The following is a 114,528-nucleotide window of genomic DNA, read 5'->3' as shown; positions in this document are numbered from 1 at the left end:
GTTCAGTGAGGAACAGCTGAAAGCCCGGGTGGCCGAGATCGCCCGCCAGATCGAGACGGACTACGCGGGCAAGGAGATCATGCTCATCAGCGTCCTGCGCGGCTCCTTCATCTTCATGGCCGACCTGTGCCGCGCCATCCAGCTGCCCTGCACCCTGGACTTCATGTCCGTCTCCTCCTACGGCAAAAGCACCACCTCCAGCGGGCAGGTCCAGATCACCAAGGACCTGTCTGAGGACATTACCGGACGGCATGTCATCGTGGTGGAGGATATTCTGGACAGCGGCAACACCCTGAGCTACCTGCTGAAGATCCTGGAGAACCGCCATCCCGCCTCCATCCGCCTGTGCACCCTGCTGGACAAGCCGGAGCGCCGGGTCAAGCCCGTGGAGGTCCACTATACCGGCTTCACCATCCCCGACGCCTTTGTGGTGGGATACGGCCTGGACTACGCCGAGCGGTACCGCAACCTGCCTTACATCGGCGTCCTCAAGCCTGCGGTTTACGGCGGGTAAGGCCGTAACGCCCACCACATGCCGCCCAAGGCGGCCGAGCCGGGCGGAATTCATTTTCGCCCGGCGGATAAAATCGCCCTTGGGGCCCCATCCAAAGCGCCGTTTTGGATGGGAATGGGCTACGGCCTGGACTACGCCGAGCGGTACCGCAACCTGCCTCATATCGGCGTCCTCAAGCCCGCGGTTTACGGCGGGTAAGGCCGTAACGCCCACCACATGCCGCCCAAGGCGGCCGAGCCGGAAAGGATGTTTTGCCCATGAGACGAATCAGTCCCCGGGACGTGACCTTGTATCTGATGGTGATCCTGATGATGCTCTTTGCCGTCAGCACCCTGCAGCGCATGGACCAGGAGGACGCCCCGGACTACAGCCAGATCCGCACCTATTTTTCCCAGGAGCGGGTCAAGTATTTTACCCTGGAGGACGAGACCCTGACGCTGACCCTGCGGGAGAGCGGAAACCAGACCTCCACCCTCACCTACCAGCTGGCCGATCCCTACCTGTTTTACTTTGACCTCCATGAGCTGATCGACCAGCAGCTTGCCGCCGGGACCCTGGAGGGCTACGATTATATCCCCGGCCTGGAGAGCTCCTGGTGGTACAACATGCTGCCCACCCTGGTGATGATCGGGCTGGCGGTCCTGTTTCTGTTCCTCCTCTACCGCCAGCGCATGTCCGCCATGAACGGCGGAGGAGCTCCCGGCGCCTCCCGGTTCGGCCACGCCCGGACCAAGACTCTGTCCGACCAGGGGAAGAAGGTCACCTTTGACGATGTGGCCGGCGCGGAGGAGGAGAAGGCTGAGCTCCAGGAGATCGTGGATTTCCTCCGGGACCCCCAGAAGTTCACCTCCCTGGGCGCCCGCATCCCCAAGGGCGTGCTCCTGGTGGGCCCTCCGGGCACCGGTAAGACCCTGATCGCCAAGGCGGTGGCCGGAGAGGCAGGGGTCCACTTCCTGTCCATTTCGGGCTCCGACTTTGTGGAGCTGTATGTGGGCGTGGGCGCCAGCCGGGTCCGGGACCTGTTCGACCAGGCCAAGAAGGAGGCTCCCGCCATCGTATTCATCGACGAGATCGACGCCGTGGGCCGTCAGCGCGGCACCGGCCTGGGCGGCGGCCACGACGAGCGGGAGCAGACCCTGAACCAGCTGCTGGTGGAGATGGACGGCTTCGGCTCCAACGAGGGGGTCATCGTTCTAGCCGCCACCAACCGCCAGGACATTCTGGACCCCGCCCTGCTGCGGCCCGGCCGGTTCGACCGGCAGATCTATGTGGGCCTGCCCGACATCAAGGGCCGGGAGGACATTCTGAAGGTCCACGCCAAAAAGAAGCCCCTAGCAGAGGACGTGTCCCTCCACGACGTGGCTCGGGCCACCGCCGGTTTCACCGGGGCTGACCTGGAGAACCTCCTCAACGAGGCCGCCCTACTGGCCGCCCGGGAGGACAAGCGGTTCATCACCATGTCCGACCTCCACGAGGCCATGCTCAAGGTCATTGCCGGGCCGGAGAAAAAAAGCCGGGTCGTCACCGAACAGTCCCGGAAACTCACCGCTTACCACGAGGCGGGCCACGCCGTCGTCATCCATGAGCTGGACAGCCAGGACCCCGTCCACCAGATCACCATTGTCCCCCGGGGTCCCGCCGGCGGCATGACCATCTCCCTGCCCAGCGAGGACAAGGCCTACCTGTCCCGGAAGGAGCTGGAGGAACGCATCGCCGTCTGTCTGGGCGGCCGGGTGGCCGAGCAGGTGGTGTTGGGCGACATCTCCACCGGAGCCTCCAGCGACATCCAGAAGGCCTCTCAGATCGCCCGCTCCATGGTCACCAAATACGGCATGAGTGAAAAGCTGGGCACCATTGCCTACGGCAACGAAAACGACGAGGTGTTCATCGGCCGCACCATGGCCCAGGCCCGCGCCTACTCCGAGGAGGTGGCCGGCCAGATCGACCAGGAGGTCAAGGCCATTGTGGAACGGGCCTACCGTAGGTGCGAGGAGATCCTCAACGGCCGCCGGAAGGAGCTGGAGCTCACCGCCCGGTACCTCCTGGACCACGAGACCATGGACGCCGAGACTTTCGCCAAGGTCTTTGACGACCCCGGCGCCGGGGAATTTGCCCCTTACCTGGAGCAGGTATAAAGCACCGCAGCCAGAGCCGCAGGGCTTGCAGCGTCCTTCCAAAGCGCGGCAAAACGCCGGGGCAGAAATTGTTCAAACATCCGAAAGGACTTGCTGTCTGTGAAAACAGACTGCAAGTCCTTTTCCTTTGCCCGGATCGGGCGGCTACCGCCTTTCCGGCCTGGTCTCCCCAAGCATCTCTTCCATTCCGGGGGACATTCTGTATTCGGTCCCCTTTGCACGCGGCAAAACACCCCACTTGCCAGATAGCAGTGAAGCTGTCTAACAAGTGGGGTGCAGTTCAGGCTGCCGCGTTGTTATCCGCGCGGCACATCACTTACGGGCGGATGTCCTGGGCGATCTGTCCGGGCTCCTCCGTCCCCGGGTCCGGGTCCACGGGCCCCGGCTTCGGCTCCACCGGGTCCGTCTGCCCGCCGTGCTCCGGCTGTTCTCCCTGCTCCGGCTGTTCCGGTTCAACGGGCGTCACCGGGTACTGAGGGTCAACAGGCTCCTCTATCGGAGGCTCCACCACGGCCTCGATATGGACCGTACAGGGGCCGTAGCTCTCCACCACGCTCTTCCGGTACATCTCATCCTGAGCCACGGCGGTTCCGATCTGTTCCCGCTCATAGTCAGGCAGACACATCTCCTGGATACTCTCCTCCGGACAATAGGGACCTGCCACATGGTACAAACCGGTCTCGCTGCCGTCCTCGTTGAGGATGGGGCAGTCCAGGCACACTTTGACCAAGCTCTCAGCGGTGTGGATGGTGCAAACCTCGCTGGGGATGTCCTCCTGGAACAGATTGTCGCTGGCCACCCGGCTGCCCCGGGGATCCAAGGCGCAGTACTCCGTGGCCCGCAGGCCGCTGTCCAGGCAGTATTGCACGCTGCTCAGCCCGTTGGGAGTGGGGAACTTCTTGTTCTCCAGGCCCGCATGGACCTCCTCCATCACCTTTTCCCACAAGTTCAGAGCCGGGTTGCCCTGGGTCTTCATCTTGGAATTGCGCTCATAGCCGGTCCAGACAGCGGCGGTGTAGTAGGGGGTATAGCCCACGAACCAACGGTCGTAGTTCTCGCTGGTGGTACCGGTCTTGCCGGCGGCGGTCATGTTTGTCAAGCCGTGGCCGGCGGCGGTGCCGCCGGTGACCACGTTGGTCAGCATGGAGTTCATATAATAGGCGGTGGTGTCCTTGATGACAGTCTCCCGCTGGCTCTCGTTGTCCAGCAGAACGTTGCCGGCGCTGTCCTCCACCCGGGTATAGGTGCGGGAATAGGTGTAGACGCCGTTATTGGGGAAGGTGGCATAGGCCTCAGCCATGTCCCGGGTACAGACGCCGTCGGTGAGGCCACCCATGGACAGGGGAGCCACGTCGATGTCGCTCTTGATCTTATCCCCTACCTGACGGGCCTCCACCAGGTCGATCTTATACCGGTTCTGGACAAAGTCAAAGCTGGCCTGGGGGGTCACCTTGTCGGCCAGGATACGGACGGCGATGGTGTTCACCGAATTGGTCAGGCCCCGGCGCACGGTGGTCAGGCCCTTATACCGGGCCGCGCCCGAGTTGATGGGCCAGCCGGTCTCGTTGCTGTCATTATAGGGGTAGTCGTCCACGATGGTGATGGGAGAAACGAGCCCCATCTCAACGGCGGGGGAATAGACAGCCAGCGGCTTCAGGGAGGAGCCGGGCTGCCGCTTGGCGCTGTTGGCGTAGTTACTGATCAGGTTCTTGGTTTTCTCCCCGAACTGGCCCGCGATGGCCACCACGTCCCCGGTGCTGTTGTCGATGATGGTGATGGAGGACTGCATCAGCTGCCCGTCGCTGGAGATATAGTTCAGATTGTCCCGGTTGGTGTAGATCTTCTCCACAATGGCCTGGATGTCCGGGTCCAGGCAGGTGTAGATCCGCAGGCCGCCGCTGCTGAGCAGCTGGCTCACCCGGCTGTCGGACAACTGGTACTTCTCCTTCAGGTCCGCCTTCACGTCGGCGATGACCGTCTCCTCATACCAGGAGTAGACCTGGCTGGGGGCCGCCTCGTTTTCGCCCCGGACAAAGACCAGCTCCTCGGCCACGGCCGCGTCGTACTCCTCCTGGCTGATATAGCCCTGCTTCATCATCTCCCGCAGCACGTTCTCCTGGCGCCATTTGTTCCACTGCCGGGCGTTCCACATCTCGCCCTCCTTGGTGGCCACCTTGGCGTCGGAGTAGGGCCCGTACTTGGAGGGGTTGTTGGTGATGGAGATCAGGCTGGCGCACTCAGCCAGAGACAACTCGCTCACTGGCTTTCCGAAGTACTTGTAGGCGGCGGAGCCCACGCCTTCACAGCCGCTGCCCAGGGGAATGACGTTCAGGTACCAGGTGATGGTGTCCTCCTTGGAGTTGTTCTGGGTAAAGCGCAGGGCCCGGACGATCTCGATGACCTTCCGCTTCACCGTGGTCTCGTTGTAATCCGTCAGGTTCTTGATGAGCTGCTGGGTAATGGTGGAACCGCCGGAGATGTCTCCCCCGGTGAACATATCCAGCACGGCCTTGGCCGTCCGCTTCCAGTCCACGCCGGGGTGGGTCCAGAACCGCTGGTCCTCAATGGCCACGGCGGCGTTGACCAGGTCCTTGGGCATGTCCTGATAATCCACCCAGATGGAACTGGTGGTGTTCAGCAGGGTGACCAGCTCCTTGTCCTCCCCTGTGCTCTTGTCGGTATAGTACATGACGCTGTTTTCGCCCAGCACAAAGTCGTCCAGGCTCAGGTCCGCGATGGGGAAGATGACCGTCTTGATGTACACCGCCGCGAAGCAGCACAGGATGGCCCCGGTGCACAGGCCGATGAGCAGCAGGGTGCCCAGCACCTTGAACACGGTACCGGCCGCGCCGCCCCGCCTGCGTTTCTTCCGGGGCCGTCCGGAGCGCTCCGGACGTTCTTCCTGCCGCGGCACCTGGTGCCGGGAGGGATATTCACTGTTTTCGTACAAAGAGTTATGATAATTCTGCTCTGACACGTTGTTACCTCCAGCCGGAGCCAGCGCTGCTGCCCTCCGGCGGTCTTGATGTTTCTGCCGTCCCCGCCCTCCGAAAAAATAATTTATCGAAAATGGGGGGCGAATCCCGGACATATCAGGACTATTATACCAGATTCTTTCCATTTGTCCACCATAAAGCTGAAGCCGCCGCGGGAGAGGCGAAAATTTACAGGTCCTCCCCCTTGCATTTTTCCCGCCCGCAGGGTAAAATAGACTCACAACAAGGTTGGAGGTATTTCCGTCATGAGCGAAGAGTTCGGCCCTGATTTCATTTCTGTCACCGACGAGGACGGCAACGAGTTTGAACTGGAACTGGTGGACACCCTGGAGCACAACGGGATCACCTACTACGCCATGTTCCCCGCCGTGGCGGAGGACGAGGAGACCGGCGAGCCGGTGGACGTGGACGCCGATGACGAGGAGTACGGTCTGGTCATCATGAAGGTCATCGAGGAAAACGGCGAGGAACTCCTCTCCACTCCCGACAGCGACGAGGAACTGGACGAAATCTACAACCTGTTCATGGAACGTTTCTTTGAGGACGAGGAAGAATAAACGTCCCTTTGCTTTTTTCCTGCTCGGTGCGTGATGGGTTCTTTTAAACCCACATCTCTTAAACGGGACGCCCCCCTCACGGCGTGGCTTGCAGGCCTCCCGGCCCCCTTCGAGGTTGGTTGGACGTTGGTAGCAGTAAAGCGTCGTGGAGGCGACCCACCTGCCATTACGTGCAGGTTTTAAACGGGCCCACACGGCCAGAGCGGGGTTATATGATCAAAGCAGGAGTCCGTCCGGACTCTCCCCCGGCATCAGATGCCGCGGGCTTTAAAATGGTTCATTTTAGAGCTGCTTTGCAGACAGAAAAGCACTGAACCTGGACCGCGGCTGGCAACAGCGGCGGTCTTTTTTATTCCGTTCCCCGGTCCTCTTCGCAGACAATCTGTGTAAACAATCTGTAAAACACGCCGTTTCTCACCTCCCCGCCCCTTGCAAGGCGGGAAAGTTTTTAGTATAATACCTGAGTATGGCTGTTTCCCGGCTCTTTTCGGGACTGCCGCCCGGCCCCGCGGGGGCCGCTCCATCAATATGAGAGGACTGAACAAACTGTGAGTGCATCCAGAGAAAAGAAGTCTCGCCAGGAGGAGACCGCCCAGGGTCCCACCTCGCGGGAACAGAAAAAGCAGCAGGAGGCCGCCGAGGCCCGCCGCAGCGCCATCCTGTACCGGGTGGTGGGCGCCGTCTGCGTGGTGCTGGTGGCCTTCCTTCTGATTTGGAACACCGGCCTGATCCAGCGCAGTGCCACCGCTGTCACCATGAACGGCGTCAAATACACCGTCGCCGACGTGCAGTATTATTACAACACCCTGGCCAACCAGTATGGCCTGGGCAGCTCCAGCACCTCCATGAAGGACTTCCTTCTGCCCAGCGCCCTGGACTACCTGAAGTCCGACGCCGCCCTGGCCGCCAAGGCTGAGGCCGAGGGCTACACCATGTCTGAGGAGGCCCGCGCCTACCTGGACAGCCAGATCGAATATCTGGACGGTCTGGACAGCCAGAAGGACTTTATCCGCAACTATTACGGCTCCTATATGACCTATGAGAAGCTGGTGTCCCTGCTGGAGCGCCAGACTCTGGCCAGCGACTACCGGTCCAGCTACCTCAGCTCTCTGGAGTACAGCGCCGCCGACCTGCAGGGCTATTACAATGAGAACAAGGACACCATGGACGCCTACACCCTGTCCCAGTTTGTTCTCCAGGCCCGGGCCGACTCCACCGACGGAATGACCGAGGAGGAGAAGACGGCCGCTCTGGACGCCGCCAAGGCGGAGATGAAGGCTGTGGCCGAGGAGATCCAGCGCAAGCTGGAGGCCGGCGAGGACCCCGCCGCCCTGTCCGAGGAATACGCCGACCAGTTGTACTCCTGCCAGGTCTCCGATTCCCAGGTGGGCAGCAGCGTCAACAGCGCCTATACTGAGTGGGCCTATGACAGCGCCCGCAAGGCCGGCGACGTGACCCTGGCTGAGTACGACTCCGGCACCGCCTACAACTATTACGTGGTCCTCTTTGAGGGCCGTCAGCGGGATGAGACGCCCACCGACAACGTCCGCCACATCCTGATCCAGCCCGAGGGCGCCTCCGAGGCCACCGACGAACAGAAGGCCGCCGCCAAGTCCCAGGCGGAGGAGCTGCTGGCCCAGTGGAAGGCCGGCGAGGCCACCGAGGACTCCTTCGCCGCCCTGGCCCAGGAGAACAGCGCCGACTCCGGCTCCGCCTCCAACGGTGGGCTGATCTCCAACATCACCCCCGATTCCAGCTATGTGGAATCCTTCCGGGATTGGGCCGTTGACCCCGCCCGCCAGGTGGGCGACACCGGTCTGGTGGAGAGCGACTACGGCTGGCACATCATGTACTACGCCGGAGCGGGCGATCCCGTCTGGAAGCAGACCGCCCAGTCCGCACTGGCCAATCAGGACTACAGCGCCTGGCTGGAGGCCGCCGAGGAGGGCTATGACGCCGTCAACGGCATGGGCCTGAAGTTCCTCCAGGGTTGATTTTCCCCTTGTATCCCAATGTATTTGAAAAGCGCCCCGTTCCATCGGAACGGGGCGCTTTTTTCTGCGCTTTACTTCTTTTCTCTGGCCAGGGCCACCAGGGCGCTGGCGCCGATGCGGTCGGCCCCCGCCTCCAGCATGGCCCGCGCCTGCTCAAAGGTACGGATCCCGCCGGCGGCCTTGATCCGCAAATCGGGGCTGATCCGCTCCCGGAAGAGCTTCACATCTTCCACCGTGGCGCCCCCGGTGGAGAAGCCGGTGGAGGTCTTGATGAAGTCCGCCCCGGACATGGACACCACCCGGCAGATGGCGATCTTCTCCTCCTGGGTCAGCTGGCAGGCCTCCACGATGACCTTCAAGATCCGGCCGCCGCAGGACTCCTTCACCGCCCGGATCTCCCGGAGGACGCCCTCCCAGTCACCGGCCTTGGCCAGCCCCAGGTTGATGACCATGTCGATCTCGTCCGCGCCGTTGCGCACAGCGTCCTCCGTCTCAAACACCTTGACCTCCGGCGTGGAGTAGCCGTTGGGGAACCCGATCACCGTGCAGATCTTTAAACTGTTTCCCACATAATCCGCCGCTTTTTTCACAAAACGGGGTGGAATACACACCGAGGCGGTGGAAAACTCCCGGCCCTCGTCACAGATGGTCTTGACCTGCTCCCAGGTGGCGGTGGGGGTCAGCAGGGTGTGGTCCACCCGCCTCAAAATTTCCTGGTCGTTCATTCGTTTTAACTCTCCTCGCTCGATTCCAGACCTGCGGAATCAGAATAATATCATTTTATTTTACTCCCGGCACCCCGGATTTGTCCAGCCCCTTTGTAAAGGAGACGCTGTTCCCCCTGGCAGCCCAGCCTCACGGTATCCGGGTAGTAAGGCCGGTATCAAAAGTGCGTGCGGATGGTATCCGCACGCACTTTTCACAAAGTATTTCAGTTCAGATCACAGATTGGCTTTCAGCGCCTCCGCACGGTCGGTCTTTTCCCAGGTCAGGTCCAAATCGTCCCGTTCCCACGGGATCAATAATCCCGCGGGAGCCCTGCATTTTCAAATGCTCGGGGCAAATGAATTGCCCCTGCGCCAATGGTCTCCTACGGAGCCCATTGTACGCGCCAAAAGGCGCGGGTCGCTTCGCTCCCTTCGGCCGGGACCAGAGAAGCAGCTGCTCACAGATTGGCCTTCAGCGCCTCCGCCCGGTCGGTCTTTTCCCAGGTCAGGTCCAGGTCGTCCCGGCCGAAGTGCCCATAGGCGGCCAGCTGGCGGTAGATGGGCCGGCGCAGGTCCAGGTCCCGGATAATGGCGGCGGGGCGCAGGTCAAAGGTCTTCTCCACCGCCTCCTCCAGCCGTCCGTCAGCCACAGTACCGGTCCCAAAGGTGTCCACCCGGACGGAGACAGGCTTGGCCACGCCGATGGCATAGGCCAGCTGGACCTGGCAGCGCTTGGCCAGGCCGGCGGCCACCACGTTCTTAGCCACCCAGCGGGCGGCGTAGGCCGCAGAGCGGTCCACCTTAGTGGGGTCCTTGCCGGAGAAGGCGCCGCCGCCGTGGGGGGCGCTGCCGCCGTAGGTGTCCACAATGATCTTGCGGCCGGTGAGACCGGAGTCGCCCTGGGGGCCGCCCACCACGAAGCGCCCGGTGGGATTGACATAGATCTTGGTCTCAGCGTCCATCAGCCCGGCGGGCAGGATGGGCTTGATGACCAGCTCGATCATATCCTTCCGGATCCGCTCCAGCTCCGCCTCGGGGCCGTGCTGGGTGGACACCACCACCGCGTCGATGCGCTTGGGGGAGCCGTCCTCATTGTACTCGATGGTCACCTGGGTCTTGCCGTCGGGCCGCAGGTAGTCCACCTGGCCCTCCTTGCGCACCCGGGTCAGCTGCATGGCCAGCTTATGGGCCAGGGAGATGGGCAGGGGCATCAGCTCGGGGGTCTCGTCACAGGCGTAGCCGAACATCATGCCCTGGTCGCCGGCGCCGTTGTCCAGGCCGTCGTCCTGCTCCCCCTCCTTGGCCTCCAGGCACTTGTCCACTCCCATGGCAATGTCGGGGGACTGCTCATCGATGGAGGTGATGACCGCGCAGGTGTCACAGTCAAAGCCGAACTTGGCCCGGTCATAGCCGATGTCCCGGACCACGTCCCGGGCGATCTTGGGGATGTCCACATAGCAGGAGGTGGTGATCTCCCCCATGACGTGGACCAGTCCGGTGGTGGCGGTGGTCTCACAGGCCACCCGGGCCTGGGGGTCCTGGGCGATGATGGCGTCCAGCACCGCGTCGGAGATCTGGTCGCAGATCTTGTCGGGATGTCCCTCGGTGACGGATTCGGAGGTGAAAAGTCGTTTTGCCATTGTTGTTTCTTCCTTTCTTTGGCTGGGAGGCTGTAAAAAACGCCCCGCGGCAGGCGGAGCGTTCAGGAGCTTGTTACACCCTCATCTTGCGATACACTACCGCCGGATTTGGCACCTTGCTGGAACAGCAGGTTGCCGTGGTTTCATAGGGCCGGTCCCTCAACCACTCTTGATAAGGCTATGGAATTGTACTGGACGATTATATCAGGTTTTCCCTGTTTGTCAACCGCTTTTTCCAAAAAAGCCGCGGCCGGACAGACGTCCGGCCGCGGAACTGTAGGTATTTCCGGTACTTTAGCGCTCCGCCAGGGTGTGCTCCCGGGTCAGGACGGGGTTGACGCCCACCTTCTTGCCGTTCTCATACAGGTAGAAGCCGGCGCCGCTCTTCCGGCCCAGGAAGCCGGCGGTGACCATCTTGCGCAGGATCATGGAGGGATGGTACTTCTCGCCATACTCCTTGGACAGGACCATCATCACGTTCAGCAGGATATCCAGGCCGATCATGTCGGCCAGCTCCAGGGGACCCATGGGGTGGTTGCAGCCCAGCTTCATGCCGTTGTCCACGTCCTCCACGGTGCCCACATGCAGGCCGACGATGACGCAGGCCTCGTTCAGCATGGGCAGCAGGGCGCGGTTGACGATGAAGCCCGGCTTATCGTCGGAGAGGATCAGGGTCTTGCCCATCTTCTCGCCCACTTCCTTGATCTGGTCCAGAACGTCCTGGGCGGTGAGCAGGCCGAAGATGACCTCACACAGGCGCATCTTGGGCACGGGGGAGAAGAAGTGCATGCCCACCACGCGGTCAGGCCGCTTGGTGGCGGAGGCCAGGGCGGTCAGGGAGATAGAAGAAGTGTTGGAGGCGAAGATGGTGTGGGCGGGGCAGACCTCCTCCAGGCGGCGGAACACGGCCTGCTTGGCGTCCAGGTTCTCATAGATCGCCTCGATGACCAGATCGGCGTCCTTACCGGCGGCCATGCCGGCGTCGATAGACAGACGGGCCAGCGCGGCGGCGCAGTCCTCCTCAGTCATACGGCCCTTCTCCACCTCGCGCTGGAGGGCCTTCTCGATCCCGGCCTTGGCCCGCTCCAGGGCCTCCTGGCGCTGGTCGTTCAGCGTGACGGTGTAACCGCTGCAAATAGCGGTCTGGGCGATGCCGCTGCCCATCAAGCCGGCACCTACTACAAAAATCTTTTCAATAGCCATAATGATCCCCTTTTCTCATCCAATATTCAGATTTTCCTTTGACCGGTCGACCTCCGCCCTTCCAGCTGCTTCGGCTTCCGGTTCCTTCTGCCGCCTATCTTAGCACAGCAACTGGCGCATGTCTCAGCATAAATCGGCCTAAAATCGTCTTATCTTGACCTTAATGCTTCCGCCGCCGCCTTAAGCGCCGTCAAAACCGGTTGAGAGCCGCCGATCCGTCGTCTTCTCCCTTTTCGATGGCACGAACTTGGGCGTAATAGCCGTAGTCCTTGTTCACCTGAACATAGAAGCGGTCGCCAACCTTCTTTCCCAACAGGGCGGAGCCCATGGGGGCCTCCTTGCTGATCAGGCCATGGAGCACGTCCTGGCGGACGGTGGTGACGATCTGCCAGGTCTCCTCCTCGTCATCCTCCTCCAAATACACCGTCACCTTGTCGTACAGGCCCACGGTGTCCGCCCCGGAGTGGTCCTCGTAGACCCGCGCGGTTTTGATCATGTTTTCCAGAAACCGGATGCGGCTCTCGTTTTTGTTCTTCTCCCGCTTGGCGGCCTTATACTCGAAGTTCTCGCTCAGGTCCCCGAAGGACCGGGCCACCTTCACCTCCTCCAGCAGCTGGGGCCGGAGGGTGATCCGGCGGTAGTCCAGCTCCTCCTTCATCTTTTGGATGTCGATCTTGGTCAATTCGTTGTGCATGATCCCGCTCTCCTCAGGCTTCCCAACCGGCCAAATAGTCTCTCTGCTCCGGAGTCAGGGTATCGATGGCCAGTCCCATGGCCGCCAGCTTCACCCGGCCGATCTGGTCGTCGATCTCGTCGGGCACGTTGTAGACCTTCTTTTCCAGTCCCTCCCGGTGCTTGGCCAGCCACTCCAGGGACAGGGCCTGGACCGCAAAGGACATGTCCATGATCTCCGCCGGGTGGCCGTTGCCCGCAGCCAGGTTGACCAGCCGCCCCTCGGCCAGCACATTGAGGGTCCGGCCGTCGGTCAGACGGAAGCCCTCGATATTGCCCCGCCGGGGGAAGCGCTCCACAGCCATCTCCCTCAGGGCGGCCACGTCCACCTCACAGTCAAAGTGGCCGGAGTTGCACAGAATGGCGTTGTCCTTCATCACCGCGAAGTGGCGCGCCACGATCACGTCCTTGCAGCCGGTGGCGGTGACGAAGATGTCCCCGTATTTGGCCGCCTCGTCCATGGGCATGACCCGGAAATTCTCCATGGTGGCCTCCAGCGCCTTGAAGGGGTCCACCTCGGTGACAATGACATTGGCTCCCATGCCCTTGGCCCGCATGGCGATGCCCTTGCCGCACCAGCCGTAGCCCGCCACAACCACGGTCTTGCCCGCCACCATCAAATTGGTGGTGTGCATGATGGCGTCCCAGGAGGACTGTCCGGTGCCGTACTTGTTGTCGTAGTAGTGCTTGGCCTTGGCGTCGTTCACCGCCATCATGGGGCAGGGCAGGATGCCCGCCCGCTGACGGGCATAGAGGCGGTGGATGCCGGTGGTGGTCTCCTCGCAGCCGCCGATGAGCCGCTCCCCATATTGGGCGCACTTGCCGCCCAGCAGGTTGATCAGGTCGCCTCCGTCATCCACGATCAGGTGGGGCTTACACTTCAACGTCTCCACCAGCAGGTCCTCATACTCCTGGGGCGTCACCCCGTGGACTCCGTAAGTGTCCACCCCAAGGTCGGCCATGGCGGCGGCCACATCGTCCTGGGTGGACAGGGGATTGCAGCCCGTCAGATGGACGTCGGCGCCTCCCTCCCGGAGGACCAGGCCCAGATTGGCCGTTTTGGCCTCCAGATGGACGGAGACGGCGATGGTCAGCCCCGCAAAGGGCTTCTCCCGGCGAAACCGCTCCTCAATGCCGCTGAGAGCGGGCATGAAATCCCGCACCCATTGAATTTTCTGATGGCCCGAGGGGGCCAGGGACATATCTTTCACAATACTCATGCAATCTTTCTCCTCTGTTCGATTGGAACACACTGTCTCATTCCCGCTCCGGTTTCCGGAACTTATCAGTTTATTTTATCACAGATCATCCCTGAAAAAAAGCCGCTTTCCGCCCCGCGTTCAAATTGTTTACACTTTGGACGTAGACAATCCTCTCAAAAACGGGTACAATGTACTTTGTTTGAATGACTTGCAATAAGGAGGGCTGTCCATGAGAGCCGTTTCCCGCTGGCTGGACCGCTTTTGCTATAACCATCCCAACTTCGGCCTTCCCGGCCTGATGAAGTATGTGGCCATCAGCAATGTGGCCGTCTATTTCCTGGACATGCTCACCAACGGCATGGTGAGCCGGCTGCTTTATTTCAATTTCAACGCCATCTTCTCCGGGCAGATCTGGCGGCTGGTCACCTTTGTGCTGGTTCCCTCTGTCAGCGGCGCGGGGACCGGCGGCGCCGTCCAGATCTCCTTCTTCTTGATGTTCCTGCTCACCACGTTCTTCTACTACTGGATCGGCACCGCTCTGGAACAGCACTGGGGCACCACCCGTTTCAACGTGTTCTACCTCCTCGGCATCCTGCTCAACGTGGTGTACGGTCTGGTGACTCGCGCGTCGGTGAGCATGTACTACATCAACATGTCCATGTTCTTCTCCTTCGCCACCCTCTACCCGGATATGCGTGTCTACCTCTACGGCATCATCCCCCTGAAGGTCAAGTGGATGGCCTGGCTGGACGCCTTCTTCTTCGCCTACGACTTCGGCTTTTACCTGACCTCCGGCTATATCCTGGGCGCGTTCATGCCTCTGGTGGCCATCCTGAATTATTTCATCTTCTTCTGGGACGACCTGATATCCATCCTCCACCGGGGCCGGGACCGCGCCGCCCACCGGGCAGATCCCCAGACCATCAATTTCAAGAAAGCCCAAAAGGAGGTCCAGCAGCGGAAGGGCTACCTCCACAAGTGCGCTGTCTGCGGCGTCACCGACGCCGACAACCCCAACATGGAATTCCGCTACTGCTCCAAGTGCAACGGCTACTACTGCTACTGCATGAACCACATCAACAACCACACCCATGTGCAATAAGTGAAAAGTCCCCGGGGCGCACAGCGCTCCGGGGACTTTTTCTATCATGCCCGCTCCAAGGCGGCGCGGTATTCCTCCAGTACCTGGGCCACGGTGGACATACGGTCCACCCCCTCCACCTCCGCGCCGCAGAAGAACAGCCCTTCCTCCCAGTTGCCCTTCACCGCCTCGATGAGGGCGTGGGTGATGCAGTAAGGGGTGTGCGCCGGGTCGCAAGTCTTGATGCAGTTGGCACACCAGTCGGGGCCCCGGCGTTCCCCCGCCTCCATCCGCTCCACCAGAGGGCTGCGGATAGCCCGGCCCGGCATCCCCACGGGGCTGTGGATGATGCGCACGTCCTCCTTCTTCGCCCCGATGATGACATCCTTATAGGCCTGGGAAGCGTCGCACTCCGCGGTGGCGATGAACCGGGTGGCGGCCTGGACGCCCGCCGCCCCCATGGCGCGGAACCGGACCAGGTCCTGTCCCGTCAGCCCGCCTCCGGCCACGAATACCGGGATGGAATGGCCGTACTTCTCCTGGTAGGGCGCAATCTCCGCCAGCACCTGGGGCAGGATCTCCTCCAGAGATTGGGCCGTCCCCGCCAGCAGGTCCTCCTCCTTAAAGCCCAGGTGGCCCCCCGCTTTGCAGCCCTCGATCACCAGGAAATCCGCAGTCACACCATACTTTTTATCCCAGGTCTTTAAAATCAGCTTGGCCGCCCGGCCGCTGGACACGATGGGGCCCAGCGCCACGCTGGAGCCCGCCGTCAATCCGGGCAGTTCCAGGGGCAGGCCGGCGCCGGAGATAATGGCGTCTGCGCCCCCCTCCACCGCCGCCCGGACCATGGGAGCGTACTGCCGCATGGCCACCATCAGATTGACCGCCACCAGTCCCCGGCCGCCGGAAATGGCCCGCGCCTTGTCAATTTCCTCTTTTAACGCCCGGACGTTGGCCCTGTTGGGGTCATTGTGAAAATCCGCCTCCCGGTATCCCGGGTGGGCGGCGCTGACGCAGCCCATCCCGCCGCAGGCCGCCACCGCCCCCGCCAGTCCGCCCAGCGACACTCCCACACCCATTCCGCCTTGGATGACCGGGAGCTCCAGCATTTTATCTTTGATCTGAACCATAGCTCTCTCCTTTGGATTTTGGAAAACTCTTTATAGGTTTTTTAAAACCTTATTACATGATAACACAAAATATATTTTTGTCAATGAAAACCCCCGAACCGTTCGGTTCGGGGGTTTACGTTCATCATTTTCCTGCGTCGGCGTGTCGTGACCTACTTTGCAGGCCCGCCGCCACCGCCTCCGCCACCCGGATGCCGTCCACGGCGGCGGACACGATACCCCCTGCGTAGCCAGCCCCTTCGCCGCAGGGATACAGCCCCCGCAGGGGGGACTGGAACCCCTCGTCCCGGAGGATCCGCACCGGGGAGGAGGACCGGGTCTCCACCCCGGTCAGCACCCCGTCGGGATCGGCAAAGCCGTGGAGCTTCCGGTCCAGCAGCGGGATCGCCTGCCGCAAAGTCCCGGTGACATAGCCGGGCAGGCAGGGCTCCAGCTCTGTCCAAGCCACGCCGGGCCGGTAGGTGGGCCGGATGGCGCCCGGCCCCTCTGAGGGCCGCTTCCGGAGGAAATCCTCCACCCGCTGGGCAGGGGCCTGGAAGCCCCCGCCTCCCAGCCGGAAAGCCGCACGCTCCCACTGCTCCTGAAAGCGGACACCGGCCAGCACATCGTCCTCCGGGAAGTCCTGGGGGCCCACCCCCACCAGCAGGCCGCCGTTGATGTTAACCCCGTCCCGGGCCCGGAGGCTCATGCCGTTGGTGACCACGCCCCCCTGCTCCGAGGCGGCGGCCACCACCTGTCCTCCGGGGCAGACGCAGAAGGTAAAAGCGGACCGGCCGTCGGGCAGGTGGCAGGCCAGCTTGTAGTCCGAGGGAGGCAGCTGCTCCCAGGCCGCGCCGTACTGCCGCCGGCTGACCATCTCCTGGCTGTGCTCAATACGCACCCCGATGGCGAAATTTTTCTTCTCCATGGGCACCCCGGCATCCCGGAGCATGGCAAAAGTGTCCCTTGCCGAGTGGCCCGGAGCCAGCACCAGGGCGTCACAGGGCAGGTCATAGGGGCCCTGGGGGCCCTCCACCCGCAGCCCGGTCAGTTGGCCGCACTGGATCTCCAGTCCGGCCAGCCGGTGCTCAAACCGGACGTCGCAGCTCAGCGCGATGAGCTCCTGCCGAATGGTCTTGACCACCTGCCGCAGCACATCGGTGCCGATGTGGGGCTTGTGGGAGTACCGGACGTCGGCCGGGGCTCCCGCCTCCACCAGCGCCTCCATCACCGCCCCGATCCTGGGGTCGTGGGTCCCTGTGGTCAGCTTGCCGTCGGAGAAGGTGCCCGCGCCCCCCTCTCCAAATTGCACATTAGAGGCGGTATCCAGCAGTCCCGTGTTCCAGAACCGCTCCACATCCGCCGTCCGGGCGTCCACATCCCGCCCCCGCTCCAGCACCACGCAGGGTAGGCCGTTCCGGGCCAAAAACAGGGCGGCAAACAGTCCCGCCGGCCCCATGCCCACCACCACCGGGGGCAGCGGGGACCTGCGCCCCACCGCCGGGAACCCGTAGGGCTGCCGCTCCACCAGCTTCACGTTTTTCCCCGGGGCCTGTTTCACCAGCCCCGCCGCTCCGGGCATGGACAGCTCCACGGTGTACACATAGTGGACGTCATACTTGTTCCGGGCGTCGATGGATTGGCGGACGATATGCAGCTCCCCCAGGGCGCCGGGGCGCACCCCCAGGGCCTTGGCCGCCCGCTTCCGCAGCTGCTCCAGATCTCCGCCCACAGGCAGAGGCAAATTTCCGATTTGGATCATAAACTCACCTTTCACGGCCGGTCCGGCCGCGGCACCCAGGTCCGCGGCCAGTCCTCTTATCAAATATGGTCGAGATACCCTTCCACATCAAAGGGCTCCAGAAGGCTGTCCTTCCGCAGGTACAGGGGATGGTGGGGGTGGCCCTTTTTGGACTTCCTGCCCGCGGAGTACCACCGGGCCCCCCGGGCTTTTCCCAGGGCGATCATGTCCCGGACGCAGCCGGGCAGGTAGTCCCGCTTCTCGATGATGGTGCCCCAGGCGGCCCACACCGCCGGAGCGCCCCCCCTGTCCAGAGACAGGGCGTAGTCGAAGGCCTTCATATTCTGGGCGTGGAGGTCCTGGTTGTAGGTCCGCTCCATGTCGTCCGGGTCGGTGGCCCGCTGGGCGTAAACATTGAACATGAGGAAACTGTCATAGCCGTTATGGAGCGCCACCCGTTCCACCGATTTCAGGGTGTTATCCAGATCGTCGGGGGCGGCGGTGGAGGGATTGATGCCCACGCAGATCAGGGGCTTTTCCCCCCGGGTCCCCAGGATATAACGGTACTCTGAGTAATAATTCGGCACATAAAGCCATTTTGTAATATCATAATCCGGGTTTGGGCGGTTGGCCGCCTCCAGGGCCCGGTCAAAATCCGCCAGTTCCAGCAGGTTCGTTTCACAAGTTGGGATGTGCATGTCCGTCTCTCCTCCGTCCGGTGTGTGTTCCGCTACCAGCATACCAGCAATTCCATCCCGGCGCAAGGGAAAAGTCCCCTTTCCGTTTCTTCGCCGCAGTCCCATTTTTCCTTATCCGGCTTTTTCTTTTTGAATTGGACAATATTCCCTGGAAAATTTACAGTTCCTTCATTGTCCTCCTGCCCATCCCGTTCTATAATGGAAGCAATTACATCAGAAAGAAGGTCATTCCCCGTGCATATCTCCCGGAAACGGCTGTGCCGTCCCATTCTCTCCCTGTCCCTGGCCGCCGCTCTGCTGGCCCAGCCTGTCCTGGCCGCCGGCCAACCCACAGTTCCCCAGGGCTGGACCTCCCCCTTTTCCGACGTGAACCAGGGGGACTGGTACTATCCCTTTGTGGCCGTTCTGAACAGCCAGGGCGTGATCGCCGGTTACCCCGACGGGCGGTTCGGCCCCAAGGACCCCATCTCCGCCGGCGCTGCTCTGGTTATGGTGCTGAAGGCCGCGGGCTGCGGCGATCTGGAGCCCCTCCAGGATGCCCACTACGCCGCCAGCTATGCCAATTACGCCGTCAGCCGGGGCTGGCTGACCTGGGATGAGATACCGGATGACCTGAACGGCGCCGTCTCCCGGCTGTTTGTGGCCCAGCTGGCCGCCAAGGCCCTGGGGCTGGAGCCCGCCGAAGGCGGCTTCTCCCCCTTCGCCGACGTGGATGACGGCTATGTCACCGCCCTGCAGCAGGGCGGCATCGTGAACGGCAGCATCCAGGACGGGGTCCGGGTCTTCTGCCCGGAGTCCTCCATCACCCGGGCGGAGGTCAGCGCCATCGTCTGGCAGGTCCAGGCGTACGCCAGCCACATCCGCTTCGGCTCCCATACCCTGGACATCCTGCCCGGGGTCCCGGCCAGCGTCTGGGACAAGGGTGCCTTCCTGAATACAGGCGGCCGGATGACATACACCGGACAGGGGGCAGAGCCCGCCCTAGGGGTGGATGTATCCTCCCACCAGGGGGACATCGACTGGGAGGCCGTGGCCGGAGACGGCATAGACTTCGCCATGATCCGGGCGGGAGGCCGGTACTACGGTAAGGACAGCGGCACCATCTTTGAGGACACCCGGTTCCGTGACAACATCCGCGGCGCCTCTGACGCCGGGCTGGAGGCAGGCGTCTACTTCTTCTCCCAGGCCGTCTCCGTGGAGGAGGCGGAGGAGGAGGCCCGTTTCGTGCTGGACCTGCTGAAGGACTGCGACATCACCGGACCTGTGGTCTTCGACTGGGAGAACATCTCCAACGCCCCCGCCCGCACCGACGGCGTGGACAGCGCCACCCTCACCGCCGCCGCCAACGCCTTCTGCACCCTGGTGGAGGAGGCGGGCTACCAGCCCATGATCTATTTCAACCAGTACATTGCCTACCTGCTCTACGACTTGGAGGGGGTGGCCCAGTACCCCTTCTGGCTGGCCCAATACAGCGACACCCCCGACTTCCACTACAACTTCCAGATGTGGCAGTACACCGACGCCGGCCAGGTGGCCGGCATCCAGGGCAAGGCGGACCTGAACCTCCGCCTGCTGCCCTGGTGACGGGCTGTTTTCCCCTTGCCAAACCGCCCCGTTGGTGGTTCAATAGAGGTATCAGAAGAAAGGATGGACTGCTATGCTCTCTCTCCAGGATGTTCAACAGGCCAAGGCCCGCATCTCTCCCTACATCGTCCGTACCCCACTGCTTCGGATGCCCGCTCTGGACGCGGCTCTGGGCTGTGAGGTCTACTTAAAGTTTGAAGGTTTTCAGGTCATGGGCGCCTTCAAGATCCGGGGCGCCATGAACAAAGCCCTGTCCCTGACCCCGGAGGAGCTGGGACGCGGGCTGGTGTGCGCCTCCTCCGGCAACCATGCCCAGGGGGTGGCCTGCGCCGCCCAGCGGCTGGGGGCAAAGGCCGTCATCGTCATGCCCACCAACGCCAACCCGGTGAAGCTGGCCGGGGTAAAGTCCTTCGGCGGCCAGGTGGAGCTGGTTGGTACCCTGTCCTCCCAGCGGGAGGCCCGGGCCCAGCAGCTGGTGGAGGAGGCCGGGATGGTCAACGTCCACCCCTACGCCGACCCCTATGTGGCCGCCGGCCAGGGGACCATCGGCCTGGAGATCCTGGAAGACCTGCCCGGCGTGGATGCGGTGGCCTGCCCCATTGGCGGCGGCGGGCTGATCTCCGGGGTGTCCACCGCGGTCAAGGGGCTGAATCCGTCGGTCCAAACCATCGGGGTGGAGCCCGCCGGCGCTCCCCGGTACTCGGCCAGCCGGGCCGCCGGCCGGCCCGTGGCCCTGGAGCAGGTGGACACCATCGCCGACGGCACCCGCACTGACCACGCCAACCCGGACAACTTCGCCATGATCCAGGCCCGGGTGGACCGGCTGTGCACCGTGGAGGACGGTTTCATCCGGCAGGCCATGGTGCTGCTGATGACCAAGGCCAAGCTGACGGTGGAGCCCTCGGGCGCTCTGCCCGTGGCCGCCGCCCTGGCCGGGACCCTGCCTGTCCGGCAGGGGCAAAAGGTTGTCTTTGTCCTGTCCGGCGGCAACGTGGACCCCACCCTGGCCTCCCAGCTTCTGGCCCGGGCCTGAACAACAGAATCTTAACGTCTCCTTGGCTCCGCTTTTTTCGAAAAGCGGAGCTAATTTGTTGGAGAATTTCCTGATTTTTTTGTGATCTCCCCCTGTTTATTCTGTTTTTTCCCGTTCTGTCCCACAGTTTTTCTTAACAAAACCGGAACAAAACAGTCCCTTTTATTAGCGCCCCCTCCCGCCCACATTCCCGTATAATGTGGGCAGAAAACCTTTTGATCGGGAGGAATGACACATGCACAGCAAAGCCTATGAGGAAGCCAAACGGGAATTCTACAACTGCCTTCGGATGGTCCCCTTCACCCTCGGCATCTCCCTCTACTTCGCCTTCCACGAGTGGAAGCCCATTATGAAGGAGGAACTGGACAAGGAGCGGACCCAGGCGGCTGTCTGATGCCTATGGCGCAAAAAAGCGGCGGACGAATGTGAAGTTCGTCCGCCGCCTCTTATTCTTCCTGTTCCGCCAGCCGGGCCCGGAGGCCGGAGTAGCGCCTGTCCTGGCGGTCGTTGGCCACCATCCGGGCCACCGCTCCCTGGTCCCCCACCACGATGAACAGCTCCTTGGCCCGGGTGATGGCGGTGTACAGGATCCCCCGGGTCATGAGCATAGGCGCCCCCTCCAGGGCGGCCAGGATCACCGCCCGGTACTCGCTGCCCTGGGCCTTATGTACCGTGACGGCAAAGGCGGGCTCCAGCTCTCCCAGCATGTCTGGGGTGTACTCCACCACCCGGCCGTCAAAGTCCACAGTGGCCACCTCTCCCTCGATGGAGCGAATCACCCCGATGTCCCCGTTGAACATCCCCATGCCGGACCGGACGCCGCCCTCCTCCCGCCAGAGGATGTCGTAGTTGTTCTTCACCTGCATCACCCGGTCCCCCGCCCGGAAGACCCAGTCGCCGAAGCGCCGCTCCCCCTTCCCCTCCAGGGGCGGGTTCAAGGCCTGCTGGAGGGCCTGGTTCAGCGCCCGGGTCCCCGTCCCCCGCCGCCGGGTGGGAGACAGGACCTGGATCTGATCGGCGGGGATGCCCATGCGCTCGGGCAGGCGTCGGCGGCACAGGTCCACAATGGTGTCCAGAGCGCTCTGGCTGTCCCGCCGGGAGAGGAAAAAGAAATCGTTGTCATTTTTCCGCAGGTCGGGCAGCTCCCCGTGATTGACCATGTGGGCGTTGCGGACAATGGCGCTCTGGGCCGCCTGGCGAAAAATCTCCGTCAGGCGGACAGTGGGCACGATCTTGCTGCGGATCAGGTCGGCAAACAGGTTCCCCGGCCCCACCGAGGGCAGCTGGTCCGGGTCCCCCACCAGCACCAGGCGGCAGTCCCCCCGCAGGGCCCCCAGCAGGGCGGCCATCAGGGGCAGGTCCACCATGGAGGTCTCGTCCACTATGACCGCGTCGGCGGGCAGGGGGTCATAGGCGTCATGGTTGAACACCAGCTTGCCGCTGTGGGGGTCAAAGCCCGTCTCCAGCAGCCGGTGGATGGTGGAGGCCTCGGTGCCGCACAGCTCTCCCAGCCGCTTGGCCGCCCGGCCCGTGGGAGCGGCCAGGGCAGTCTCCAGCCCCATGGCGTCAAACAGGGCCAGCACCCCCCGCAGGCAGGTGGTCTTGCCGGTGCCCGGACCGCCGGTGAGCAGCACGACCTGCCGGCTGGCGGCCAGTTCCACCGCCTGACGCTGCTGGGGGGCGTAGGTGATGCCCTGTTCCCGCTGGATCTGGCGGATCAGACGGTCCAGCCTCTCCGGGGGCGTCAATTCCTCCCGGCTCATCTCCCGCACCCGCTGGGCCACGAAGACCTCCGCCTCATAGAGGGCGGGCAGGTACACCGCTTCCTGGCCGGCCACCGTCTCACATTCCACTTCTCCCCGGGCCGCCAGGGACTCCAGACATTCCTCCAGCAGTTCCCCGGAGACCTCCAGCAGCATGCCGGTGGCCTCCACCAGCTTCCGGTGGGGCAGGAACGTGTGGCCGTTGTTCAAATTGTTGTGGGCCAGTTCAAAGATCAGCCCCGCCTCCAGCCGCTGAGGGTCCTCGGCCCCCACCCCCAGGGACAGGGCCAGACCGTCCGTCTGGGAAAATTCCACTTGAAACTCCTCGTTCACCAGCAGGTACGGGTTGGCGGTCAGCACCTCCAGGGCCACGTCCCCATAGGCCCGGCGCAGGGGGCTGGCCAGCTCCAGAGGCAGGTTGTGTGCCGTCAAAAACTCCATCAGGCGGCGCATCCCCATCTGCTGGCGGAACACGTCTCCGATCTGCCGGGCCCGCTTGGGAGAGATGCCGCGGATCCGGGTCAGCTGCTCCGGGTGTTCCTCGATGACATTGAGGACCTCCTCCCCAAACTCCTCGATGAGCAGCCGGGCGGTGGCCTTCCCCACCCCCTTGACTGCGCCGGAGGCCAGATAGTGGTAGATCTCCTTCAGTCCCTGGGGCAGACGGCGCTCCACTGTCTCGGCCTTGAACTGCGGGCCGTAGGTGGCGTGGCGGACCCAGCGGCCCCGCAGGGACAGGTACTCCCCCGGGGAGACCCCCGGCATGGTCCCCACCGCCGTCATTTCCTCCTCTTTCACGTCCAGACGGAGGATAGTGTAGCCGTTCTCCTCATTTTGATAGATGATGGCGGAGACGGTCCCCTCCGCCAGCTGGAGTTCCGTCTTTTCTTCCATTGGGGCCGCCTCCTTTTCCTCAGTGTTGGGCTATGTAATCGGCCAGGTGGTCCGCCGGCCACAAGATCACGCCGGGCCACCGGGCGGTCAGCCGCAGGGCCAGCTCCCAGCCCTCGGGGGTCAAGTCCACATCGGCGATGACGATGGGACAGTCCAGCAGCCCCAGCCCCCGCAGCCAGATAAAGGCCCGCACCGCCTGCTCCAATTCCTCTCCGCCGCCCCGGCCGGGGATCAGGGCCCGGACGCCCGGGGCCGGAATGGGACGGAGCAGCCGCCCCATCAGCCACCAGGCCAGGAAGGCCAGCCCCAGCACACACAGCGCCGTCAGCAGTACGTCTGTCATCAGTCCCACAAAGCAACACCTCCGGGCCATCCTATGCTCAGACGCTTTCCGGGGTGTTGGGTCCACTATGAACGGTTTTGAAAAACAGGCGCGGTAAATTTTTATTCGCTGTCCATGGAGCCCGAACCCCATGTGATGCAGGGCAAGGGCTCTGCCCTTGCCCTGCAAATTTACACCGCGCCGGAAAACAGGTTGATGCCCACATGGGTCAGGGCCAGCATGATGCACCCGGCGGTCAGCACCCCCAGCACCACGGCGGGCATGGCCTTTTTCAGCCGCATATCCAAAAAGGCGGCGGCCAGGGAACCTGTCCAGGCCCCGGTCCCCGGCAGGGGGATGGCCACAAAGAGCCACAAGCCGAGATACTGGTATTTCAGCACCTTCTGTCCCTTCAGGTGGGCCTTCCGCTCCAGCTTGTCCACCAGGCCGTTGAGCGACGGGAAGTAGCGGCGCATCAGCTTAAAGATCCGCCGGATGTATACGATGATAAAGGGGGTGGGGATCAGGTTGCCCAGCACCGCCGCCGGAAAGGCCAGATAATAGGGCAGGCCCAGGGCCACGCCAAAGGGCAGGCCCCCCCGCAGTTCAATAATAGGTATCATGGATACCAGCATGGTAAAGACACATTTCCCCGGAAGGGTGCCCGTCAGCCATTGTAACAATTCCATAAATCGATCCTCAAATGTTATCTGTAGTAGTTGGGACGTCCGATCCCGATGCTCTCCCAGCGGCTGGCCCGGCGGCGCTCCGCCGCCACTGTCTCCGCGATCTCTCCGCTGACCAGGGCGGTCACGTTGTCCTTCACCGCCCGCATGGAGGCGATCATCTCCTCCACATCCTCCGGGGTGGTCTCCCGGTAAACACCCACGCTGATGTCCCGGAAGGCGTAGCAATAGCCCGCCTCGCTGTCGTCCACATCTCCCGCGTTTTCCTGCTCCAACAGCTCCAGCAGCGCGCCGGCATCTGTCTCAAACACATGGGCGCCGTAAATCAGGGGCTTCAAACCACCCTCCGAACCGCCGCACTCGATAAACTCAACCTTTCCCTCGGCGTCGAAATCGAATCGGAGCCGGTTATCGAAATAATACCAGGAATTTTTCACCGCGTTGGCCGGGCCGAATATCTCCTCCACCTGGGCCTGTGAGTCCCCAAAGGCCACCCGGCGTCCCTTCCACTCCGCCCCCACCAGGGGCAGCAAAAGCAATGTCTCGTCCATCTGTTTTTCCTCTCTGTTTTCTGCTGGCGGGCGGCTCATGGCCATCCCTTCAAAAGCCGCCGCAGGCGGCGCCGCAGCTCCTGATTTCTGATTTCAACTCACTCCAGCATCCTCTTGAGATACTGTCCCGTATAGGAGGCGGCGCACTGCGCCACCTCCTCGGGGGTCCCGGTACAGACGATGTCGCCGCCGCCGTCGCCCCCCTCGGGGCCCAGGTCGATGATATAGTCCGCGGTCTTGATCACGTCCAGGTTGTGCTCGATGACCACCACGGTATTGCCCGCCTCCACCAGTTTCTGGAGCACCTCAATGAGCTTGTGGACGTCGGCGCTGTGGAGGCCGGTGGTGGGCTCGTCCAGGATATAGATGGTCTTACCGGTGGAGCGCTTGCTGAGCTCGGTGGCCAGTTTGACCCGCTGGGCCTCGCCGCCGGACAGCTCGGTGGAGGGCTGGCCCAGCTTCACATAGCCCAGGCCCACCTCCTCCAGGGTTTTCAGGCGGTTGTAGATCCGGGGCAGGTTCTCGAAGAAGGGCAGGGCCTCGTCCACCGTCATCTCCAGCACCTCATAGATATTCTTGCCCTTGTACTTGACCTCCAGGGTCTCCCGGTTGTAGCGCCGGCCCTTACACACCTCGCAGGGGACGTAGATGTCGGGCAGGAAGTGCATCTCGATCTTGATGAGGCCGTCCCCCTGGCAGGCCTCACACCGGCCGCCCCTGGTGTTGAAGGAGAAGCGGCCCGGTCCGTAGCCCCGGCTCTTGGCGTCGGGGGTGGAGGCAAACAGGTCCCGGATGTCGTTGAACAGGTTGGTATAGGTGGCGGGGTTGGACCGGGGGGTGCGGCCGATGGGAGATTGGTCAATGTTGATGACCTTGTCCAAAAACTCCTCACCCTCGATGCGGTCGTGCTTGCCTGCCCGGGTCTTGGTACGGTTCAGGTCGGCCCCCAGCTTGTTGTACAAAATCTCGTTGACCAGGGAGGACTTTCCGCTCCCTGACACCCCGGTGACGCAGGTGAAGGTGCCCAAGGGGAAGGCCACGTCCACATGGCGCAGGTTGTGCTCCGCCGCGCCGAAGACTTTCAAATACTTTCCGTTTCCTTTCCGGCGCTCTTGGGGCACCGGGATCTTTTTGCGCCCGGCCAGGTAGTCACCAGTGATGGAGCCGGGGGTGTTCATGACCTCCTCCGGCGTGCCGGCGGCCACGATGCGGCCTCCGTTGACCCCCGCACCGGGGCCCACGTCGATGATATAGTCGGCGGCGCGCATGGTATCCTCGTCGTGCTCCACCACCAGCAGGGTGTTGCCCAGGTCCCGCAGTTCCTTCAGGGTGGCCAACAGCTTGTCGTTATCCCGCTGGTGCAGGCCGATGGAGGGCTCATCCAGGATATACAGCACCCCCATGAGGGAGGAGCCGATCTGGGTGGCCAGCCGGATGCGCTGGCTCTCGCCGCCGGAGAGGGTGCCCGCCTCCCGGGACAGGGTCAGGTACTGCAGGCCCACGGAGCGCAGAAAGCCCAGGCGGTTTTTGATCTCCTTCAAGATCTGGGCGGCGATCATGGTCTGGGTCTCGTTCAGCTCCAGGCGGTCCATGAAGTCGTAGGCCTCAGTAATACTCTTATGGCAGTAGGTGTCGATGTCCAATCCGCCCACGGTGACGGCCAGGGACTCTTTTTTCAGCCGCCGGCCCTTGCAGGTGGGGCAGGGGCACTCGCTCATGCACTCCTCCAGCTCCCGCTTCACCCCGTCGGACTGGGTCTCCCGGTAGCGGCGCTCCAGGTTGTTGACAATGCCCTCGAAGGGCTGGTACAGGGTGCCCTGGCCCCGGGGCTGGTCGTAGTGGAGGGTCAGCTTCTCCCCCTTGGTTCCGTAGAGGATGACGTCCATCACCTCGGGGGGCAGGTCCTTCACGGGCGTGTTCAGCTTGAACTTGTACCGTTTGGCCAGGGCCTCGAAATACATCCGGGAGATGCCGTCGGACTTGATGTTGCTCCAGCCCGAGGCGGTGATGGCCCCCTCGATGATAGACAGGTTCTTGTTGGGGATAATGAGGTCCGGGTCCAGCTTCATCTGGGAACCCAGGCCCATGCAGGTGGGGCAGGCGCCGAAGGGGTTGTTGAAGGAGAACATCCGGGGGGTCAGCTCCTCGATGGACACACCGCAGTCCTCGCAGGCGTAATTCTGAGAGAACAGGATGTCCCGGTCCTCCCCCACCACGTTGATGATCACCAGGCCCCCGGCCAGATTGGAGGCGATCTCCACACTGTCGGTGAGCCGGCGGGTGATGTCCTCCCGGATGACCAGGCGGTCCACCACGATCTCGATGTTATGCTTTTTGTTCTTGTCCAGCTTGATCTCCTCGGACAGGTCATACAAAGAGCCGTCCGCCCGGACCCGGACGTAACCCGACTTCCGGGCGTCCTCGAAGATCTTCACGTGCTCGCCCTTCTTCCCCCGGATGATGGGGGCCATGACCTGGATGCGGGTGGCCTCGGGCAGGGCCATCACCTGGTCAATGATCTGGTCGATGGTCTGCTGCTTGATCTCCTTGCCGCAAATGGGGCAGTGGGGGGTGCCCACCCGGGCCCAGAGCAGACGGAGGTAGTCATAGATCTCCGTCACGGTGCCCACGGTGGACCGGGGATTTTTGGAGGTGGTCTTCTGGTCGATGGAGATGGCCGGGGACAGGCCGTCGATGTAGTCCACGTCGGGCTTCTCCATCTGGCCCAAAAACATCCGGGCGTAGGAGCTCAGGGACTCCACATACCGCCGCTGGCCCTCGGCGTAGATGGTGTCAAAGGCCAGGGAGGATTTGCCCGACCCGGACAGGCCGGTGAGGACCACCAGCTTGTCCCTCGGGATGGACACGTCGATGTTTTTCAGGTTGTTCACCCGGGCTCCCTTGACGATGATGTGACTGTGCATAGCGGTTTCTCCTTACTCGTCACCAAATTGCGTGAATCGGGACAGGCAAGGGCAGAGCCCTTGCCCTACATATGATGCGCCTCCGGAAGCGAAGCTGTATCCTCATGGCTCCCGGTATTTCTCCCGCCAGCGGGCAGGATTGCTCTGAATGTACTGCCACGTTGACAGGAAATCCTCCTCATTGCGAATCACATGCTCATAGTACCGGCGCTGGAATATCTTCGTGCCAGGTGTTCCGTACAGCCGGTTGATTCCTTTTGTCACAATGGATTTGTAGGCTCCCACCACGTCCCCCAAGGTAGGGCAAGGGCTCTGCCCTTGCCTCAGGGTCAGCAGCAGGTGGATATGGTCGGACATGATCACATATTGTTCGATCACCACCGAGGGGAACCGGATGGGCAGCTGTTCCAGTTCCTCCCGGGCAATGGTCCCGGCGGAGGACAGGCACGGGCAGAGCCCTTGCCCTACAACGGGCACCTCCCGCCAGAAAAGAGGTTCTCTGCCTATGGTGCAGATCGTCACAAAGTATGCGCCAGGCCGGCTGTAATCATAACCGGGAAGGCGAATCGTTTTTCTGGGGCCCTGCTTCATCCCCGCGTCTTCGCCTTTCTCTTGGGCAGGGGCGTAACTTCCTCCGCCAATTCCGCCGCCCGGCGCAGGGTGTCCCGGTCATCCGGATCCAGGACATAGTGGTCCTTGGCGCCCTGGTAGGGCGGGGCGGTGGGCCGATCCTTCAGCAGTTCGGACAAGCAAGGCAGTACTTTGACAAATACCGTGTCGTCGCACACCATGACCACCGGCTTGTCGTTGACGTACACCATGTATTCCCCGAACATCTTCCGGGAGCGGATGGCGCCCACTCCCTCCAGCTGTTCGCAGATATAGTTCACAAAATCAAGGCTGCTGGACATGGAATACCTCCTCTTAGCCCTCCACGGTCAGATCTGCGGTTGTTCCTCCCACCAATTCAATGAGGTCGGCGGGGGCCAGTTCCACCTGGTAGCCGATTTTTCCGGCGGACACCAGAATGGTGTCGATGATCTCCGCCGTCTCGTGGAAGACGGTGGGGTACTGCTTTTTCATCCCCACGGGGGAGCAGCCCCCGTGGACATACCCCGTCAGGGGCAGCAGCTCCTTCTGGTGAAGCATGGCGATGGACTTCTCCCCCACCGCGCGGGCGGCTTTTTTCAGGTCCAGGCTGTCCCCCACCGGGATATCGAACACATAGAGCCCCCCCGAGGCCCCCCGGGCCACCAGGGTCTTGAACACCGTCTCCGGGTCCTGGCCCAGACTCCTGGCCACGGTCACCCCGTCCACCGCCACCCCCTCCTCATGGGGATAGGTGTGGGGGGTGTAGGGGATATTCTTCTGCTCCAGCACCCGCATCACGTTGGTTTTTTCTTCCTTCTGCTTTGCCATGGTTATTTTCCTCTCAATTCGATGATCTGGTCCCGGAGGGCGGCGGCCAGCTCGAACTCCAGCATCTTGGCCGCCTCCTTCATCTCCTTTTCCAGCTTGGCGATGCGCTCGGCCTTCTGCTGCTTGGTCAGGCCCTGGACCTGGCCCCGGCGCTCGGCGGTGTCCGCCTCGTCCTGGGCGGTGATGTCCAGCAGGTCCCGGACGCTCTTGATGACCGTCCTGGGGGTGATGCCGTGGGCCTTGTTAAAGGCGTCCTGCTTCTCCCGGCGGCGCTCCGTCTCGTCCATGGCCCGGCGCATGGATGGGGTGATGGCGTCGGCGTACATAATGACCATACCGTCCGCGTTCCGGGCCGCCCGGCCGATGGTCTGGATCAGGGAAGTCTCACTGCGGAGGAAGCCCTCCTTGTCGGCGTCCAGAATGGCCACCAGGGACACCTCGGGCAGGTCCAGACCCTCCCGCAGCAGGTTGATGCCCACCAGCACGTCGAAGGTGCCCAGCCGCAGGTCCCGGATGATCTCCATCCGCTCCATGGCGTCGATGTCGTGGTGCATATACCGCACCTTGATGCCCGCGTTCTGGAGATAGGCCGTCAGGTCCTCGGCCATCCGCTTGGTCAGGGTGGTGACCAGCACCCGCTCGCTGCGGGCGGTGCGGGTGTGGATCTCGCCGATCAGGTCGTCGATCTGACCCTCCACTGGGCGGACCTCGATGCGGGGGTCCAGCAAGCCGGTGGGGCGGATGACCTGCTCCACGATCTGACCTGAGCGGGTGCGCTCATACTCCCCGGGGGTGGCGGAGACGTAGACCACCTGGTTGACCCGCCGTTCAAATTCCTCAAATTTCAGCGGCCGGTTATCAAAGGCGCAGGGCAGGCGGAAGCCGTAGTCCACCAGGGTGGTCTTTCGGGCCCGATCCCCGTTGTACATGGCACGGACCTGGGGCAGGGTCACGTGGCTCTCGTCGATGAACAGGACAAAATCCTTGGGGAAGTAGTCCAGCAGGGTGTGGGGCGGGGAGCCGGCCGGCCGGCCCTCGATGACCCGGGAGTAATTTTCGATCCCGGAGCAGTAGCCCAGCTCCTGCATCATCTCGATGTCGTACATGGTGCGCTGCTTGATCCGCTGGGCCTCGATGAGCTTGCCCTCCCCCTCAAAGAAGGCCACCCGCTCCTCCATCTCCCGATAGATCTCCTGGATGGCGGCGTCCATCTTCTCCTTGGGGGTGACGTAGTGGGTGGCGGGCCAGATGGGGATGTTGGTCAGGCGGCGGATGGGGGTGCCGGTGACCACGTTGATCTCGCTGATGCGGTCGATCTCGTCCCCGAAAAACTCCACCCGGATGGCGGTGTCCTTCCAGTAGGCCGGCCACACCTCCACCGTGTCCCCCCGGACCCGGAACATGTTGCGCTCGAAGGCGATGTCGTTGCGCTCATACCGGATGGCCACCAGCTTTTTCAGCAGCTCCTCGATCTTGATGGTGGCCCCCACCCGGAGGGACACCATCATGGCGGCGAAGTCCTCCGGCTCGCCCAGGCCGTAGATACAGGAGACCGAGGACACCACGATCACGTCCCGCCGCTCCAGCAGGGAGGCGGTGGCGGACAGCCGCAGCCGGTCGATCTCCTCGTTGATGGAGGAGTCCTTCTCAATAAAAGTATCGGTGTGGGGGATATAGGCCTCGGGCTGGTAGTAGTCGTAGTAGGAGACAAAATATTCCACCGCGTTGTTGGGGAAAAACTCCTTGAACTCGGCGCACAGCTGGGCGGCCAGGGTCTTGTTGTGGGCCAGCACCAGGGTGGGCCGCTGGACCTGTTCGATGATCTTGGCCATAGTGAAGGTCTTGCCCGAGCCGGTGACGCCCAGCAGGGTCTGCTCGTCCAGCCCCATCTCAATGCCCCGGGACAGGGCCTCAATGGCCTCCGGCTGGTCCCCGGAGGGGGTATATTCGGAAACTACTTCAAACCTGGGCACGTCCCTCACCTCTCCCTTTGGATGTACACTGTCGTCCCTATTATACTAGAACAAATTTTCTATTGCAAGCAGTTTTCGCTCCTCTCCCGAATTTTTTCAGGAGAGGAGCGAATTCATTCACAAAAGCTGATAAACGGGCCGTTTTCCGCCCCGCTCCGACTGGTTTAGGGAGACGGCGTCCCCCTCCACAAAGATCAGATGGTCCACCAGCTCCAGCCCCAACGGCGCGAGGGCTGCACGGATGGTGTCGGTAGTCTCCCAGTCCGCCGGGGAAGGGAAGGCCAGGTTGCTGATGTGGTTGTGGGCCAGGTAGAGGGCGCTGGCCCGCAGGCCCATGGCCTCCTCCGCGATGCGGCGGATGTTGATGTCCGCGGCATGGATGCTGCCCTCGGACACCTTGCGCACCCCCAGCAGCTTCCGCTTGCTGTCCAGACAGAGGATATACACCATCTCGTTCCGGGCGCCGTAAAAATATTGGGAGAGGATGGCGGCGGCCTCCTCCGGGCTGTTGACCAATTGGCCCAGGGCGGCCCGCTGGTCCTGGTACCGCCTGCCCAAAGCCGGGATCAACCGCAGGAGAACGGCGGTGTGCTCCCCCACCCCCGGGACCTTTTTCAATTCGTCCACCGAGGCGTCGAACACCCCCGCAAGGGTCTCAAAGCGGTTCAGCAGCTCGTGGGCCAGTGTGTTCACATCCCCCTGGGGGATGGCGTAGAACAGGAGCAGTTCCAGCACCCGGTGGTCGGGCCAGCCCTCCAATCCCCGGGCCAGAAATTCTGTTTTGACCCGGCTGCGGTGGCCGGCGTGGATAGACATGGGGCGCGCTCCTTTCTGTCTGTAGAATGATAAGTTTTCGTTTATAGGGGTAAAGGGATATCGCCCAGCGGGGCGAGTTCCTCTTGCAGCGATGCAAAAGGAACCAACGGCCCAGGCCGCCTTCTCTTGCCCCTTCGGGGCAATTCACCTCGAAGATCGCTGGGGGAAGGTCTGCACAGTCAAGAACCACGCCGCACAATTCGGAAACTCAGGCGCCGACGGTCGACGGTTGCTCAAATCCAAGTTTCCCCGACCCAGGGCCGAAGGCCCGGATGGCGGGGCAGCAAAACCAGGGGACGCGCGCCGGATGCAAGCCTATCTAATCAGGAGAACGCCCCCGTAAAGCAGGGGTCCGGGGAAAGGAGGCATGAAAGCACGGAAAATTTCCAACGGGAGAAATTTTTCATGCTTTCGTTTGCCGACGTCCCCGGCGGCGTTTTGGTTACTTTGCCGACGTGGGCAAAGTAACTCGCCCCGCAGGGCGAAATATCCTGCCCTCGTCCCGCCCGCAGGCGGAATTGTAAACTCTGCGACGCTCGGCTGCGGCGGCCCCAAGGGGCCGCCCTACCTGAGCGCAGCATACGGTCGTCAAAGGCAAGGGCAGAGCCCTTGCCCTACATGACATAGGCTTTCGGCTCTATAGGCTGATAAACGAAAATTTACCGTGCGCCGTACTCGGCCAGATAGGCCTCCATTTTGGCCTTCATCTCGTCGTCAATATACACCTTGCCGTCCACGGGGTTGTTGTGGAGGAAGTCGATGACCTCCCGGACGGTGACGATGGGGAAGACCTGGATGCCGTAGTCCTGGCGCAGCTCGTCCAGGGTAGAGCAGTCCCGGGTGCCCCGCTCCATCCGGTCCACGGAGACAAACAGGGCCTTCATGTTCACCTTAGCCACATGCTTGAACAGCTCGATAGACTCCCGGACGGCGGTTCCGGCGGTGACCACATCCTCGATGATGGCCACATCATCCCCATTCTGGGGCTTGTAACCCACCATGGAGCCGCCCTCTCCGTGGTCCTTGACCTCCTTGCGGTTGAAGCAGTAGGGCAGGTCCCGGCCGTAGTTCCGGTACAGGGAGGCGGCGGCGGAGACGGCCAGGGGGATGCCCTTGTAGGCCGGCCCGAACAGGCAGGTGATGTCCTCGGGCATATGTTCCTGGATGCAGGCGGCGTAGTAGTCGCCCAGCTTGGCGGCCTGAGCGCCGGTCTTATAGTTCCCGGTATTCACGAAATAGGGGGTCTTCCGTCCGCTCTTGGTAACGAAATCTCCAAAGGTCAGCACGCCGGAGCGCACCATGAAGGTAATGAATTCCTCTTTATAAGTCATGTCTCGCAACCTCTTTTCTCTGGTTTTGCGGGCATTGGCCGCGCATAAAATTGAATCGTATCATTATACCATTTTGTCCCACCGCGCACAAGGAACAGCCCGTATTTTTTCCTGAAACTTTCTTAATCTCTCCTTTACTTTACGGGTTTCTCGATTCCTGCTATAATATAGTGTGTGTTTTTGCCCCGCGTTCCACGCCGCCGGGCCATTTTGTTCGAACAAGGAAGCTGATTTCCATGTCCCTTCCCTCCCATATCCGCTCGCTCTGGCTCAGATGCCGGGACCTGCTTTACCGGATCCCCAATCCGCCCCGGGATATTCTGGTTACCGCCGTTTTGCTTTGCGGCGCTTACTGTGCCAGCAGCATCCTGATCTCCCACACCGGCGGTGAAAACAACTCCGCCCTGGTCTTCGTACTGGCCGTGACCATCATCTCCTCCCTCACCACCGGGTATTTCTACGGCATCCTGGCCTCTATCGTGGGTACCTTCTGCATCAACATCTATTTTATGGAGCCCTACGCCACCTTCACCTTGAACCGCACCGGCTACCCCGTGGCCATGCTGTCCATGGTGGCCATCTCCTGCGTGGTGTGCGCCCTGACCACCCGGGTCAAGCAGCAGGCCGCCGAGGCCATCCGCCGGGAGAAAAATACCAAGACCCTGTATGAGATCAACCAGAAGCTCAACGAGGAAAAGGCCGCGATCCAACTGGAGTCGGCACGGGAGACCATCCGGGGCAACATTCTCCGGGCGGTGTCCCACGACCTGCGCACCCCGCTGACCGCCATTTCCGGGGCCGCCTCAGTGCTGTTGGGCAGCCCGGAGATCTCCGAGAAGAACCTGTCCATGCTCCAGGACATCAAAAGCGACGCCGACGCCTTGATCATCATGGTAGAAAACCTGCTGTCCGTCACCCGGATCCAGGACGGCTCCATGCCCCTGAAGAAGCGGGAGGAAATGTTGGAGGAGGTGGCGGGGGACGCCATTCTCACCACCCGCCGCCGGTTCCCCGGGGTCCATGTGGAGCTGGAGCTGTCTGAGGACATCCTCTACCTGCCCATGGAGCCCCTGCTGGTGAAACAGGTGATGGTCAACCTGCTGGAAAACGCCATCCGCCACTCCGGCGACCGGGAACACATCACCCTCCACCTGTTCCGCCAGGACGACTGGGCGGTAGTGGAGGTCCGGGACCGGGGCAAGGGACTGTCCCCGGAGATCTGCCAGGCCGTCCAGTCCGGCAAGCCCCTGAACCGGGACCTGTCCGGCGACGCCACCCGGGGCATGGGCATCGGCCTGTCCGTCTGCCAAAGCATCATCAAGGCCCACAACGGCTTTTTTGCCGCCGACAACAACCCGGAGGGCGGCGCGGTATTCCGCTTCGGCCTTCCCATGGAGGAAAAAAGCGATGAGTGAAAAGCGAACCATCCTGGTCATTGAGGACGAACACGCCATCAGCAACTTTATCTGCCGCGCCCTGTCGGCCAACGATTACAAGGCCATCCCCGCCGCCAGCGGCAAAGAGGGCCTGTCCCTCTTTTTCTCCCACAGCCCCGACCTGGTCCTGCTGGATCTGGGCCTGCCCGACATGGACGGTCTGGAGGTACTCAGCCAACTCAGCGGCCTGCCCCGGGAGACCCCGGTCATCATCATCTCCGCCCGGGACCGGGAATCGGAGAAGGTGAAGGCCCTGGATATGGGTGCCGACGACTATGTGGTCAAACCCTTCGGCGTGTCCGAGCTGCTGGCCCGGATCCGCACCACCCTCCGCCGGGCCGACCGGATGAAGGTGAGCCAGGGCATCCAGCGCAGCGTCTACCAGGTGAAGGACCTGACCATCGACATTGCCAAGCACCAGGTCATCCAGGCCGGGGAACAGGTCCACTTCACCCAGAACGAGTTCAAAATTCTGGAACTGCTGGCCATCCACGCCGGGAAGGTCCTGACATACGACTTTATTCTGGAGCACGTCTGGGGCCCCTACAGCAGCAACTCCAACAATCAGATCCTGCGGGTCAACATGGCCAACATCCGGCGCAAACTCCACGAGAACCCCTCCGCCCCCAAGTACATCTACACCGAGCTGGGCATCGGCTACCGCATGCTGGAGGACTGATCGCTCCCGGTTCCCAACGTGTCCCTCATTCCCACGGAAAGAGATACCGCGGGCCTTCCCTTGGAAGGTCCGCGGTATTTTTGCGCCCTTATCGGTTTTTTAACAGGTGTTCCAGCCTCATTAACACCCATTTTATCCCTTTCTCACTATAATAAAATCAGAAACCGAAAAGGAGGCGTCCTTGATGGAAGTTCGTCTGAAAGAGGCCCTGTGGGAGGGCGAGGAGGTCCGCTGGACCGGCCGGCCCAAGCATTTCCCGCTGCTGGGTCCCGACTCCAAAAACGGGATCCTGATCACCTGGATCATTTCCGGGCTGGTGCTGGCCGCCATGGTCCTGTTCCTGGTCCCCCAGATCGCCAGCGGTTCCCGGTCCATTTCCGAGTCTCTGGTCATGGCCGCGGTGGCCCTGTTTGTCCCCGGGATCCTTTCCGTCCGTCCGTTTCTGGACCAGAGATGTCTGGAACAGAACACCCTCTACGCCATCACCAACTACCGGATCATCGCCATTGTGAAGGAAGATCTCCTCTACCTCCCCGTTGGCAAAGAGCTGCGGGCGGCAGTGGAGAACCGGGCGGATGGCTGCGGCAACCTGTGTTTCGGCACAGCGGTGGGGCAGCCCGTCCGCAAGAGCCGCACCCTGGCCGTTCTGGGACTCCGGGATGATGACAGCCGTTTTCTGATGCAGGGGCTGATGTTCTACCATGTGGAAGCTCCCGATCAAGTCATGGAGCACATCGCCTGCATGGAGCATATCGCTTAAAAACCGGGTTTTCTCCCACTTTCCCGGTCTTCCCTCTCTGGCGTTGGGGTGTCGTTTCTCTCTCCCGGCGCCCCCCGCCCGACTCGCGCCCCCCTTCCGCCAAAGGGGGGCGTCTTTTTATGTTCCATACAGCGGAGGAGGCCGGAGCTTGTCCTGCCTCCTCCGCATGCTTCACGGCGACAACTCCTGCCGCAGCTGCTCCAGCGCCTTCCGCTCCAGGCGGGACACCTGGACCTGGGACACCCCCACCACCCGGGCCGTCTGGACCTGGGTCATTCCCCGGTAGTAGCGCAGCACCAGGATCTGCCGCTCCCGCTCCGGCAGCGCCTCCATGGCGCTCCGGAGGGCCAGACGCTCCACCAGGCCGTTTTCCTCATTGCCCTCGGTGAGGATGCCTTCCAGAGTCAGGCCGTTGTCCCCTGTATCCGCCTGGAGGGAGACCACAGCCTCCGCCGCCGTCTCCGCCGCGGCGATCTCCTCCGGGGTCAGCCCCGTCTCCTCCGCCAGCTCGGACAGGCTGGGCTCCCGTCCCAGGCTCCCGGCCAGCCGCTCCCGGGCCGACCGGATGGAAAACCCCCGCTCCTTGACCCCCCGGCTCACCTTCACCGGGCCGTCATCCCGGAGAAACCGGCGGATCTCTCCGGCGATCTTGGGGACGGCATAGGTAGAAAACTGAGTGCCGTACTCCGGGTCGAAGCCCCGGACCGCCTTGAGAAAGCCCAGGCACCCCAGCTGATACAGGTCGTCCGGCTCCACCCCCCGGCCATAGTACCGGCGGGCCACGCTCCAGATCAGGCCGTTGTTTTCCTGAAGTACCTGCTCGCAGGCCTGTCTATCCCCCTGGCGGGCCGCTTCCAGCAGGGACACCGCTGAGGGCGTGCCGCTCACCGCCCCACCCGGCGGGCGATCTTCCGCCGCATGGTCACGGTGGTCCCCTTGCCCGGGGCGGAGCGCACCTTCAGGCTGTCCATAAAGCTCTCCATAATGGTGAAGCCCATCCCTGACCGCTCCTCGCTCCCCGTGGTAAACAGAGGCGTCCGGGCCTGCTCCACATCGGCGATGCCCACGCCCCAGTCCCGGACCACGATCTCCAGGGAGTGGTCCTCCCGGATGCGCAGCTTCATCACGATCTTGCCCAGGGTGTCCGGGTAGGCGTGGACGATGGCGTTGGTCACCGCCTCGCTGACGGCGGTCTTCACGTCGTTGATCTCCTCCAGCGTGGGGTCCAACTGGGCGGCGAAACAGGCCGCCGCCGTCCGGGCAAAGCCCTCGTTGGAGGAGCGGCTGGGGAACTCCAGGGAGACATGGTTTTCCAGTTTCATTATGTAGGTCCTCCTCTGTAAAAACCGGGGGACAGACTCCGCCCTCCCCCGCCTGTTCTCTCATTCAAACCGGATGATCCGGCCCAGTCCGGCGGCCCGGAACACCTTGTCCGCCTGGGCCGGGGTGTTGACCACCCGCATCCCGCCTCCGGCCTGGCCCATCCGCCGCCAGGCCCGCAGCAGGACCGCGATCCCCGAGCTGTCCGTGAAGGTCAGTCCCCCCAGGTCCAGGGTCAGCTGCCGGGGCAGGGCCTGGTCGATCCTCCGGTCCAGCTCCTCCATCACCGCCTTGGCCCCGTGGTGGTCCAGCTCTCCGGACACCGCCGCCGTCAGGCGGCGCTCCTCCTCTGTAAAGGCGACAGGCATGACGCGTCCTCCTTCCCCCCGGCATCCGGGGCGTTTCCTCTCCCGCCCATGATCATGCGTACGGAACACAGCCGTATTCCTTGAACGCATCGGCTTTGTTCCAGGGTATTATAGGACAGGTCCCCCGTCGGAACCTGCCGTTTCCCGCCGGAAAAAAGATTTCTCCCGGGGAATGGACACGGCCCCGGCCACAAAGGATAGGTCCGGGCCGCTTGGCGGGAGACAGGAGAAGCCTTCTGCCCCATAAATTCCAGCTTATTCTCTCCGGCCCCGGCCGCCCCGAAAACATTTATTTTACAAATGTCAAATTTTGTTTTATAGTGGAGTAGGCTTTTGTCCGCAATACAAATCAGGAGGGCGACCCTTCCATGTCCCGTGAACTCCATCTGACCGCCGGACCCATTACGCCCCAGCTGGTCCGGCTCTGTATCCCCCTGCTGTGCGCCAATGTGCTCCAGCAGCTGTACAACATCATCAACTCCTTGGTGGTCACCCACTACATCGGGGACAACGCCTTTGCTGCCCTGGGGGTGGCGGAGAGCGTCATGAACCTGTTTATCTACGTCATCACCGGCGCCTGCATGGGCGCTTCCGTCCTCATCGCCAAGTTTTTCGGGGAGAAAAATTTTCCCCGGCTGCGCCGGCAGCTCTATGTCTCCGCCGTCCTCATGGGGGGCTGCACCCTGGGGGCGGTGGTCCTGGGGCAGCTGTTTCTGATCCCCCTGCTGCGCCTCATCCAGACCCCAGAAGGTCTGATGGCCGACGTATCCGCCTACCTGCGGATCATCCTGGTGGGGATGCTGTTCACCTTCACTTACAACTATCTGGCCTCCACCCTCCGGGCCGTGGGAGACACAAAGGCCGCCCTGTTTTTCCTCCTCCTCTCCCTGGGGTACAACCTGGCCTCCGCCTGGCTGCTGGTGGCGGTGCTGGACATGGGCATCCGGGGCACCGCCCTGGCCACCGCCTCCGCCCAGCTGCTCTCCTCCGCCCTGTGCTTCCTCTACATCCGGAAGCGCCGCTCCTTCCTCGCCATCCACCGTGAGGATATGAAAATGGAGCGGGGGCTCATCCGCCTGACCAGCAGCTACGCCGCCGTGTCCGCCCTCCAACAGTCCAGCCTCTACCTGGGCAAGCTGATGATCCAGAGCGCTGTCAACGGCATCAGCCTGGTGGGCACCGCCCCCATCTCCGCCTTTACCGCCGCCACCCGGGTGGAGAACTTCATCCAGGCCTTCGGCTCCAGCGGCTGCGAGGCCATCGCCATCTTCGTGGCCCAGAACCGGGGCGCCGGCCAGAAAGACCGGATGCTCCGGGGCTTTGCCCGGGGCGCAACTCTGGTCATTTCCGGCGGTATTCTGTTCTCTGTGCTGATGCACCTGTTTGCCGTCCCTCTCTCCACCCTGTTCCTGGAGCGGGGCGGAGAGGCCCTGGCCCTGTCCGCCTCCTACCTCCAGGTGGTCAGCTGGTTCTATTACCTCTCCTTCACCGGCCACTCCTTCGTGGGCTGGTACCGGGGCGAGGGCCGCATGAACATCACCTTCCTGGGCACCACCATGCAGATCATGGTCCGGGTGGTGGGCACCTACCTGCTGGTGGACGCCCTGGGGCTGGACGCGGTGGCCCTGTCCACCGGACTGGGCTGGGTGGTTATCGTCCTCTTCCAAGTCGTGGTCTTTTTCCTGGAGCGGAAGGGCATCTGGCCCAAGCCGGCCCCGCACCTTTCCTGACCTCCCTGTTTTTTCACGCCCTGAGGGACCCTTCCGGTCCCCCAGGGCGTTTTTCCTGCCCAGGCAATCCCTTCAAAAAGCCGGCCCATTATTTTTTCCTTTTCCCTCTTGACAAAGGTGTTTTATCTGTTATACTGTGCATATAGTATATATACAGTAATCCCAAAACAGCGACGGAGCGCCGGACTGGCGCGGGACCCCGCGCAGGCCCGCAGCACAAGCCCCCCGCTCCGCTTAGAAGGTGCGCCAAATGGATATTATTCTCAGTAACTCCAGCGGGAAACCCATCTACGAACAGATCACCGACCAGGTGAAGGAGCAGATCATGACCGGCACGCTGGCGGCGGGGGACGCCCTGCCCTCCATGCGGCTGCTGGCCAAGGAGCTGCGGATCTCCGTCATCACCACCAAGCGTGCCTACGAGGAGCTGGAGCGGGAGGGATTTCTGGAAAATGTGCCGGGCAAGGGCTGCTTCGTGGCGCCCCAGAACCGGGAACTGCTGCGGGAAGCCCAGCTCCGGAAGGTGGAAGAAAAGCTGTCCCAGGCGGTGGACGAGGCCCGGAAGGGCGGCTTCCCCCTGGAGGAGCTTCAGGAAATGCTAAACTTATTGTATCAAGGTGACAATATATGACAAATAGTATTGAAATACAGGGGTTATGTAAGTCCTACGGGGACTTCGCCCTCCGGGACGTGAGCCTCACCCTCCCCGGCGGCGCCATTCTGGGACTCATCGGAGAAAACGGGGCGGGCAAGACCACCACCATCAAATGTATCCTGAACCTGATCCGCCGGGACGGGGGCAGCATCACCCTGCTGGGCCAGGACAACCTGCGCCAGGAGCGCACCGTCAAGGAGGACGTGGGGGTGGTGCTGGACGAGTGCTTCTTCCACGACTCCCTGCGCGCCAAAGACATCAGCACCATCCTGTCCCCCGTCTACCGGGACTGGGACGACGGGCTGTTCCGGGACTATCTGGACAAGTTCAAGCTGCCGGGGAACAAATTCATCAAAGAGTTTTCCCGGGGCATGAAAATGAAGCTGTCCCTGGCCGCCGCCCTGGCCCACCGCCCCAGGCTACTGATCCTGGACGAGGCCACCGCCGGACTGGACCCGGTGGTCCGGGACGAGATCCTGGATGAGTTTCTGGGCTTCATCGGAGACGAGGAGCACTCCATCCTCCTCTCCAGCCACATCATTACCGACCTGGAAAAGGTGGCCGACTACATCACCTACCTCCACCAGGGACAGGTGGTGCTGTCCGGCTCCAAAGACGCCATTCTGGACAGCTACGGAAAGGTGGGCTGCACCGCCGCCCAGCTGGAGCAGATCGCCCCCGGCGACCTGCTTCGGGTCCGGAAAGGCCCCTTTGGCTGCGAGGGGCTGACCGCCGACCGGGAGGCCTTCCGCCGCAGCTATCCCGGCCTGACGGTGGACCCGGCCTCACTGGAGGACATCATGCTTCTGATCGGAAAGGGGGAGCCGGTATGATCGGCCTGGTTTGGAAAGATATTCTGGTGATGCGCAAGACCCTGCGGGCCTACGCCCTGTTTCTGGCCTTCTACTTTATTCTGGGGGTGATGGGGGCCTTTGACATCTCCATGGTCACTGCCATGCTCCAGGTCATCCTGCTCATGCTGCCCATCAGCGCCTTCTCCTACGATGAGCTGGCCAAGTGGAACCGCTATGCGATGACCTTCCCCCTGGGCCGCAGGGCCGTGGTGGGGGCGCGGTACCTGTTTTGCCTTCTTACCGCCCTGTTTGCCAGTGCCTGCGGGCTGCTGATCTGCGTATTCACCTCCCTGATGGGCCGAAGCCAGCTGGAGGAAAACCTGGCTGCCGTCCTGGTCTCCCTGGGCGTGGGGCTGTTCATTGTGGACATCATGCTCCCCCTGTGCTACAAGCTGGGGCCGGAGCGGGCCCGGCCCTACCTGTACGTTGTGGTGTTCTTCCCCATCATCGCCCTGTTCCTGGCCTCCAAGCTGGGCTTCCACATGGACCTGTCCTTTCTGGATCGGATGTCCGCAACCTCCGCATTGGGTGTTTTCGCTCTGGTCCCCCTGATCGCTTTGGCGGGGACGTGGCTGTCCTGGCTGGTCTCCTGCCGCATCATGGCGGACAAGGAGTTCTGAGATGGACGGGGTAAAAATCGGGGTCCTGCTCCTCTGGGCCCTGTGCGGACTGTCCATCCTGGTAGCCCTGCTCCGGTTCATCTGGACCGCCTCCGGCCCGGAACGGCTGCTGGTCCTGGGGCTGTGCCTGCTGACCGCCGCCAGCCTGCGGCGGACAAACTACAAATAAAAAAAGCCTGCCTTTCCCTGGAAAGGCAGGTTTTTTTCTCATGTGATTCCGCGGCAGCGGCCCATTCGCAGGCGGTATTATACCTGCCGCGGGGCCTCGCTCCCGGAGGCGAAGGTACGGATGGCTTTGGCGTCCTCCTCCCGCTTCTCCTGAATGGCTTCCTTCAGGATCATATCCTTCACCTTCATCAGGCGGATGGTGTTGGCGCGCTCATTCTCATCCAGCTTCATGGTGATATACTTGATACTCTCCTGCATCTGCGGGATCTTCACATATTCCAGGGCGTTGACCCGGCGGCGGGTCTTTTCGATCTCCTCCGCCAGCAGCTGGGAGGTCTTTTCCACCTCGGCCAGCCGCAGCATGTCCTGGAACACCTGGGACATGGCGTCCACCGCGTCATCCAGCTCGCCGCTGGTCTGGGCGAAGCCGTAGGGGTAGACCTCGCCCGGGTCCTGGCTGCTGGTCTTGAAGTGGTACTGGGGCACGTCCACCGACATGATATTCTGGAAGGTCATGTCCAGCTCCACCGACTGCTTTGGGTACAGCAGGGACTGCTCCAGCATCTCGGGAGACATGAGGGCGGCGGCCACGGTGAAGGATCCGTGGGCCCGCATCAGGCCCTCCTCCACCCGTTTCCGGAGGGCCCGGTTCTCCCGCACCACGTCCATGAACTGCTTCATCAGCTCGTCCCGCTTGTCCTTCAGCAGCTTGTGCCCCCGGACCGAGGTCCTGAGCCGGTTTTTCAGCCGGGTCAGCTCTTGGCGTGTGGGATTGATGGTCGTACTTGGCAATTTGGTTCACCTCTTTCTGGTCGAACTGCCTGTAACGGCGGGCGCACACCCTGCGCCCCTACGAATAGGGTGCCGTTATCGGGGCGCGCGCCGCGCGCCCGAGGCACAACCAAATTCAGCCCTCCTTCTTGGGCAGGTACTTTTCAATATACTCCGGCTTGATCCGCTTCAGCTCGCTGCGGGGCAAAATGGACAGCAGCTCCCAGCCCAGGTCCAGGGTCTCCTCGATGGACCGGTTCTCATCGGTGCCCTGGGCCACATAGCGCTTCTCAAACTCGTCGGCAAACTTGGCGTACAGCAGGTCGGTGGGAGACAGGGCGGCCTCGCCCAGGATGGACATCAGCTCCTTGTTCTCCTTGCCGGTGGAGTAGGCGGCAAACAGCTGGTTCATGGTATTGGCGTGGTCCTCCCGGGTCTTGCCGGGGCCGACGCCCTTGTCCTTCAGACGGGACAGGGAGGGCAGCACGTCCACGGGGGGATTGATGCCCTTGCGGTACAGCTCCCGGGACAGGATGATCTGGCCCTCGGTGATATAGCCGGTCAGGTCGGGGATGGGGTGGGTCTTGTCGTCCTCGGGCATGGTCAGAATGGGGATCATGGTGATGGAACCCTTCTTGCCCATCTGGCGGCCGGCCCGCTCGTACATGGTGGCCAGGTCGGTGTACAGATAGCCCGGATAGCCCCGGCGGCCGGGGACTTCCTTCTTGGCGGCGGAGACCTCACGCAGGGCCTCGGCGTAGTTGGTGATGTCGGTCAGGATGACCAGCACGTGCATGTCCTTCTCAAAGGCCAGGTACTCGGCAGCGGTGAGGGCCATACGGGGGGTGGCGATACGTTCCACGGCGGGGTCGTTGGCCAGGTTGGTGAACAGCACGGTACGGTCGATGGCGCCGGTGCGCTTGAACTCCTCCACGAAGAAGTTGGACTCCTCGAAAGTGATGCCGATGGCGGCGAAGACCACGGCGAAGTTGGCGGCCTCATCGCCCAGCACCTTGGCCTGACGGGCGATCTGGGCGGCCAGCACGTTGTGGGGCAGGCCGGAGCCGGAGAAGATGGGCAGCTTCTGGCCGCGGACCAGGGTATTCAGTCCGTCGATGGTGGAGATGCCCGTCTGGATAAACTCGTTGGGGTAGTTCCGGGCGGCGGGGTTCATGGCCAGGCCGTTGATGTCCCGGTACTCGTCGGCCAGGATGGCGGGACCGCCGTCGATGGGCTGGCCCATGCCGTTGAACACCCGGCCCAGCATGTCGCCGGAGACGGCCAGCTGGAGGGGGTGGCCCAAAAAGCGGATCTTGGAGTCCTTCAGGTTAATGCCCGCGGAGGCCTCAAACAACTGGACCACGGCGGTGTCTCCGTTGACCTCCAGCACCTTGCAGCGGCGGACGGAGCCGTCGGACAGTTCGATCTCGGCCAGCTCGTCATAGGTGACGCCCTGGACCCTGTTGACCACCATCAGAGGGCCGGAGATCTCCTGAATGGTTTTATATTCCCGAATCACAGGTCATCCTCTCCCTTCTCCGCGATGGCGCCGATCTCTTCTTCCATCTCCACCAGCATATTGGCGTAGGCGTCCTTGTACTGGTCGGCGGGGACGGACTTGGCCCGGCCGATCTTCTCCCGGACGGGTACGTTGAACAGCTCGTTCAGCTCCCCGCCCCGCTCCGCGGCGGCCCGGCACTGGTTCTCATACTGGTGGATCATGGCCAGCATCCGGGCCTGGCGGTCATACTCAGAGTAGGAGTCGATGTCCACAAAGGAGTTCTGCTGCAAAAAGTCCTCCCGGATCATCTTGGCGATCTCCAGGGTGATCTGGTCCTTGGCGGACAGGGAATCCTTGCCTACCAGCTGGACGATTTCGTTCAGGCTGGCCTCCTCCTGGAGGGTGGACATGGCCCACTCCCGGTTGGCCAGGAAGTCCTTGCCCAGGTTCTCATCGTACCAAGGCTTCAGGGAGTCCAGATAGAGGGAGTAGGAGTTCAGCCAGTTGATGGCGGGGAAGTGGCGGCGGTAGGCCAGAGAGGCGTCCAGGGCCCAGAACACCTTGACGATCCGCATGGTGGCCTGGGAGACGGGCTCGGACAGGTCGCCGCCGGGAGGGGACACGGCGCCCACGGCGGTCAGGCTGCCACGGCGATCCTCCTCGGAGCCCAGGCAGGAGACGGAGCCGGCCCGCTCGTAGAACTGGGCCAGACGGGAGGACAGGTAGGCGGGATAGCCCTCCTCGCCGGGCATCTCCTCCAGACGGCCGGACATCTCACGCAAAGCCTCGGCCCAGCGGGAGGTGGAGTCGGCGATGACGGCCACGGCGTAGCCCATGTCCCGGAAATACTCGGCGATGGTGATGCCGGTGTAGATGGAAGCCTCACGGGCGGCCACGGGCATGTCGGAGGTGTTGGCGATGAGGACGGTTCGCTTCATCAGGGACTCGCCGGTCCGGGGGTCCACCAGTTCGGGGAACTCCCGCAGAACGTCGGTCATCTCGTTGCCCCGCTCGCCGCAGCCGATGTAGACCACCAGGTCCACGTCAGACCACTTGGCCAGTGCGTGCTGCATCACCGTCTTGCCCGAGCCGAAGGGGCCGGGGATGGCGGCGGTGCCGCCCTTGGCTACGGGGAAGAAGGTGTCCACGATCCGCTGGCCGGACTGGAGAGGGATGACCGGGGGATATTTGTGCTTATAGGGGCGGCCCACACGGACGGGCCACTTCTGCATCATGGGCAGCTCCACCTGGGAGCCGTCCTCCTGCTCCAGCACGGCCACCGTCTCGGTGACGGTGAAGGAGCCGGACTGGATAGAGACGATCTTGCCCTTCATCTTGGGGGGGATCATGATCTTGTGGAGGATGGAGGGGGTCTCCTGGACGGTGCCGATGATGTCGCCGCCCACCACCCGGGTCCCGGGCTCCACGGTGGCGTTGAAGTCCCACTTCTTCTCCCGGTCCAGAGCGGGCACCTCCACGCCGCGGGGCAGATTGTTGCCCTGGACCTTCTTCATGATCTCCTCCAGGGGGCGCTGGATGCCGTCGTAAATATTTTCCACCAGACCGGGGCCCAGCTCCACGGACAGGGGGGAGCCGGTGGTGACCACCTCGGCCCCGGGGCCCAGGCCGGCGGTCTCCTCATAGACCTGGATGGAGGCCGAGTCGCCGGTCATGGTGAGGATCTCGCCGATGAGGCGCTGCTCACCCACGCGGACCACGTCGGCCATGTTGGCCTCCTCCATGCCGGTGGCCACCACCAGCGGGCCGGAGACCTTGACGATCTTTCCCATAGGCTAAACCTTCTTTCTGACAAAGGTTGTTCTTCAAACCTTTCTTGTTGTCACGCTGCGCCTGTTCGCGGCGCGTTTCTCATAAAATATCTGCGCCCACCGCCCGTTCCACGGCGGTCTTGACGTTGGCCATGCCGATGCCCAGAGAGCCCTCCTTGCCGGGGATCAGGATGATGGCCGGCGTCAGGGCGTCCTTATACCGGGCGATCTCGGCGGGCAACTGGGCGGCCAGCTGCTCGGTCATATAGATGATGGCGTAGTTCTCCTTGGCCATGCGGTGCAGGGCCTCCCGGCCCTCCTCGGGGGTGGCCACGGGGCACACATCCAATCCCAGGGCCTTGAAGCCCAGAACGCTGTCCATGTCGCCCATGACGGCGATCTTATACATTAACCCCCACCCCCTTACACATAGGTCTCCCGGAGCCGGGCCCGGATGGTGTCCCCATCCAGCCCCGCCGCCCGGCCAGCGAAAATGGTCCGGATGGCGGTAAACTCCAGTTCTTTGGCGTACAGATAGCCCACCACCGTCTGCTCCCCGAAGGGGATGCGGCGGGCGGCGGACAGATAGGCGGTGACGGCGTCGTCGCAGGCCTTTTCAAAGGCCGTCAGGGCTCCGCCACCGGGCTGGGCCAGCTTGGCGCCCAGCTCCGCCGCCTGGGCCAGGGGGCCGGAACGGAAGACCTCGCCCAGGCTCTCGCCCCGGGCAGCGGCCACCGTCTGCTCGGACACATTCCCGCCGGGCAGCAGCACCTGGCGCAGGAAGTCCCCCTCCTTGCCCATCCGGGCCACCCGGACGGCGGTGCGCAGGTTGGCCACATCCACGGACAGGCGCACATAGCCCCGGAGAAAATCGCTCTCCAGGCCCTCGGCCAGACAGGCCATCTCCGCAAAGCAGGCCCGGTCCAGGACCAGGTCGGCCTGCTGGGGATCATGGCTCTCGGCCAGGACGTTCTCGGCCTGGGCCGCGGCCTTCCGGAAGGTCTCGGAGCAGTCCCGCAGGTCCTCCTTCTGCCAGTCCTCCAGCAGCTGCTGGGGCTGGTAACGGCCTCCGGGAAGGAGCAGCCGCTCCGCCGGAACGCCCATGGCGCGGGCCTTCAGGATAGTCTTTGCGTTGTGGTAATCATATTTCAGCTGGAAGATCTCCACCAGCCGGTGGTCGGGAGCCGCCGTCTCCATGTCCCGGAACACATCCGCCCGGGCCTGGGCCAGAACGGCGTCCAGCGACTCCCCCTCTCCGTATCCGCACTCGCCGAGCACCTTCATGGCCTCCGCCGTGTCCCGGGCGTCGATCATGCGGTCCATGCGCTCCCGGGTCAGCAGGCGGTTCTCCATGGCCCGGATGCGGGCGGAGACGGAGAGATAATCCGTATCTTTGCGGTGGGACAAGGGATACCTCCCCCCTTCTCAATTTAGGAGTTAGAAATTAGAAAACTGAAGCGAACCGATCTGTTACACATCAATTCCTCATTCCTAATTGAACAGCAGGTTTGCCACGTCCTTCTCCAGCTTCTCCCGCTGGAGGCGGACCAGGGTCTCGAAGGCGCAGTTGATCTCCACGTCTCCGTCCACCATGATAAAGCCGCCCTTGATGGGCCGGGTCTCCTCGCTGAGGGTGAGCATCCCGGTGCCGGTGACGATGGCGGCGGTGGAGTTGACCACCTTGCCCAGGAGGGCTCCCACCTTGGTGTCGGTGATGGAGTTGGGCAGCTCGGGGGCCACGCCCTTCACCAGGGTGTCGTTGGCGGCCACCACCACCTGCTTGCCGATCCGGGCGCGGTCCTTGGGGGAGAACACCAGCTGCTCCCGTCCGGTGGAGGAGGCCTCCACCGCCAGACGGGTCAGCAGCTCGATGTATTCCCCGTCGGGCAGAGTGCACAGCTTCTCCAGGGCCAGGTCGAAGGCCTCGCCCAGCACCTCCTGCTTGGCCCCCAGGGCCAGCTTTCTGGTCTCCATCTGGGCGGCGGACTTCAGCCGCTCCAGCCGCTCGTCGGCGGCCTTCCGGCCCCGGGCCAAGGTGTCGGCGGTCTCCTTGTCCGCCTGGGCCTGGGCCGCCTTGCCGATGGACTGGACCTTCTCGTCGGTCTGGGCCGTCAGCTGGGCGATCTCCGCCTCGGTGTCCGCGGCGATCTTCGCCGTGATCTTTTCAATTCCGTTCATATCGTTTCCGCCTTTCCTGTCCGGGCAGATTTTTTAGATCCACAGCAGCATCAGCATGGAGGCCAGCAGGGACAGAATGGCGTAGAACTCAACGATACCGCAGAGGATCAGGCCCTTGGACCAGTCGTCGGGCTTCTTGGCCAGGATGTTGATGGAGCCGGCGGCCACGCGGCCCTGGGCGATGGCGGACAGCAGGCCGCCCAGCGCCATGGGCATACAGGCGGCGAAGTAACGGAAGCCCTCGTTCAGGGTCAGATTGGCGGCGGAGCCGTCCATCATTCCCATCTGGATGAGGGCGAAGAACCACACCACCAGGCCGTACAGGCCCTGGGTGCCGGGGAGCAGCTGCAGGACCATGACCTTACCGGATTTACTGGGGTCCTCGCACAGCAGGCCGGTGCCGGCCTCGCCGGCCAGGCCGGTACCCTTCGCGGAGCCCACACAGGACAGACCCACCGCCAGGCCGGAGCCCAGCAGCGCAATGGCGAGACCGCCGATGTTTTCCAGGAACATAATGATTTCCTCCTTTTATTTGACCACTTTATAATATTTGGTGTTCAGCTCCAGGGGACGGAAGGGCTTGCCGCCGTCCTCATAGAACCGGCCGAAGTATTCCAGGCACTGCAGGCGCATGTCGTGGACATAGCAGCCCAGCAGGTTCAGGGCCATGTTCAGGGCGTTGCCCACCATGGCGATGATGAAGAAGGTGATGACGTTTCCGGTGAGGGCCCCCAGGGTATTGAACACCTGGGCAATGACCGCGCCGGCCAGCATCAGGGCCATCAGGCGGGAGTAGGACAGGATGTCGCTGAAATAGCCGGTGACATTGTTATACAGCGACCCGCCGATCCCCATGATCTTTCCCACAATGCCCTTTTTCCCGTAGCCCTGGGTGAGGACCAGCAGCACCAGGATGGCGATGAGGGCGGCCTTGACCTGCCCCGCCAGGATGCCCCCGGCCAGCAGGACAAAGACCAGATACCAGACGCCCTCGTTGCACAGGGCGGCCATGACCTCGCCGCCCTTGATCTTCCGGTACATGCTCACGGCCATGCCGGTGAAGATCTGGGCCACACCGATGGCCAGGGAGCCGATCAGCACCGCCAAAGCGTCATCCAGCGGGGAGAACAGGGCGGGCATGGCGGTAAAAGAGGTGTCGGGGTTGATCATCTGGGCCAGCTGGGGCAGCAGGTCTCCGAAGAAGCCGCCGGTGAGCATCCCCATGAGGAAGGTGCTGACGCCGCACAGCCCCAGCAGAGGGACCATGTGCCGCATGGTGGGCCCGTCGGGCTTGGCCTTTTTCATGACGATGACCGAGGCCAGCATCATCAGCAGGCCGTACCCCATGTCCGCCATCATGAAGCCGTAGAAGAAGATAAAGAAGGGGGCCATCAAGGGGTTGGGGTCCACCGTCCCGTAGGCGGGCAGGGAGTACATCTCCGTGACCATGTTCAGGGGCCGGGTGAACCAGTTGTTTTTCAGCTGCACCGGCACCTGAGCATATTCCTCGGGGGCCGGGTCAGTCGCTTCAAAGGCGCAGGGGTAAGGCTCCAGGGCCTGTTCCAGCTCGGGCCAGCGCTCCGCCGGGATCCATCCCTCCAGGAAGAAGGTGACCCCGGTGTCCAGGGTCCGGTCCCGGGATTCCTCCCGGCTGACCTCCGCGGCGGTGCAGTCGGCCAGCTGCTGCAAAGCGGGCCGCAGCCCGCCCATACCAGCCAGCTTCTCCTCCAGCCGGCTCTTCTCCCCGGCCAGGGCTTCCAGTTCCCGGTCCAGGCGGGCGGTGTTCTCCGCCGCCGTCCCGATCCAGTCCCGGAGGTTGGCCCGGGACCATCCCAGGTCCTTCAGGGCCTCCAGCACCGCCTGGCTCTGGCTGGCGTGGCAGACCAGCAGGCAGTACCGGGCCTCCCGGTCGGCGGACACTTGGGTCAGCTGGGCCAGTTCTCCCGCCGCCGCGGCGGCCCGCTCCGCCTCCTCAAAGGGGAGGGCGCCGGGCAGGGTGCCCAGCTGGATGGTCACCTGGTCGCCGGAGCCGGTCTCCAGGGGCAGGTCCAGCCCCAGCCAGGGGGCCAGGGCCGCCTTTTGGCTTTCCACTTTCAGCTGCTCGGAGTGGATAGCGTTGATCCGCCGCTCCGCGCCGTTGATCTCTTCCGCGGCCACCAGGGCTTGTCCCGCGGCCTGGGGGTCCAGGAGCTGGTCCTGGGTCAGGTCCGGCTTGGCCTGGAGCATCTTGCTCTTTTCCGGGGCGCTGCGCTTCAGCACAGCCACTGCCCGCTCGGCCTCGCTGTTCCGCTCCCGGGCGTCACTCAGTTCCCCGCTGTCCGGCCGGGACAGGGAGGCCCAAACCGGATCCTCGGGATCAACGGACGGCTCATCGATCTCCACGCAGCCCATGCCCTGGAGCAGGTGCAGCAGACGTTTCCGGTCGCTGCCCATGGCCACCAGCCGCAGATGCTTCATTTTGACGATGGCCATCAGCGATTCACGACCCTTTCTACGATAAACTGAGCGGCCTGGTCCAGCCGCTTGCGGGCGTCCTCCTTCATGGTCTCGCACTCCTGGCGGGCCTGGTCCATGACCTGCTCAGCCAGGCGGGCGGCCTCGGTCTCGGCGTCCGCCATCATCCGCCGGGTCTCCCCTTCGGCCTGGGCGCGGGCGTCTTCCAACAGGCGCTGGGCCGAGCGCTGGGCTACCGACAGTTTCTGTTTGCTCTCCGCGGCAGCGGCGTCCTTGCGCCGTTTGGCCTCCGCCTCCGCTTCCGTCACTTTTTGAATGGCTTCTACTGCCATGATTCCACCACCTTTTTTGAGTTGATGCGTATGGGAAAAATTCCTTAGATTTTATTTTATGTGATATGCCATCAAAATGCAAGCCCTATTTTATTAAACTTTCTTTCGGTTGACATATTTCTCTTTTTTCCTTCACCTAAAACGCCCATTTTTTTGCGGTCCGCCGATTTTTCCGGCTTTTTTTCTCCTTTTTTATGCGTTTCTCCATGATTTCGTTCTTTTTTTCATCACCGCCGCGAAAGAAAAAAAGCCTTTGGTTGCAAAACGCTCCCAAAGGCTCATTTCCTGTTTTCAAGACGCCGGACCTTCCAGCACCGCCCGGTGACCATCTGAATTCCCCTCCAGCGCGGGGACCACGGCCACCAGCCGCTGCTCCGGACGGGAGAGGCCCAGTCCGGCCAGCAGTTCCGCCAGCGCAGGCTCCTGGCCGTCCTCCACCAGCCAGAGCCGCTCCACATTGGGCTCCAGGACGGCTCCGGTCAGGCCGCTCCGCTCCGACCCCAACCCCTCCCGGTCCGTCTCCAGAGACAGGGCCGTGCCGTAGGGGGCCAGCGCCTCCTTGACCTGGCTCAGGAAAGCCGCCATCCCTTCCTCATATCCGCCGCCGGCGAAGGAGCCACCGGAGGAAATGGCCTCCAGGTTGCCCCGGCAGGGGAAAGAGGCGCACACCAGCACGATCTCGTCAAAGCCCAACTGGGCCAGTTCCCCGCACAGGCCAGCCAGATAGTTCCGCGCCTCCTGACTGTCCGGGTTCAGCCAGCGTAGGCCCAGTTCATCCCGCCAGTTCCCATAGCTGGCCCGGAGGGCCACGTCGTTGCGCTGGTAAGGCAGGGTATTGTCCCGGAAACAATACACCCGGGCCGCCGTGTAGACCTCTCCCTGGTTCCAGGCCCGCAGGGCCTCGTTGACCGCCTCGGTCCCCATGGGCACCGAGGACTGGACCGCCAGGGTCTGGCCGGTGCGCCAGGCCAGATGGCCCTCCCGGTCCTTCATCTCCAGGACCAGGCCGTTGGCGCCGGCCGCCTCCAGCCGCTGGGCCGCCGTGCCGTCCACTACCGCCGACACCGGCAGTTGCACCGCCGCCAGGGCGTCCTCCTCCGCCTGGGAGGCGGACGTGGACTGCTCCCCCTGCTCCTGGGCGTCGGGTTCCCGGGGCCGGACCACCACGCTCACGTCGCCCAGCTCAGAGGTGCCCGGGTCTGTCTTTCGGAAAAACGGCAGATCGACCCGCAGGCCGTTGTCTGTGAAGACGAAATAGTCCTGTCCCAAAACCAGGGCCCCCACCGCCAGCACCACCAGGACCGCCAGCACCAGGGCGATGAGCTTCAGCAGCTCATGGGCCGTCCTGCGCCCCCGGTAACCGCTGTAACCGTATCTGGATCGACGCATACCTCTGCCTCCTTCTTCGCCGGGTCAAACCTTTCTGATAGGATATGTTACGTTTTATCCCGTTTTCAAACCGGGGAATGGAAAAAACTCTCAAATCACAAAGCCGCCGTCTACCCCCAACACCTGTCCGGTGATGAAGGAGGACGCCTCCGAGGCCAGAAACACCATGGCCCGGGCCACCTCCTCCGGGGTGCCGATGCGGCCCAGGGGGGTCTCCTCCCCCAGGGCGTCCAGGTCCGCCTGGGACAGGTGTCCGTTCATCTCGGTATCGATGACCCCGGGAGCCACGCAGTTCACCCGGATGTGGGAGGGGCCCAGCTCCTTGGCCAGAGCCCGGGTCAGTCCGATGACCCCCGCCTTGGCGGCGGAGTAGGCCGCCTCGCAGGAGCCGCCGGTCACCCCCCACATGGAGGACACGGTGACGATGGACCCCCGCTGCCGGCGGACAAAGCCGGGGTAAGCCGCCCGGATGGTGTAAAACACCCCGTCCAGGTCCACCCCCATCACCCGCCGCCACTGCTGGTCGGTGGTGTCGGTGAGCAGCTGCTGGGGCAGGGCCACCCCAGCGCAGCACACCAGGGCGTCCAGCGGCCCCATGGCCTCAGCCGCCTCCACCAGAGCGGCCGCCTGGACCGGGTCGGACACGTCCCCCTCCAGGGCCACCGCCTCGATCCCGGCGGAGGCCAGCTCCGCCGCCAGGGCCAGGGCCCTGTCCCGGCTGCGGCAGTAGTTCAGGGCCACCCTCCAGCCCTGTGCCCCAAACTCCCGGGCCGCGGCCGCTCCGATCCCCCGGGAGGCCCCGGTGATCAGTACATTTTTCCCCATAACGGCGCACTCCTTTCCCCGGCGGATCAGCCGAACACGCCCTGGACCAGCACCATATACAGCACCGTGGCCCCGAAGATGGACAGCAAGTCGTTCCCCTTCCAGAGATGGAGCACCACCGCCGCTCCCCCCGCCAGCAGGCTGGGCGCCCAGCCCGCCGGGGAAGCGAAGGTGATCCCTTTCAGGCAATAGACGATGAGCATGGCGATAATGGCCGGGGGCAGCACCTGGCCCAGGTAGAGGACCAGCTTGGGCGGGTGGTCCCCCCGGTCAAAGAGCAGGAAGGGCAGCGCCCGGGTGAGAAAGGTGACCACCGCCATGACGGCGATGGACGCGATGGCTTGTCCTGTGGTCAGTGTCATGTCCCCGCCTCCTGTTTCGCTTTTCCGGTCCGGCGCTCCTCCAGCCTGGGCCGCATCAGGGTCAGCACCAGCACGATGATGCCCAGGGCGGGGAGCAGCATGTCCTCCGCCCCCACCAGCATCAGGCTGGCCAGGGTGGCGGCGGCCCCCAGCAGGGCGGGCAGGTGGCTGCCCGCCGCCTTCCACTGTCCCACGGCGATGACCAGGAACAGGGCGGTCATGGCAAAGTCCACCCCCGTGGTGTCAAAGCCCAGGGCGGCCCCGGCCAGGGAGCCGATGACGGATCCCAAAATCCAGTAGCTGTGATCCAGCAGGGCCACGCAGAAGTAGAAGTCGTGCTCCTCCACCCCCTCCGGCGGCCGGGCGGAGCTGAGCAGCGCATAGGTCTCGTCGGTGAGGGAAAACATCATATAGAGCTTCCGCGCCCCCATGCCCCGGAATTTCTCCAGCATGGACAGGCCGTAGACCAGGTGCCGGAAGTTGATCATCAGGGTCAGGAACGCCACCTGGGGCAGGGAGGCCCCCGTGGCCAGGAGAGACACCCCCAGGTACTGGCCGGACCCGGCGTAGATGGTCAGGCTCATAAAGAAGGCCCACACCACCCCGTAGCCCGCCGACTGAAGCATCAGGCCAAAGGCCATCCCGATGGCCAGATACCCCATCAGCACCGGCACCGTTACCGGGAAGGCCGCGGCCAAGGTCTTACGATCCATAGCGCGATTCCACCTCATTGTGAATAGTTCCCTGTCATTGTACCCGTTTTTTCTCCGGTTCGCAACCCCCTGCCCCGTTCCTTTTCCGTCTGTGTTAAGAAAGGGTAAATGTTCACACTTTTCGCCTTGATTTTTCCGTTTCTCCCCCTATAATAATGTCTACTGAATAAACCGCAAGCGGTTTATCCGCGCGGTAAGGGCCGCGTGCTGACTTTTGGCTTCATTGGAGGAGGCAACGATTTGAACACCCTGTTATTCATCTATAATCCCACGGCCGGAAAAGGGCAGGTCTCCGAGGGCCTGTCCCCCATTCTGGACGTGTTCACCAAGGCCGGCTGGCTGGTCACCACCTACCCCACTCAGGGGCCGGGAGACGCCGCCCGGGCCGCCCGGGAGCTGGGGCCCCGTTTCGACCGGGTGGTCTGCGCCGGCGGCGACGGGACCCTCAGCGAGACGGTCACCGGCCTCATGGCCCTGGACGATCCCCCGCTGCTGGGCTATATCCCCTTCGGCTCCACCAACGACTGCGCCACCACCCTGGACCTGCCCAAGGTGCCCGTCCAGGCCGCCGCCATTGCCGCCGGCGAGGGGGTCCCCCGCCCCAGCGACATCGGCAAGCTCAACGGCCAGCCCTTTGTCTATGTGGCCGCCTTCGGCGCCTTCACCCAGGTGTCCTACGACACCCCCCAGAATCTGAAAAATACCTTCGGCCACCTGGCCTACATTATGGAGGGAATCGCCTCCCTGCCCACCATCACCCCCTACCACCTGAAGGTGGAGTATGACGGCCATGTCCTGGAGGACGACTTCTATTTCGGCATGGTGAGCAACGCCTTCTCCATCGGGGGCATCCGCCTGCCCAAAACCGAGCATGTGGTTCTGGACGACGGCCTGTTTGAGGTGGACCTGATCAAAAAGCCTGTCAGCATCGCCGACGTGGCCAACGGCTTCCAGACCCTGCTGGACCAGGGGCCTATGAGTGCCGGGGCCCGGGTCCATTTCCAGGCCTCCCACCTGATCTTCTCCTGCGACAAGCCCATCCCCTGGACCATCGACGGGGAATACGGCGGCAACCTGCCCGTCAACGAGGTATTCAACTGCAGCAAAGCCCTGACCATCATCCGGGGCAGCTGACATAAGAAAAACGGCCCCTGCCGGTCTTTCGACTGGCAGGGGCCGTCGGTTTTATCCCACAAGCCACTGGAACAGGATGCACAGGGCGGGCAGCGTCAGGGCGCACATCAGGGTGGACAGGGCGTTCACCGAGGACACCACCCACTTATCCTTGCTGTCGTACAGCTGGGCCAGCTGCACCACGATGGAGGCGGAGGGGCCGCTGGCGCACAGCAGCATCACCGTCAGCACCGCGGCGGAATTGCCGCCCCGCCACACCAGGTGAAATCCCAGCAGAAGCACCATGGACAGGGCGGGACACAGGAGCAGCCGAATCCCCACCGTCCGCCACACCACCCAGGAGCGCAGCACCTCTTTCAAATCCATCTGTGCCAGTAGGATGCCCACCAGCAGCATGGACAAGGGCCCGATACAGGCCGCCAGGGAGGATACCGCCGTGCCCAGCGCGCCGGGCAGCCGCACCCGCAGGAAAAACAGGGCCGTGCCCAGGCAGATGCTCAAAATGGCGGGGTTGGTCATCACATTTTTCACCGTCAGCGGCTTGGTCCCGCCCATGAGCCGCTGGCCGTGGGTCCAGGTGAGCAGGTTCTGGACGATCAGGTAGGAGCAGATATAGATCACGTAGTCGCTGCCCAGGGCGCCCTGGACCAGGGGGATGATCAGATTGCCCGAGTTGCTGTAGATCACCGAGGCCCGCTCCCCGGGCGTCATGGGCTGTTTTCCCCGCTTCATCAGACCCTCGTCGACCACCAGATAGAGCAGGTGGATCAGCGCGGCGGCCACCATGCACACCATCAGCCCCGTCAGCTTCTCCATCTCGAACTCAGTGCGGAAGGCGTCCACCAGCGAACACGGCACCACCACATAGACGCAGGCCTTGGAGAGCCCTCGTCCCTCCTCGTCGGTGAGCACCCCGGCCTTTCCCGCCAGAAAGCCGGCCAGCGCCATCAGCACCATGGCCATGATCTGTTTCACGAGCAACCATGTCATTCCCGTGTATCCCCCTTATGTACCACAGAACCGGCCAATTCCCCGCCCCAGCGGACCCGGTTCCAATTTTTACCGTCAACACCGCGCGCCGGACCCGACCTCTCTCCGGGCGGCAAGCCGTCCGCCGCATTCCCGGCCCTTCGACTGTATACGCGCGCTGTCCCTCATTTTAAAAATATCCGCCGTTCCCGTCAAGGGCGGCGGACTCTTTTTGTAGGGCGCAACAAAAAACGCCGCCGCGAAAGCCTTCGCGGCGGCGTTTTTCCTCATTCTTCCTGCAGGACCTGGCTCAGGTCCACCTCCTGGGCGTCGCTCCAAAGCCGCTCCAGGTCGTAAAACTTCCGGGCCTCCTCGGTGAACACATGGACCACCACGCTGGAAAAGTCCATCAGCAGCCAGGTACCGTCCCGGTGGCCCTCGATGTGGTGGGCCTGCTCCCCGCGCTTCTCCATGGCCTCCTCGCAGGCGTCGGACATGGCCTTGACCTGGGTGCTGGAGGTGGCGGTGCACAGGACGAAGTAGTCCGCCAGGGTGGTCAGTTCCTCCGTCTTCAGCACCTTGATGTTCTGTCCCTTTTTGCTGTCCAGGGCCTTGGCCAGCTGGACCGCCATTTCATAAGAAGTCAAATCCATTTTCTCCTTTCTTTCTGCCGGATCACGCCGCCAGTTCCCCGGAACCGGAGGGGGCCGGGAGCACTGTCACCGGATTGTTGTCGCTCGCCGCGGCTCCCACGTCCTGGGAGCCGCCGCTGCCGGGGTCGGGCAATACCGAATCGGGGTCAATAGCCCCGGGATTCTCGCCGCTCTTGGAGGGCTCGCCCTCAGAGGAGCTGCCCTCCCCGCCCTGGGAGGGTTCGCTTCCGCCGCCCTCCGGGGCCTGGCTGCTGTCGGGAGGCGTCTGGGGCGTGTCGGAGCTGTCGGGGGGCTGTTCCTCTTCCCCACTCTGGGAACCGCCGGACTGGCCGGGTTCCTCCGTCTCGCCCTGGCTGACATCGCCGGGATCTATGGGCTCGATGGGCTCATCCGGTTCCTCGTCCTCCTTCGGCGTGCTCTGGGTGCTGCTGGATTGGGCCTGACCCATCCGTTCGTCCGCCAGAGTGCCGTTGGTCACGCCGAAGGAGCCGTTGCTCTTTCGGTATACCAACTGAAGATCACTGGCTTCAATGTCGCGCAGATAGGGGTTCATCCCGTCGTTGAGAAGGGTCAGCAGCTCCGTCTCGTCCAGCGTGATCAAAGCGGCGCCCCGGTACTTAAAGGAGGCTCCGATGGGCGCCGTGACAAAGGACACGTCCTCATCGGGATTCATGCCGTAGGCCTGCTCCGCGAAGCCCAGGATATTGCCCACCGTCAGATCGGTGGTCACGTTCTTGGCGAAGATCTCCGCCAGGGCGGGGATCTTCAGGAAGGTGGCGGGCTGGAGGCACTTTTTAGCCACCGCCTTCAGGAAGTCCTGCTGGATCTTCAGCCGTCCCACGTCGCCGGCGGAGTGGCTGCCGTCGTTGTTCTTCCGGTGGCGGATGACCTGCATGGCGTCGTCTCCGTTGAGCAGCCGCAGCCCCGCCTTCTGGTGGATGTGCAGGTCCTGGTAGGGGTCGTCATAGTCCATGTCAAAGGGGACCTCGAATTCCACCCCGCCCAGGGCGTCTACCAGCTCTCCAATGGCCTCCCACTCCACGATCACATAGTAGTCGGGGGTGATGCCGGTGAGGTTGGCCACCTCTTTTTTCAGCGCGGCCATGCCCTTCTCCACCTGGGTATCCTTGTCCTTGCCCTTGTTATAGCTGTACACCGCGTTGAGCCGCTTGCTGGTGGTGCTCACGTTGATCATGGTGTCCCGGGGCAGGTTCAGGCCATGGATGGTCTTTTCCTTCGTGTCATAGGTCAGCAGCAGCATGGTGTCCGTGGACCCGCTGGCCACGTCCTTGCCCACCAGCAGGAAGGTATATACCCCGTCCTTTCTTCCGCTCTGAACGATATCCGGGACGTCCGCGTCCTCAAAGGACATATCTCCCGCGCTGTTCCCTCCGGCCTGGTCCTGACCGGGCAGGTCAGGCATTCTGATCCAGGACCGCAGGAAGAAAAACCCCGCGATAATGACCAGGGAAATGATAACAGCCGTCTGGAGCAGCCGGTAGCGGACCCGCTGCCCCTTGGTCAGTCCGGCCACCCAGTCCTTATACTGGGCCCAGTACCCGGCCAGCGCCCCGGGCTGTCCGCCCGCCTCCCGTTTCCCTTTTTTGTGTCTCTGTTCGCTCATGTCTCTTTATCCCTCTGTCAGCCTCACACCGTGACTGAGCAGCCAGTCCCGGGCCATCAACGTTTTTCTGTGAATGGGCAGCTTCCGCTCCTCCATCTCCTGGATGGTGGTCTCCACCCCCAGCAGCAGGGCCTGGTCCAGGTCCCGGTAGGCCAGCTCCCGCAGGCGCTCCACCCCGTCGAAATCCCGGTTGGGCTCTATGTAATCGGCCAGGTAGAGGATCTTCTCCAGGGTGGTCATGTCCTCCTTGGCGGTGGTGTGCCAGAAGATGGCGCTGTACACCTCATCAGGTTCCCCAAAAACCGCCCGGGCGATACACGCCCCGGTCTTGGAGTGGAGGAGCTTTACCGCTTTCTGCTCCAGTTCATCCAGCTCCACTCCGTACTGCCGGCACAGGGCCAGCTGGTCCTCCAGCTCCAGATATTTGGTGCAGTCGTGGAGGATGCCCGCCCGGCGGGCCATGGTCTCGTCAGCCTCCCAGCGCTTGGCCAGGCGCACCGCCTCCTCCTCAGTGCCCCGGATGTGGGGCACCCGCTTCTGCCGCACCATAGAGTAGGAGCAGGCCCGCAGCTCGGGCAGGTCCAGGTGCTTCAGGTCGGCGTGGGCGCCGTACAGGCCGTGCATCAGGATGTGGCCGTAGACGGCGGGCAGCAGGTATTCGCCCCCCTCGCCCCGGGCCAGCGCCTCCCGCAGCTGGGTGGAGGAGACCTCCACCAGTCCCTCCAGGGCCATGACCTCCACCTTGGCCCCGTAGGTCCGCTCCAGGTATTCCCGCTGGGGCGCGAACTGCGCCGCGGTATCCTCCGCCGCCCGGCCGAAGGCGCACACCGAGGCCAGCTTCAGGATCTTCTCCGGCTCATGCCACTGGTGGAGGGAGAGGAACATGTCAGTCCCCATGAGCAGCCACAGCTCGGCCTCCGGATACCGGTCATGGAGGACCGCCAGGGTGTCGGAGGTGTAGCTTTTTCCCTCCCGCTCCAGCTCCATGGAGGAGACCTCCACCACCTGGGGCAGTCCCATGGCGTCGGCCATCTTCTCCACCATGGCCAGCCGCTCCGCCCCCGGAGGCGTCCCCTGGGGAAGCTCCTTGTGGGGCGGGATGGCCGCCGGAATGAGCAGCAGCTTATCCAGGCCCAGCTTTTCCACCGCCGTCCTGGCCGCCGCCATGTGCCCCAGATGGGGCGGATTAAAGGTCCCGCCGTAGATCCCGATTTTCATACTGGCACCACCTTTTTGTTTGATCAGTTCAAAATGATAAATTTAAGTTTGCAGGACAGAGGTCCGCGTTCTGTATGACTGGCTGGCTCGGGTTGCTGTAGAGGTAAGCTGCACGCGAGGAAGCGGATCAGCGCCATCCAGGACCACGCCGCAGAATTCGGATGCTCAGGCGCCGGGATTCAGCGGCTGTCCGAATTCAAGTTCGTTCCACCCAGGGCCGAAGGCCCGGAAGGCGGAGCGGCAAAACCAGGGGATGGGCGCCGGATGAACCTGCAGTTTGTCAGAAGAACACTCCCGTAAAACAGGGTCCGGGGAAAGGAGGCATGAAAGCGCGGAAAAATTTCCAGCGGGAGAAATTTTTCGCGTTTTCTTTGGCCGACGTCCCCGGCGGCGTTTTGGTTCCTTTGCCGCCGCTGGCAAAGGAACTCGCCCCGCAGGGCGAAACATCCTGTCCCCCGTCCCGCCCGCAGTCGAAATGTTCCAGTCCCTCAAAGGCAAGGGCAGAGCCCTTGCCCTACATCACATGGGTTTCCGGTTTCGCGGGCGGCGAAACTGCAATTTACTTCTCTTTCTTCTTATCCGCCACCAGGACGATCTTATCCTTTTTTTCCTTATTATGGCTTTGACGGTACAAAACGAATTTTGTTCCGATGACCTGGACCACCTCGCTGCGGGTGAGGGGTGCCAGAGCCTCGGCGGCCTCCCGGGGGGAGAGCATGGAGTTCTCCAGGACCCGGCCCTTGATGAGTTCCCGGGCCTCCAGGGCATCGTTGGCCTGCTTGACCAGGTTCTCCCCGATGCCGTCCTTGCCCACGATCAAAATGGTGTCGATGCTGTTGGCCAGCCCGCGCAGCTGGGCCCTCTGTTTGCTTGTCAGTTCCATATCCTCCGGCGGGGGCAAGCCCCCGCCCTACCTCCTATCTTATATCCGGCGGTGGAAGCCGTATTACTTCAGATATTCTTCCAGCTTGACCTTGAACGCCTCCAGGGCCTTGCCCCGGTGGGAGATGGCGTTTTTCTCCTCCGCCGTCAGCTGGGCGAAGGTCTTCTTCAGGGAAGGCACGAAAAACACCGGGTCATAGCCGAAGCCGCCCTCCCCCATGGGGGCGAAGGCGATGGTGCCGGGGCACTCCCCCCGGGCGGAGATCACATCCCCGTTGGGAAAGCAGCAGGTGATGACGGAGACGAACTTGGCGGTCCGGGGCATCTGCCCCCGCATGTTCTCCAGCAGCAGCTTGTACCGGCCGGCGTCGTCCAGGTCCCCGCCACCGTACCGGGCGGAGTACACCCCGGGGGCGCCGTTCAGGGCGTCCACGCACAGGCCGGAGTCGTCGGCGATGGCGGGCAGGCCGCTGGCCTCCATGACGGCCCTGGCCTTGAGCAGGGAGTTTTCCTCAAAGGTGGTCCCGGTCTCCTCCACCTCCACGTCCACTCCGGCCTCCGCCTCGGAACAGACTTCAATACCCAGCTGAGAGAGAATATCGTTGAGTTCCGCCAGCTTCTTTTTGTTCTTGCTGGCCAGCACCAGTTTCATGGTTCTTCCTCCTTACAGGTCGACGCCCAGCACGTCCCGCTGGACCTTCTGGAGTTCTTCGATGCCCTTCCGGCACAGGCGGACCAGCTCCTGCTGCTCCTCCAGGGTGAAGGGCCGCTCCTCGCCGGTGCCCTGGATCTCAATGAGCCGGCCCTGTCCGTCCATGACGCAGTTCAGGTCCACCATGGCGCTGGAGTCCTCCTCATAGCACAGGTCCAGCAGGGGCCGGTCCTCCACAATGCCGGCGGAGACGGCGGCCACATAGCCGCTGACGGGGTACTCAGCCAGCACTCCGGCCTCCATCATCTTCCGGAAGGCCAGCATCATGGCCACAAAGCCGCCGGTGATGGAGGCGGTACGGGTGCCGCCGTCACCCTGGAGCACGTCGCAGTCGATGGTGATGTTCCAGGGACCCAGCTTCTTCCGGTCCACCACAGACCGCAGGGCCCGGCCGATGAGCCGCTGGATCTCGGCGCTGCGGCCGCTGAGCTTCAGCTTGGAGATGTCCCGGCGGGACCGCTCCCGGTTGGCCCGGGGGAGCATGGAGTACTCGGCGGTGACCCAGCCCTCCCCCTCGGGGACGTGGCGGGGCGGCTTGTCCTCCACGCTGGCGGTGCACAGCACATGGGTGTTGCCGCAGCGGATCAGGCAGGAGCCCTCCGCGAATTTGTTGATGTTGGGGATGATCTCCACGGGCCGCAGCTCGTCGTATTTTCTTCCGTCCATGCGGGACATGATATGACTTCCTCTCTGTTTTTCGTATTGTATCACAATTTGCTTATGGAAATAATGGACTGCGTGTAAATTTATTCATCCAAACAGCCGGAACAGCAGGACAATGAGCCCCATCCCAGCCAGTGCCACGACCCCGGCCAGGTTGGACCGTTTACCCTCCGGCGGGCCCTCCCGGCGTATGCCACCGTTTTCCTCCTGCCTTCTGCCATGCATCCGACCCACAAGAAATCCAAACAGTCCCCAATTCATACGATTCCTCCAAGCAGTGAACACCGGAGCGGACACAGCAAGTCGTGTCCCTACGGCGCGGCACGTGATACCAACCGTAACTCCAACTCAAATAAGGGCCTGGGCAAACTCCTCCGCGTTGAAGGGCTTCAGGTCGTCGATGCCCTCGCCCACCCCGGCGTACTTCACGGGGACGCCCAGCTCCTTGGCGATGGCGATGGCGATGCCCCCCTTGGCGGTGCCGTCCAGTTTGGTGAGGACAATGCCGGTGATGCCGGCGGCCTCCTTGAACTGCTTGGCCTGGATGAGTCCGTTCTGGCCGGTGGTGGCGTCCAGCACCAGCAGGGTCTCCCGGGCGCAGCCGGGCAGCTCCCGGTCCACCACCCGGGAGATCTTGTTCAGCTCGTTCATCAGGTTCTGCTTGTTGTGCAGCCGCCCGGCGGTGTCCACCAGCACCACGTCGCTCTTCCGGGCCTTGGCGGCGCTCATGGCGTCAAAGACCACGGCGGCGGGGTCAGCTCCCTCGTGCTGCTTGATGATGTCCACCCCGGCCCGGTCGGCCCAGATGGTGAGCTGCTCGGCGGCGGCGGCCCGGAAGGTGTCGGCGGCGCAGAACAGCACCTTTTTGCCGCCGCGCTTCAGCTGGGCGCCGATCTTGCCGATGGTGGTGGTCTTGCCCACCCCGTTCACCCCGATGAACAGCACCACCGAGGGCTTGGTGGACAGGTCCAGTTCCTGGTCCCCGGCGTTCAGGGCCTCGGCCACCACCCGGACCATGCAGGAGCGGGCCTCCTCCATGGTCTTGATGCCCTCCTGCCGCACCCGGCGGCGCAGCTCCTCCACCAGCTCCAGGGTCACGTCCATGCCGGTGTCCGCCAGGATCAGGGACTCCTCCAGCTCGTCGTAGAAATCGTCGGTCAGCTCCGAGCCGAAGCTGGCGAAAATATTGATCTTTTTCAGCTTGTCAAAGAAACCCATGTTCTGCTTCCCTTCCTTATTTAACCGATGTCCCGGCCGATATACAGCTCCTCGGTGGAGTAGAGCTTGCCCTCCTTGGCAGCCAGCTTACAGACGTCCTTCTCCCGGCCGTCCAGGATCACCCGGAGGCGGATACCCCGCCACCGCTCCGACCGGGTCTTGAAGCTGAACAGCTGCTCCTCTGGCGCCACCTCCGTCCCCTTCTCCGGGGTACGCACCCGCAGGACCAGGACCGTCTCCCCGTCCCCGTCCGCCTCCTCTGTGGCGGTGACGTCGGCGGTAGAGAAGGTGCGGTCCTGTTCCGGGAGGTAGAGGACATACTCGTCGGTGTCAAAACGGTAGAGCCAGAAGGCGCCCCCTTCCCCGGCCTGTTCCCCGGCGCGGTCCAGCCACTTTTGAATCTCCTCCGCCCGGACCTCCTCCTCGGTGAGCAGGCACGCGCCGTAGGCGGTGTTTTGGCCGTTTTCGTCCGCCAGCATAGTGTAGCGGACGGATCCCTCGTGGGGCAGCATGGCCCCCAGTCCGGCAAAGATCACATTGATGCCGATAAACAGCACCGCGATCAGGGCCAGCAGGCCCAGGACCACCAGGAGCTGGTTGGGTTGTTTCTTCTGCGTTTCGTTCAAGGGGCACCTCCCGCGGTCTCCGCATAGTATTCGTCCTCATTCCACCGGGCGGGGTTTTGGTCGATGTACCGCCAGTGGAGTAGAAAGTCATTGTCATCCCGGATAATATGTTCGTGGTAATTGTCCTGCCAAACCCTGTGTCCAGCCTCCCTGGTGACCAGCCCCTTGAGCGCCTTGATGATTCTCGGCACTGTAGGGCCCGATGCCCCCATCGGGCCGCACTCCAAGGTCAACAGCAGATGGATATGGTTGGGCATGATCACATAGCGTTCCACTTTGACCCCAGGATACGCCTTCGGCGTGCTCTGAATATACCGTTCCACCACGCGGCCGAGTTCTGTGAGCTGTACCGCCGGCCCGATGAGGGCATCGGGCCCTATGGGATGCAGAACATCGGAAAAGATACATGCTCTCCCCGCGGCGCAGACCGTCACAAAATAGGCGCCGTTTCGGCTGTAATCATATTCTTTCAACCGGACATGCTTCCGGACAGGCAGATCCACAATGAACGCTCCTATCGGATATTCAGTTCCTTCTCCACGTCGTTCAGGTTGATGGTCAGCATCCGGCTCACTCCCTGCTCCTGCATGGTGACGCCGTAGAGCACGTCGGCCTCCTCCATGGTGCCCCGACGGTGGGTGATGACGATAAACTGGGTCTTATCCGACATGGAGCGCATATACCGGGCGAAGCGGACCACATTGTTGTCGTCCAGGGCGGCCTCGATCTCGTCCATGACCACGAAGGGGGTGGGGCGGACCTTCAGAATGGCGAAGTACAGGGCGATGGCCACGAAGGCCTTCTCGCCGCCGGACAGGAGGGTGATGATCTTCAACGCCTTGCCCGGGGGCTGGACCTTGATCTCGATGCCGCAGTTGAGGATGTCGTTGGGGTCCTCCAGCTCCAGGCTGGCCTTGCCGCCCCCGAACAGCTCCAGGAAGGTCTGGCCGAAGGCCTCGTTGATGGTCTGGAACTCCCGGGCGAAGATGGTTTTCATCTCGCTGGTGATGTTGGCGATGACCTCCTCCAGCTCCTTCTTGGCCCGGTCCACGTCATCCCGCTGGTCGGTGAGGTAGGTGTACCGCTCGTTGACCCGCTGGAACTCCTCGATGGCCCCCACGTTGACGCTGCCCAGAGCGGAGATTCCCCGCTTCAGCTCGGCGATGCGGCGGCTGGCCTTCTGGACCGACTCGATCTCCACTCGCTGCTGGCGGGCGGCCTCGTGGGACAGCTCGTAGTTCTCCCAGAGCTTGTCCAGCAGCTGCTTCTCCTCCATGGAGGAGGAAACCTTTTTCTGCTCCAGCCGGGAGACCTCGCCCCCGATGCGCAGCAGCTCCTCGTTCTTCTCCCGGGCCTCCCGGTCGGCCTGGACCCGCCGGCCCTCCAGCTCCAGCTTCTCCTGGTTCAGCCGGGAGACGGCGCCGGCGCGGCCCTGGTTCTCTCCCCGGAGGGCGGCCAGCCGCTCCTCCTTCTCGGCGATCTCCCGGGCGAATCCGGCGTTTTTGGCCTCGTAGTCCGCCATGCGGGCCTGGCTCTGGTCCCGGTCCCCGGCGATGCTGGCTTTCAGCTCCTCCAGTTCCCGGAGGGCGGACCGGATGGTCTCCCGCTCCGCCTCCAGGGCGGCCAGGGCGGCGTTGACCTCGGCCACCTCCCGGGCGATCCGGGCGGACCGCTCCTGCAGGTCGCTCTGGCCCTTGGCCTTGCCCTCCGCCTCGCTTTTCAGGGCGGCGGCGGCCCCCTCCAGCTCCCGGATGCGGTCCCGGGCCTGCTGGGTGTCCCTCTCGATCTGGGCGGAGCGGCCCTTCAGCTGCTCCAGCTCGGCCTGCTGGCCCTCCCGCTGGCGCTCCAGGTCCGCCTCCACGCTTTTACAGTGGGACAGCAGGGCCTCCGCCTTCAAAATGGCGTCCTCCCACTGGCGCAGCTGGCCCTGGGCGGTCTCCAGCTCATAGGCGGCGGCGGTGGACTCCCGCTCCGCCTCGGCCAGGGCCCGGGAGGCCTCCGCCCCCTGGGTCTGGATGCCCACGATCTGCTGGTTCAGCCGCTCCAGCTCGTTGGCCCGGCTGAGGATACCCGCGCTGCGGCTGGCGGAGCCGCCGGTCATAGAGCCGCCGGGGTTGAGCACCTGGCCGTCCAGGGTGACGATACGGAACTTATAGCCGTATTTCCGGGCGGCGGCGATGGCGGCGTCCAGGTTTTCCATGACGGCCACCCGGCCCAGCAGGTTGGAAAAGACATTCTGATACTTGGGGTCGAAGGAGATGAGCCGGTCTCCGATCCCCACAAAGCCGGGCTCCCGGGACAGGCTCTGCGCCTCTCTCAATTCCCCCGGCCGGATGGAGCTGATGGGCAGAATGGTGGCCCGGCCCCCGTCCCGGCGCTTCAGGTAGTTGATAACGGCCTTGCCGTCCTCCTCCCGGTCCACCACAATATTCTGCATGGCGCCCCCCAGGGCGGTCTCGATGGCCACGGTGTACTGGTCGGGCACCTTCAACAGGTCGGCCACCGGGCCGTGGATGTTGCGCAGCGTCCCCCGCTGGGCCTCCCCCATGACCAGCTTGACCGCCTTGGAGTAGCCCTCATGGACCTTCTCCATCTCGGAGAGCAGCTTGATCCGGGAGGCCAGGGCGTTCTCCTCCATCTGGAGCTTCATCCGGCGGTCCTTCAGCTGCTCCGCCTTCTTCTGCCGGGACTGGGCCCGCAGGGTGTATCCGTTGATGACGTTTTGGGCGGCGTCCCGCTCCTCCACGGCGCCGTTATACTGCTTTCTGGCGGCCCGGGTCTCGGTTTGGGCCTCCTCCAGCCGCTCCTCCAGCTCCCGGGACTCCCGGCGGACGGTCTCGTCCCGGTCCAGCACCTCCTGGGCGGCGGCGGCCAGGGCGGACAGCAGGGCCTTGGCCTCAGCGGCGTCAGCGGTGCTCAGGTCCTCCCGCTGCCGCAGCGCCTCCAGCTCCCGGGCCAGGGTCCCGGCGGAGCGGGCGGCCTCCTCGGCCTCGCCGCTCTTGGCGGTCAGCTCCTCCCGGCGTTCCCGGAGCTGGTCCTCGATCTGGGCCAGCCGCTCCTTCCGCTGGCCGATCTGGGCGGCCAGGGAGCCCTCCCGGCCCTCCTGCTGCTCCAGGTCGCTTTTCAGCCGCTGGGCCGACTCCCGGTTGTGCTGGATGCTGCTTTTCAGCACAGCCACCGCCGACTCCAGCTCCTTGACGTCCGCCTCCCGGCTCTGCATCTCGAAGCGGAGCCGGTCGATCTCCACGTCCTTCTCCCGCATCTCCCCGGAGCACTGCTCGGCGGCGGCGTAGGCCTTCTCCTGGGCGGTCTTGGCCTCGGTCTGCTGGCGGACGGCCTCCTGATAGTCGGCCTCCACCTTGATGGAATTGGCCCGGATGCGCTCCAGGGTGTCCAGCCAGACGGAGATCTCCAGCCCCCGCAGCTCGTCCCGGAGGACCAGGTACTTCTTGGCCTTCTCGCTCTGCTCCCGCAGGGGCTCCACCTGGAGTTCCAGCTCGGCGATCTTGTCGTTGATGCGCACCAGATTCTCGTCAGTGCGCTCCAGCTTCCGCTCGGCCTCCTCCTTCCGGTGGCGGTAGCGGGAGATACCCGCCGCCTCCTCAAAGACCTCCCGGCGGTCGGAGGACTTGACGGACAGGATCTCGTCGATCTTGCCCTGTCCGATGATGGAATAGCCCTCCCGGCCCAGGCCGGTATCCATAAACAGCTCGTTCACGTCCTTCAGGCGGACGGAGCGGCGGTTGATATAGTATTCGCTCTCCCCGGAGCGGTAATACCGCCGGGTGACCATCACCTCGGACTCCTCCATGTCGAAGATATGGGAGGTGTTGTCCAGCACCAGGGACACCTCGGCGTACCCCGTCTGCTTCCGCTTGGCGGTGCCGCCGAAGATCACGTCCTCCATCTTGCCCCCCCGGAGGGCCCGGGTGGACTGCTCCCCCATGACCCAGCGGATGGCGTCGGAGATATTGGATTTGCCGGACCCGTTGGGACCCACGATGGCGGTGATGTCCTCGCCGAAGGTGAGCACCGTCTTGTCCGGGAACGACTTGAAACCTTGAATTTCCAGTGCCCGCAGGTACATAAACGCCCCTCTTTCCTTTGAAAAGTTTTAATATTCCCTTATTTCAAGGGGTTCGAGGCCTCTGACGTCTATGCAACCTCGCGTCTGTTCGTAACGGCCTGCCGGCCCGGCGGTGCAAAAGGCGGCGCGGTCCGGCTTCCGGTGCCGCGGCCCATTTCCATCTCTCCGGCCGGAAAAAGAAATCTGACATAGCAGTTTATTGTACCATGTCAGATGCCGTTTTTCAAGATTTTATCCTCGTTGTGCGGAAAGGAGGCGCGGACCGTTTTCCCCTGTCCGCGCCTCCTTTTTCCAGGCGTTATTTCATATGGCAGCTTTTGCAGCCGGAACAGTTTCCGCCGCAGCAGCCGCCCTTCTTGTGCTCCCTCCACAGGGAGCGGACCGCCAGGGCCACCACAATGGCCAGGACCGCGATCACGATCAGGTTTCCCAGAATAGCGGGCATTGTCACGGGCTCCTTTCCGTTACTTCGCGGCGGCAGCGGCCACGGAGGTCAGATGACGGGTGTCCCTGTCGGGCTGGTAGCCCTTGCGGAACAGCAGGTACAGGATGGCTGCCACCAGCGCCGCGGCCGCTGCAGTGCCGAGGCCGAAGGCCACCTCGCCGGTCACCAGGCCGCCGAGCTGATAGACGATCAGGGCCACCACATAGGCCCACAGGCACATATAGCCGATGGCGCCCAGGGTCCACTTCACGTTGTTCATCTCCCGCTTGATGGCGCCCATGGCGGCGAAGCAGGGGGCGCACAGCAGGTTGAAGATCATAAAGCTGTAAGCGGAAATGGCGGTGTAGTCGGCGGCCACCAGGGACCAGATCTCGTCGCCCGCCTCGCTGAGCTCGCCGTTGAAGTGGTACAGGATGCCGAAGGTATTGACCACTTCCTCCTTGGCCACCAGGCCGGTGATGGTGGCCACCGTGGCCCGCCAGTTGCCGAAGCCCAGGGGAGCGAAGAGGAAGCAGAGGGCGCTGCCGATGGCGGCCAGCAGGGAGTTGTCCTGCTCCTCCACCATGCCGAAGGCGCCGCCCTCGAAGCCGAAGCCCTGGAGGAACCAGATGACGATGGAGCTCAGCAGGATGATGGTGCCGGCCCGCTTGATGAAGGACCAGCCCCGCTCCCAGGTGGCCCGCAGGACGTTATTGGCGGAGGGCACATGGTAGGCGGGCAGCTCCATGACGAAGGGAGCAGGCTCGCCGGCAAAGGCCTTGAACTTCTTCAGCATAATGCCGGAGAGGATGACAGAGGCCACGCCGATGAAGTAACAGGAGGTGGCCACCCAGGCGGAGCCGCCGAAGATGGCGCCGGCGATCAGGCCGATGATGGGCAGCTTGGCGCCGCAGGGGATGAAGCAGGTGGTCATGACGGTCATCTTCCGGTCCCGGTCCTGCTCGATGGTGCGGGAGGCCATGACGCCGGGGACGCCGCAGCCGGTGGCCACCAGCATGGGGATGAAGCTCTTGCCGGACAGGCCAAAGCGGCGGAAGATCCGGTCCATGATGAAGGCGACACGGGCCATGTAGCCGATGTCCTCCACAATGGCCAGCAGGAAGAACAGCACCAGCATCTGGGGCACAAAGCCCAGCACCGCGCCCACGCCGGCCACGATGCCGTCCTGGATCAGGCTGTACAGCACGCCGTCCTCGGCAACGTTCAAAGCCGCCAGGATGCCGTCCACGGCGCCGGGGACAATCTCGCCGAACAGGACGTCGTTGGCCCAGTCGGTGGCCATGGTGCCGATGGAGACGGGCCAGCCGCCCATGGCGATGGCGTAGATACAGAACATGACCACCGCGAAGATGGGCAGGGCCAGGACGCGGTTGGTGACGATCTGGTCGATCTTGTCGGAGGTGGACAGGCTGCCCTTGGCGGCCTTTTTCTTCACCGCCTTGGTGACCACGCTGTTGATGTAGGCATAGCGCTGGTTGGTGATGATGCTCTCGGCATCGTCATCCAATTCCCGCTCACAGTCGGCGATGTGCTCCTCCAGGTGCGTGGCCAGGTCCTGGTCCAGATTCAGGTCCTCCAGCACTTTCTCATCCCGCTCAAAGAGCTTGATGGCGTACCAGCGGAGGTAGCTCTCCTCCACCTTGCCCTGGATGGACTCCTCGATGTGGGCCAGGGCGTGCTCCACGCTGCCGGTGAACACATGAGGCAGCTCCCCGGCCTTGCGGTTCTGGGCCAGAGCCACCGCCTTCTCCGCGGCCTCCAGGCCGCCCTCACCCTTCAGTGCGCTCATCTCCACCACTTCACAGCCCAGGGCCGCGCCCAGTTTGGCAAGGTCGATGGCGTCGCCGTTCTTCCGCACCAGGTCGATCATGTTCACCGCCACCACCACAGGCAGGCCCAGCTCGATGAGCTGGGTGGTGAGGTACAGGTTCCGCTCGATGTTGGTGCCGTCCACAATGTTCAGGATGGCGTCGGGCTTTTCCTTCACCAGATAGTTCCGGGCCACCACTTCCTCCAGGGTGTAGGGGGACAGGGAGTAAATGCCGGGCAGGTCCTGGATGACCACGTCCTTATGGCCACGCAGATGTCCCTCCTTCTTTTCCACCGTGACGCCGGGCCAGTTGCCCACGTACTGGTTGGAGCCGGTCAGGGCATTGAACAGGGTGGTCTTGCCGCAGTTCGGGTTGCCCGCCAGCGCAATTTTGATCTCCATAGCGCTCTCCTTTCAAAATGTTAGCAAAAGCTAACTTCTCCTCTGAATCATAGGCGGCCTTTCACCGCCCCGGTTTTACTGGACCTCGATCATCTCCGCGTCCGCCTTGCGGACAGACAGCTCATAGCCCCGGACATTCAGCTCCATGGGGTCGCCCAGAGGGGCCACCTTGCGTACGAAGATCTCCACGCCCTTGGTGATGCCCATGTCCATGATGCGGCGCTTCACAGGGCCCTCGCCGTGGAGCTTCACCACGGTGACGGTCTCGCCCACCTTTGCCTCTTTCAGTGTTTTCATACTCGCGCTCCTCCTCTGATACAAAAATAGCGTATTTGCCCACGCGCCAAACCCCGATTTACGGGATCAGGGCGTTGTCTCAGATCATAATGCGGTTGGCCATGGTGCTGTCCAGCGCCACCCGGCTGTCCTTCACCTGCAGGATCAGGTTTCCGGCGATCTCGCTGACCACCGTCACGTCGCTGTCCACCACAAAGCCCAGCTCCGCCAGGTGCTGGCGCACCTCGTCCCTCCCGGTGATCTTGCGGATGGTGACCGTCTCTCCCCTTTTTGCCATTGTCAGCGGCATCATACCATCGCTTCCTTCCAAAGTTAGCCAAATCTAACTCTCCTGCAAAAATTTAGGTTAGCCATTTCTAACCTTCAAACCGGCTACAGTTTACCACCGCTAACCGCCGGTGTCAAGAGCGGTTTTCAGAAAATTTTCCAGTTTCCTCCCTTTTCGTTCACCCGTGGAGAAACACCCGCCCCCAGGGCAGTCCGCTTTATGAATTTTCACGAAGCCGGGAGCATCCCGAGAAAAGCGGACCCGCGGCGTTTCAAACACCGCGGGTCCCTCCATTACCGGATCAGGCCGTATTTCACTTTCAAACGGTCCATCTTTTCCAGCATGGGCTCCGCCGCGAACCAGAGAAACAGGGCGGTGGCCGCCGCCTGGATACAGTCCACCGGAAAGCCGGAGATATAGTAGGCCAGGATGATCTTCCCGTTGAGCTCCCCCGCCCACAGGAGGGCCGAGGCCAGATTCATGATCCCCCCGTAGACCAGCACCGCCGCCAGGGCGCCGAAGACACACAGGGACCCTCTGGAGCGGCGCAGCCAGCCCCTGCGGAACAGCACCCCGGCCAGAAAGCCGATGATGCCCATGGCGAACATCTGCCAGGGCGTCCACGGTCCCTGTCCGAACAGGATGTTGGAGACCAGCATGGTCATCGCCCCCACCAGGAACCCCGTCTCGCCGCCGAAGGCCACGCCGGCGATGATGGTCAGGGCGATCACCGGCTTGAACTGGGGCAGCATGAAAAACGCCGCCCTGCCCGCCACGCCAATGGCGCAGAGCACCGCGATGACCACCAGTTCCCGGGCCTGGGGCTTCCGGTGTTCAAAGACCAGAAAGAAGGGGAGCATGCACTCCAGCAGGATGAGCAGGGAGATAAAATAGTATTTTCTCCCCCCCAGGTAGGTTTCGCCCACAAACAGGGTCAGGGGGATCAACAGCAGGATCAGCGCCGCCGCCATGGTGCGCTTGGAGAGGGCCCGTTTTTCCGCCGGCTTGGGGGCCAGGTGCTCCGGGGGGCAGCTCCGGCGGGAGACGGACAGGGCGAAGACCAGCAGGGACAGGAGCATTCCGCCGTACAGCCGGAGCTGTCCGCCGGCCAGGGAGGTGGCGCCCTCCGGGGCGATCAGGGCCGTCAGGTCGGTGACCCCCAGGATATGGAGAAACAGGACGGCGGTGACAAGCCCGGACACAGCCGCCAGGAGCTTCCGCCACCGGGGAAGGGGGCCGGGCGCAGCCCCCTCCGGGCCTTCCTCCGGCTCCGGCAAAGGCCGGCTGTCCTCCGGCAGCGCGGGGGCGGGGGGCAATTTTCCCCCGCAGGCGGCGATCACGTCCCCGGCGGTCACGGCCTCCGGGACCAGGCCCCGGGCCATGCGGTTGGCGGCGGTGGTATAGAAGCTGTTCCCCGAAAAGAAGCGCCGGGGCGGTCCCTCCGTGACGATGCTCCCGTCAAACAACAGGGCGCACCGGTAGGCGCGGCAGGCGCAGAACTCAATGTCATGGCTCACCATCAGGACGGCTGTCCCCCGGCGGAGCAGCGCCTCCAGGATCTCCCCGAACCGCTGCTTGAATTCCGCGTCCAGCCCCTTGGTGGGCTCGTCCAGCAGCAAAATATCCGGTTCCAAAAGCAGGACCTTGGCCAGCGCCGCGCGCTGCTGCTCCCCGCCGGACAGGTCGTAGGGGTGGCGGTCCAACAACTCCTCCAGTCCGCAGAGGCGTACGGTCCCGGCCACCCGGGCCTCCCGGCCGGAGGGGCTGTCTTCCCGGCCCCGGAAGACCTCAAACAGGTCCTCCCGGACCGTTTTCTTCACAAACAGGGTCTGGGGATTCTGGGGCAGGACTCCTACGCGGCCCGTCCGCCGCAGCTGGCCCCGGTAGGGCCGCAGCAGGCCGGCCATCAGCTTCAGGCTGGTGGATTTCCCCGTGCCGTTGCCCCCCAGCAGGGCCAGAAATTCGCCCCTTCTGACAGACAGGTTCAGCCCCTTCACCACGTCGGGCATGTCCTTTTCATATTTGAACCAGAGGTCCCGGGCCTCCAGGACGGTTTCGCCGGGACAGCCGGGACACGGCTCCGGGGGCAGTTCCCGGAGGGGGTGGTCCGCCGCGTACCCGGCCAGCCAGTCCCGGCCCTCCCGGACCGTCACGGGACATTCTCCCCGGTCCTCCACCGCCGCCCACACCCGCATGGCGGTAGGCATGGCCAGGAACATGGCCGGGTCCCCGTCCTTCAGCTCCGCCCCCACCTGGCCGGGGGAACCGGCGCAGACCAGCCGTCCCCGGTCCATGACGGCCACGTCCGTGGCCAGGGGGAAGGCGTCCTCCAGGCGGTGCTCCGTCAGGATGATGGTGGTGCCCAGCTCCCGGTTGATCCTGCCCAGGGCGGCCAGAAAATCCGACGCCGCGATGGGGTCCAGCTGGCTGGTGGGTTCGTCCAGGATCAGCACCGAGGGCTGCATGACCATAACGGAAGCCAGGTTCAACAGCTGCTTCTGTCCGCCGGACAGCTCATTGACATTTTGATAAAACCAATTCTGGATGCCGAAAAAGGAGGCCATTTCGGCCACCCTGCGGCGGATGGTGGGCGTGTCGCAACCCAGGCTCTCCAGGCCGAAGGCCAGCTCATGCCACACCTTATCCGTCACCACCTGGCTCTCCGGATCTTGCTGCACAAATCCGATCTTCCGGCTCTGGGCGCGCAGGTCCAGCTGCTCCAGGGGCGTCCCTTCAAACAGGACCGTCCCGGTCCTGTCTCCGTGGGGGGCCAGGACCGTCTTGAGCTGACGCAGAAGGGTGGATTTGCCGCAGCCGGAGGGGCCGCACAGGACCAGAAACGCCCCCTGAGGCACCCGCAGGGACAGGCCGTCCAGGGCTTTCGTTTCCTGCTCCGGATACGAAAAGCTCAAGTCCCGTATGGCGAATGTTTCCATTTCCAATCCTCCCATCCCTTCAGGATCACCGGCGTCAGGCAGAGCGCCAGGTACACTAGCTGGAAGCTGATGGGGAAGGCTCCGGTCAGGCTCCCCTTGACGGTGGGGTAGTACCGCCAAGCCAGTCCCCCCGTCATCCAGCCGCAGAGGAGATAGAAGCCCGCGCCGCCCAGCCAGGACAGCAGCAGCTTGTCCCGGCCGTCAAAGCGGTAGATGGAGAAGGCGGTACGGCCCGGCAGGCCGTAGCCCCGGCCCCTCATGCTGTCCGCCGTCTCAATGGCGTTCTCCAAACTCCAGGTGGTCACGATGGAGAGGGAGGTGACGGCGTTTTGAAGCCGCCCCAGGGCTCCTCCCTCCTCCCCGTCCCGCCCCAGGCATCGCTGCGCCTCGCGGACCGCCCGGAACCGGGCCTGGAATTGGGGAATGAACCGCAGCGTCATGCTGAGCACCAGGCTGAGGGCCGGAATGACCCGGCCGAAAAGATAGACAAATTTGTCCGAGGTCATCACCGCCGTATAGCAGGAAAACCACAGGATGACCGCCGCCAGCATGACCGCCGCCGCCAGACCGTAAAGGATACTCTCCAAGGTCAGGGGGTTCCCGCCGGGCAGATAGGCCAGGATGGTCGCCCCCCGGTGGCTGAAGGCCGGGTTGACAAGGGCGGCCATGGCCATCATGGGGAGCAGGCATCCCAGGGAAAGCCGGACCGTCTTCCCGCCGTTGAGACAGACGGCGTAGGCAAAGGACGCCGCCAGCGAAATGCCAAGGCTGACCGGGTGCATCCAAAACATGGTGAACAGCAGCACCAGCAGGAAATAGATCAGATTGACCAGCGGATGACAGCCGGAAAAGGCGTCGTTGTGTTTCATGGACCCTTACTCCTCTCCGCGGGCTCCGGGGCCCGCCCGGTCCGCGCTCCTATTGGCCCGCCGCGTTGGAGCCTCCCACGTCGGCGCCCCGGTCGCAGGTATAGACCCACTCCACCACATCGCCCGCCTGGAGCTGATACCGGGAGCAGCCGTAATTGGGGAACCAGCCGTTGACCCGGTACATCCAGCCGGACTGTTCCCCGCAGTCAAATTCGTACAGGTTGTGGATCCCCTCGATGTAGGCGCTGTTATACAGGGGGGTGTTCTCAAATTCCATGTGAATGCCGGCCTTCTTCATCTCCCGCTGGAGCACGTTGAACACGCTCTCGCCCTCATAGAAGGTGACCTCCGCGGCGGGGAAGATCACTCCGTCTTCCGGCACCAGGTCCAATTTTTCCGGGTCCAGCCAGTCCAGATGGTCCAAAATGGTGTCGCACCGCACCGACAGGGTGCAGGTAAAGGCCGTGTCGGAGATACCGGCCTCCTGGGGCTCCACGGGGTCGGGCTTTCCCTCCGGGACCGGCCCGGTGCCATACCGGTCCGTCCCTTCCGCCGGGCCGGGCTCCTCCCCCTGGTTCCCGGCGGCCTCCGGCTCCTCCGGCGGCGCTTCCGGTCCGGCAGTCTCCCCGTTCCCTCCGGAGGCGGACTCCGCAATCAGTCCCTCCAGAGCATCACGTTCCTCCGCCTCTCCCCCGGAGAGGGCGGCGGAGACGGCGCTCTCTTCCGGCGGCTCCGCCGGAGCGGCCGCCCCGCCCGGCTGTTCCGGCCAGCCCTGCATGCTGGGGGCGCTGCCCCCGTACCAAAAGGCGGCGGCCAGCACCGCGGCGATCACCAGCGGGAGGACCACCCTCCCGCGATTTTTCTTCCACCACATGGGGACATCTCCTCACAATTCACAGAAGTTCCGCCTTGTCCAGCAGGCGGAAGAGCATCCGGGCCACCTCGCAGCGCTTCACGGCCTCCTGGGGCTGGAGCTCCAGCACAGAGTCGTCCAGGATCCCCCACCGGCAGCAGAAGGCCGCGCCAGGCCGGGCCCAAGGGGCAACGGTCACATAGTCGGAAAACTGCGCCAGCACGTCCCGGACCGCCCCCGCGTCCATCCCGGTGTCCATGCCGCACAGCTCCGCGGCCCGGGTCACCATCACAGCGGCCTCCTGCCGGGTGATGGTGGCGTTGGGGGAGAAGGTGGTGGCCGACGTGCCCCCCACGATCCCGTAGGCATAGGCCGTGCCCACGGCGGGGGCGTACCAGGCGGAGTCCTCCACATCCTCAAACCGGTTGTCCGCCCCGGGGGACAGCCCCAGAGCCCGGACCACCAGGGCGGCGAACTGGGCCCGGGTCACCGTGTCATCGGGGCCGAAGACCTGGTCGGTATAGCCGGCAAGGATGCCCCGGGAAGCCAGGGCTTCGATGGCCTCCCGGTCCGGGTGGCCGCCGCCGTCCGAAATGTCCGAGAAGGTCTTCCCCGGCAGAATGACCGGCTGCGCCTGCACGTCCGGGTGCTTGCCCGCCAGCCCCGTTCCCGCCGCCTCTCCGCCGGCGAGGGCGGGGGCGTCGTCCATGCGGTACAGGCTGTTTTCCCCCCGGATGGCGCGCTGGACGGCTGCCAGGCCGTAGAGCCCCTGCTCCGTGGCCATCAGGTCGCTACCCTCCCCGCCGTCCGTATGCCGGAACCCGCTGCCCGGCTGATAATAGGTCATGAGATTGTCCAGCAGGGTGTTCCCGTTTTTGACAAAGCGGGGGTCCTCCAGGGAGATCCCCAGCTCACACAGCGCCACCATCATCTGGACCACGCTCTCGGAATTGGAGACGCCTCCGCAGGTAAACCCGCCGTCCCCGCTCTGCGCCTGAGACATGCACGCCAGAGCCTTGTCCACGGCCTCCTTGACGGCGGGCTGGTCCTGATACTTGGCCAGCGCCTGGAGCGCCATGCCGGTGACGTCCGGGTCGGGACCGGCGCTGCTCTTTCCGGTCAGGTTCCAGCCGCCGCCGGGGAGCTGGCGGGCCAGGATGTCCTCCAGGTACATCTGCCGGGTGGCCTGGGTCCCGGCCTCCGGGTTCTCCGGCATGGGATAGTCCCGGCAATCCAGGGCGATCAGCGCCCAAATGGGGCCGTTGATCCCCTGCCAGACGGTCTTGCCGTAGTCCCCGAGGGGCTTTGTCAGGTCGTACCCCGCCACATCCCTGGCGTCCTTGCCCAGGGCGGCAAGCGCCACGATCAGGCGGCTGTACTCCGTGTACTTTTTGTCGTGGAGCACCCCGCCGCGCTCCCGCACATAGTCCTCCACCCCGGCGTAATAGTCCCGGTAATACTCCTCCGGAAGGTCATAGCCGCTTCTGGCAAGGCCCAGCACCGTCCATTCTCCGCCCACAGAGCCCACCTGGGGCGCCGGGACAGTTTGGTACAGGAACCGGGCGGTATCCGCGATGGTGTCCGCCAGCGTCTCCTCCGTCACAGCGGCCAGCGCCGCTGCCGGGGTCCCCAGCACCAGGGCCAGGGCAAGCAGCAGAGAGAGCATACGGGTTTTGATTCGGGTCATTCGATCTCCTCCTTGTGTGTTTACCGCCTTCCGCCCGGGCGGAAGGCAAAAAAAGCGGCATGTCCCGGAGGGCACGCCGTCAAGGCAAGAATTTCCTACACTTGAAAACATGCTTCCGGTTCCGGCAGAAGCACCGTTCTCTCCCGCGTATCTGACTTATCTTCCCGAGGGAAGCATCACAGTGACCGACTCGTTGGGAGTTTCACCCAATTCCGCGTTCCATGGGGATGGACAGAGAGCGACGATCCAGTTGTGGAGTGGATTATAACACAAATTCCGCCGTCTGTCACTCCGCTGGAAAAGATTTTGGGCAGATCCTGGCCCGCCGCCGGCAAACTGGTGATTGACAGACGCCGCCAAAGGGTGTAACCTACCAATCGAAGGGCTTTATGCCCGGGAAAACAGAATCATGCTCCGGCTTTTGTGGCACATACGCGACCCCGCCCGCAGGGGCGGGACACGTATTCTTGTTCTGCTGAACAAGGGAACCAGGTCAGAACCCTGGACACGATTTGACGGCGTTTGCCCTCATTTTGTGCTGTAATCATGGAGCTTATCCTCTTTCTGCGAAAGCAGGTCACTGGCCGCAGGACCACGCGGCTGGGAAGGCGGAGGGTCGGCGCTGGCGCGGTACGCGCGCCTGAACATGTGAGTCAGAAGACCTACAACGGAGAGGACCTCACTTTGGGTGAGGCTCTTTTTCGAGCCATTTTAAGCGGTAGTATTGTGATACTACCGCTCTTTTTTCGTTGAGAAAAGGGCGGGTGCGTGCAGGCATCCGCTTTTTTTCGGGGTAAGGGAAAGTTCTCCGCGTTTCGCGGTTTATGATACATCAAAGAGTTAGGAGGAAAACAGATGAAGAAACGAGCATTGTCCCTGCTTCTGGCCCTTGTCATGGTGCTGGGCATGCTGCCCGGTACGGTTCTGGCAGCGGATGCCCCCACGGAGGTCGCCAGCCAGAGCGGTCTGGCGGCCATGGGCAGCGTCAACTACCAACTGGCGGTGGATGGCATCAGCGGTGCGCAGACGTATTTAAAGGCGAATGAGCCGGATCCGTACGCCTACGGGTATGAGTGGAACATTTTCTCCCTGCTCCGCTCCGGCGCGTCCATATCCCAGAGCCAGCTGGACGTCTACCTGGACTCCGTGGCAGACACCTACTCCGCCCCTGACAGCGAGGCCCTGAAGCCCACCACCCTGGCCCGGGTGGCCCTGACCCTGGGGGTGCTGGGCGAGGACGCCTCCGATTTCCGGGGGCTGAACTTCATCGGCCCGCTCTGCTCCAGCGGCCACATCACCGACAGCAGCAACGAGGCCATGTGGGCCCTCATCGCCCTGGACAGCAAGGCCTATGAGGTGCCGGAGGGTGCGGCGTGGACCCGGGAGAAACTGATTTCGGAGATCCTCCGCTATCAGGCCGGTGACGGCGGCTTCGGCCTGAACGACAGTCAGACTGTGGGCGTGGACGTGACCGCCATGGCCCTCCAGGCCCTGGCGCCCTATTACGGTTCTGACGAGCAAGTCACAGCCGCTGTGGACCTGGCCCTCAACTGGCTGAAAGGGCAGTTGGACCGGAACTGCGTGGCGGGCGGCACCTCGGAGTCCACGGCCCAGGTACTGACGGCCCTTGCCGCCCTGAAAATCGATCCTGTCACCGTTGGTGAGAACGGCTTCGCGGCCAGCGCGGCCCGGAACCTGATCACCGCGCTGACGGGGTTCCAGCTGGAGAACGGCGGCTTTCAGCATGCCGACACGGCTTCCGCCTCCACTTCCATGAGCACCATTCAGGCGCTTTACAGCCTGGAGGCCTACCGCCGTTTCGCGGCGGGGGAAAACAGCCTGTATGACCTGGCCGATGTGAACCGTTCGACCCGCTCTGTACTGGAAAACCGTCTGAAGGAAGCCAACAGTCTCATTGAGGGAGACTACACCGAGGCGAGCTGGGCCGCCATGGCGGCTGCCCGCGCCGCCGCCCAAGAGGTGTATGACAATGAAGCCGCGTCGGAGGAAAACCTCGTGGACGCCGACAGCGCGCTGGCCGCGGCCATTGCCGCGCTGGAAAAGGTCTCCGGTGACTCCGGCTCCGGCGGCTCCGGCGATTCCATCCAGGTCTATGTGACCATCTCCAACGCCGGCGAACTGGTCATGGCCCAGAGAGCCGTCACCGTCAAAGACTACAACGAAAACGGCGGCTATGACGTGGACGACGCCCTCTACGCCGCCCACAGGGCCGCCTATCCCGGCGGCGCGTCCTCCGGCTACGCCAGCGCGGAGGGCCCTTACGGCCTGAGCCTCACCAAGCTCTGGGGGGACACCAGCGGCTGCTTCGGCTACTGGCGAAACAACAACTCCTGCTGGTCCCTGGCCGACCCCGTGGCGGAAAACGACTACCTGACCGCCTTTGTCTACGAGGACAGCATCTACTGGTCGGACTCCTACTCCAAATTCGACCGTTACGCCTATTCCGTCCAGACCGGCGAGGCGGTCTCGCTCACGCTGGAAAACGCCGGTTATGACGAGTACTGGAACACAGTATTCACTCCCCTGGCCGGCGCTGAGATCACCGCCTGTCAAAGCGATCTCACCCCCGTACCCTCTGAGGATTATACGGTGACGGATACCGGCTCCGGGACCTACTCCGCCGTATTCCGTCAGGCCGGGACTTACTATCTGGCGGCTTACTGCGGCGACCCCCTCACCGTCCCCGCGGTCTGCCAGATCACGGTCACCTCGCCCCAGGGCGGAGGCAGCACCCGCATCACCGTCTCCATCAGCGTGAAGGACCCCCAGGGCAGGACCTATCTGGACAGGACCTCCTATACCCTGGCCGCCAATGCCACCGTCTATGACCTGCTGCGGAAGACCGGCCTGGAGATCACCACGGCCGGCTCCGGCTCCGGCGTCTACATCAAGGCCATCGAGGGGCTGGCGGAATTTGACCAGGGTGCCGGCAGCGGCTGGATGTACTGCGTCAACGGCGTCTTCCCCGAGCTGTCCTGCGGCGCCTATGTGCTGTCGGACGGCGACGACGTGGAGTGGCTCTACACCCGCGACCTGGGCGATGATGTTGGCGGCGGCGCATCCTCCGATGAGAGCGGCACGGAAAGCCGCACCGCGGCCAGGGCGGTCCGGGAGCTGATCGACACCATCGGCGCGGTCACCGCGGACAGCGGTCCCGCCATCGCCGCGGCCCGGGCAGCCTACGACAACCTGACCGACGCGCAGAAAAAGCTCGTCACCAACTACAGCGCCCTCACCGCCGCCGAGCTGGCCTACGCCCAGCTCACCGTCCAGCTCCCCTTCACCGACATGGAGGGCCATTGGGCCCGGGAAGCGGTCCGGCATGTCTATGCGCGCGGCCTGATGGCCGGGACCGGCTCTGACACCTTCTCCCCCGACCTGACCACCACCCGCGGCATGATCGTCACCATACTGTACGCGTTGGAGGGCAGACCCGCGGTGCCGGGCGGTCCGGCCTTCACGGATGTACCGCACGACGCTTACTACGCGGACGCGGTCACCTGGGCGGAAACCTGTGGGATCATCAGCGGATACGGCGGCGGCGTCTTCGGTCCCGACGCCCCCATCACCCGGGAACAGCTGGCCGCGATCCTCCGCCAGTACGCCGCCTATAAGCAGTATGACGTGACGGCGGAGGCTGACCTGAGCCAGTTCGTGGATACGGACCAGATCGGCGCCTGGTCCTTTGACGCCCTGGCCTGGGCCTGTGGGGCCAATATGATCAGCGGCGTGGGCGGCCAGGTCCTGGACCCGAAGGGGAACGCCACCCGCGCCCAGGCGGCTGTGATCCTGATGCGCTATCTGGAAAACGTCGCGAAATAACAGACCGCACAAACGCCGCCGGGCCCCCGGCGGCGTTTGCTTTTCCCCGCCGGGGATGAAATTTATGGAAATCTTAATTCTTCCTTCAACTGGATTTCAGCCTTTTCTGGTACCATGGCAGCATCCAACAGAGAAGGAGGCCTGTTCCATGGCGGAACGCACTGTCTATATCCTGCTCACCCGGTCGGGGACCTGGTTCTCCCGTCTGATCCACCTGGCCACCCAGGACCGCTACACCCACGCCTCCATCGGCCTGGACGGGCCCGCGGGACCCTTCTACAGCTTCGGCCGGAAATATGAGTGGTCCGCCCTCCCCGCCGGGCTGGTGGAGGAGCAGGTGACCCCCCGGCGGCGGACGGTGCCCTGCTGCCTGTACGAGCTGCGGGTCAGCGGGGAGACCTATTTCCGCCTACGCAGCCGCCTGGACGCCATGTACGCCCGGCGGGAGGAGTTCGGCTACAACCTGCTGGGGGCCTTCGCCTGCTATTTTGACCTCCCCCTTCAGCGCCGCCGCCACTACTTCTGCTCCCAGTTCGTGGCGGACCTGCTGGAGGACTGCGGCGCCCTGGAGCTGCCCAAGCCCCCCACCCTGCTGCGCCCCGCCGACTTCTGCAGGGTGGCGGGCCTGCGTCCCGTCCATCAGGGGCCCCTGGAGGGACTTCTGGCCTGGACCGCGGCGTGAGCATAATGTTTCATTTCATGGCCCATGTACCTGAAGCCCGCGTCATGTAGGGCAAGGGCTCTGCCCTTGCTTTTCTGAGTAGGCAAAATACAGGGATATGTTTAGCATTTGAGAATTTCGCCTGCGGGCGGGACGGGGATGGGGATATTTCGCCCCCGGGCGAGGTACTTTTGTAGAGATACAAAAGTACCCAAAAAATCTCCGGGGCTTCGGCCCCGGCCCCCAAGGGGCGTCCTACAAAAAAGCCTGCCTCACGTCCGGCGCCCATTCCCTGGTTTTGCGGCCCCGCCTTCCGGGCCTTCGGCCCTGGGCGGAATGAACCGGAATCCGAATAGCCGCTGAATACCGGCGCCTGAGTTTCCGTATCCTGCGGTCCTTGGCTGTGTTGCTTCTCTCCGCCGTGTGCAGCTTAATTCAGCGGACACCCGCACGATCAGTCCCACAGCGCGTAATCTGCTGCTCTGTCAATAAAATCTACCAGATTGGAAGAACTTTCCCTTGTTAAAACAAAAAGTCCGCCGGGCGTCCGGCGGACTTTTCCTCTTATTCCAGGTCTTCGATCCTCATCTTTTGCAAATCATTCTGAAAATCCCGACGGTTCTTATAGTGGAGCCAGATGCCCCCATGGACCACCGTGGGGATATTGGCCACCAGGAACAGTCCGGCGATGGCCCCCATGGCCCCGGGTGTCAATTCTCTGCGCTCCGGCTCCTCCCGGTGCTGCTCCACGATCTGCCCGCTCTCATCATAGGTAGTAACGGTAGTGGCCCCTCCGCCCGAATATATTTGGAGCCCTGCCAGATTCAGTACGATCAGCAAAGAAAACAGCAGGGACAGCACCGGCAGGATCAGTCCCAGCCGCCCTCCCTTCCGGCATAGCCACACCTGAAGGACCACCAGCAGGGCGATGGGTACCAGCATCATAAAAACGCCCGCTACCAGAGCGATCCCCACGGCGGAAAACATCATACTCACAAGAATTCCTCCTTTTCTCGGCGGTCAGAGCTGCGCTCCGCCCCGGGTCTTTTTATACTCGGCGATCAGCACCTTGGCGGTGTCGAAGTCCAGCTTCTCGCTGACCACCAGCCGCTTGATGGTGGCGATATAGGGGTCGGCGGCGGTATCCTCCCCGATCCGGATCTTCTGGATCAGCCGGTCCAGCCGCAGCCGCACCGTGGGGTAGGTCACCCCGTACTGGGCCGCCATCTCCTTCAGGGACCCGGAGGAAAGGATAAACTTTTTGATGAACACCACGTCCTCCTCCTCCAGCCCCGCCATCCACTCGGGCACCACGTCCACCGACATGCGGTCATCTCCCTTCCTGTTCTGTGTCTGTATTATAATGTTTAATTTTATTAAAGTCAACATTTAATTTTATTTTTCATAATCTTTTCATAATTAAAAAATGCCGCTGCGTCAGCAGCGGCATTGGGATCGTGAAACCTTACGCGGGCGTCCTGCGGCGGAGGAAGGAGAACTTGGTCTCGGAGCACACCACCGCCACAAAGATCAGGGCAAATCCCGCCAGCAGGCGGGCGGTGACCGGGTCGCCGTAGAAGAGCACGGAGAACAGCACGCCGAACACCGACTCCAGGGACAGGATGACCGAAGCGGAGGCGGGGTCGGACCAGATCTGCCCCACGTTCTGGAACAGGAGGGCCACGGTGGTGGCCATGACGCACAGGTAGGCCAGGGGCAGGAACACCGCCGGGTCGGTGAGGGCCTGGGCGGGGAAGGTCTCGGTGCACCCTCCGCAGATCCAGGCGTACAGGGCGGCGAAGGCGAACTGGAACACGGTGAGCAGGGTGATATCCTTGCCGGGGGAGACCTTCTCCACCGCCACGATGTGGGAGGCGTAGAACACCGCGCACAGCAGGGTGAGCAGGTCCCCGGCGTTGATGGACAGCTGGTCGTTGAGGGAGACCAGCCCCACCCCGGCCACGCACAGCAGGGCGGCGGCGATGTTATAGCGGTCGGGCTTCGCCTTCACCACCGCCCAGGTGAGAAAGGGGACGATGACGCAATACACCGCCGTGAGGAAGGCGTTTTTGGAGGGGGTGGTCAGGGACAGGCCAAAGGTCTGGACCGAGTAGGCCAGAAACAGGAAGCCGCCGATCACCGCCCCCCGCCACAAGTAGTCCGGGGTGAATTTTTTCCAGCGCTTCCCGCACACCAGGGCCAGCAGCACCGCCCCGGCGGTAAACCGGATGGCCAGCAGGAAAAAGACGGGCATCACGTCCAGGGCGTTTTTCATGATGAAGAAAGAGGTGCCCCAGATAAGGGCGGCGGCGAACAGCATGGGTTTTGCCAGGATCTTCATGGTCTTGGGGGACATGGATATCAACTCCGGATTGCAAAATAGGGCTGTCCCATGGTATCATGGGACAAATCAGCTTCGGGGCCCGGGCCCCGGGAAGGAGCGGCCCATGGAGCTTCTGGGACGGGATTTTTATAACAGGGACACGGTGACGGTGGCCCGGGACCTGCTGGGCAAACACCTAGTCCGGGTGCTGGAGGACGGCACGGAACTTGTGTGCCGGATCACTGAGACGGAGGCCTACGTAGGCCGGATAGACAAGGCCTGCCACGCCTACGGCTACAAGCGCACTCCCAGGACCGAGACTCTGTTCGCCCCGCCGGGGACCGCCTATATTTACCTGATCTACGGCATGTACCACTGTCTGAATTTCGTGACGGAACCGGAGGGGGAACCCTCCGCCGTCCTCATCCGGGGGGCACAGGCGGTCACAAACGGGGACATTATAGCAAAAAACCGTTTCAATTGCAAGATGGCGGAGATGACCGCCTACCAGCGGAATAACTTTCTCAACGGCCCCGGCAAGCTGTGCCGGGGGCTTGTCCTCACCAGGGCACAGAACGGGCTGGACCTGACGGACCCGCGGGGGGCGCTGTATGTCTGTGACGGCCCCGCCCCCGGGCGTATACAGGCAGGAAAACGCATCGGCATCGACTACGCCCAGGAGGCGGTGGATTTCCCCTGGCGGTTTTGGCCGGAAGAATCATTTTCCGTTCCCCCTTCCGGATGATCCCGGTCAGGGCAGTCCTGCACCACGCCGCACGGTCAGGTGTACCCACCAAAGGCAAGGGCAGAACCCTTGCCCTACATGGGGTCGAGTTCAAGATTTAAACCGATCCAAATTCACCATTTTCATTTCCATGACGGAGGTTCCCATGTACTTTTTCGACCTGGACGGCACGCTCCTGGACTCTAACGGAGTCTGGCTGGACATCGACATGGATTTTCTGGGGCGGCGGGGGATCTCTCCCGTCCCGGAGGACTACACGGACTATGTGACCCACCACACCTTCCACGACGCGGCGGAGTACACCCGCGTCCGGTTCTCCCTGCCCATGACCGGGGCGGAGATCGCGGGCGCATGGCGGGAAATGGCCCGGGAGGCCTACGGCGGCCGCCTGTCCTTGAAGCCGGGGGCCCGGGATTTTCTGCTCCGGGCCAACCAGGCGGGGGTCCGGTGCGCCCTGCTCACCTCCTGTATGCCCGAGCTGTGCCGGGCGGCTCTGGAGGCCCACAACCTGTCCCCTCTGCTGGAGGCGGTGCTGACCACGGCGGAGCTGGGCCTGGAAAAGAGCGATCCTGCCCTGTATCTCCGCGCGGCGGAGCTGTGTGGGGAAGCGCCCGCCCGGTGCGTCCTGTTTGACGACTCCCCCGTCTACTGCGCCGCCGCCAAAGAGGCGGGCTGGCGGGTCCGCGGAGTGGCCGACCCCATCTTCGCCCGCCGGTCAGGTGAGCTGGCGGCGCTGTGCGGTCCGGACGGGTACCCCTTTGATTTTTCCGGTCCCCTCCCATAAATCCACAGAAAAACGCGCAGGAGGCGGTCCCATTGGGACCGCCTCCTGCGCTGTATCAGGGAGTCAAAGGAGAACGCATATTCAATTGGCCTCGACGATCCGGACCTGTCCGCTGATGGGATCCACATAGAGGGTCAGGTCGTTGGAATACGCCTTGCAGGCCGTCAGGCGCTGGGCGCCGCTGCTCTGCTTGAACCAGTTTTCTTCGCTGGTCCGGTCGTCGTCCACCCTGCGGTAGCACTCCACGGCGTCGGACACCCGGTAGGTCCTGCCCCCGGCGGTGACGTAATTCACGCCCTGGCTCTCAAAGAAGTCGGCCGGCTTGACGTTGGCCACGGCAGTCAGTTCCGTGATCCCCCGGAAGGTGTTGTTCGCCCCCAGGGCCACCCCGGTGAAGGAGCCGCTCTTGCCGGAGTATCCGGCGTTGGCCAGCTGCTTCTTCCCCGCATGGTTGACGAGGAAGGCCCTGCGGTTGGTCACTTCCACGCCGTCCGCGCCCGGTTCGCTCACGCTCTGGATGATCAACATTCCATATTCGTAGGTGTCGCCGGTCACCTCGTTCAGGACAATATAGTCCACCATGTTGGAGGAGTTCAAGTGGTAGGTGGCGATCTTGTTGGCGGGGATGGAGCCCATGCTCAGATTGGACAGGCTGATGGGCGCCATGGCGCCGCCCTCCGCCTGCTCATAGATCCGTACCCCGGCGGCCACCGTATAGCTGCCCAGCTTCATGGCTTCCACATTGAAGGGGCCGGACGCCGTCTTGCCGGCCAGCCGGCTGGCGCCGATGACTCCCCTGGTGCCGGAGGTGATGGTGACCAGCTGGTCCGCCAGCTTGTCAGCGCCGGAAACGCTGCCCGTCAGGGCCAGGGTCCCGCCGTTGGGCAGGAACACCTCCGCGCCTCCCTCGGTGACCATGCCGACGGCGGTGGAGCGGACTCCCGCGCCGGGGCTGGCCACTCCGGCCACCTTGCCGTCGGCGGTGAGCAGGAGGGTGACCTGGTCGCCCACCTTGCAGCCCACCGTGGTGTCCCAGGCGCACTCCAGCACCTCAAAGGTATGTCCCAGGGCCTCCATCTTCTCCGGGGCCTTGGGGCTGGGGGCGGCGTCCTCCAGGACGCAGGTCAGCCGCAGGTCGGAGACGATGAGGGTGTTGGACAGGCTGTCGTAGGTGACCACGTCATAGGGCTTGATGTCCCCCAGGGAGATGGTCTGGCGGTTCTTTTGGATCTGGAAGTTGGCGGTCCCTCCGGTGAGCTTGCGGAACATATCGGTGCTGACGGCGCCGGTGACCACCACGGCGCCCGCGTCGCTGGTGGCCATGCTGCCGCTGACATAGACGGCCACCACCTTGCCCCGCTGGGAGAACATGGTGATCTGGCTGCCCGCGGTCAGGGCGGTGTGGGCGCTGACATAGCTGTCCCCCTCCGTCTTGTCGGCGGTATACACCGGGGTGTCGCTGGGGATGGCGTACTGCCGTCCGTTGGTCCCCTTCACATAGGTGGGCTGGGCGGCGCCGGACAGGGTGATGGTGGTGGAGGTGCTGTCATCGGGGACAAAGGTTACGATCTCCTGCTTGTCACTGAGGACCAGCGAGCCCCGGCAGCCCTGGAGGGCGGTGGGGCTGACGGACTCGGTCTTGGGCAGGTAGGTGCCGGCGGAGGTGCGGACGGCCCCCTCCTGGCTGCCGTCCTCCGCCTCCACGTTGACGGCCAGCAGCACCACGTCCTCCCGGGCGCTGCCCAGGGTCTGGTAGTAGTCCCCGCCGTCCCCGGTCTTGCAGCCCAGGGCGTTGACGAAGAGCTGGGCCGCCTGGGCCCGGGTGATGGGGTCGTTGGCTCCGGCGGACACCCCGTCGGTCAGGCCGATGGAGGCGGCCAGGTTCAGGTAGCTCTGGGGCCACACCGCCCCCGCCTGCTGGCTGGAGTAGCCCAGCACCCGGATGAGAATGGTGGCCGCCTGGGCCAGGGTGATCTGGGCGTCGGGCTCAAATTTCCCGTTGCCCACGCCGGAGATCAGGGGGATCTCCCGCTCCCCGTCCTTCAGGGTGGTGGAGGCCGCCAGGTTCACATAGCCCAGGGCCCAGTGGCGGGCGGTGACGTCGGAGAAGATGGTGCGGGTGGCGTGGAGGGCCACCTGGTCCCCCTTCTGCATGAACTTGACCACCATGGTGCAGAACTCCGCCCGGGTCAGGCCGGCCCCGGGGTTGAACCGGTTGCCGCCCACGCCGCTCACCACGCCCATCAGCCGCAGGATGTCGGCGTTGACAGCGGTGGCGGCGTCGGACACGTCGGCGAAGGAGGAGCCCGCCGCCCCCGCGGGCAGGACCGCCAGGGAGGCCAGCAGAGCCGCGGCCAGCACGCCGGCAAACAGTCGTTTTACTTTCATATGTCTCATTCTCCTCGTTCCTTGAGATTGGGGATATTCCGCCCCGCCCCGTCAGTCGGCCCGCAGGGCCACCACGGGCTGAAGGCCGGAGGCCTTGATGGCGGGGTACATGCCGAAGATGATGCCCAGCACCACGGAAAACAGGAAGGCGCCCACGGTGATGCCGGCCCCCGGCAGCATCATGGCCTCGTCCAGCAGCAGCTTGCCGGCGATGAGGGTGCCCACGCAGCCGATGCCGATGCCGATGATGCCGCCGATGGAACAGATGACGGCGGCCTCGATGAGGAACTGGGTGATAATGCTCTTGCGCTCGGCGCCGATGGCCTTGCGGATGCCGATCTCCCGGGTGCGCTCGGTGACGGTGACCAGCATGATATTCATGATGCCGATGCCGCCCACCAGCAGGGAGATGCCGGCGATGGCCCCCAGCACCAGGGACTGCATCAGGTTCTGGCTCTCCATGTCCTGGGCGTAGCTGTTGTTGCTCTGGACGTAGTAGTCCCCCTGGTCCGACCAGCCCTGCTCGTTCTTGGGGAACAGGCCGGCCAGGTAGGCGTCCAGCTTGGTCATGGCCTCGGTGGTGGCGCTGGCGCTCTTGGCCTTGACCACATAGCTGCTGATGGTGCTGTTGTTGTTCATGGTCCGGTTGAAGGTGTAGGGGATGACGATGATGTTGTCCATCTCCGGCCAATACTGGATATTCATGGACTCATACCACCCCACCACCAGGAAGGGCTGGCCGTTGATGGTGATGGTCTCCCCCACCGGGTCGGTGTAGTCAAAGAGGGCCTCCTTGGCCCCGGAGCCCAGGACGCAGACGGCGTTGGTCTTCTCCACGTCCAGGAAGGACATCTCCCGGCCCCCGGCCAAGGTGTAATTGTTGCACACGCCGTACTGGTCGGAGCCCAGCTTGACGTGCATCATCTTCTCCCAGTCCATGCCGCCGCCCATGCCCATGCTGTCCCCGTCGTTAATGGCGAGGGTCTTGGCCCCGTACTGGACGGTCATTTTATTTCCGATCTCCGCGTCCGGGGTGATACCCAGCACCAGGTCGTTCATGGACAGGCAGTAGTCGTACAGCTTCTGGGAGGTCTCGTTGTTGTTGTCGTAATAGGAGTAAGCCTGGACGGTGATCTTGTTGTCCCCCATCTTCTCGAAATACTCCATATTCTTCTTGTTCTGCCCCTGGACCACCGACACCATGATGACCACGCTGGCCACGCCGATGATGATGCCCAGCATGGTGAGGAAGGACCGGGTCTTTTTCATGGAGATGGACTTGAAGGCCATTTTGAAGGCTTGCCACAGGTTCATTCCCACTCCACCTCCTGGGGGTGATCGGCGATGACTCTGCCGTCGGACAGGCGGACCACCCGCCGGGCGGTGGCGGCGATGGAGTCGTCGTGGGTGATGAGGAGGATGGTGGTCCCCTCCCGGTACAGCTCCCGCAAAATCTCCAGCACATGGCGGCCCGTCTTGGAGTCCAGGGCGCCAGTGGGCTCGTCGGCCATGATGATGGGGGGCCGGGTGGCGATGGCCCGGGCGATGGCCACCCGCTGCTGCTGGCCGCCGGACATCTCGCTGGGGCGGTGGTGGGCCCGGTCCTCCATCCCCACCCGGGCCAGGGCCTCCATGGCCATGTCCTCCCGGTCGAAGACGGACACCCCCCGGTAGATCAGGGGCAGGGTCACGTTCTCCAGGGCGTCCAGCTCCTGGATCAGGTTGTAGCCCTGGAAAATGAAGCCGATCTCCCGGTTTCGGATGCGGGCCAGTTCCTTGTCGGACAGGGAGGTGACGTCGGTGCCGTCCAGGTAATACTCCCCGTAGGTGGGGATGTCCAGACAGCCCAGCACATTCATCAGGGTGGACTTGCCGGAGCCGGACTGGCCCACGATGGCCACGAACTCCCCCTTGTCGATCTGGAGGGACACCCCGTCCAGGGCCCGGACCTCGCTCTCCTTGCCCTCGTTGTAAATTTTATAGAGATCCCGAATATCTATGAGCATGGCGGCACTCCTTACCAACTGCTGCCCATGTCGGTGACGGTGTAGTTGACGAAGACCATGTCCCCCTCCTGAATGCCGGAGGTGATCTCCACGTTCTGGGCGTCGGAGATGCCCGTCTCCACGATGACGGGGTAGTAGCCCTCCGCCTCGCTGGGGTACTGGCGCTTCTGGCCGGGCTCCACCGTGGGCAGGTCCAGCTCGGGCACGTCGTCGGGCCGCTCCTCCCGCTGGACAAAGACCACCGCCTGGCGGTTGCCCTCCAGGTCGCTGACGTACTTCACCGAGCTGGTGGGCACCAGGATGCAGTCCGCGGACTCGCTGGTGACAAAGGAGTATTGCAGCCACGCCCCGTCCATCAGGGAGCCGTCGAAGTTGTCCACCGACAGGGTGACGGGGTAGTTGGTCATGCCCTGGCCGCTCTGGGCGCCCCCCATGTCGATGGCGGTGACGGCGCCCATGTAGGGGTTGCCGTTCCAGTCCAGCTCCACCATGTCCCCGGGCTTGATGAAGGAGATGTTCCGGTCGTCCACCTGGATGGTGACCAGCATGGTGGTGGTGTTGGAGATGATGACCACGGTGTCGCCGCTCTTGACCTCCGCCCCCTCGGAGAGGGTGCAGGAGGTGACGGTGCCGTCAATGGGGGCCACGGCGTTGAAGTCCTCCAGGGCCTTCACGGCCTCGTCCAGCCTCTCCTGGGCCTCGTCGATCTCCTCCTGCTTGTTGCGGATGTCGGTGTCGATGGTGGAGGAACCCAGGTACAGCAGGGCCTCCCCGGCGGACACGTTGGCGTAATTGAGCAGGTTGCCCTCCCCCGTCACCGGGCCGCTGGCCTTGGCGACGATGGTCCGGGTCTCGTAAAACTCGGTCTTGCCGTTCTCATAGGGGTAGATGTCGGCGCCGTCGGCGGCCTTGAGCACGGCGGAGGCGTCCATCCCGGCGGTGAGGGTACCCGGGTTGTCAAAGACGATGACCGCCTCAAAATGGACCGCCCCCTCGGGGGAGATGTAGCTCACCTTGTGGACCGCCTCCACCGTCCCGGTGAAGGAGCCCATGACGGCGGGGATGGAGACGGACACGCTCTGGCCCGCCTGGATGTCGTTTTCATAGGCGTAGCTGAAATAGAGGGACAGCTTCAGCTTCCTGTCGTTGACCAGGGTGGCCACGGTGGTCCCCTTGGACACGTCTTGGTCCAGGTCGAAGTCCTGGACCTCCTGGAGCTTGCCGGCGAAGGGGGCACGGACCGTCAGGTTGGATGCCTCCTCCTGGAGGTCGGCCATGTCCTTCTGAAGGTCCTCCAGCTTTTTCCGGGCGTTGGACACCTCGTCCTCGGCGGCCTGGCTGTAGATGGTGTACAGGGGATCTCCGGCCATGACGGTCTGTCCGGCGGTGACATAGACCTCCTGGACGGTGCCGCTCTGGGTCAGGGTGATGGCCGCCGACTCCTTGGCCTTGGCGGTGCCGCTGCCCGACACCTTGCTCTGGATGGTGCCCAGAGAGGCGGGCTGGGCGTAGATCTCCCCCTGGTCCCCGCTCCCGGAATTCAGGAACTTGTACAGGGCGAAGCCGCCGCCGCCCAGGATGGCCGCCGCCACGCCCAGGGCCACCAGCCGCTTGACCAGCTTCTTTTTCCGTGCTCCCGTCTTCTTCACCGGAGCCCTGGGGGGCGCGGGGGTCTCCACTTTGGGCTGGGGATTGGTCACTTCTGGCATAGCGCAAACTCCTCCTCTATCCATTCAAGCCCTGACGGCTTGCTTCGTGCTTTCAAAGGCGGGCAGACCTGTCCCGCACTTCCCATTATAGGTGCCCCGCTCCCGCTCTGACAACTACAGGGCGGTTACAAATCCTTTAAGATTGTCTTAAGAAGCCGGGCCCCTCTGGGACTCTCGATAAATTAGACGCAGACGGATGGAAAAGGTTACACGTTTTTCCCGAATTTTTCCTCCAGCGGAAAACGGCGGCGCGTCCGGGCCGGGAAAGGCCGGGCACGCCGCCGCCGATTTGTCTGCGGGCTTATCCGATTTTTTCCATGTGGGCGGCGGCGGATTTCAGCATCAACCGCTTGGTGCCCACGTCGTCGAAGACAATCTCCGCCAGGGCGTCGCCCCCCATTTTCTGGATGGAGAGGATCATACCCCGGCCGAAGGCCTTGTGGCGTACCGTGTCCCCCTTCTGGAAGCTGGGGGCGGCGCTCCCGCCCACAGCGGGCCTGGCCCCTCCCCCCGCTGGAGGATTCAGGGGGTGCTTGGCCTTGGGGGTGGTCCCATAGCCGCTCCCCGCCCCGGACATGGCCCGGGTGAAGCCGCCGTAGGAGGGCTGCTGGGCAGGCCGCTGGGGCCGCTGGTCATAGGGGCTGCGTCCGCCGGCCCGGCCGCCGTAGCTTCCCTGCCGGTAGGTGCCGTATCCCCCGTAGCCCGAGGTCCGGCTGGGCATCCCGCCCCAGCCGCTCTCCTCCTCCCCGCCCAGATCGGACAGGTAGGACCTTCCGGTCCGCTCCAGGTGCTCCGGGGGGATCTCCTCCACGAACCGGGAGGGCCGGTTGCTGCTGGTCCGGCCGAAGAGCATCCGCTGGTTGGCGCAGGTGAGGTAGAGCTTCTCCTTGGCCCGGGTCATGGCCACATAGCACAGCCGCCGCTCCTCCTCCATCTCCTCCGTCTCTCCGATGGCCCGGATGCCGGGGAAGATGCCCTCCTCGGCCCCCACCACGAAGACCACGGGGAACTCCAGGCCCTTGGCTGCGTGCATGGTCATCATCACCACGCAGTCCTGATCCGGGTCGTGGCTGTCCAGGTCGGTGTACAGGGCGATCTCGTCCAGGAAGCCGGCCAGGGAGGGCTCCTCTCCGGCGTTCTCCATGTAACCCCGGATGGAGGTGAGCAGCTCCCGCACGTTCTCCAGCCTGGTCCGGTCCTCCACGGTGTTCTTGCTCTCCAGCATGACGGCGTAGCCCGTGCGGAGGATCAGTTCCTCGTAGAACTGGTCCAGGGGCAGCTCGCTGAGCAGTCCCGCCAGTTCTCCCATCAGGCTTGTAAAGGCGGCCAGCTTGCCGGCGGACCGCTCCAGCTCCGGGTACATCCGGGCGTTGTCGATGACGGCGTAGAGGGAGGCCCCCTCCCGCCGGGCGATGTCCTGGGCGGTCTCCACTGTCTTCTGGCCGATGCCCCGGGGCGGGTTGTTGATGATCCGGGTCAGCCGCAGGTCATCCTCCGGGTTGTTCAGGACGGCCAGGTAGGCCACCATGTCCTTCACCTCCGCCCGGTCGAAGAACCGGGTGCCCCCGATGATCCGGTAGGGGATGCCGTTGCGCTTGCAGGCGTTCTCCAGCTGGTTGGACTGGGCGTTCATCCGGTAGAGGATGGCGTGGTCCTTCCACTTCTTCCCCTGGCTGTAGTCCTCCAGGATGCGGGCGGCCACATACTGGGCCTCGTCGTTCTCGTTCATGGCGGAGTAGAGGGTCAGTTTCTCCCCCTCCCCGGCGCGGGTCCACAGCTCCTTGCCCTTCCGGCCCTGGTTGTTCCGGATGACGGCGTTGGAGGCCTCCAGGATGTGGCGAGTGGAGCGGTAGTTCTCCTCCAGGCGGATGGTGCGGCAGCGGGGGTACTGCTTCTCGAAGGAGAGGATGTTCTCGATGGTGGCCCCCCGGAAGCGGTAGATAGACTGGTCGTCGTCGCCCACCACGCAGAAGTTCTCGTAGCCCCCCGCCAGGGTAGAGGCCAGCAGGTACTGCAAATTATTGGTGTCTTGGTACTCGTCAATGAGTACATAATGGAATTTTTTCTGATAATATTCCCGAACGTCATCAAATTGCTGGAGCAGACGGACGGTATGGAGGATGATGTCATCAAAATCCAGGGCGTTGGCCTCCCACAGCCGGCGCTGGTACTCCACATAGATCTTGGCGATCTTGGTCAGGCGGAAGTCCCCGGACTTCTCGCACTCAGCCAGGTACTCCTCCGCCAGCTTCATGGCGTCCTTGGCCCGGGAGATGTAGCCCAGCACCGACCGGGGCGGAAACTGCTTGTCATCGACGCCCAGGTCCTTCATGGACTCCTTGATGACCCGGAGGGAGTCGTCGGTATCGTAGATGGTGAAGGATGAGGCGAAGCCCAGCTTCTCGATGTCCCGGCGGAGGATGCGCACGCAGGCGGAGTGGAAGGTGCTGGCCCAGATGTCGTTGGCGGCGGGGCCCAGCATAGCCGCCAGCCGGTCCTTCAGTTCCCCGGCGGCCTTGTTGGTAAAGGTGATGGCCAGGATAGTCCAGGGGGCGGCGGGGTCCAGGCGGCACAGCCGGTCCCGGCGCTCCCGGTCCTCCGGGGACAGGGGACGGCCATTGGCGCAGTCCTCCAAGAAGGTCAGGTCCTCCCCGGTGGCCCACTCCGGGACCTCGGGGCTGTCGGAGCCCCGGCCGTATTTCATCAGGTTGGCGATGCGGTTGATGAGCACCGTGGTCTTGCCGCTGCCCGCCCCGGCCAGCAGGAGGAGGGGCCCCTCGGTGGCCAGGGCGGCCTTCTGCTGCTCCGGGTTCAGCCGGGAGAAGTCCCGGGCGATGGCCCCCCGGCGGGCCTTGGCAAACCGTTGTTCCTGTTCGTGGTTCAGCATGACGTCAGTCTCTCTTTCTTCATTTCACAGTGCTGCTATTTTATAACAAAACCGCCCCTCCGGTCAACCGGGGGAGAAGTTCTTTCGCCCCGGGCCGCGCCTGCCCATTCTCCCCAAACGCCCCCTTTGGGTGTATCTTCCCGTGCAAACAGGACATACGTAATAGTAATAGTAACAGTAATAGTAACGGTAACAGTAACAGTGACAGAAAAAGAAAAAGTCAATGTTATCTGTCAGTGTAAGTGTGGGCCCGGGCGGCCCGGAGGAGAGAGAAATTTTGATGTTCCGGGCGCAGGCGGGCATATTTGGCGCGGATGCCTCATACACTGATGCGGCGCGGACAGCCTCTTGGCTCCCAAATGCAAGATATAGTCCCTTTTTCCCGCAAAACCACGCCATTGTGTGGTTTTGCGCCGGATCTGAAACCGAACTGTAACCATTTTGCCACCGTCCCGTAACGGTTCCGATACGATGGTAACACCCCGCCGTGCTATACTGTAAGTACAATCCGGGAGCATATCAGTCCATCTTGTTGAAAGGAGGTCTCCCCCATGAAAAAACTGCTGCTGACCGCGATGATCGCCGCCCTGCTTGTGATGCCCCTGGCGGGCGTCGCCCTGGCCCAGACGCCGGAGGCCTCCGCCCCCGCCGGGACGGCCCAGGAGCCGGCCTTCGACCCCGGCTGCGTCCCCGCCGAGACGGACGCGCTGGCGTCCATGACCCCCGCCCTCCACGCCGTGGTCCTGGCCATGCTCCACCAGGAGCAGGACCGCTTTTCCCCTGACAACGGGGAGCTGGTCTGGGAGTCCCTGTACAACATGCTCTCCCTCTACGGCCAGCTGGACGAGCGCTCCAGCTATGTGAACGGGGACCTGGTCCTGCCTGTGGAGACGGTCCTGGACTTCTCCTCCGCCCTCACCCCCAGCCTGGAGGACCTGGTCGCCCTGCCCGATGACCTGTCCGACCGGATGGTGTACGCCTCCGAGATCGACAGCTACCGCCTGGCCTGCGGGGACGACGGTCTGGCCCAGATCCGCCTGGAGTCCAGCCGCAGCCAGGACCGGAGCCTGGAGCTCACCGGCGACCTGGTGTATCTGGTGGACGGCACCTCTCTGGCCCGCTTTCAGGCCACCCTGCAGCCCGGGGATAACCTGTTCGGCTACGCCATCACGGCCCTGGAGCTGCTGTAACCCCTCCATTGGCAAAAGGAGCGCCCCGGGCGCTCCTTTTTTATGGGTATAATCCCCCTGTCCCATGGCTATATTTTTCCCGGGCCCTTGCGCTTCCCCGCCGCCGTGATTATAATAAAGAACAAATCGCAAAATTGATTCGAGGTGCCATTCCATGGAACTGAACATACAAAATTACATCCGCCCCGGCAAGCGCGCCCACTTGGTGGGCATCGGCGGAGTGTCCATGTCCCCCCTGGCCGAGGTGCTCCACGGGGCGGGCGTGGTCGTCACCGGCTCCGACATGCGGGAGAGCGCCGCGGTGGACCACCTGCGCGCCCTGGGCATTCCCGTGACCATCGGCCACCTGCCCCAGAGCGTGGCGGGAACGGGCTGCGTCATCCGCACCGCCGCCGTCCACGATGACAACCCGGAGATCGCCGCCGCCCGGGCGGCGGGCATCCCGGTCTTTGAGCGTGCCCAGGCCTGGGGCGCCCTCATGACCCACTACAAAAACGCCCTGTGCGTGGCGGGCACCCACGGCAAGACCACCACCACCTCCATGTGCACCCACATCTTCCTGGCCGCCCAGCGGGACCCCTCGGTGATGATCGGGGGCGTGCTCCCCGCCCTGGGCTGCGGCCACCGGGTGGGCAAGGGGGACACCATCATCCTGGAGTCCTGCGAATACTGCAACTCCTTCCTGTCCTTCTTCCCCACCGTGGCCGTCATCCTGAACGTGGAGGCCGACCACCTGGACTTCTTCAAGGACCTGGAAGACATCAAGCGCTCCTTCCGCAAATTCGCGGAGCTGGTGCCCGCCGGCGGCTTCGTGGTGGCCGACCGGGACGATCCCCACACCATGGACGCCCTGGAGGGGCTGGACCGGCAAATGGTCACCTTCGGTCTGGAGGAGGGGGACGTCCACGCCGCCAACCTCACCTGGGTCAACGGCTACGGCTCCTTCGACGTGATGGCCCGGGGGGAGAAGTTCGCCCATGTGGACCTGTCCGTCCCCGGGGTCCACAACGTGCGCAACGCCCTGGCCGCCTGCGCCGCCGCCCTGTGCCTCAACGTCCCCGCCTCCGCCGTGGAGGAGGGCCTGAAGGCCTTCCACGGGGCGGGCCGCCGCTTTGAGAAGAAGGGGGAGTACAACGGGGCCATGGTGTACGACGACTATGCCCATCATCCCGACGAGCTCCACGCCCTGCTCACCACCGCCAAGGGCCTGGGCTATGACCGGGTGGTCTGCGCCTTCCAGCCCCACACCTACACCCGCACCGCCGCCCTCTTCGACCGGTTCGTGGAGGAGCTGAAGCTGCCCGACGTGACCATTCTGATGGAGATCTTCCCCGCCCGGGAGCAGAACACCCTGGGCATCTCCTCCAAGGATCTGGCGGAGAAAATTCCCGGGGCGGTCTACTGCGCCACCCTGGAGGAGGTCGCCGCCCGGCTGCGGGAGGTTGCCCGTCCCGGCGACCTGGTCCTCACCGTGGGGGCCGGAGACATCTATCTGGCCGGGGAGGCCCTGGCGGCAAACAACTGACATGGGAATACGAAGGCAGGGCGGCCCTGTGGGCCGCCCTGCTTTCTCGTGATCACAGCGATGTTTACAGGTTGCTGTCCAGCACCTGGGTGAAGGCGTTGGGGGGCATGACCCCTACCTTCCGGTCGATCTCCTTGCCGTCCTTGAAGAAGATGACGGTGGGGATGGACATGACCCCGTACCGGATGGCCAGCTCCTGCTCCTCGTCCACGTTCACCTTGCCCACGACGGCCTTGCCCTCGTACTGCTTGGCCAGGTCCTCCACCAGGGGGCCCAGCATCCGGCAGGGGCCGCACCACTCGGCCCAGAAGTCCACCATCATCAGTCCGCCCTGAGACAGGGCCTTGTCAAATCCCTCTTTGCTGAAGTGTACCAGCATACGATTCACGCTTCCTTTCTTTTGTCCAGATATTCACAGGCGGACAGGGCGGCCACATGGCCCTCCCCCACCGCCTTGGCCGCCTGGAGGGGCAGCCCGGTACAGTCCCCGGCGGCAAACACGCCGGGCAGGTTGGTGGCCATGGCCCGGTCCACCTTGATGAAGCCCCCCTCTGTCTCCAGGCCGGGGAGCAGATCGGCGGGGGCCACCGCCTCCCGGAGGATGAACACCCCGGCGCAGGGGAGGTCGGCCCCGTCCGCCTCCAGGGCGGTGACGGTCTGGGTCCCCTTGACGGCCAGTTTGTTGGCCTTCACCCAGGGGATGGCCCGGTCCAGTCCCTCCGGCTCCCGGGCGGACACATAGGTCACCTGGCAGCCGATGCCGTGCAGATAGTTGGCCTCCAGGGGGGCGTCCTTGCTCCGGCCCACCACGGCCACGGGCTTGCCCCGGTAGAGCATCCCGTCGCAGGTGGCGCAGTAGCTCACCCCCCGGCCCAGGAACTCCGATTCCCCGGGGTACTTGGCCTGGCGCACCACGCCGGGGGCCAGGATGAGGGCCTGTCCGTCGCAGACCTGGCTGCCCACGGTGACCATGAAGCCGTTCCAGGCCATGACCGAGAGGGCCCGTCCGGTGAGGAAATCCGCCCCCAGTTCCTCGGCGTGGGCCCGGAAGGTCCCCACCAGCTCCGCTCCCGTCCGGCCGGGCAGGCCCAGGTAGTTGTCCACCCGCTCCGCCTTGGCCAGCGGGCTGTCCCGCCAGGGGTTGCCGATGACCAGCACGGTCTTGCCCCGGCCCCGGGCGGCCACCGCCGCCGCCAGCCCCGCCGGACCGCCCCCCAGCACAATGATGTCATAGCCCATGGTCCCGCCTCCTGTCTGTCTCATACACATCCTCTATTATACCTGTTTTTTCGCCCCGCGCAAGGCCCCCGCTCCCGATTCCTGTCGTTTTGCCTGAAAACCCGGTTTTCCTGCGTTTCTTTCTTCACATTCTGACAGAAGGCGGGGAAAAGCCAGGAAAACCTTGCATTTTATAGCGGGACTGGTGTAAAATAAGACAATCCTATCGACACAGCGGCCTCCCCGCTGTGTTTCCCCTTTCTATCCGGATTTGACGGGCCGGTTTCGGTCCGGGATTCGTATTACTTCAAGACAGGAGGGTCCCACACATGTCGGAAGAGATCAAAACCACCGCCGGCGGCGCCGAGAGCGAGGCTGTGGAGAGCCAGAACTTCATTCACCAGTTCATCCAGGAGGACATCGCCGAGGGCGGCCGCTTCGCCGGGATGCAGGTCCACACCCGTTTCCCGCCTGAGCCCAACGGCTACCTCCACATCGGCCACTGCAAGGCCCTGATCATCGACTTCGGTTCCGCCGAGAAGTTCGGCGGCATCTGCAACCTGCGCATGGACGACACCAACCCCGCCAAGGAGGACACCGAGTTTGTGGACGCCATCCAGGAGGACATCCACTGGCTGGGCTTCGACTGGGGGGACCGGTTCTTCTACGGCAGCGACTACTTCGAGAAGACCTACGAGCTGGCCGTGGGACTCATCAAGAAGGGTCTGGCCTACGTGTGCGAGCTGACCCCCGAGCAGTTCCGGGAGTACCGAGGCGACGTGAACACCCCCGCCCGCTCCCCCTGGCGAGACCGGCCCATTGAGGAGAACCTGGACCTGTTCCAGCGGATGAAGAACGGGGAGTTCCCCGAGGGCAAGTATACCCTCCGGGCCAAGATCGACCTCAGCAGCGGCAACTTCAACATGCGGGACCCGGTGCTCTACCGCATCCGCTACATCGAGCACCACCGCCAGGGCACCAAGTGGTGCATCTTCCCCATGTATGACTTCGCCCACCCCATCCAGGACGCCCTGGAGGGCATCACCCACTCCCTGTGCTCCCTGGAGTATGAGGACCACCGCCCCCTGTATGACTGGGTCATCAACAACACCGACGTGCCCAACAAGCCCCGGCAGATCGAGTTTGCCCGGCTGGGCATCAACTATACCGTCATGTCCAAGCGGAAGCTGCGCAAGCTGGTGGAGGAGAAGTACGTCTCCGGCTGGGACGACCCCCGGATGCCCACCCTGTGCGGCCTGCGCCGCCGGGGCTACACCCCCGCCGCCATCCGCAATTTCTGCGACCGCATCGGCGTGGCCAAGAACACCTCCACCGTGGAGTATGGCTTCCTGGAGCACTGCCTCCGGGAGGATCTGAACGACCATGCCCAGCGGGCCATGGCGGTGCTGCGCCCCATACGCCTGACCATCACCAACTACCCCGAGGGCCAGAGCGAGGTCTTTGAGGTGGAGAACAACCCCAACGACCCCGAGACCGGCACCCGCCCCGTCACCTTCTCCAAGCACCTGTATGTGGAGAGCGACGATTTCCTGGAGACCCCCATCCCCAAGTATAAGCGCCTGTACCCCGACGGCCCCGAGTGCCGCCTGAAGGGGGCCTACCTGATCAAGTGCACCGGCTGCGTCAAGGACGAGGCGGGCAATGTGGTGGAGATCCTGGCCACCTACGACCCCGACTCCAAGGGCGGCAACCCCGCCGACGGCCGGAAGGTGAAGGGCGCCACCATCCATTGGGTGGACGCCGCCACCGCTGTGGACGCCCAGGTCCGGCTGTACGACAACCTGTTCTCCGACGCCGATCCCGACGGCGGCGACAAGAACTTCCTGGACTGCCTGAATCCCGGCTCCCTGGAGGTGCTGGAGGGCTGCAAGCTGGAGGCCTCCCTGGCCGAGGCCAAGCCCAGCGACCGCTTCCAGTTCCTGCGCCTGGGCTACTTCTGCGCCGACTCCAAGGACTCCAAGCCCGGCGCCCTGGTGTTCAACCGGGCGGTGTCCCTGAAGGACGGGTTTAAGCCAGGGAAATAATAGTGGTGGATACTTTTTCTTGTAAGAAAAAGCATCAAAAAGAACTTTGGCGCAAAACTGCGTTTTGCTTCCAAGAAAAACACGCCGTGTACGTCTCCTCGTACACGGCGTGTTCTGTTTTGCGGGATCATTTTAAAAAGCGGACCTACGGGTGATTACCGCTGCGTCTGCCCAAACCGTCCGACAGGGCGGGGCTTGCCCCCGCCGCCGGCGAGGAGAGCCAGGCGGCCCCATGGGGCCGCCCCTACGGCGCGCCCGGTAAAACCACGGCCCGCCGCATGGGATGCGGCGGGCCGTTATTCTTTCAAGCAGTTCCTCAGTGGGCGTGGGCCAGGGTGGGAGCCGCATCGGGCTGGGGCTCCCGGTGGGCGGCGTCCTCCTGATGGGTCAGGCCCTTGGCGTTGGCCAGCATCAGCTTGATCCGGTTTTCCTGGTTGATCTTGGTGGCGCCGGGGTCGTAATCAATGGCCACAATATTACTATAGGGATAGTCATCCTTCAATTTGCGGATCATGCCCTTGCCCACGATGTGGTTGGGCAGGCAGCCGAAGGGCTGGGTGCAGACGATGTTGGGGGTATCGGAATGGATCAGCTCCAGCATCTCGGCGGTGAGGAGCCAGCCCTCTCCCATCTTGTTGCCGTCTCCCAGATAGCCATGGACCAGCTTGTGCAGGTCCTGGAAGGTGCCGGGGGCGCGGAACCGGCCGGATTGCTCCAGGGCGGCGATCATGTCCCGCTGGCAGGCCTCGATATAGGACATGAAGACCTTACAGCCGTACTTTTTGATCCACTTGCCGCCGTATAGGTCCACGTCGGCCACCCGGTTATAGATCTTGAAGATCATAAAGTCGGTGAGGCCAGGGACCACAGGTTCCACCCCTTCGGACAGCAGGAACTGCTCCAGGTGGTTGTTGCCCAGGGCGGAGAACTTCACATAGATCTCCCCCACGATGCCCACCCGGATCTTCTTCTCTCCGGCCACGGGGATGGCGGCGAAGTCGGTACAGATCTCGTCAAAAATCCCCCGCATCTGTTTGCGGCTCATGCCTTTGCCCGCCTGGAAGCGGTCCACCAGTTCCTGGGACCAGTGGTCCACCATGGCGTCGGTGGCGCCCGCCTCCACCTCGTAGGGGCGGACCTGGTTGGACACCCACATGATGAGGTCGCCGTACATCATGCCGTAGACCAGCTTGCGGATCAGACTCACAGTGAGGTGGAAGCCCGGGTTCTTCTCCAGGCCGAAGGAGACGGAGATGACGGGCACATAGTCCATCCCCGCCTTGGCCAGGGCCTTGCGCAGCAGGTGGATGTAGTTGGAGGCCCGGCAGCCGCCGCCGGTCTGGGTGATGAACAGGGCCACCTTGTGGGGGTCGTAGCCCCCGTGCTTGATGGCGTCCATGAACTGGCCGATGACCAGCAGGGCGGGGTAGCAGGTGTCGTTGTGGACATATTTCAGGCCCTCGTCCACCACCGCCCGGCCGTCGTTGTTCAGCTGGGCCACCTTGTAGCCCTCCAGCTCCAGCAGCTTGCGGAACATGCCGAAGTGGATGGGCAGCATCTGGGGCATGAGGATGGTGTACTCCTCCTTCATCTCCTTGGTGAAGAGAAGGCGGCCGTTTTCGTCATACACAAGTTTTGCCATTTCTGTGTTCCTTTCCCGTGGGGCGTGACCACTGGGCACGCCGCTGATCTGGGGTACGGCGCGCAGGGGCCGTCGCGCCCCACAAAAAATCAATTGGTCTTCCGCGCCTCGATGGCGGCCATCAGGGAGCGGATGCGGATCTTGACAGCCCCCAGGTTGCTGATGTCGTCGATCTTCAGCTGGGTGTACAGCTTGCCGCCCCCCTCCAGGATGGAGCGCATCTCGTCGCCGGTGATGGCGTCGATGCCGCAGCCGAAGGACACCAGCTGGATGACCTCCATATCAGGCTGGGTGCAGACATACCGGGCGGCGTTGTACATCCGGGCGTGGTAGGTCCACTGGTTCAGGACGTGGCGGGGCGCTTTGTCCTCCAGGTAGGCCACCGCGTCCTCGGTGACCAGGACGAAGCCATAGGAGGTGATCAGGTCGTTGATGCCGTGGTTGATCTCCGGGTCCATGTGGTAGGGCCGGCCGCAGACCACCAGGATGGGGCGGCCCTCTGACCGGGCCTGGTCGATATACTGCCGGGCGGTGTCCCGCAGATCGTCCTTATAGGCGTCGTAGGCGTCGTAAGCGGCCTTGACGGCGGCGGCAGTCTCCTTTTTGGGGATGCCGAATTCCGTCAGGAACCAGTCGCAGGCCCGCTTCTCAAAATCGCGGGGGCGGTGCAGGCCGAAATAGGGGTTCAGGTACCGGGTCTGCTTCAGGTCGGGGATATTGGCGGCCAGCAGTTCCGGGTAGTAGGCCACCACGGGGCAGTTGTAATTGTTGTCGCTGACCCCTTCGTTGAAGTTATAGGGCATGCAGGGGTAGAAGATGGCGTCCACTTTCTCCTCCACCAGGGCCTCCACATGGCCGTGGAGCAGCTTGGCGGGGTAGCAGACGGTGTCGGAGGGGATGGTGCGCTGGCCCTTCAGATAGAGCTTGCGGCTGGACTCGGGGGACAGGACCACCTCAAAGTTCAGGCGGGTGAGCAGCTCGAACCAGAAGGGCAGGTTCTCGTACATGTTCAGGCCGAAGGGGATGCCGATCCTCCCTCGGGCGCCGCTGCCCGTTCCCTTGCCCTGCATGGCGCGCAGCTTGTGGTACTTGTACCGCATCAGGTCGGGCTGGCGGCTGGGCTCCTCCCCCAGGGGGCGGGAGCAGCGGTTGCCCGACACGAACCGCCGCCCGCCGTCAAAGGAGTTGACGGTGAGGGAACAGTGGTTGGTGCACAGGCCGCAGGTGGCGGGCCGGGCGGTGTGGGTGAAGCGTTCCAGGTCCCGGGCGGTGAGCAGGGCGCTCTTTTCCAGGTGCAGGTCCCGGGCGGCCAGGGCGGCGCCGAAGGCCCCCATGATGCCGGCGATGGTGGGACGGGTGACCTCCCGGCCCAGCTCCTGCTCAAAGGCCCGGAGCACCGCGTCGTTGTGGAAGGTGCCGCCCTGGACCACGATATGCTTGCCCAGGTCGTCGGCGGAGGCGGCCCGGATGACCTTATAAATGGCGTTCTTTACAATGGAGGTGGACAGGCCGGCGGAGATGTCGGCCACGCTGGCCCCGTCCTTCTGGGCCTGCTTCACGCTGGAGTTCATAAAGACGGTGCAGCGGGAGCCCAGGTTCACCGGCTTCTCCGTGAACAGGCCCAGCTTGGCAAAGTCCGCGATGTTGTAGCCCAGAGCCTTGGCGAAGGTCTCGATAAAGGAGCCGCAGCCGGAGGAGCAGGCCTCGTTGAGCATGATGGAGTCCACGGCTCCGTTGCGGATCTTGAAGCACTTCATGTCCTGGCCGCCGATGTCGATGATGAAGTCCACGTCCGGCTCAAAGTGGGCGGCGGCCTTGTAGTGGGCCATGGTCTCCACCAGCCCCAGGTCGCAGGAGAAGGCGTTTTTAATGAGGTCCTCGCCGTAGCCGGTGACAGCGGCGCCCTTGATCTGGATGCGGCCGCCGCACATGGCGTAGATCTTTTTCAGCTGCTCCAGGACGATGGCCACGGGGTTGCCCTGGTTGGAGTGGTAGTAGGTGTACAGCAGGCCGCCGTCGGCGGTGATAAGGGCCAGCTTGGTGGTGGTGGACCCGGCGTCCAGGCCCAGCCAGGCGGGGCCGGAGTAGGTGTTGACGTCCACCTCCGGGGGCTTGTTGGCGTTGTGCCGGGCGCAGAAGGCGTCGTACTCCTCCTGGCTGGCGAACAGGGGGGGCATGGTGTCCACCAGGGTGGTGGTGTCCACGCTCTCCTCCAGCTTTTTCAGGGCCTCCTCAAAGGGGATGGGCTGGTAATCGGTGGCGCACAGGGCGGCGCCCATGGCGGCGAAGCAGTCGCCGTCCTTGGGGAACACGGCGTGGTCCCCGTCCAGCTTCAGGGTCTCCACAAACCGCTCCCGCAGGCCCATGAGGAAGTGGAGGGGGCCCCCCAGGAAGACGATCTTCCCCTTCAGCTCCCGGCCCTGGGTCAGGCCGGCCACCGTCTGGTCCACCACCGCCTGGAAGATGGAGGCGGCCACGTCCTCCTTCCGCCCGCCCTGGTTCAGGATGGGCTGGATGTCACTCTTGGCGAAGACGCCGCAGCGGGAGGCGATGGGGTAGATCTTCTCATGCTTCAGGGACAGGGCGTCCAGCTCCTGGACGGACACGTTCATCAGGGTGGCCATCTGGTCGATGAAGGCCCCGGTGCCTCCGGCGCAGGAGCCGTTCATCCGCTCCTCCAGGGCGCCGCCGAAGAAGATGATCTTGGCATCCTCGCCCCCCAGCTCGATGACAGCGTCCGTGTCGGGGATGTATGTATTCACCGCCGCCGCGGTGGCATAGACCTCCTGGACAAAATCGATGCCAGAGGCGGTGGCCACCCCCAGTCCGGCGGAGCCGGTGATGGTGACCTTGATATTCTGGCCGGAGAGCATATCCGAAATGGAGCGGAGGGTCTCGCAGGCCCGCTCCCGGGTCTTGGAATAGTGCCGCTCGTAGGAGCGGAACAGCAGCTTGTTCTGTTCATCCAGCACCACCACTTTCACTGTGGTGGAGCCGATGTCGATTCCGACGCGCAAACTCATAATTGATAACTCCTGCTTTCATAAAAGCGCATAAGGGCAGTCTTTCTTATTATGATAGTTTTTTCCCCCGTCAAAAACAAGAAATTTAACGGTTTCTTAACGCACGGATCGAAAGGAAAAACGAAACCTTAACGGCGAAAAAATCAGCGTTTTTACCATATCATGGTGGAAAATATGAAAAATATGGCATTTTTGTAAACAAAGCAGCCCCGGCGGAGGCCCGCCGGGGCGTGTTCGCGGTTTTGTGTTGTACGGCTTACCGGGCCGGACCCAATTCCACTTGCAGAGTGTCCCCCGGAGCCAGGGGGATATGCTCGTCAAAGGCAAACCAGAGGGAGGCGGCCTCTGAGGAACGCAGGGTGAGGGAGACGCTTTCCCCGTTGAGGCTCACCCGGAGCCAGCGTGCCAGCTCCGCCCGCTCCTGGGGAGCGGCGGCCAGAAGGCCGCCCAGTGCGGTCCCCAGCTCCGCCTCCGTGTCAAACCGGAGGATCAGGGACCCATAGCCAACCGACAGCTCCTCCAGGGCTCCTGTCTGCCCGGTCACATCCGCGAAGGCGTTTTCGCCGCCGTTGGAGGGGCGCATCTGGGGGCGGGTGACGGTGGCCCGCAGGTCCACCTCCGGGGAAGAAGCGGCCCTCTGCTCCGGAGAGAAGGTCAGCCGGGCGTTCCAGTCAAACTCCGGCAGACGGCAGCCCCCCGTCCCCCGGTCCGTGCATCTCCAGCTGCCGTCCTCCTGCCGCTCCAGCATGTACTCCAGTTCAAAGAGCCAATGGCCCGCCCAGTCGCCCCCGGTCTGGTAGTCAATGCCAGCCCCGGCCATCCAGGAGACGGTGTTGGGCTCCGCCGGGTCCACGGCCAGGACGATCCTGGCCACCGCGCCGGTATCCCGTTGCTACTCGACGGTATAGCCGGCCAGCCGGGCGTAGGTGACGTACTGGGGGTGGCCCTCGCCCAGGGACAGGTAGTACCGGGCCAGGGCCTCGCCGTAGGCCCTCACCGCCTGCTCCGGGCTGTCCGCCGGGGCGGGGACCACCGGGTCCAGCAGGTCCCGGAGATTGCTGACCACCACATCCCGGACATAGTCTTCGTCCACGATGTCAACCCCCTCCTGCCCCGGCTCCAGCAGGAATTCCCACAGGACGGTGGACCAGCTTTGGACCTCTCCCTCCCGCTCCACAGTCAGCAGATGGAGCGTGGGTCCGTAGGGGTGGAACAGGCCGTTTTCATCGGCGTAAGCGCCCCCGGCCCAGCCCGCCCGGGACAGGTCGTCGATGGACAGGCCGTAGTCCAGGCAGTACAGCTTCACCGTGCCCGCTTGCAACAGGTCCGGATAGGAGGACAGCAGGCGGAATCCGGTGAGCTGGACGCCGGTGTATTGGGCTCCGCTGAAGTCTGCCAGCCACCGGTTCTGGGCGGCCAGCTCACTGGCCAGCACCCGGTCCACCGCCGCCCGGATGGGGTCCAGGTCGGCGCTGTTCACCGTTTCACCGGGCCGGACCCCTTCCGGTTCCGGCTCCTGTTGGGTAGAAGCGGCTCTGTTCCGCTCCTGCTGCTCCTTCGCCAGGGACATCAGCGAGGCGGGCACGCTGCCCTCCAGTACCGCAATGGCGGTATACTCCTCCGCTCCGATCCCGGCGGGCGTCACCACATAGGTCCCGCCGTTCTGCATGGAAAAGTAGTAGCTTTCACTGAAACCGGTCCCGGAGAGGGTGATGGTGTAGGAATCAAAGGGCGCCTTGTCCAGATCCAGGTCCTCCGGCAGGTTCAGCAGGTCGCGGGCCTGGAGCAGCAGTTCCCTGGCCTGCTGAAGCAGGTCATCGTCTGTGATGGGCTCGGGGTAAGCGAGGCTGGAGATAGGAGGCATCCCCACGCGGATGGCCTGGGCTGAAGCCGCTTGGTCGCGAAATTGGGGATACTCATTGCCGGGAGCCTCCCCCGCCTCTCCCCCCGCGAAGGTGAACACCGCCGCCAGAGCCACCGCCGCCAGGGCGGCAAAGAGGGCGGTCTTCTTCGTCTCGGGCTTCCTCACCAGCAGAGCCACCCGCTGCTGGACGGTTTTCCTTCCCTGGGCCATGGCGGTGGAGCAGGACAGCAGGTCTCCCGGCCGCAGGGCGCGGCGGGCCACCATGTCCACCAGGGTGCGGCCGTAGGGGATGCGCTGGTCCTCCCCCAGCCGGGCCACCGCACCCTCGTCGCAGGCCAGCTCCCCGTCCCGCTTGGACAGGGCCGCCGCCAGCCACACCAGGGGGTTGTACCAGTGGAGGGCCAGGGCCAGACAGCGTAGAACGGCCCAGGCGTGGTCCCGGTGGGCCCAGTGGGTCAGTTCGTGAGCCAGCACATGGCGCAGGGTCTGTTCGTCCTCCAGCGTCTCGTGAGGCAGATACATGGCTGGCCGGAACAGGCCGAACAGGCAGGGAGACAAAATACATTTTGTAGTATAGATGCGAAGATTTACATGTTGGACTGAAATTCCCCGCCTGCTCCGGGTCAGTCGGAGCCAGAAGCACAGGTTGCTCAGCAGGATCACGCCGCCGGCGAGGACGGCTCCCCAGCCCCAGACAGCCAGGATGGTGTCCTCCACGGTAAAACCGCCGAAATAGACCTTGATGCTGCCGGTTTCCTGGTCCAGTACAGGGTACCAGCTCGGTTCGTCAGAGAGGACGGTGCCGTCCTCCTGGATGTGGAACCCGCTGCCCTCAAAGTGGTCGGGGGAAATCAAGGCATATCCCATAGCGGTGTCCGGAGTCAGAGGCCGCTCTAAAACGCCCGGCATCGTGGGTACCAGATCGGTGGCATTGGCGTCCGGGGAGGGCAGGAAGGACAACTGGAACGGCACCAGCAGCCGCGCCAGCACCACCGCCCACAGGGCGTAGCGGTTGATGCAGGACAGTCTGCCCCGGGTGCAGAAGCGGACCGCCAGCACCGCAAGGATCAGCAAGGCGGAGGTAATGGCCCACTGGGTCAGCAGCTGTAAATTCATTTCGCGCCCTCCACCGCCTGTCTCAAAATTTCGTAAAGCTCCCGGATCTCCGCCTTGGTCAGGGCCTTGTCCTGGGCCATGGCGGACACCATCAGCCCCACGCTGCCCCCGTACACCTTGTCCAGAAAGGACCGGGTTTCCCGCAGGACCGCCCCTTCCCGCTCCACCGCCGGGAAGTAGTGCCGGGTGCGGCCCTCCACCTCGCAGCGGACCAGGCCCTTGTCCTCCATCCGCCGCAGGGTGGTGATGGTGGTGCTCTTGGCCCAACCCAGCCGCTCCCCCAGCGCCGCCACCAGCTCCATCACCGTCTGGGGCGCCCGCTCCCACAGGCAGTCCATCACATACCACTCGCTGTTGGTCAAGGTCAGCTCTTCCATCTTCCGATTCCTCCTTGGTCTACTTTGTAAACCTATCATACCATAGCCGGTCTACTTTGTAAACCATTTCCCCGAATTTTTCTTCCGTCCGGAAACGCCACAAATTTTTCCTCCCATCTTGCGAAAAGCAGCGCTTTCCCTTATGATGGTGGGGAGGGAACAAGGAGGGGTTGTATGAAATTCTCCAACTGGCGGGAGCTGCGGCTCAACGCCTGGCAGCGCAGGCTGCTCATTGGCCTGGCCGTGGCCGTGACCAGCCAGCTCTACCTGTCCGCCTGGGCCGAGGGCTTCCGGATGTCGGCCTCGGCCATCGTGTACCCCATTCTCCTGGTGGTCATGATGCGGGACAGCCACCGGCCGGACACGGGACTGGTCGCCGGCCTGTGCGTCATGGTCCTGCGGGTCCTCATCGACCTGCTCCGGGGTATGGCCCTGGCGTCCGCCCTCCTCATCGAGTATCCGGGAGGTATTTTTTATCTCTGTTATGACGCTCTGTTGTGTATTTTAGTCCGGGACCGCCGGGCGGCCTCCCTGTCCCGGCTTTGGCTCTCCTTCTTTTTGTGCGACCTGCTGTCCAACCTGCTGAACCTGGCCCTGTCCAGCCGCCTGGCTTTTCGGTCTATCCAAGTGGAGGGCATCACCCTGGCCTGGGTGGCCCTGGCCCGCTCCCTGGCGGCGGTGCTGATCCTGTGGACCATCTGGCACTACCGGCAGCTGCTGCTTCAGGAGGAACACGAACACCGCTACCGCCACCTCTACCTGATGACGGCGGAGCTGAAGACCGAGCTGTACTTTTTGCAAAAGGACGCCGAGGACGTGGAGGCGGTGATGGCCCACGCCTACCAGCTATACGAAAAGCTGGTGGCCCAAAACGCCCCGGAGGAGTTCACCGCCCTGGCCCTGTCCATCGCCCGGGACGTCCATGAGGTGAAAAAGGACAACCTGCGGATCATCCGGGGCATCGAATCGGAGGTGGCGGGGGCCTACGGCGGGGAGACCATGTCCCTGTCCGACCTGCTCCGGATCCTGGAGGTGTCCACCCGCCAGTTCCTGGGCAGCCAGCGTGCGGACATCCGCCTGGAGTGCCGGTACGCCCGGGACCTGCCCATCAAGGCCCACTACCGGGTGCTGTCCGTGCTGAAAAACCTGGTGACCAACGCGGTGGAGGCCATTCAGGCCGCCAGCGGCCGGGGCACCGTCCAGGTGGACTGCCGGACCGAGGGGGAAAACCTGCTCCTCCAGGTCCGGGATGACGGCCCCGGCATCCCGGAGCGGGCCATGAAGCTGCTGTTCCAGGTGGGCTATTCCACCAAGTTCGACCCCGACACCGGAGACATCAACCGGGGCGTGGGCCTGCCCGCCGTCCATTACACCGTGGAAGACCTGGGCGGCGACATCCAGGTCCAGTCCCAGCCGGGCCAGGGGGCCTGCTTCCAGGTCTCCCTGCCCCTGGCCGCCGTCGCAGGAGGAACGCCATGAGGATCTATATCATTGAGGACGACCTCACCGTCATTGGAATTTTAGAGGACATCGTGGAGGGCAGCGGTCTTGGCACGGTTTGCGGCGCCACCGACGACGGTCCCCCCGACCTGGAGCGCATCCTGGCCCTGGCCCCCGACCTGATCCTGGCGGACCTGCTCATGCCGGGCAAGGACGGCATCCAGGTGGTCCGGGAGCTGCGGGAGATGGGCTGCGCCGCCAAATTCATCATGATCTCCCAAGTCTCCTCCAAGGAGCTGATCGCCAAGGCCTACACCGCCGGGGTGGAGTTCTTCATCCAGAAGCCCATCAACCTCATTGAAGTGCGCCAGGTGATCCAGAACGTGACCCGGCAGCTGGAGAATGAGCGGGCCCTCCAGGCCATCCAGAGCGTCTTCGCCAACCGGACCGCTCCGGCCCCCGCCCCCCGGGAGGACCCCTGGGAACGGGAGCGCCGCCGCATCAAATATATCCTCAGCCAGCTGGGCATGGCCGGGGAAAAGGGTTCCCAGGACATTACCGGCCTGTGCCTGCTGCTGCTGGAGCGGGGGCAGACCGCCTCCCAGGTGGGTGTGAGCACCCTGTGCGCCCAGCTCAGCGACGCCCCCAAGACCCTGGAACAGCGGGCCCGACGGGCCGTGGAACGGGGCTTGAGCCACATCGCCAGCCTGGGTCTGGAGGACTACAACAACGAGTTTTTTGTCCGCTACTCCGCCCGGCTGTTCTCCTTCCAGGAGGTCCGGGCCGAAATGGACCACCTGCGGGGCAGGGGCCCCGGCGGCAAGGTCAATCTGAAAAAATTTCTGGACGGTCTGCTGATCCTGGCCGAGGAGGAATAGACCGGCGCGGTATAGGAAAACCGGGTCTCCGCTTCACGCGGAGGCCCGGCTCTTATTTTTCTTCCGGTTTTTCGTCAAAACCGTCAAAGATTGGGAAGCCAAATTGTGCTATTCACAAAATATTTACAGGGCTTGTTTGTTTTTGAAGGTTTTTGAAGCTATTCGCTTAAAATAAGCACACTTGATAGAGCTGCCGGCGGAGCCGGACATTTTGGAGAAAGAAGGAGTTCCCCCTATGCTGCAAATCAATCTGGATATGTACCAGACAGCCGGAATCGCAATGCTTCTGTTTGTTCTGGGCCGGTTCCTGACCAACCGGATCGACTTCCTCAAGCGCTGCTGTATCCCCGCCCCGGTGGTAGGCGGCCTGATCTTCGCCATTGTCCACCTGGTTCTCTATATGAGCGGGATCATTGAGTTCACCTTTGACGCCAACGTCAAAAACTACTTCATGACCCTGTTCTTCACCAGCGTGGGCTACACCGCCTGCTTCCGCCTGCTGAAAAAGGGCGGCCCCAAAGTCATCACCTTCCTGCTGATCTCCATCGTCATGGTCTGCCTGCAGAACGTGCTCAGCAGCGTACTGGCCGGCGTGTTTGGCTGGGACCTGCGCCTGGGCCTGTGCACCGGCTCCATCCCCATGGTGGGCGGCCACGGCACCGCCGGTTCCTACGGACCCATGATGGAGGATATGGGCATTGCCGGCGCCAACGTCATCGCTGTCGCCGCCGCTACCTACGGTCTGGTGGCCGGCTCCCTGATGGGCGGTCCCACGGCCCGCAGCATCATCAACAAATACAATCTGCACTCCACTGAGACCGACAACGGTCTGTCCGTTGACAGCGAGGAGTCCGCCGAGGACCTGGCCAAGGCCGAGCGCGTGGATGCCGAGGCCTTCACCAACGCCGCCATCCTGCTGATCGTGGCCGCCGGCCTGGGCACCCTGCTCACCGCCGCCCTGAACAACATCAACATCGACATCGGCGATTTCCACTTCACCTTTACCTTCCCCACCTACATCGGCGCCATGCTCATCGCCGCCATCATCCGCAACGTCTGCGACGCCAAGCACATCGTGATGCCCTCCAAGGCCCTGGACCTGTGGGGCAACGTGTCCCTGTCCATCTTCCTGGCCATCGCCCTGATGTCCGTCTCCCTGTGGCAGTTGGCTGACGTGGCCGGCCCCATGATCGTCATGCTGGTGGCTCAGACCGTTATGATGTTCCTTATGGCCCGCTTTGTGGTATACAACATCATGGGCCATGATTACGAGGCCGCTGTTATGTCCGCCGCCTTCTGCGGCTTCGGCATGGGCGCCACCCCCAACGCCATGGCCAACATGCAGGCCGTCACCAAGCGCTACGGCCCCGCCCCTCAGGCCTTCTTCATCGTCCCCCTGATCGGCTCCCTGTTCATTGATTTCTTCAACGGCCTGATCCTCACCGGATTCCTGAACATTCTCCCGATCTTCGGCTGATTTTTCTCATCTCTCCCTTATATAGCGGAAGGGCGGCCCCCACACAGGGGCCGCCCTTCCGCATTCCGTTTTCTTTATTCCGCCTGATTTTCTTCCGCCTGTCGGCGGGCGGCTTTCTTCCGCTTGGCGGCCATATACCGGTCTTCCTCGCTGAAGATACAGCCGCAGTATTTCTGCATATACATGCCGTGCGCCCGGGCAAATTCCTGCCCCTCCTGGAACAAGGGCCGGAAGTCCCGGTATAGAAACTCCACCCCGTACTTCTCTCCCATCTCCCGCGCCGCCGCCGCAATGGCCTCGTGCCGCTGATAGGGGGAGATAAGCAGAGAGGTGGTGAAGCTGTCATAGCCGTTCTGGGCGGCGTATTTCGCCGTCTCCTCCATGCGCACCCGGTAGCAGTAGGCGCACCGCCCGTCAATGTTGTCTGCCACATGAGTGACAAAGGTCCGCAGATCGTAGGTGCCGCCGATGACCAGCTTCATCCCGATCTCCCTGGCGTAGTCCTCCAGGGTATGCTTACGGGCCTGGTACTCGGTGTAGGGGTGGATATTTGGATTGTACCAGAACCCGGTCACCCCGATCCCCTCCTGGCGCAGCACCTCGATGGGCCGGTTGGCACAGGGAGCGCAGCAGATATGCATCAGTGTATTCACGTTTTCTCCTCCTCCACGGGCACAATATCCGTTTCCAGCCCTTTCCGCAGGGCGTAAGCCAGGGTCTGGGCTGTCCCACCCTTGGGAACGCCGTCATAGACCGCAATAAGCCGGCTGGAATGGTCCACCATGTAGCGGTTGCGGCGCATCATACAGTAGCGGTCGTAATGGTGCTGGACCAGCGTCTCATAGTTGCAGCGGTCCAAAATGGACTCATAGCGCCGCTTTTCCTCCGCGGCCCAGGAATCTGCCTGGGTCTCACAGGGCCGGGCGCACTCCAAGGTGACCTCCGGATGGCGCTCCCGCAGGGCCAGCACCGCCTCGGCAAAGTAAAAATCGGCCCCCTGGGCCATGCCGCTGATGAAATGGCGAAAGCCAGCCTGGTAAGCGCGGTCCAGCGCTGCCTCCAAATCCCCTTTCAATAGGAGGCACCTGGGATCGGCCTCATCCCGCCCCCAGGGCAGCTTATCGGGCCGGTGTCCGGTAAAGCAGCAGGTATCCGTACGTTCCAAGCACCGTCACCCTTTCCTTTTGATACACGGAGATCACCCATATTGTAGTATAGCCCCGGCGCAAAGTCAACAAAAAATAGAAAATATGTTCTATTTTTAAGCAATAAAAAGCGGACAGAAAGTTCTGTCCGCTTTGTGTTGGCGTTACCTATTTTCCCGGCCCGTCTCCAGGCAAGTATCTTCGGCAGAAATGAGCTTAACTTCCGTGTTCGGAATGGGAACGGGTGGACCCTCATCCTAATCAACACCAACTATTTTAATCACTTTCGCGACTAAAACCATATTCAATTATTCTCACTTGCTTAAGTGGTGACCCGTACGGGAATCGAACCCATGTTTGCGGCGTGAGAGGCCGCCGTCTTAACCGCTTGACCAACGGG

The 114,528-nt window shown here is 63.4% G+C and carries 100 protein-coding genes, 1 rRNA gene, 1 other RNA gene and 2 riboswitches (1 of these 104 only partly in view); of the genes, 28 read left to right on the top strand and 74 right to left on the bottom strand.

The genetic code is table 11. The annotated features are described in order from the left end of the window. Window positions 1-514 carry the 3' portion of a hypoxanthine phosphoribosyltransferase gene (gene hpt / locus I6E42_RS06200; RefSeq protein ID WP_235371063.1) on the top strand. It extends 29 nt beyond the left edge of the window, so 514 of the gene's 543 nt are visible here — the last part of the coding sequence; its start codon lies off the left edge, out of view; it ends in the stop codon at window positions 512-514. A 257-nt stretch (window positions 515-771) separates the two neighbouring features. After that, window positions 772-2,649, top strand: a complete 1,878-nt coding sequence (gene ftsH / locus I6E42_RS06190) for an ATP-dependent zinc metalloprotease FtsH (protein ID WP_235371062.1) — start codon at window positions 772-774, stop codon at window positions 2,647-2,649. Between the two features lie 316 nt (window positions 2,650-2,965). On the opposite strand, the gene I6E42_RS06185 is transcribed toward ftsH, so the two are convergent. Next, the gene (locus I6E42_RS06185) at window positions 2,966-5,626 is read right to left on the bottom strand and encodes a transglycosylase domain-containing protein (RefSeq protein WP_235371061.1); all 2,661 of its coding nucleotides are present in this window, start codon (window positions 5,624-5,626) and stop codon (window positions 2,966-2,968) included. 264 nt (window positions 5,627-5,890) lie between these two features. On the opposite strand from I6E42_RS06185, the gene I6E42_RS06180 reads away from it, so the two are divergent. The 3 genes from I6E42_RS06180 (at window position 5,891) to I6E42_RS12810 (ending at window position 8,196) form a co-directional block, all read left to right on the top strand. Further along, window positions 5,891-6,202, top strand: coding sequence for a DUF1292 domain-containing protein (locus tag I6E42_RS06180; protein ID WP_235371060.1), 312 nt, complete (start codon window positions 5,891-5,893; stop codon window positions 6,200-6,202). Between the two features lie 13 nt (window positions 6,203-6,215). Then, a non-coding RNA gene (gene ssrS, locus I6E42_RS06175) (6S RNA) lies at window positions 6,216-6,415 on the top strand. A gap of 335 nt (window positions 6,416-6,750) precedes the next feature. Further along, a complete protein-coding gene (locus tag I6E42_RS12810) occupies window positions 6,751-8,196 on the top strand; it encodes a peptidylprolyl isomerase (RefSeq protein WP_235371059.1) in 1,446 nt (481 codons plus the stop codon). Between the two features lie 71 nt (window positions 8,197-8,267). On the opposite strand, the gene deoC is transcribed toward I6E42_RS12810, so the two are convergent. The 5 genes from deoC to I6E42_RS06145 all read right to left on the bottom strand — a co-directional run bounded on the left by deoC (window position 8,268) and on the right by I6E42_RS06145 (window position 13,698). Continuing rightward, on the bottom strand, window positions 8,268-8,921 hold the full coding sequence (gene deoC / locus I6E42_RS06165; protein WP_235371058.1) for a deoxyribose-phosphate aldolase: 654 nt from the start codon (window positions 8,919-8,921) through the stop codon (window positions 8,268-8,270). Window positions 8,922-9,361: 440 nt separating this feature from the next. After that, entirely contained in the window at window positions 9,362-10,543 is a 1,182-nt protein-coding gene (gene metK, locus I6E42_RS06160; protein WP_235371057.1) for a methionine adenosyltransferase, read from the bottom strand. A gap of 78 nt (window positions 10,544-10,621) precedes the next feature. Next, a riboswitch (SAM riboswitch) is annotated at window positions 10,622-10,722 on the bottom strand. Between the two features lie 115 nt (window positions 10,723-10,837). Further along, a complete protein-coding gene (locus I6E42_RS06155; protein ID WP_235371056.1) occupies window positions 10,838-11,746 on the bottom strand; it encodes a 3-hydroxyacyl-CoA dehydrogenase family protein in 909 nt (302 codons plus the stop codon). 190 nt (window positions 11,747-11,936) lie between these two features. Then, the gene (locus I6E42_RS06150; protein ID WP_235371055.1) at window positions 11,937-12,440 is read right to left on the bottom strand and encodes a GreA/GreB family elongation factor; all 504 of its coding nucleotides are present in this window, start codon (window positions 12,438-12,440) and stop codon (window positions 11,937-11,939) included. 13 nt (window positions 12,441-12,453) lie between these two features. Beyond that, a complete protein-coding gene (locus tag I6E42_RS06145; RefSeq protein WP_235371054.1) occupies window positions 12,454-13,698 on the bottom strand; it encodes an adenosylhomocysteinase in 1,245 nt (414 codons plus the stop codon). Window positions 13,699-13,909: 211 nt separating this feature from the next. Between I6E42_RS06145 and I6E42_RS06140 the strand changes: the two genes are divergently transcribed. Next, a complete protein-coding gene (locus I6E42_RS06140) occupies window positions 13,910-14,782 on the top strand; it encodes a rhomboid family intramembrane serine protease (protein ID WP_235371053.1) in 873 nt (290 codons plus the stop codon). Between the two features lie 44 nt (window positions 14,783-14,826). Here I6E42_RS06140 and I6E42_RS06135 read toward each other — a convergent pair whose 3' ends face one another. The 3 genes from I6E42_RS06135 to I6E42_RS06125 all read right to left on the bottom strand — a co-directional run bounded on the left by I6E42_RS06135 (window position 14,827) and on the right by I6E42_RS06125 (window position 18,309). After that, entirely contained in the window at window positions 14,827-15,891 is a 1,065-nt protein-coding gene (locus tag I6E42_RS06135; RefSeq protein WP_235371052.1) for an NAD(P)H-dependent flavin oxidoreductase, read from the bottom strand. 124 nt (window positions 15,892-16,015) lie between these two features. After that, complete coding sequence (locus tag I6E42_RS06130) at window positions 16,016-17,632, bottom strand: NAD(P)/FAD-dependent oxidoreductase (protein WP_235371051.1); 1,617 nt, start codon at window positions 17,630-17,632, stop codon at window positions 16,016-16,018. Between the two features lie 59 nt (window positions 17,633-17,691). Further along, a complete protein-coding gene (locus tag I6E42_RS06125; protein ID WP_235371050.1) occupies window positions 17,692-18,309 on the bottom strand; it encodes a DUF1643 domain-containing protein in 618 nt (205 codons plus the stop codon). A gap of 234 nt (window positions 18,310-18,543) precedes the next feature. On the opposite strand from I6E42_RS06125, the gene I6E42_RS06120 reads away from it, so the two are divergent. The 3 genes from I6E42_RS06120 to I6E42_RS06110 all read left to right on the top strand — a co-directional run bounded on the left by I6E42_RS06120 (window position 18,544) and on the right by I6E42_RS06110 (window position 21,320). Further along, a complete protein-coding gene (locus tag I6E42_RS06120; protein ID WP_235371049.1) occupies window positions 18,544-19,893 on the top strand; it encodes a GH25 family lysozyme in 1,350 nt (449 codons plus the stop codon). 73 nt (window positions 19,894-19,966) lie between these two features. Then, window positions 19,967-20,926 (top strand): threonine ammonia-lyase, encoded by a 960-nt coding sequence (locus I6E42_RS06115; protein ID WP_235371048.1) that lies wholly within the window; start codon window positions 19,967-19,969, stop codon window positions 20,924-20,926. 235 nt (window positions 20,927-21,161) lie between these two features. Next, entirely contained in the window at window positions 21,162-21,320 is a 159-nt protein-coding gene (locus I6E42_RS06110; protein WP_235371047.1) for a hypothetical protein, read from the top strand. Between the two features lie 52 nt (window positions 21,321-21,372). Here I6E42_RS06110 and recD2 read toward each other — a convergent pair whose 3' ends face one another. The 11 genes from recD2 to pyrE form a co-directional block, all read right to left on the bottom strand. Continuing rightward, complete coding sequence (gene recD2 / locus I6E42_RS06105; protein ID WP_235371046.1) at window positions 21,373-23,583, bottom strand: SF1B family DNA helicase RecD2; 2,211 nt, start codon at window positions 23,581-23,583, stop codon at window positions 21,373-21,375. A gap of 19 nt (window positions 23,584-23,602) precedes the next feature. Then, complete coding sequence (locus I6E42_RS06100) at window positions 23,603-23,935, bottom strand: hypothetical protein (RefSeq protein WP_235371045.1); 333 nt, start codon at window positions 23,933-23,935, stop codon at window positions 23,603-23,605. 161 nt (window positions 23,936-24,096) lie between these two features. Continuing rightward, window positions 24,097-24,594, bottom strand: coding sequence for a COG2426 family protein (locus I6E42_RS06095; RefSeq protein ID WP_235371044.1), 498 nt, complete (start codon window positions 24,592-24,594; stop codon window positions 24,097-24,099). Between the two features lie 17 nt (window positions 24,595-24,611). Continuing rightward, window positions 24,612-25,142, bottom strand: coding sequence for a hypothetical protein (locus tag I6E42_RS06090; RefSeq protein WP_235371043.1), 531 nt, complete (start codon window positions 25,140-25,142; stop codon window positions 24,612-24,614). Window positions 25,143-25,240: 98 nt separating this feature from the next. Next, window positions 25,241-28,066: an excinuclease ABC subunit UvrA gene (gene uvrA / locus I6E42_RS06085; RefSeq protein WP_235371042.1), complete on the bottom strand. Its 2,826-nt coding sequence runs from the start codon at window positions 28,064-28,066 to the stop codon at window positions 25,241-25,243. 102 nt (window positions 28,067-28,168) lie between these two features. Next, window positions 28,169-28,588, bottom strand: coding sequence for a transposase (locus tag I6E42_RS06080; RefSeq protein WP_235371041.1), 420 nt, complete (start codon window positions 28,586-28,588; stop codon window positions 28,169-28,171). Window positions 28,589-28,653: 65 nt separating this feature from the next. Then, entirely contained in the window at window positions 28,654-28,977 is a 324-nt protein-coding gene (locus I6E42_RS06075) for a TfoX/Sxy family protein (protein WP_235371040.1), read from the bottom strand. Window positions 28,978-28,990: 13 nt separating this feature from the next. Then, window positions 28,991-29,485 (bottom strand): Cys-tRNA(Pro) deacylase, encoded by a 495-nt coding sequence (gene ybaK, locus I6E42_RS06070; protein ID WP_235371039.1) that lies wholly within the window; start codon window positions 29,483-29,485, stop codon window positions 28,991-28,993. A gap of 2 nt (window positions 29,486-29,487) precedes the next feature. After that, complete coding sequence (uvrB, locus tag I6E42_RS06065) at window positions 29,488-31,458, bottom strand: excinuclease ABC subunit UvrB (protein WP_235371038.1); 1,971 nt, start codon at window positions 31,456-31,458, stop codon at window positions 29,488-29,490. A 117-nt stretch (window positions 31,459-31,575) separates the two neighbouring features. Continuing rightward, a complete protein-coding gene (locus I6E42_RS06060; protein WP_235371037.1) occupies window positions 31,576-32,274 on the bottom strand; it encodes a JAB domain-containing protein in 699 nt (232 codons plus the stop codon). 659 nt (window positions 32,275-32,933) lie between these two features. After that, a complete protein-coding gene (gene pyrE, locus I6E42_RS06055; protein ID WP_235371036.1) occupies window positions 32,934-33,605 on the bottom strand; it encodes an orotate phosphoribosyltransferase in 672 nt (223 codons plus the stop codon). A gap of 236 nt (window positions 33,606-33,841) precedes the next feature. Between pyrE and I6E42_RS06050 the strand changes: the two genes are divergently transcribed. The 3 genes from I6E42_RS06050 (at window position 33,842) to I6E42_RS06040 (ending at window position 36,480) form a co-directional block, all read left to right on the top strand. Next, the gene (locus I6E42_RS06050) at window positions 33,842-35,020 is read left to right on the top strand and encodes a sensor histidine kinase (RefSeq protein ID WP_235371035.1); all 1,179 of its coding nucleotides are present in this window, start codon (window positions 33,842-33,844) and stop codon (window positions 35,018-35,020) included. Beyond that, window positions 35,013-35,720, top strand: a complete 708-nt coding sequence (locus tag I6E42_RS06045; RefSeq protein WP_235371034.1) for a response regulator transcription factor — start codon at window positions 35,013-35,015, stop codon at window positions 35,718-35,720. Before I6E42_RS06050 ends, I6E42_RS06045 begins: the two co-directional genes overlap by 8 nt. Before the next feature lie 184 nt (window positions 35,721-35,904). After that, window positions 35,905-36,480, top strand: coding sequence for a hypothetical protein (locus I6E42_RS06040; protein ID WP_235371033.1), 576 nt, complete (start codon window positions 35,905-35,907; stop codon window positions 36,478-36,480). 171 nt (window positions 36,481-36,651) lie between these two features. Here the strand turns inward: I6E42_RS06040 and I6E42_RS06035 are convergent, their stop codons facing one another. From I6E42_RS06035 to I6E42_RS06025, 3 genes are read right to left on the bottom strand one after another with little or no spacing between them, the layout of a single operon-like run. Further along, window positions 36,652-37,368 (bottom strand): sigma-70 family RNA polymerase sigma factor, encoded by a 717-nt coding sequence (locus tag I6E42_RS06035; RefSeq protein ID WP_235371032.1) that lies wholly within the window; start codon window positions 37,366-37,368, stop codon window positions 36,652-36,654. Continuing rightward, window positions 37,365-37,802: an anti-sigma F factor gene (gene spoIIAB / locus I6E42_RS06030; protein ID WP_328284083.1), complete on the bottom strand. Its 438-nt coding sequence runs from the start codon at window positions 37,800-37,802 to the stop codon at window positions 37,365-37,367. Before spoIIAB ends, I6E42_RS06035 begins: the two co-directional genes overlap by 4 nt. A 60-nt stretch (window positions 37,803-37,862) precedes the next feature. After that, on the bottom strand, window positions 37,863-38,168 hold the full coding sequence (locus I6E42_RS06025) for an anti-sigma factor antagonist (protein WP_235371031.1): 306 nt from the start codon (window positions 38,166-38,168) through the stop codon (window positions 37,863-37,865). A gap of 368 nt (window positions 38,169-38,536) precedes the next feature. Here I6E42_RS06025 and I6E42_RS06020 point away from each other — a divergent pair, with 368 nt between their 5' ends. The 5 genes from I6E42_RS06020 (at window position 38,537) to I6E42_RS06000 (ending at window position 42,196) form a co-directional block, all read left to right on the top strand. After that, window positions 38,537-39,898 (top strand): MATE family efflux transporter, encoded by a 1,362-nt coding sequence (locus tag I6E42_RS06020; protein WP_235371030.1) that lies wholly within the window; start codon window positions 38,537-38,539, stop codon window positions 39,896-39,898. Between the two features lie 250 nt (window positions 39,899-40,148). Continuing rightward, on the top strand, window positions 40,149-40,529 hold the full coding sequence (locus I6E42_RS06015) for a GntR family transcriptional regulator (RefSeq protein ID WP_235371029.1): 381 nt from the start codon (window positions 40,149-40,151) through the stop codon (window positions 40,527-40,529). Then, the gene (locus tag I6E42_RS06010; RefSeq protein ID WP_235371028.1) at window positions 40,526-41,386 is read left to right on the top strand and encodes an ABC transporter ATP-binding protein; all 861 of its coding nucleotides are present in this window, start codon (window positions 40,526-40,528) and stop codon (window positions 41,384-41,386) included. Before I6E42_RS06015 ends, I6E42_RS06010 begins: the two co-directional genes overlap by 4 nt. Next, window positions 41,383-42,027, top strand: a complete 645-nt coding sequence (locus I6E42_RS06005; protein ID WP_235371027.1) for an ABC-2 transporter permease — start codon at window positions 41,383-41,385, stop codon at window positions 42,025-42,027. The genes I6E42_RS06010 and I6E42_RS06005 overlap by 4 nt, the downstream gene beginning before the upstream one ends. 1 nt (window position 42,028) lies before the next feature. After that, window positions 42,029-42,196, top strand: coding sequence for a hypothetical protein (locus I6E42_RS06000; RefSeq protein ID WP_235371026.1), 168 nt, complete (start codon window positions 42,029-42,031; stop codon window positions 42,194-42,196). Window positions 42,197-42,273: 77 nt separating this feature from the next. Here I6E42_RS06000 and I6E42_RS05995 read toward each other — a convergent pair whose 3' ends face one another. From I6E42_RS05995 to I6E42_RS05935, 13 genes are all read right to left on the bottom strand, one after another. After that, window positions 42,274-42,987, bottom strand: coding sequence for a V-type ATP synthase subunit D (locus I6E42_RS05995; RefSeq protein WP_235371025.1), 714 nt, complete (start codon window positions 42,985-42,987; stop codon window positions 42,274-42,276). Between the two features lie 115 nt (window positions 42,988-43,102). Beyond that, the gene (locus tag I6E42_RS05990; RefSeq protein WP_235371024.1) at window positions 43,103-44,485 is read right to left on the bottom strand and encodes a V-type ATP synthase subunit B; all 1,383 of its coding nucleotides are present in this window, start codon (window positions 44,483-44,485) and stop codon (window positions 43,103-43,105) included. Beyond that, window positions 44,482-46,257: a V-type ATP synthase subunit A gene (locus I6E42_RS05985; RefSeq protein ID WP_235371023.1), complete on the bottom strand. Its 1,776-nt coding sequence runs from the start codon at window positions 46,255-46,257 to the stop codon at window positions 44,482-44,484. The genes I6E42_RS05990 and I6E42_RS05985 overlap by 4 nt, the downstream gene beginning before the upstream one ends. A 79-nt stretch (window positions 46,258-46,336) precedes the next feature. Further along, window positions 46,337-46,645, bottom strand: a complete 309-nt coding sequence (locus I6E42_RS05980; RefSeq protein ID WP_235371022.1) for a V-type ATP synthase subunit F — start codon at window positions 46,643-46,645, stop codon at window positions 46,337-46,339. Between the two features lie 14 nt (window positions 46,646-46,659). Next, the gene (locus I6E42_RS05975; RefSeq protein WP_235371021.1) at window positions 46,660-47,643 is read right to left on the bottom strand and encodes a V-type ATPase subunit; all 984 of its coding nucleotides are present in this window, start codon (window positions 47,641-47,643) and stop codon (window positions 46,660-46,662) included. A gap of 84 nt (window positions 47,644-47,727) precedes the next feature. After that, on the bottom strand, window positions 47,728-48,414 hold the full coding sequence (locus I6E42_RS05970) for a V-type ATP synthase subunit E (protein WP_235371020.1): 687 nt from the start codon (window positions 48,412-48,414) through the stop codon (window positions 47,728-47,730). Window positions 48,415-48,447: 33 nt separating this feature from the next. Continuing rightward, window positions 48,448-48,927 carry a V-type ATP synthase subunit K gene (locus I6E42_RS05965; RefSeq protein WP_235371019.1) on the bottom strand — a complete coding sequence of 160 codons (480 nt, stop codon included), beginning with the start codon at window positions 48,925-48,927 and terminating at the stop codon, window positions 48,448-48,450. Between the two features lie 15 nt (window positions 48,928-48,942). Then, window positions 48,943-50,886 carry a V-type ATP synthase subunit I gene (locus tag I6E42_RS05960; protein ID WP_235371018.1) on the bottom strand — a complete coding sequence of 648 codons (1,944 nt, stop codon included), beginning with the start codon at window positions 50,884-50,886 and terminating at the stop codon, window positions 48,943-48,945. Further along, window positions 50,886-51,200, bottom strand: a complete 315-nt coding sequence (locus I6E42_RS05955; RefSeq protein ID WP_235371017.1) for a V-type ATPase subunit subunit G family protein — start codon at window positions 51,198-51,200, stop codon at window positions 50,886-50,888. The genes I6E42_RS05960 and I6E42_RS05955 overlap by 1 nt, the downstream gene beginning before the upstream one ends. Before the next feature lie 291 nt (window positions 51,201-51,491). After that, entirely contained in the window at window positions 51,492-52,589 is a 1,098-nt protein-coding gene (locus I6E42_RS05950) for a putative glycoside hydrolase (RefSeq protein ID WP_235371016.1), read from the bottom strand. 90 nt (window positions 52,590-52,679) lie between these two features. Continuing rightward, window positions 52,680-53,414: an elongation factor P 5-aminopentanone reductase gene (ymfI, locus tag I6E42_RS05945; RefSeq protein ID WP_235371015.1), complete on the bottom strand. Its 735-nt coding sequence runs from the start codon at window positions 53,412-53,414 to the stop codon at window positions 52,680-52,682. A gap of 26 nt (window positions 53,415-53,440) precedes the next feature. Continuing rightward, on the bottom strand, window positions 53,441-53,776 hold the full coding sequence (locus tag I6E42_RS05940) for a branched-chain amino acid transporter permease (RefSeq protein WP_235371014.1): 336 nt from the start codon (window positions 53,774-53,776) through the stop codon (window positions 53,441-53,443). Further along, on the bottom strand, window positions 53,773-54,489 hold the full coding sequence (locus tag I6E42_RS05935) for an AzlC family ABC transporter permease (RefSeq protein ID WP_235371013.1): 717 nt from the start codon (window positions 54,487-54,489) through the stop codon (window positions 53,773-53,775). Before I6E42_RS05935 ends, I6E42_RS05940 begins: the two co-directional genes overlap by 4 nt. 240 nt (window positions 54,490-54,729) lie before the next feature. Between I6E42_RS05935 and I6E42_RS05930 the strand changes: the two genes are divergently transcribed. Beyond that, complete coding sequence (locus tag I6E42_RS05930; RefSeq protein WP_235371012.1) at window positions 54,730-55,623, top strand: diacylglycerol/lipid kinase family protein; 894 nt, start codon at window positions 54,730-54,732, stop codon at window positions 55,621-55,623. A gap of 51 nt (window positions 55,624-55,674) precedes the next feature. Here I6E42_RS05930 and I6E42_RS05925 read toward each other — a convergent pair whose 3' ends face one another. From I6E42_RS05925 to I6E42_RS05830, 20 genes are all read right to left on the bottom strand, one after another. Continuing rightward, entirely contained in the window at window positions 55,675-56,613 is a 939-nt protein-coding gene (locus I6E42_RS05925; RefSeq protein WP_235371011.1) for an AEC family transporter, read from the bottom strand. A 266-nt stretch (window positions 56,614-56,879) separates the two neighbouring features. Then, window positions 56,880-57,239, bottom strand: coding sequence for a ribosome silencing factor (gene rsfS / locus I6E42_RS05920; RefSeq protein ID WP_235371010.1), 360 nt, complete (start codon window positions 57,237-57,239; stop codon window positions 56,880-56,882). Window positions 57,240-57,267: 28 nt separating this feature from the next. Further along, on the bottom strand, window positions 57,268-58,869 hold the full coding sequence (locus tag I6E42_RS05915; protein WP_235371009.1) for an LCP family protein: 1,602 nt from the start codon (window positions 58,867-58,869) through the stop codon (window positions 57,268-57,270). Between the two features lie 6 nt (window positions 58,870-58,875). Beyond that, the gene (nadD, locus tag I6E42_RS05910) at window positions 58,876-60,087 is read right to left on the bottom strand and encodes a nicotinate (nicotinamide) nucleotide adenylyltransferase (RefSeq protein WP_235371008.1); all 1,212 of its coding nucleotides are present in this window, start codon (window positions 60,085-60,087) and stop codon (window positions 58,876-58,878) included. A 559-nt stretch (window positions 60,088-60,646) separates the two neighbouring features. Next, window positions 60,647-60,970, bottom strand: coding sequence for a YhbY family RNA-binding protein (locus tag I6E42_RS05905; RefSeq protein ID WP_235371007.1), 324 nt, complete (start codon window positions 60,968-60,970; stop codon window positions 60,647-60,649). A gap of 63 nt (window positions 60,971-61,033) precedes the next feature. Then, window positions 61,034-61,621: an XTP/dITP diphosphatase gene (locus I6E42_RS05900; RefSeq protein ID WP_235371006.1), complete on the bottom strand. Its 588-nt coding sequence runs from the start codon at window positions 61,619-61,621 to the stop codon at window positions 61,034-61,036. A 12-nt stretch (window positions 61,622-61,633) separates the two neighbouring features. After that, a complete protein-coding gene (gene rph, locus I6E42_RS05895; protein WP_235371005.1) occupies window positions 61,634-62,356 on the bottom strand; it encodes a ribonuclease PH in 723 nt (240 codons plus the stop codon). 75 nt (window positions 62,357-62,431) lie between these two features. After that, the gene (locus tag I6E42_RS05890; protein WP_235371004.1) at window positions 62,432-62,605 is read right to left on the bottom strand and encodes a hypothetical protein; all 174 of its coding nucleotides are present in this window, start codon (window positions 62,603-62,605) and stop codon (window positions 62,432-62,434) included. Window positions 62,606-62,692: 87 nt separating this feature from the next. Continuing rightward, on the bottom strand, window positions 62,693-63,562 hold the full coding sequence (gene ftsY, locus I6E42_RS05885; protein ID WP_235371003.1) for a signal recognition particle-docking protein FtsY: 870 nt from the start codon (window positions 63,560-63,562) through the stop codon (window positions 62,693-62,695). Between the two features lie 20 nt (window positions 63,563-63,582). After that, window positions 63,583-64,188, bottom strand: coding sequence for a hypothetical protein (locus I6E42_RS05880; protein WP_235371002.1), 606 nt, complete (start codon window positions 64,186-64,188; stop codon window positions 63,583-63,585). After that, entirely contained in the window at window positions 64,185-64,691 is a 507-nt protein-coding gene (locus tag I6E42_RS05875; RefSeq protein ID WP_235371001.1) for a transposase, read from the bottom strand. Before I6E42_RS05875 ends, I6E42_RS05880 begins: the two co-directional genes overlap by 4 nt. 11 nt (window positions 64,692-64,702) lie before the next feature. Then, a complete protein-coding gene (smc, locus tag I6E42_RS05870; protein ID WP_235371000.1) occupies window positions 64,703-68,275 on the bottom strand; it encodes a chromosome segregation protein SMC in 3,573 nt (1,190 codons plus the stop codon). Between the two features lie 298 nt (window positions 68,276-68,573). Continuing rightward, entirely contained in the window at window positions 68,574-68,720 is a 147-nt protein-coding gene (locus tag I6E42_RS05865; protein ID WP_235370999.1) for a FeoB-associated Cys-rich membrane protein, read from the bottom strand. 19 nt (window positions 68,721-68,739) lie between these two features. Continuing rightward, on the bottom strand, window positions 68,740-70,932 hold the full coding sequence (gene feoB / locus I6E42_RS05860) for a ferrous iron transport protein B (protein WP_235370998.1): 2,193 nt from the start codon (window positions 70,930-70,932) through the stop codon (window positions 68,740-68,742). A gap of 75 nt (window positions 70,933-71,007) precedes the next feature. Next, entirely contained in the window at window positions 71,008-71,229 is a 222-nt protein-coding gene (locus tag I6E42_RS05855) for a FeoA family protein (protein ID WP_235370997.1), read from the bottom strand. Window positions 71,230-71,308: 79 nt separating this feature from the next. Beyond that, entirely contained in the window at window positions 71,309-71,521 is a 213-nt protein-coding gene (locus I6E42_RS05850) for a FeoA family protein (protein WP_235370996.1), read from the bottom strand. Between the two features lie 269 nt (window positions 71,522-71,790). Beyond that, window positions 71,791-74,433 (bottom strand): ECF transporter S component, encoded by a 2,643-nt coding sequence (locus tag I6E42_RS05845; protein ID WP_235370995.1) that lies wholly within the window; start codon window positions 74,431-74,433, stop codon window positions 71,791-71,793. Next, window positions 74,406-75,302: an energy-coupling factor transporter transmembrane component T gene (locus I6E42_RS05840; RefSeq protein WP_235370994.1), complete on the bottom strand. Its 897-nt coding sequence runs from the start codon at window positions 75,300-75,302 to the stop codon at window positions 74,406-74,408. The genes I6E42_RS05845 and I6E42_RS05840 overlap by 28 nt, the downstream gene beginning before the upstream one ends. 49 nt (window positions 75,303-75,351) lie before the next feature. Next, on the bottom strand, window positions 75,352-76,176 hold the full coding sequence (locus tag I6E42_RS05835) for a DUF4430 domain-containing protein (protein ID WP_235370993.1): 825 nt from the start codon (window positions 76,174-76,176) through the stop codon (window positions 75,352-75,354). A 19-nt stretch (window positions 76,177-76,195) separates the two neighbouring features. Continuing rightward, window positions 76,196-77,842 carry an S-layer homology domain-containing protein gene (locus tag I6E42_RS05830; protein ID WP_235370992.1) on the bottom strand — a complete coding sequence of 549 codons (1,647 nt, stop codon included), beginning with the start codon at window positions 77,840-77,842 and terminating at the stop codon, window positions 76,196-76,198. A 430-nt stretch (window positions 77,843-78,272) separates the two neighbouring features. Then, a riboswitch (cobalamin riboswitch) is annotated at window positions 78,273-78,526 on the top strand. Between the two features lie 171 nt (window positions 78,527-78,697). Between I6E42_RS05830 and I6E42_RS05825 the strand changes: the two genes are divergently transcribed. Beyond that, complete coding sequence (locus tag I6E42_RS05825; RefSeq protein ID WP_235370991.1) at window positions 78,698-81,685, top strand: S-layer homology domain-containing protein; 2,988 nt, start codon at window positions 78,698-78,700, stop codon at window positions 81,683-81,685. Between the two features lie 148 nt (window positions 81,686-81,833). Further along, on the top strand, window positions 81,834-82,367 hold the full coding sequence (locus I6E42_RS05820) for a hypothetical protein (protein WP_235370990.1): 534 nt from the start codon (window positions 81,834-81,836) through the stop codon (window positions 82,365-82,367). 543 nt (window positions 82,368-82,910) lie between these two features. Here the strand turns inward: I6E42_RS05820 and I6E42_RS05815 are convergent. The 3 genes from I6E42_RS05815 to I6E42_RS05805 all read right to left on the bottom strand — a co-directional run bounded on the left by I6E42_RS05815 (window position 82,911) and on the right by I6E42_RS05805 (window position 84,702). Beyond that, on the bottom strand, window positions 82,911-83,342 hold the full coding sequence (locus I6E42_RS05815) for a hypothetical protein (RefSeq protein ID WP_235370989.1): 432 nt from the start codon (window positions 83,340-83,342) through the stop codon (window positions 82,911-82,913). 24 nt (window positions 83,343-83,366) lie between these two features. Continuing rightward, window positions 83,367-83,672 carry a DUF2089 family protein gene (locus I6E42_RS05810; RefSeq protein WP_235370988.1) on the bottom strand — a complete coding sequence of 102 codons (306 nt, stop codon included), beginning with the start codon at window positions 83,670-83,672 and terminating at the stop codon, window positions 83,367-83,369. Between the two features lie 139 nt (window positions 83,673-83,811). After that, on the bottom strand, window positions 83,812-84,702 hold the full coding sequence (locus I6E42_RS05805) for a DMT family transporter (RefSeq protein WP_235370987.1): 891 nt from the start codon (window positions 84,700-84,702) through the stop codon (window positions 83,812-83,814). 91 nt (window positions 84,703-84,793) lie between these two features. Here I6E42_RS05805 and I6E42_RS05800 point away from each other — a divergent pair, with 91 nt between their 5' ends. Both I6E42_RS05800 and I6E42_RS05795 read left to right on the top strand, forming a co-directional pair. Continuing rightward, entirely contained in the window at window positions 84,794-85,414 is a 621-nt protein-coding gene (locus I6E42_RS05800) for a DNA-3-methyladenine glycosylase (RefSeq protein ID WP_235370986.1), read from the top strand. Between the two features lie 145 nt (window positions 85,415-85,559). Further along, window positions 85,560-86,198 carry an HAD family hydrolase gene (locus I6E42_RS05795; protein WP_235370985.1) on the top strand — a complete coding sequence of 213 codons (639 nt, stop codon included), beginning with the start codon at window positions 85,560-85,562 and terminating at the stop codon, window positions 86,196-86,198. Window positions 86,199-86,279: 81 nt separating this feature from the next. Here the strand turns inward: I6E42_RS05795 and I6E42_RS05790 are convergent, their stop codons facing one another. From I6E42_RS05790 to I6E42_RS05770, 5 genes are all read right to left on the bottom strand, one after another. Beyond that, complete coding sequence (locus I6E42_RS05790; RefSeq protein ID WP_235370984.1) at window positions 86,280-88,586, bottom strand: S-layer homology domain-containing protein; 2,307 nt, start codon at window positions 88,584-88,586, stop codon at window positions 86,280-86,282. A gap of 51 nt (window positions 88,587-88,637) precedes the next feature. After that, a complete protein-coding gene (locus I6E42_RS05785; RefSeq protein WP_235370983.1) occupies window positions 88,638-89,900 on the bottom strand; it encodes an ABC transporter permease in 1,263 nt (420 codons plus the stop codon). Beyond that, on the bottom strand, window positions 89,897-90,592 hold the full coding sequence (locus I6E42_RS05780; protein ID WP_235370982.1) for an ABC transporter ATP-binding protein: 696 nt from the start codon (window positions 90,590-90,592) through the stop codon (window positions 89,897-89,899). The genes I6E42_RS05785 and I6E42_RS05780 overlap by 4 nt, the downstream gene beginning before the upstream one ends. An 11-nt stretch (window positions 90,593-90,603) precedes the next feature. Next, a complete protein-coding gene (locus I6E42_RS05775) occupies window positions 90,604-92,301 on the bottom strand; it encodes an efflux RND transporter periplasmic adaptor subunit (protein ID WP_235370981.1) in 1,698 nt (565 codons plus the stop codon). Window positions 92,302-92,602: 301 nt separating this feature from the next. Further along, on the bottom strand, window positions 92,603-95,188 hold the full coding sequence (locus tag I6E42_RS05770) for an ATP-dependent helicase (RefSeq protein ID WP_235370980.1): 2,586 nt from the start codon (window positions 95,186-95,188) through the stop codon (window positions 92,603-92,605). 551 nt (window positions 95,189-95,739) lie between these two features. Between I6E42_RS05770 and I6E42_RS05765 the strand changes: the two genes are divergently transcribed. Continuing rightward, on the top strand, window positions 95,740-96,378 hold the full coding sequence (locus tag I6E42_RS05765) for a hypothetical protein (protein ID WP_235370979.1): 639 nt from the start codon (window positions 95,740-95,742) through the stop codon (window positions 96,376-96,378). Window positions 96,379-96,532: 154 nt separating this feature from the next. Then, a complete protein-coding gene (gene murC, locus I6E42_RS05760; RefSeq protein ID WP_235370978.1) occupies window positions 96,533-97,903 on the top strand; it encodes a UDP-N-acetylmuramate--L-alanine ligase in 1,371 nt (456 codons plus the stop codon). A 64-nt stretch (window positions 97,904-97,967) separates the two neighbouring features. Here murC and trxA read toward each other — a convergent pair whose 3' ends face one another. Beyond that, entirely contained in the window at window positions 97,968-98,282 is a 315-nt protein-coding gene (gene trxA, locus I6E42_RS05755) for a thioredoxin (protein ID WP_235370977.1), read from the bottom strand. A gap of 5 nt (window positions 98,283-98,287) precedes the next feature. Beyond that, on the bottom strand, window positions 98,288-99,166 hold the full coding sequence (locus tag I6E42_RS05750; RefSeq protein WP_235370976.1) for an NAD(P)/FAD-dependent oxidoreductase: 879 nt from the start codon (window positions 99,164-99,166) through the stop codon (window positions 98,288-98,290). Between the two features lie 284 nt (window positions 99,167-99,450). Here I6E42_RS05750 and I6E42_RS05745 point away from each other — a divergent pair, with 284 nt between their 5' ends. Continuing rightward, a complete protein-coding gene (locus I6E42_RS05745) occupies window positions 99,451-101,166 on the top strand; it encodes a glutamine--tRNA ligase/YqeY domain fusion protein (RefSeq protein WP_235370975.1) in 1,716 nt (571 codons plus the stop codon). Window positions 101,167-101,482: 316 nt separating this feature from the next. Here the strand turns inward: I6E42_RS05745 and I6E42_RS05740 are convergent, their stop codons facing one another. The 5 genes from I6E42_RS05740 to I6E42_RS05720 form a co-directional block, all read right to left on the bottom strand. After that, a complete protein-coding gene (locus I6E42_RS05740) occupies window positions 101,483-102,808 on the bottom strand; it encodes a 2-hydroxyacyl-CoA dehydratase (RefSeq protein ID WP_268841906.1) in 1,326 nt (441 codons plus the stop codon). 89 nt (window positions 102,809-102,897) lie between these two features. Beyond that, the gene (locus I6E42_RS05735; RefSeq protein ID WP_268841905.1) at window positions 102,898-105,831 is read right to left on the bottom strand and encodes an acyl-CoA dehydratase activase; all 2,934 of its coding nucleotides are present in this window, start codon (window positions 105,829-105,831) and stop codon (window positions 102,898-102,900) included. Window positions 105,832-106,087: 256 nt separating this feature from the next. Beyond that, entirely contained in the window at window positions 106,088-106,705 is a 618-nt protein-coding gene (locus tag I6E42_RS05730; RefSeq protein WP_235370974.1) for a hypothetical protein, read from the bottom strand. Between the two features lie 18 nt (window positions 106,706-106,723). Continuing rightward, a complete protein-coding gene (locus I6E42_RS05725) occupies window positions 106,724-108,811 on the bottom strand; it encodes a M56 family metallopeptidase (protein WP_235370973.1) in 2,088 nt (695 codons plus the stop codon). Beyond that, the gene (locus tag I6E42_RS05720; protein WP_235370972.1) at window positions 108,808-109,188 is read right to left on the bottom strand and encodes a BlaI/MecI/CopY family transcriptional regulator; all 381 of its coding nucleotides are present in this window, start codon (window positions 109,186-109,188) and stop codon (window positions 108,808-108,810) included. Before I6E42_RS05720 ends, I6E42_RS05725 begins: the two co-directional genes overlap by 4 nt. Before the next feature lie 174 nt (window positions 109,189-109,362). On the opposite strand from I6E42_RS05720, the gene I6E42_RS05715 reads away from it, so the two are divergent. From I6E42_RS05715 to gltS, 3 genes are all read left to right on the top strand, one after another. Beyond that, on the top strand, window positions 109,363-110,667 hold the full coding sequence (locus tag I6E42_RS05715; protein ID WP_235370971.1) for a sensor histidine kinase: 1,305 nt from the start codon (window positions 109,363-109,365) through the stop codon (window positions 110,665-110,667). After that, window positions 110,664-111,506 carry a DNA-binding domain-containing protein gene (locus I6E42_RS05710; RefSeq protein WP_235370970.1) on the top strand — a complete coding sequence of 281 codons (843 nt, stop codon included), beginning with the start codon at window positions 110,664-110,666 and terminating at the stop codon, window positions 111,504-111,506. Before I6E42_RS05715 ends, I6E42_RS05710 begins: the two co-directional genes overlap by 4 nt. 235 nt (window positions 111,507-111,741) lie before the next feature. Beyond that, complete coding sequence (gene gltS / locus I6E42_RS05705) at window positions 111,742-112,983, top strand: sodium/glutamate symporter (RefSeq protein ID WP_235370969.1); 1,242 nt, start codon at window positions 111,742-111,744, stop codon at window positions 112,981-112,983. A gap of 74 nt (window positions 112,984-113,057) precedes the next feature. Here the strand turns inward: gltS and I6E42_RS05700 are convergent, their stop codons facing one another. The 3 genes from I6E42_RS05700 to rrf all read right to left on the bottom strand — a co-directional run bounded on the left by I6E42_RS05700 (window position 113,058) and on the right by rrf (window position 114,400). Further along, entirely contained in the window at window positions 113,058-113,636 is a 579-nt protein-coding gene (locus I6E42_RS05700; RefSeq protein ID WP_235370968.1) for an epoxyqueuosine reductase QueH, read from the bottom strand. Then, window positions 113,633-114,148 carry an SLOG family protein gene (locus I6E42_RS05695; RefSeq protein ID WP_235370967.1) on the bottom strand — a complete coding sequence of 172 codons (516 nt, stop codon included), beginning with the start codon at window positions 114,146-114,148 and terminating at the stop codon, window positions 113,633-113,635. The genes I6E42_RS05700 and I6E42_RS05695 overlap by 4 nt, the downstream gene beginning before the upstream one ends. A gap of 136 nt (window positions 114,149-114,284) precedes the next feature. Beyond that, window positions 114,285-114,400: ribosomal RNA gene (gene rrf, locus I6E42_RS05690) — 5S ribosomal RNA — on the bottom strand. Window positions 114,401-114,528 lie beyond the last annotated feature (128 nt).

It is taken from the genome of Pseudoflavonifractor phocaeensis, from assembly GCF_021531815.1.
Classification (GTDB): Bacteria; Bacillota; Clostridia; order Oscillospirales; family Oscillospiraceae; genus Lawsonibacter; species Lawsonibacter phocaeensis_A.
Note: the sequence above shows the minus strand (reverse complement) of the source record. Positions and strands in the feature narration are given on the sequence as shown.

Excerpts from the sequence above, each read along its gene's own strand:
- ftsH (WP_235371062.1), top strand. The coding sequence starts at position 772 with ATGAGACGAATCAGTCCCCGGGACGTGACCTTGTATCTGATGGTGATC.
- I6E42_RS06180 (WP_235371060.1), top strand. The coding sequence starts at position 5,891 with ATGAGCGAAGAGTTCGGCCCTGATTTCATTTCTGTCACCGACGAGGAC.
- deoC (WP_235371058.1), bottom strand. The coding sequence starts at position 8,921 with ATGAACGACCAGGAAATTTTGAGGCGGGTGGACCACACCCTGCTGACC.
- metK (WP_235371057.1), bottom strand. The coding sequence starts at position 10,543 with ATGGCAAAACGACTTTTCACCTCCGAATCCGTCACCGAGGGACATCCC.
- I6E42_RS06155 (WP_235371056.1), bottom strand. The coding sequence starts at position 11,746 with ATGGCTATTGAAAAGATTTTTGTAGTAGGTGCCGGCTTGATGGGCAGC.
- I6E42_RS06150 (WP_235371055.1), bottom strand. The coding sequence starts at position 12,440 with ATGCACAACGAATTGACCAAGATCGACATCCAAAAGATGAAGGAGGAG.
- I6E42_RS06145 (WP_235371054.1), bottom strand. The coding sequence starts at position 13,698 with ATGAGTATTGTGAAAGATATGTCCCTGGCCCCCTCGGGCCATCAGAAA.
- I6E42_RS06140 (WP_235371053.1), top strand. The coding sequence starts at position 13,910 with ATGAGAGCCGTTTCCCGCTGGCTGGACCGCTTTTGCTATAACCATCCC.
- I6E42_RS06135 (WP_235371052.1), bottom strand. The coding sequence starts at position 15,891 with ATGGTTCAGATCAAAGATAAAATGCTGGAGCTCCCGGTCATCCAAGGC.
- I6E42_RS06130 (WP_235371051.1), bottom strand. The coding sequence starts at position 17,632 with ATGATCCAAATCGGAAATTTGCCTCTGCCTGTGGGCGGAGATCTGGAG.
- I6E42_RS06125 (WP_235371050.1), bottom strand. The coding sequence starts at position 18,309 with ATGCACATCCCAACTTGTGAAACGAACCTGCTGGAACTGGCGGATTTT.
- I6E42_RS06115 (WP_235371048.1), top strand. The coding sequence starts at position 19,967 with ATGCTCTCTCTCCAGGATGTTCAACAGGCCAAGGCCCGCATCTCTCCC.
- I6E42_RS06110 (WP_235371047.1), top strand. The coding sequence starts at position 21,162 with ATGCACAGCAAAGCCTATGAGGAAGCCAAACGGGAATTCTACAACTGC.
- recD2 (WP_235371046.1), bottom strand. The coding sequence starts at position 23,583 with ATGGAAGAAAAGACGGAACTCCAGCTGGCGGAGGGGACCGTCTCCGCC.
- I6E42_RS06095 (WP_235371044.1), bottom strand. The coding sequence starts at position 24,594 with ATGGAATTGTTACAATGGCTGACGGGCACCCTTCCGGGGAAATGTGTC.
- I6E42_RS06090 (WP_235371043.1), bottom strand. The coding sequence starts at position 25,142 with ATGGACGAGACATTGCTTTTGCTGCCCCTGGTGGGGGCGGAGTGGAAG.
- uvrA (WP_235371042.1), bottom strand. The coding sequence starts at position 28,066 with ATGCACAGTCACATCATCGTCAAGGGAGCCCGGGTGAACAACCTGAAA.
- I6E42_RS06075 (WP_235371040.1), bottom strand. The coding sequence starts at position 28,977 with ATGTCCAGCAGCCTTGATTTTGTGAACTATATCTGCGAACAGCTGGAG.
- ybaK (WP_235371039.1), bottom strand. The coding sequence starts at position 29,485 with ATGGCAAAGCAGAAGGAAGAAAAAACCAACGTGATGCGGGTGCTGGAG.
- I6E42_RS06060 (WP_235371037.1), bottom strand. The coding sequence starts at position 32,274 with ATGTCTATCCACGCCGGCCACCGCAGCCGGGTCAAAACAGAATTTCTG.
- pyrE (WP_235371036.1), bottom strand. The coding sequence starts at position 33,605 with ATGACTTATAAAGAGGAATTCATTACCTTCATGGTGCGCTCCGGCGTG.
- I6E42_RS06050 (WP_235371035.1), top strand. The coding sequence starts at position 33,842 with ATGTCCCTTCCCTCCCATATCCGCTCGCTCTGGCTCAGATGCCGGGAC.
- I6E42_RS06045 (WP_235371034.1), top strand. The coding sequence starts at position 35,013 with ATGAGTGAAAAGCGAACCATCCTGGTCATTGAGGACGAACACGCCATC.
- I6E42_RS06040 (WP_235371033.1), top strand. The coding sequence starts at position 35,905 with ATGGAAGTTCGTCTGAAAGAGGCCCTGTGGGAGGGCGAGGAGGTCCGC.
- spoIIAB (WP_328284083.1), bottom strand. The coding sequence starts at position 37,802 with ATGAAACTGGAAAACCATGTCTCCCTGGAGTTCCCCAGCCGCTCCTCC.
- I6E42_RS06025 (WP_235371031.1), bottom strand. The coding sequence starts at position 38,168 with ATGCCTGTCGCCTTTACAGAGGAGGAGCGCCGCCTGACGGCGGCGGTG.
- I6E42_RS06020 (WP_235371030.1), top strand. The coding sequence starts at position 38,537 with ATGTCCCGTGAACTCCATCTGACCGCCGGACCCATTACGCCCCAGCTG.
- I6E42_RS06015 (WP_235371029.1), top strand. The coding sequence starts at position 40,149 with ATGGATATTATTCTCAGTAACTCCAGCGGGAAACCCATCTACGAACAG.
- I6E42_RS06010 (WP_235371028.1), top strand. The coding sequence starts at position 40,526 with ATGACAAATAGTATTGAAATACAGGGGTTATGTAAGTCCTACGGGGAC.
- I6E42_RS06005 (WP_235371027.1), top strand. The coding sequence starts at position 41,383 with ATGATCGGCCTGGTTTGGAAAGATATTCTGGTGATGCGCAAGACCCTG.
- I6E42_RS06000 (WP_235371026.1), top strand. The coding sequence starts at position 42,029 with ATGGACGGGGTAAAAATCGGGGTCCTGCTCCTCTGGGCCCTGTGCGGA.
- I6E42_RS05985 (WP_235371023.1), bottom strand. The coding sequence starts at position 46,257 with ATGGGAAAGATCGTCAAGGTCTCCGGCCCGCTGGTGGTGGCCACCGGC.
- I6E42_RS05980 (WP_235371022.1), bottom strand. The coding sequence starts at position 46,645 with ATGTATAAGATCGCCGTCATGGGCGACATGGACAGCGTTCTGGGCTTC.
- I6E42_RS05970 (WP_235371020.1), bottom strand. The coding sequence starts at position 48,414 with ATGAACGGAATTGAAAAGATCACGGCGAAGATCGCCGCGGACACCGAG.
- I6E42_RS05965 (WP_235371019.1), bottom strand. The coding sequence starts at position 48,927 with ATGTTCCTGGAAAACATCGGCGGTCTCGCCATTGCGCTGCTGGGCTCC.
- I6E42_RS05960 (WP_235371018.1), bottom strand. The coding sequence starts at position 50,886 with ATGGCCATCGTCAAAATGAAGCATCTGCGGCTGGTGGCCATGGGCAGC.
- I6E42_RS05955 (WP_235371017.1), bottom strand. The coding sequence starts at position 51,200 with ATGGCAGTAGAAGCCATTCAAAAAGTGACGGAAGCGGAGGCGGAGGCC.
- I6E42_RS05950 (WP_235371016.1), bottom strand. The coding sequence starts at position 52,589 with ATGCGTCGATCCAGATACGGTTACAGCGGTTACCGGGGGCGCAGGACG.
- ymfI (WP_235371015.1), bottom strand. The coding sequence starts at position 53,414 with ATGGGGAAAAATGTACTGATCACCGGGGCCTCCCGGGGGATCGGAGCG.
- I6E42_RS05940 (WP_235371014.1), bottom strand. The coding sequence starts at position 53,776 with ATGACACTGACCACAGGACAAGCCATCGCGTCCATCGCCGTCATGGCG.
- I6E42_RS05935 (WP_235371013.1), bottom strand. The coding sequence starts at position 54,489 with ATGGATCGTAAGACCTTGGCCGCGGCCTTCCCGGTAACGGTGCCGGTG.
- I6E42_RS05925 (WP_235371011.1), bottom strand. The coding sequence starts at position 56,613 with ATGACATGGTTGCTCGTGAAACAGATCATGGCCATGGTGCTGATGGCG.
- I6E42_RS05915 (WP_235371009.1), bottom strand. The coding sequence starts at position 58,869 with ATGAGCGAACAGAGACACAAAAAAGGGAAACGGGAGGCGGGCGGACAG.
- nadD (WP_235371008.1), bottom strand. The coding sequence starts at position 60,087 with ATGAAAATCGGGATCTACGGCGGGACCTTTAATCCGCCCCATCTGGGG.
- I6E42_RS05905 (WP_235371007.1), bottom strand. The coding sequence starts at position 60,970 with ATGGAACTGACAAGCAAACAGAGGGCCCAGCTGCGCGGGCTGGCCAAC.
- I6E42_RS05900 (WP_235371006.1), bottom strand. The coding sequence starts at position 61,621 with ATGAAACTGGTGCTGGCCAGCAAGAACAAAAAGAAGCTGGCGGAACTC.
- rph (WP_235371005.1), bottom strand. The coding sequence starts at position 62,356 with ATGTCCCGCATGGACGGAAGAAAATACGACGAGCTGCGGCCCGTGGAG.
- I6E42_RS05890 (WP_235371004.1), bottom strand. The coding sequence starts at position 62,605 with ATGAATTGGGGACTGTTTGGATTTCTTGTGGGTCGGATGCATGGCAGA.
- ftsY (WP_235371003.1), bottom strand. The coding sequence starts at position 63,562 with ATGGGTTTCTTTGACAAGCTGAAAAAGATCAATATTTTCGCCAGCTTC.
- smc (WP_235371000.1), bottom strand. The coding sequence starts at position 68,275 with ATGTACCTGCGGGCACTGGAAATTCAAGGTTTCAAGTCGTTCCCGGAC.
- I6E42_RS05865 (WP_235370999.1), bottom strand. The coding sequence starts at position 68,720 with ATGCCCGCTATTCTGGGAAACCTGATCGTGATCGCGGTCCTGGCCATT.
- feoB (WP_235370998.1), bottom strand. The coding sequence starts at position 70,932 with ATGGAGATCAAAATTGCGCTGGCGGGCAACCCGAACTGCGGCAAGACC.
- I6E42_RS05855 (WP_235370997.1), bottom strand. The coding sequence starts at position 71,229 with ATGAAAACACTGAAAGAGGCAAAGGTGGGCGAGACCGTCACCGTGGTG.
- I6E42_RS05850 (WP_235370996.1), bottom strand. The coding sequence starts at position 71,521 with ATGATGCCGCTGACAATGGCAAAAAGGGGAGAGACGGTCACCATCCGC.
- I6E42_RS05845 (WP_235370995.1), bottom strand. The coding sequence starts at position 74,433 with ATGGAAACATTCGCCATACGGGACTTGAGCTTTTCGTATCCGGAGCAG.
- I6E42_RS05840 (WP_235370994.1), bottom strand. The coding sequence starts at position 75,302 with ATGAAACACAACGACGCCTTTTCCGGCTGTCATCCGCTGGTCAATCTG.
- I6E42_RS05835 (WP_235370993.1), bottom strand. The coding sequence starts at position 76,176 with ATGTGGTGGAAGAAAAATCGCGGGAGGGTGGTCCTCCCGCTGGTGATC.
- I6E42_RS05830 (WP_235370992.1), bottom strand. The coding sequence starts at position 77,842 with ATGACCCGAATCAAAACCCGTATGCTCTCTCTGCTGCTTGCCCTGGCC.
- I6E42_RS05825 (WP_235370991.1), top strand. The coding sequence starts at position 78,698 with ATGAAGAAACGAGCATTGTCCCTGCTTCTGGCCCTTGTCATGGTGCTG.
- I6E42_RS05820 (WP_235370990.1), top strand. The coding sequence starts at position 81,834 with ATGGCGGAACGCACTGTCTATATCCTGCTCACCCGGTCGGGGACCTGG.
- I6E42_RS05810 (WP_235370988.1), bottom strand. The coding sequence starts at position 83,672 with ATGTCGGTGGACGTGGTGCCCGAGTGGATGGCGGGGCTGGAGGAGGAG.
- I6E42_RS05805 (WP_235370987.1), bottom strand. The coding sequence starts at position 84,702 with ATGTCCCCCAAGACCATGAAGATCCTGGCAAAACCCATGCTGTTCGCC.
- I6E42_RS05800 (WP_235370986.1), top strand. The coding sequence starts at position 84,794 with ATGGAGCTTCTGGGACGGGATTTTTATAACAGGGACACGGTGACGGTG.
- I6E42_RS05795 (WP_235370985.1), top strand. The coding sequence starts at position 85,560 with ATGTACTTTTTCGACCTGGACGGCACGCTCCTGGACTCTAACGGAGTC.
- I6E42_RS05790 (WP_235370984.1), bottom strand. The coding sequence starts at position 88,586 with ATGAAAGTAAAACGACTGTTTGCCGGCGTGCTGGCCGCGGCTCTGCTG.
- I6E42_RS05785 (WP_235370983.1), bottom strand. The coding sequence starts at position 89,900 with ATGAACCTGTGGCAAGCCTTCAAAATGGCCTTCAAGTCCATCTCCATG.
- I6E42_RS05780 (WP_235370982.1), bottom strand. The coding sequence starts at position 90,592 with ATGCTCATAGATATTCGGGATCTCTATAAAATTTACAACGAGGGCAAG.
- I6E42_RS05775 (WP_235370981.1), bottom strand. The coding sequence starts at position 92,301 with ATGCCAGAAGTGACCAATCCCCAGCCCAAAGTGGAGACCCCCGCGCCC.
- I6E42_RS05770 (WP_235370980.1), bottom strand. The coding sequence starts at position 95,188 with ATGCTGAACCACGAACAGGAACAACGGTTTGCCAAGGCCCGCCGGGGG.
- I6E42_RS05765 (WP_235370979.1), top strand. The coding sequence starts at position 95,740 with ATGAAAAAACTGCTGCTGACCGCGATGATCGCCGCCCTGCTTGTGATG.
- murC (WP_235370978.1), top strand. The coding sequence starts at position 96,533 with ATGGAACTGAACATACAAAATTACATCCGCCCCGGCAAGCGCGCCCAC.
- trxA (WP_235370977.1), bottom strand. The coding sequence starts at position 98,282 with ATGCTGGTACACTTCAGCAAAGAGGGATTTGACAAGGCCCTGTCTCAG.
- I6E42_RS05750 (WP_235370976.1), bottom strand. The coding sequence starts at position 99,166 with ATGAGACAGACAGGAGGCGGGACCATGGGCTATGACATCATTGTGCTG.
- I6E42_RS05745 (WP_235370975.1), top strand. The coding sequence starts at position 99,451 with ATGTCGGAAGAGATCAAAACCACCGCCGGCGGCGCCGAGAGCGAGGCT.
- I6E42_RS05740 (WP_268841906.1), bottom strand. The coding sequence starts at position 102,808 with ATGGCAAAACTTGTGTATGACGAAAACGGCCGCCTTCTCTTCACCAAG.
- I6E42_RS05735 (WP_268841905.1), bottom strand. The coding sequence starts at position 105,831 with ATGAGTTTGCGCGTCGGAATCGACATCGGCTCCACCACAGTGAAAGTG.
- I6E42_RS05725 (WP_235370973.1), bottom strand. The coding sequence starts at position 108,811 with ATGAATTTACAGCTGCTGACCCAGTGGGCCATTACCTCCGCCTTGCTG.
- I6E42_RS05720 (WP_235370972.1), bottom strand. The coding sequence starts at position 109,188 with ATGGAAGAGCTGACCTTGACCAACAGCGAGTGGTATGTGATGGACTGC.
- I6E42_RS05715 (WP_235370971.1), top strand. The coding sequence starts at position 109,363 with ATGAAATTCTCCAACTGGCGGGAGCTGCGGCTCAACGCCTGGCAGCGC.
- I6E42_RS05710 (WP_235370970.1), top strand. The coding sequence starts at position 110,664 with ATGAGGATCTATATCATTGAGGACGACCTCACCGTCATTGGAATTTTA.
- gltS (WP_235370969.1), top strand. The coding sequence starts at position 111,742 with ATGCTGCAAATCAATCTGGATATGTACCAGACAGCCGGAATCGCAATG.